Genomic DNA, 102,350 nt, shown 5'->3' on the forward strand with positions numbered 1-102,350 from the left:
AGCAGCAATATCATCAAGCCGCCGACTGCGGTCGGCAGCGCAAAAGGCAAATCGACAAGGCTGTTCAAGATGCGGCGTCCGGGGAATCGGTAGCGAATGAGCACCCAGCCTATCATCGTTCCGAGAACAACATTCATAAGTGCAGCAATAACAGACAATTTGATCGTAAGCAGCACCGCTTTCCATGCAAGCGGGTCAGTAATGCTGTCCCAGAATGGCGTCCAGCCTAGGTGTAGCGATTGCGAATAAATCCCAATAATCGGCAGTACAATCAAGAGCACAAAATAGAGCATAATGGTACTGCGAAAACCGAAGCTCCACAAACGGTTGCGCATTAAGATATTCAAGCTGACTTACCTCCTGACGCTTTCCATGAGGAATCGCGGGTACATTTTTCAATAATACTTCAACCTTCACTTTAATCCCCATCAATATACTTGGTATTAAATGTAGCAGACAGGAGCGCGTCTAGTCAATTGTTATTATTGTGATCAGCTACGGCTTCCCTAGCAAACAAAACTCCCTAGCGCATCATCGCTAGGGAGTTTCTGATGGCGAGAGCTACTCGCCCTCGATATAATAGTTGTCCTCGCCGATCGTCAGCTTGGCTTGTCCTTGCGTCAAGTCGGTGATCCAATTGCTGAATCGCTCTGCATCCGCCGCTTCCGGCAAGCAAGTAATGATGACACGGTCCGTAAAGTCCGTCCCGCCGATGCGGACGTTGCGGGCATGGAACTCGTTCTCGAGCTTGCCATACCACGTATAGTCAACATCGACAATGACCTCGCGGTGCAGCACATTGGTGATCGTTTCCGCCGCTTCAATGGCCGTTACCGCTCCGTCCGTGTACGCACGGATGAGGCCGCCAGCACCAAGCATAATTCCGCCAAAATAACGGGTTACGACGATGACGACATTTTTGAGACCATGGTGCTTGATCACTTCAAGAATCGGCTTGCCCGCCGTGCCGCTTGGCTCGCCGTCATCCGACTGCTTCTGGATCTCGTCCCGTTCGCCAATGACGTAGGCCGAGCAATTATGATTCGCATTCCAGTGCTGCTTCTTCAGCTCTTCAATGAAGGCGATCGCTTCCGATTCCGACGTGACCGGTTTGCCATAGCCGATGAACCGGGATTTCTTAATAATAATTTCACCGCTCGCCAGCTGGCGGAACGTCTTAAACTTAGCTAGCATGACAGCCGATTATAACCGAGCTTCGAGCTCAGCCTTTTCTTTCTCATAGCCAGGCTTGCCAAGCAGAGCAAACATGTTCTTCTTGTACGCTTCAACGCCCGGTTGGTCGAACGGATTCACGCCAAGCAGGTAGCCGCTGATACCGCATGCGATTTCGAAGAAGTACACGAGGTAGCCGAATGTGTACGGCTTCATGTCTGCAATGTTCACGACAAAGTTAGGCACTTGGCCGTCTGTATGCGCAAGCAGCGTACCTTCGAACGCTTTCTTATTCACGAAATCCATCGTCTTGCCGGTTAGGAAGTTCAGCCCGTCCAAATCGTTCTCGTCATGTGCGATCGTAATTTGTTCAGCGACATTGTTCACTTGAATAACCGTTTCAAAGATGTTCCGGTTGCCTTCTTGAATGAATTGGCCCATGGAGTGCAGGTCCGTCGAGAAATCTACAGCCGCTGGGAAAATCCCTTTGTAGTCTTTGCCTTCGCTCTCGCCGTACAGCTGCTTCCACCACTCCGATACGAAGTGAAGAGCTGGCTCGTAGTTGACGAGAATTTCAGTCGTTTTGCCTTTGCGGTACAGTGCGTTACGCGCTGCAGCATATTGATAAGCTTCATTCTCCGAAAGCTCTGGGTTGCTGTATGCTTGCGATGCGTCTGCTGCGCCCTTCATCATCTCTTCGATGTTGATGCCAGCCGCTGCAATCGGCAACAAGCCAACCGCTGTCAATACAGAGTAGCGGCCGCCTACATCGTCAGGGATAATGAACGACTCGTAGCCTTCCTCTGATGCAAGCTTCTTCAGTGCGCCTTTCGAACGGTCTGTCGTTGCGTAGATCCGTTTGCGCGCTTCAGCCTTGCCGTACTTCTCTTCAAGCGCTGCGCGGAATACACGGAACGCGATCGCCGGCTCTGTTGTTGTACCGGACTTCGAGATAACGTTGATCGACCAGTCGCGGCCTTCGAGCAATTGAAGCAGATGCGTTACATATGTAGAGCTGATATTGTTACCCGCGAAGAGCACTTGAGGTGTCTTGCGCTGCTCGCCTGGGAGCAAGTTATAGAAAGAGTGCGATAGCATCTCGATTGCAGCACGTGCGCCGAGGTAGGAGCCGCCGATGCCGATAACAATCAGCACCTCGGAGTCCGACTGGATCTTCGCAGCCGCTTTCTGAATGCGGGAGAACTCTTCTTTATCATAGCTATTAGGCAAGTCAATCCAGCCTAAGTAGTCTGAGCCTGCACCTGTTCCATTGTGAAGCTGATCATGTGCAGTGCGTACCTGCGCCGCTAAATTGTCAATCTCGTGCTGGCCGATAAAGGTCAGCGCTTTGCTGTAATCAAACTGAACTGCTTTACTCATTCCGCGTAAAACCTCCTTTTTCATTAGGACTAGGATAAAGGATTTGCTAGCTAAAAACAAGGGATTGCGTTAGCTCAATACTTCTCGTCTCTGTTTTATGATAAAATGAAAACAGTTAAAATTTCGGTTCAAAGGAGATGAATTTGATGTTCAAAATCGGCTTTATCGGCCTCGGCGTTATGGGCGAGCCTATGGCTGCTAACTTAATTCGTAAAGGCTACTCCGTTACGGTATACAACCGTACGCCCGGCAAAGCGGACAAGCTCCTTGAGCTAGGTGCAGACGAAGCGGCAACACCTGCAGCCGTAGCGCGTGCGTCGGAAGTTATCATCACGATGATCAGCAACGACGATTCGATTCGCGAAGTATATTATGGCGAGAACGGTTTGCTTGGCTCGATGATGCCTGGCGCAATCGTTATCGATAGCAGCACAATTTCGCCTGCGCTCTCCCGCCAGTTGCACCGCGATATTACAGCCAAGTTCGGCGATTTCCTTGATGCTCCGGTTACAGGCAGCAAGCCTGCGGCAGAGAGCGGATCGCTCGTCTTCATGGTCGGCGGCGATATCGAAGTCATTCATAAGGTGCAGGATGTGCTCGAGACAATGGGCCGCAAAGTCATTCCAATGGGTCCTGGCGGTAACGGCTCGATTGCGAAGCTTGCGCACAATACGATTGTCGGCGCTAACGTGGCGGCGCTCCTCGAGGGCATGGCAATCGCTGCAAGCGGCGATATCGACGCGAAGAACTTCCTGGAGCTCGTTCAAGCGGGCGGCGCTGCAAGCAAGATGGCGGACCTGAAAGCTCCGAAGCTGCTTGATCGCGATTTCAGCGTACAGTTCTCACTAGGCCTCATGCTGAAAGACTTGCGCCTTGCATCTACGCTCTCGGATGAGCTGAAGACGCCAACGCCAATTCTCGAAACGGTCAAGAGCCTTTACCAAATGGGCGATGCGATGGGACTCGCTGACCTCGACCTGTCAGCGCTCGCTCACAACTACGAGCAATGGATTAATAGGCGGATTACGAACCACAGCGATGTGGAGGATACGGTAGCAGCAGCTTCCGCGACTGAGCAGACGGCGAAAGTAATAGAGGCACAAGCTGAAGATATAACAGGTGCGAACCGCAGACGCAGTGAGCGTTTGACGCTGAATGTGCCGCTTAAGCTGTCCGTTTACCAATGGGAGCAGGAAGGTGCTTTCTCCGGTCAACTCATCGACAGCACGCTCTGCGATATCTCGGACAATGGCATTCAGCTGTCGACAACTTCTCCGCTTGAGCTGGACATGTTCGTCGTCATCCATTACCCGCAAGATTCCGAGCTACCCCCGATGATCGGACGCATTATCCGCATCGAAACGACGGCAAGCCGCTTCCGTTACGGCTGTCTGCTTGCTGGACTTGCTCCGTACCAGCGCCTGCAGCTGGAAGCTTATATCAATAAGCAACACATTATTGCTGACTAATCTAACAAGAATGATGCATGCAAAAAGGCTGCCCGCGACGATGCGGAGCAGCCTTCTTTATTATGATACGTATTATTCCTGAATATAAGAGCAAGCGTAGTCTGTCACAGTCGCTACTTGAAGCTTGAACTTCGCATTCGCCGGAACTGTAAACTCACCTTCGCCCGAAATGCTGATCCACTCGGATTCGCCTGGAAGCAATACTTTCAGATCCCCTGCAAGAATCTCCATGATTTCTTTAACATCTGTACCGAATTCATATTCACCTGGCATCATAATGCCGAGTGTCTTCTTCGTTCCATCCTCAAACAGCACTGTACGGCTTGTTACCTTACCATCGAAATAAACGTTTGCTTTCTTGACTACTGTTACGTTAGCGTATTGGGACATTCGTTATTCGCTCCTCATAAGGTATTAGGTATTAGGTATTAGGTGGAAAAAAAGCGGGGCTTGCAGACGCTGCATCATGAATCGAAACAGCTTGCTCTGCGAAAACCCCGCACTGTTAATCGAAGAAACAGGTTCCGGGCGCTGCGCTAGTCTAGCTCCTACAGCAGACCTTTAACTTTGCTTACTACGTTCTCTACTGTAAAGCCGTATTCTGCAATGACACGGTCGCCTTTAGCAGATGCGCCGAACGTATTGATGCCAAGAACAGCACCTTGATCGCCGACATAACGCTCCCAGCCGAATGGCGAAGCCATTTCGATTGCAAGACGCGCTTTCACATCCGGAAGAATAACGGAGTCTTTGTATTCTTTGGATTGACGCTCGAACAGGTCAAAGCTTGGCATGCTGATGACACGTACGTTGATGCCTTCTGCCGCAAGTGCCTTTTGTGCTGCTACTGCAAGCTGTACTTCAGAGCCAGTCGCGATCAACTGTGCTTGCGGCTTGCCATTCGCTGCTTCTGAGACCACGTATGCACCTTTCGCAATGCCAACGCGCGCTTGCTCAGCCGTACCTTCAAGGATTGGCAGGTTTTGACGTGTCAGAACGAGCGCTACCGGCTGATCCGCATCAGCTAATGCATACGCCCATGCTGCCGAAGTTTCGTTCGCATCCGCAGGACGAAGTACCGTCAATTGCGGGATGATACGCAAAGATGCAAGCTGTTCGATCGGCTCATGCGTTGGACCGTCTTCGCCGACAGCGATACTGTCATGCGTCAGCACGAATACAACCGGCTGCTTCATCAGCGCCGACAAACGAACTGCTGGACGCAGGTAGTCTGTGAATACGAAGAAGGTTGCGCCATATACTTTAACGCCGCCGTGCAGGCTCATGCCGTTAATTGCAGCAGCCATTGCGAACTCACGAACGCCGAAGTAGATGTTGCGGCCTTCGTAGCTGCCCGGCTTGAACACTGGCAAGCCTTTCAGGTGTGTCATTGTCGAGCTCTCAAGGTCAGCGGAACCACCGATCAGATTCGGGATGTTCTTCGCAAGACCGTTCAGTGCGTTACCGGAAGCAACACGCGTCGACAGCGCTTTGTCTGTTGGTGCGTATGCAGGCAGATCCGCGTCCCAGCCATCAGGCAGGTTGCCGCTGATTGCTGTTTCGAATTGAGCTGCAAGCTCTGGGTATGCCGCTTTGTAGGAAGCGAACAGTGCATCCCATGCTCCGTTTGCTTTCTCGCCGCTCTCTTTCACTGCTGCAAAGTGCGAACGCACTTCAGCCGGAACTGTGAAAGCCCCGTGCTCCCAGCCGTAGAATTCCTTCGTCAGTACGGTTTCGTCAGCGCCGAGCGGGCTGCCGTGCGTACCAAGGTGGCCGCCTTTGCCGCCTTTGTTCGGGCTGCCGTAGCCGATTGTCGTTTTCACTTCAATCAACGTCGGTTTGCTTAGATCTGCTTGTGCCGCTGCTACTGCTTGGCCAAGCGCGTTCATATCGTTACCGTCTTCTACGCGCAGCACTTGCCAGCCGTATGCTTCGAAGCGGCCTTGTACGTTCTCGGAGAACGACAGGTTCAGCTCGCCGTCGAGCGAAATGTCATTGGAATCATAAAGCACGACCAGCTTGCCGAGCTTCAGGTGAGCTGCAAGGGAAGCTGCTTCGCTTGCTACGCCTTCCATCAAGTCGCCGTCGCCGCAAATCGCAAATGTATAGTGATCAATTACGTTCAGATCTTGTTTATTGTACGTCGCGCCAAGCTGAGCTTCAGCCATTGCCATACCGACAGCCATTGCAATACCTTGTCCAAGCGGACCAGTCGTTGCATCTACACCAGCTGTGTGACCGAATTCCGGGTGACCCGGCGTTTTGGAGCCCCATTGACGGAAGTTTTGCAGCTCTTCGATTGGAAGATCATATCCCGACAAGTGAAGCAGGCTGTACAGCAGCATGGAACCATGACCTGCCGAAAGAACGAAACGGTCGCGGTTGATCCACATTGGGTTGGACGGATTGTGCTTCATTGTTTTCGCAAACAATTGGTATCCCATCGGCGCAGCACCCATTGGCATGCCCGGGTGTCCGGAATTGGCTTTCTCGATCGAATCAATCGCAAGTGTGCGGATCGTGTCGATGGAAAGCTGGTCGATGGACTTCTGTGTAACTGTCATTACGTAAACTCCTCCTAAATCCGAATAAGCTTGCTTCCATAACTTTGATGTCAATATCTCTTTAAAATAGGCAGTTTAGCCCCTACTTGCTTTGAAACATTGTACCATTACCAATGCGGCTTTTCCATCCTTGAATAGGCAAGGCATTAAAATTCGACAATATCAAGCTGGCTGCATTAAAAATGGCGTGCCCGCCGGACAACTCCCGGAAGACACGCCGCTTTATCTATATGCTAGTTGAAAACAACCGTCTTGTTTTGATGAACGAGTAGCCGGTCTTCCACATGCCATTTGACCGCACGGGCAAGCACGACACGTTCAATTGTCCGGCCAATTCGTTTCAGGTTATCAACATCGTCACGGTGGCTGACACGCTGTACGTCCTGCTCGATAATCGGGCCGCCGTCGAGCTCTTCCGTTACGTAGTGAGCAGTCGCGCCGATGATTTTGACACCGCGGTTGTACGCTTGCGCATACGGTTTGCCGCCTACGAAAGCTGGCAAGAAGGAATGATGAATGTTAATAATTCGGTTCGGGAATTGTTCGATGAACTTCGGCGAAATAATTTGCATATAACGCGCGAGTACGATCAAATCTGCTTTGTCCGAAACAATTTCAATCTGCTTCTTCTCAGCGATCGCCTTCGTGTCAGGCGTTACCGGAATGTGATGGAACGGAATGCCGAATGACTCGACAAGGCGTTGCATGTCTGCATGGTTGCTTATGACCATCGCAATCTCTGCGTCCAGATCACCTGCCTGCCACTGCCAGAGCAGCTCCAGCAGGCAGTGATCTTCTTTGGAAACAAAGATGGCTAGACGCTTCTTGCGGCTTGCACGGAACGTAAGCCACTTCATCTCAAAGCGGTCTGCCACGCGTGCAAAATCCTCTTGCAGCACAGGAAGCTCTTTGTCGAGATCGTTCAGATCAAATTCAAAACGGATAAAGAACATGCCGCCGCCAGGATCCATCGAATACTGATCGGATTGTACAATGTTAGCGCCATGCTCATAAAGGAAATGGGATACGGCCGCTACAATTCCCGGACGGTCAGGGCAGGAGATGAGCATTCTCGCACGATGGCGTTTATCTGGCCGCTGTGCGGATTGCCCAGGCTGATGAATGTTTTGCATAGAGAGTTAGTCTTCCTTCCATCGACGAATAAGTGGTGGTGCGTAATATTATGCATTAACGAGCAATGTTTTGCCCGCAAACCAAGCTGTAATACGCTGGTTGATTCCTTCTTCAGAAATCTCCGGAAGAACGCGGTGCTCAGCAACAAGTTCATAGAGACGATCCATCGGCTCACGAGGATCAGCCTTCTTCGCTTTGGCGTCGTTCTTCAAAACGTCCCATACCGCAAGGACGTAGTCGCGGTGGCTGATGTCCTGTTTGTTGAAGAAATGGTGCAGACGCTCCACGTCCTCAAGGAATTCGCTGCCGAAACGCGTATGCGCTTCGCCGCGAAGCAAAGCGATTTCCGCTTCGTACATCGGACGCTGCGTCTTGTCATTCTGGCCGATCCAAGGCGTCTCCAGAATAAACGGACGACCCTTGAGCGCTTCATGATGAACGATGTTGCGGATGGCATCATGGCCGATCCAGCCAGCGCCGATCGGTGCATGGCGGTCTTTCCCAGCGCCGCGCGGGTTCTTGCTGTCGTTCACGTGAACAACGGCTACACGGTCAAGGCCAACGATGCTGTCGAACTGCTTCAGCACACCATCAAGATCATCGACGAGATCATAGCCAGCATCATGCATATGGCAGGTGTCCATACATACTGTAAGGCGCTCATTGGCGCTTACTTTATCAATAATCGCAGCGATCTCATCGAAACTGCGGCCGATCTCCGTGCCTTTGCCCGCCATCGTCTCAAGGGCAATGTTGACGTTCGTCTCTTTCGTGCCGTTCAGCACTTCGTTCAAACCTTCTGCGATACGAGCAATGCCGTACTCCGCGTCTTTGTCCGTGTAAGCGCCTGGGTGAAGCACGATATTACGTACGCCAATCGCGTCTGTGCGGCGAATTTCCTCTTGCAGGAAGCGAACCGCCAGCTCGAACGTGTCCTCTTTATACGAACCGAGATTAACAATGTAAGGGGCATGAACGATGATTTCGTCGATGCCTGCCGCGCCCATTGCCACCTTGCCGTCTGGAATATATAAATCTTCAATCGGTTTACGGCGCGTGTTCTGTGGAGCTCCCGTATAAATCATGAAGGTGTTTGAGCCGTAGGATACAGCCTCGTTCGTCGCAGTTAGCAAGCCTTTATCCGAAAATGAAACGTGTGAACCGATTTTTAACATGGACTAGTCCGCTCCTTTAGTGTTTTTTGCTTCTCTATCAGTTTCAGCAAAAATCACATGCATTAAAACAATGAATCTCGCATGCAAAAACGGAATTTGCCGTGCTTATACTGGCAAAACAGTTTTGTACGGCGATCATATAAATGCTTGTCCTTCCTATTTTACAAGGAATATTCAAATAAATCTAGGTTTAAGAAATCCCTCCTTGTTGCGAGCATAGGAAGAATTAGCATATAATTAAAGCGATTTAATTGCATCGGTTAGAGGTGAAAACAGCAGATGGCACCGAATTGGTTTATGTACTTTATTATGTTCTGGGCATTTGTCATGATTGGCTTTATGTCCATCGGCGGTTATTTCATGTTCCGTAAATTTCTTAAAGTGCTGCCGATGCGTGACGGTAAGTCCAAGCTTGATTGGCAGAACTATTGGGTGGAGCGCAGCCGCGGCATGTGGACGGATGACTCGAAGAGCTTCCTGGACCAGCTTGTTTCCCCGGTTCCAAGCGCGTTCCGCGACATCGCAAGACATTCAATCGCAGCGAAGATCGCGCAAGTAGCAGTTGAAGGCGGGTCGAACGAAGTGTCGCGCAGCCATTGTATTGAAGGATATATTAGAGCAACACCGAAACGGGATTACCGCAGCTTGATTACGTTCCTTGAGAAGGAGCAGATCGACTATACTTCGTATCGGCATTTGCTCAATAAATAAAGCCGCCAGCTTGGCGGCTTTTGCTGTACATAGCGACTAAATTAGTGTGGAAGTTAAGGAGGAGAGCACGGATGAAGATTGCTGTGACGGGCGGTACAGGCTATGTAGGAAGCCATGTGGTGAAGGCGCTTCATGAACGGGGCGATGAAGTCTGGATTATTTCTCGGTCGAGCAGCAAACAGTCAGCTAAGCCAGGTCTGCACCTCATAAGCTGGAAAGAGCTTGCGGACAACCCAAAGAAGCTGGGTGGCGTCGATGCCATCGTGAATTTGGCAGGTGAGTCGATTAGCCGTAGATGGACCAAGGAAGGCAAGCACGCCATCCTGCAGTCGAGGCTTGATGCAGCTAAAGCAATCGAGAAATTCGTCGCTACGGTTGATGTGAAGCCTCGCGTCGTCGTGAATGCATCAGGCATCTCCATCTATGGCAATAGCGCGCCTGACGAGACGGCGGCCGATGAATCGAGCCCGGCACGCATCGCAGATTTTCTCGCCTCGGTTGTCGAGAAATGGGAAGCCGCAGCGGACCGTATTCCAGTGGAGCGGCTTGTTAAGCTGCGAATCGGACTTGTGCTCGGCATGGAAGGCGGCGCCTTCCCGAAGATGGTGCTTCCTTACCGACTTGGCATCGGCGGCCGTATGGGTAACGGCAAGCAGTGGATCCCTTGGATTCACGAGGTAGACATGACGCGCCTCATTCTATTCTGCCTCGATAACCCTGATGTGGCAGGACCGGTCAATGCTTGCGCTCCAGAGCCGATCACGAATGACGCTTTCGGCCGCGCCATCGGCAAAGCGGCAGGCAGACCGCACTGGTTCCCCGTCCCCGCATTCTCGTTGAAAGCTGCGCTTGGCGAGCTATCTATGCTGCTCCTGGAAGGCTCACGAGCTGTGCCTCGCAAAGCACAGGATAACGGCTTCGTCTTTAACTATTCCACCGTCGAGAAAGCCTTCGAGCAGTTGTTTAGAAGACATTAATTCATCGCTAAAAAAACAGCCATGTAGCAGGGAGATGAGTGCTCTCTCCTTGTCACATGGCTGTTGCTACTTATTACTTCTTCTTACTGTCGTATGCTTTTTGATAGATGTCCAAATAGTGCGTCAGATTCAAGCCATCAAAGCCCTTCACATAGCTGTCCCATTCAGCATCCGCCAGCTTCTTGGAGCCTGTAACGAACTGTGCCATATTCGAGCGAACGTATTCATTGATCTGAGTACGCAGCATAATCGTTTCCTTCGCATCGTTCTCATCCATGAAGATGGTAAGCGGGAACGTCTCTTCCGGCTGCTTGTTCTCGTAATTATTCGCCGTTTCAGTGAAGAGTCGGAACTCATAACCTTGTTGAGAGAACATATCAGCTGGAGCCGTCCAAGACTCACGAATCGCGCGTGTCCGTCTTGTGATACCCATTTGATCCCACGTATCGTTGAACGTCGTCTCCGTCGAATCCCAATATTTTGGCTTCAGGCTGTATTTGGCAGGGTTGCCGTGAACATCCTTCTCGCCATCCGGAGCCTTCGCCCAGTAGTTCCCTTCCAGTCCATATTCGTTCATGACGGCATACTCTTCGGAATACATGTAATCAGCCATTTTGATCGCTGCAATGGCTTCTTCCTCTGAAGCCTTATTCGTGATGGCAAACTGCCCGTTACCATAAGCTTTATAATAACCGGAATAGGCGACTCCGCCCGGACCTTTAAGCGGCGGTACCGTTACATAATCCTTATGACGAGTCTGCCCATCTGCCAAGCTGAAGGCCATGCCAATATGGCCAGCCGTCACGCTTCCGACGATATTATCGCCTTCTTTGTTGCCCACTTGCGCCATTTGGTCGATATTTTGCGTGAATGCTTCTTTATCGATCAAGCCTTCGCTGAAGAGCTTGTTAATGTAAGTCAGACCGTCGCGCCACTCCGGTTGATTAGCCGACAGTTGCACTTTACCGTCCTTCAAGTAGAAGAAGTCTTCGTCATTATCATAAATAAAGCCATTCATTAAGAAATTGGAAGGAATCGCATGCCAGGTATTAAAGGCGCCAGTCAGTGGAATCTCATCTGCTTTGCCGTTTCCGTTCGGATCCTGTGTCTTGAATGCTTTCAGCACTTCGAAATATTCATCCGTCGTCGTCGGCATTTTGAGACCCAGCTTATCTAGCCACGTCTTGTTAATCCACAGCTTCTGCGAGTACCAGCAGTGGAAGCAGTCATTGATATGCGGAAGCGAATAAATGTTGCCGTCCGGCGCCGTAATCGCATCCTTCAGATCCTTATCCTCCGTGAACGCACGCTTGATTTCATCACCATATTTGTCGATCAGATCGTTGAGCGGTCTTAGAATGCCCTGCTTACCGTAGTCGATCTGCTCCGCCTGCGTGAAGTCACCCGAGAGAAAGACCGCCGGATAATCACCGCTCGCCAGAATCAGCTTCTTCTTATCCGCTGCGTTGGCGCTTGGCGTTGCATCAAATTTGAACTTAATATTAAGCTTGTTCTCCGTAAACTTCGTTACTTCATTCGTAGTAATGTCCTCGATCTTAGGAGAAACGCTGATGAATGTATTTAACGTGACGGTTTTACCGGTATCGACCTTATTGCCCGAACCATTGTTTGATCCCGTATTGCCGCTATTGCTAGTATTGTTGCCATTGTCGCCATTGCTTCCGCATGCTGTTGCAGTGATGAGTAAAGCGATCATGACTAGTAAAGCTAGCATTTTCGAACTTTTTGTCATCTTCAAAGCAGACGCCTCCTCAATGATATTCATCTTAACACGCTTCATTCTTCTCGCACATAATTCGTTACAGTTAATTGAGCTTGCTTCACCTCCATAACCGAGTAAGATTAACTAGCCTTTCAGAGAACCGATCAGAATGCCTTGTACAAAATATTTCTGAACAAAAGGATAGATGGCGAGTATCGGCACTGTAGCGACTACGATAAGCGAGAATTTAAGCAAATCACGTAGACCCTGCATCGCGGCCATCTTGTTGGCGTCCACCATCATGCTGGAGTCAATGGAATTCAGAATGAGAATATTACGCAGCACAATTTGAAGTGGAAACAACCCCTGTGACTTTAAGAAAATTAGTGCTTCAAAGTAGGCATTCCAATGCCCAACCGCATACATGAGCACCAATACGGCCAGAATCGGTTTCGACAATGGCAAGACGACCCGCCATAAGAAGCCTATGTCCGTGCAGCCGTCGAGCTCTGCGGCTTCCCCTAGCTCCTTCGGAATGCTGGACTGAAAGAAGGTACGGGCGATAATGACCTGCCAGACCGCCATTGCACCAGGGAGCAGCATGGCCCATCTCGTATCCAGAATGCCAAGATTTTTCACCGTCAAGTAGTATGGAATCAGACCGCCGCTGAACATCATCGTAATGACTAGTAAGACCATGATGATATGTCGGCCATAGAACGTAGATTTGGAGATCGGGTAGGCTAGCATAATAGTCAAGCATACGTTGATCATGACCCCGAACACCGTATATAAGAGCGAGTTGCCGTACCCCGTCATGATTTGCGGGTTAGAGAAGATCGCCTTATAGCCAGCCAAGCTGAAGTCTACCGGAAATAGCCATACTCTCCCACTGATCACCGCTTGAGGCGAGCTAAAGGATGAGCTCAGAATATAGATTAACGGATACAGCACTGCAAGCAGGATAATCGACAAGAAAGCATAGACCACTGTCAAAAACAGCTTATCTCCAAACGATTCTCGAATTGCGTTTGTACGCGCCACCTTTGTACGCCCCCTACCATAAGCTGCTTTCTGACACACGCCTAGCAAAATAATTGACGCTTAGCAGCAGAATGAGATTGATGACCGAATTGAATAAATCGACTGCAGCAGAGAAGCTGAAGTTCGCGCCAAGCAGACCGATCTTATACACGTAGGTTGAGATAACCTCCGAAGTGCTTGTGTTAAGCGGATTTTGCATCAAATATATCTTTTCAAAGCCTACATTCATGATCTGTCCAACGTTCAGGATAAGCAAAATCGTCGCAGCAGGCATGATGCCGGGAATATCGATATGCCATACTTTCTGGATGCGTGACGCCCCGTCCACCCTGGCTGCTTCATACAAATCGGTATTAATGCCGGCCAGCGCCGCCAAATAGATCACCGCGCCGTAACCGATGCCTTGCCATATATTCGACCATACGAAGATGCTGCTGAAGTAGCTCGGAACACCCATGAAGTTAATGGCTTCCATGCCAAATGCGCTCAGGATATGATCGATAAAGCCAAGTCTGGGAGATAGAAACAGAATGATCATGGAAACCATGACAATCGTCGAAATGAAGTAGGGTGCGAACGTCACCATTTGAACGAACCGTTTGAAGCGCATGCTCCGCACCTCGTTGAGCGCAAGTGCCAAAATAATCGGTGCTGGAAATCCAATAAGCAGCGAGTAGGTACTAATGATAAGCGTGTTCTTAATCAGCATCCAGAAATTCGGCGACTTAAAGAACGTGTTGAAATTAGCTAAACCGACCCATTCGCTTCCGAGGATGCCTCGTACCGGACTGAATTCCCGAAAGGCAATTTGAGCGCCGTACATCGGGATATATTTGAAAATAACCAAATACGCTAGCGGGAGCAGAACAAGCAGATAGAGCTGCCAATGCCGCTTAATGCGTTTGCCCCGATCCCTCAGCAGGAGCAAGCTGCCACTGACGCGGGCTTCCGATTTCTTCCTTTCGATTACTCCTGTCGATGAAGACATGCTTTCACTCACATCCCTTATATGAAGTTTGACCTCGATTGCTTTCAACGATAATGGACACGTGAGGGCGCCGACAACAACCACAAATCCGGCAGATGTTCAATTTTCTAAAGCCGCGCCATTACTGGAGTTCCGGCGTATATCGCTCAACTTTCCGCGGAGCGCTCACCTTTCCGATTAAGCCTGTAAACAAAAAAAGACCGTTCCACAAGCAGCGATTCTGCTTGTGGAACGGTCCTTATGTTTATTACATCGCATGACGTTTACGGAAGTCGACGGGTGATATGCCTTCAACTTTGCGAAAGACGCGTCTAAACGTTGCCGCATTCACGTAGCCGACATGCTCACCGACTTCCTGAATCGAATCCGGTTGCTCGAGCAGCCGCCTCTTCGCTTCGGAAATTCTTAGCTGTGACAAGTAATCAAGAAAATTCTCGCCAAACTCTTCTTTATACAGCTGGCTGATATATTTGGCGCTTATGCCGAATTTATCTGCCAGATATTCAAGTGATAGCTCCGGATTAGAGAAGTATCGACCGATGTAGCCTCTAATTTCCTGCAAGAGCTGATGATGCATGCGCCCACTGTACAATTGGCCCATCTGATCGGCATACAACTGCAACGTCGCGTAGCAGAGACTTTGCAGCTCGTCTAGCGTATCGAACTCATCTATGATTTGGCGCAAGGATTCTGAGGCTTCGGACATCCAAACATCATAATAATCCTTAGAAGCCTGAGACAGCTGAAGATCCATATGTGCGACAAAATAACGGGACAGCTCGGCAATCTCACTCTTCGGCAAGTAACAGCTTCTCATACCGCTAAACATGGCGTCGAAGCTCTCCCGCCAGTTCTCTTCGTGAAGGCGAAAATGTTGGATAAGCCGATGGATCGCCTGCAGATGCGTATTTGTTGCTTTCACCGTCGCCACCTGCTGCGTGTCGCTGTAATGGATGACCCGGTTGTGGCCAAGAGCTGCCTTGAAAGTCAGCGCCTCCAATGCTTGTTTATTGGACACTCCCGCCAGCTCAGCGACTGCATCAGCCTCCCCAAGACCGATAGATACCGTGAAGGCTAAATGCTGATGGATCCACGTGGTAATACGTTCGCATATTACTTCTGCCTCTTCTTTCGAGGAATCCGGCAAAAACAATATGCCAGTCATTTGCAGCATGGATGTCCATTCAAGCCAGATCGGAATGTCGTGCTGTGTGAACAATTCATGTGTTGCGCTGCTGATGACGAATTTGAATAAAGACTGGTCGCGGCTCTTATACTGATTGAATACTTGCTCCGGTTGATCAATTTCGATAACGAATACCCGCTGCTTATCGTGCTGGGGCAACGCCGCTGGATCAATAGCTTCCTCCTGCACGCCTCTCTCGAGCTGCAGCAATTCCATGAATAGAGTCTTTCGCTTGCTGATAGCCGATGCTTCGGCTTCTTTTCGAAACAGCTTGGTCTGCTCGGCAAAGTTGTTGATAGCCGTTTCGATGAACGTAAACTCATCCACCGCCAGCCTTCCCAGCGTCGGCTTTCCCGATCCGAATTGATCTTGAATCCGAAAAACGAGCTCTTCGATCGGCTTATAGTTTTTGCGAGTAATATACACAATGAAGACACTGCCAGCTAAGAAAATAATGAATCCCAGCACGAGCCATATACTCGATAAATGCGAAATCAAGGCAACTACCTTACCATTCACAACACCACTCTCAACCGTCCAGCCAGAATATAGAGACGTCTGACTCGCCAGAACCTTACCTGATGTGTTCGTTTCATCTTGCATAAAAAGTTGCTGATTGCCGCGATCATACAACTGAACGAACGCTTGGTCTGGGTTGTACATCTCCTTAATCATCGCGCGAAGCGATGCCACGCTGACATTCACAACAATAAGTCCGTCCGCGCCGCTGCCAACGGAAACGCGATGAACGAGACTAATAACACTTTTAGGCTTCTGAGCGACCAGTTCATGATATGGACGAATCGAGCTCCACGTAGAGGTATGACTTTCTACGCTGTTCTGTTGGCTGCGAATGAACGCGATGTCTTTGAAATCATCCATCTTCGTTGTCTTCCCGCTGAAGACGATGCCGTCTTTGTAGCGTACCAAATAGTAGGAATCAATGATCGACAGCTCATGCTGAATTTGCTGCATTCGATTGACGACCTGATAGTTTAGAAACACGTTATCATTGCCGTTTGCCAGGAAGAAATCGCTTAGCAGATTGCTGGATACCAGTTCACGAATCATCATCGTGTCCAGCGACTTTAAGCTGACATCGACCGTTTGGAGCAGCTGGCCTACAAAGACCTTACTGGCTTCTTTCGTATTGCGGTTATTTTGCTCGACGAGTGTTTGGAAGAAGACGAAGAAGAGAAAAGAAAACATAATAAAGAAGATTGGCAAGTAGGACCAAATCATTCTTCGCAGCCATGTACGGTTCAAAATAGCATCATTCCTTTAAAGGAAGTTTGCGCGTATTCATGGTGAGATTTCCGAATGTAACCGTATTCATTACTTCTCATTATACTCGCAGCTGTAATTACCGTCCATGCAACTATTGGTAGTAATTGTATCACCCTGCTCGAAAAACATATTTCGGGCCCTTCTCACCTGCAAGCTGAATCAAATCATTGTCGCTCAGCTCATATGCCTTGTACGGGATCATCGTATTCCCATTTAACGTACTGCCGTTGCGGGAGCCCATATCCTTGGCTGACCAGCTCCCTTTGCTATTGATAAACTCAAGATGAGCTCTCGAAATGCCATGCGAGGAGTCTGCATATTGGACGCCTTCTGCTAATCTTCCAATAATAAAATGCAGCTGCGCAAGCCTAATCCTCTCGGCCCCTTCACCTAATTGGCGTTCAAGCCATGACGAACTGTCATTAGCGGTTACTGCTCCTCCTTTAGTAATTTGAGTACTTTGAGTACCTTGCCCACCGCCTAATAAAACCGTTGCATCACGAGATGCCGGTTGCTGATAAATCGGCTGATGTTTAGCGTTAATCTCCAGCTCATCCGGCTGCTTAGTGATAGCCAATTTCTGAGATAAGAGCGGAGCTTCGCCGCCTCTTACCACTGACTCCATATTAGCCAAATGCTGATGAACCGGCGTATTTTGCTTCTGTACTAGCGACGATTTGGATGTCAGCTTGCCGAGCAGCCGAGAGTCAGGAGTGAAGCTGTCTTCCTCCCCCCATTCACCTGGCTGGGCCCAGCCTGATTCATGCTCAGTTGCATGACTACTCTTCTTCTGACGAAAGACTAACAGTATAGCAATCGCCAGTACACTCAATCCGCTGCTCATGAGCAAGCTTGTGCGAGATGGTGACGCCATATACAGATAGCGCCAAATCAAGCCATTCACGAGCACGAAGATCGCTCCAATAATCCACTTTGTTCGGGTGACGGACGCTTCTGCTCGCTCAGACTCCGGTAGCTGATCAGCCATCGGCAGCTCGTGCTCAAACTCTTCAGGCAAATGGGCTCGCGATGTCCTTGCATGGTTTACCGTTCCAAAGCGAAGAGGCTCAAGCCGTTCTTCTTCTTTAACAGTCTGATGCTCCTGCACGCGAACCGGCTCAAATTCAATCGCCTCTAATTCTCCGGTTCGCTCAGCCCGATAACCGTCGCCAAGCAGCGATAACAGCGTCTGCCTCAGGCTTGTCCACGAAACATACTCATCTCGCAAATACTGAAACACGCGCTGAAGTCCCGCTCCGTCAGGCTGATCAATAACGCTGACAAAACGAACCGCCATCGCAAGTACAGCTTCTCCTGCCGATGTGACCATTCGCTCGCCTCGCAGCGGCACATACACAAGTGAAATATTTTCCCAGCTGTCGCCAATAAAGATGTATTGCTCATGCAGAAGGAAATTGTCCGCTCTCAGCATGTAATGCCGGCAGTCGTCGAGCGTTTCCACAATAGCGAGGAGCACCGTATAGAATTCTTGCATAGATAGCTGCTGCGTCTGAAGCCGGTGGAGCATGATCCTCTTACCTGTAAATAGATATCTGAATGTAATTTGACCATCCATATCGATCCACTGCACAGGGAGCAGCATCGGAATTCGCTGACTCTGCAGCATTTGAATTTCCAGCTGGTCGAGCCTCTCCCTCGTTATTCCGGATTGAAGATCAACAATCAATTCATTGCCGCGTTTCATAGCAAAATCAATCTTTAGTTCATCCATCAGCATCGTTTGTCCCTCCTCTCATTGCTAAGCCGGTATGAAATACCATGCCGTTATTACACCAGGCACGACCGCGATCATGAACGGAAAGCGCGTTCCTTCCGTCTTGCTCGTAACGAGCACGGATACGATGCCTGACATCAACTTTCTCCCTGACGCCTTGTTGAAGGCAAGCATCAACGCGCCTAGCAATCCGCCGTACAGAATGGAATTCATCAGGACATAAAGAACATTCACCGCGCCAATCACCGCTCCTAGTGCTGCAAAAAACTTCACGTCCCCTGCGCCGATTCCGCGTAGCGCATATAAGACAAGCAGCGGCAGCAGACCTGCCAGCCCGCCAACCAGCGCATAACCAGCACCAGCGAGCCCTTCTGCGATCAAGTGATACAGCACACCTGCTCCAAAGAACGAAGCGGTTAATGCATTTGGAATGCGCATCGACCTTATATCGTTTACGAAAGCAGCGGCAACGAGCAGAACAACCATCGTGCTAACAAATACGCCTCCCATGCTTAGGTCCCTCTATTCCTTAATCAGACTTCTTCTCTACGACAAAATGTCTCGCTGCTTTGCCCCCATCGCTGGAAGTAACAACGATTTCCCATACACCAGGTGTTGTGTTGCCCGAAACGAGCCAAGTCCACTCCGCCATACCATCGTCGCTCGCATTCGTATTACCCAGATGCTTCGCAACGCTTCTGCCACTCTTATAGATCACTTCGATAGACAGGCTTCTACCTGGTGTTGTCTTCACTACCACTCTTGCTTTATTGCCTCGCCTGAGAGGAGTTGGCTCCACGAGTACGATTTGGATCGGATCCGTAAGTCCCGCGGTGCTAGCATTGCCAGATAAAGACGGAGTCGGATCACTGACCCATACCCGCTCCTCCGCTTGCTCCTTGAGTACAATTGCTTTCTTGGTGAAAGGAAATCCCAGCTTGAAGGTGTAGGAAGCTTCGATTAGCATGAAGGCGTCCTGCTTGCTCTTCAAATCCGGCAGTGACAGCTTGCTGAGATGTAGCTGTTCCGGTTCAAGCACTGATGTGTCCGCCGCCCGGATCAGCAGCGGCTCGACAATCAAGCGGCCAATCTCTGTTGCAGCTGCATCTTGGACTGGCTTCCAATCTCCGCGCAGCGCAGCCGCAAGTAGAGGTCCGGATGGCGACGGAAGCCAGCTCTCCAGCTTGTCTGCCACAATACTTATTCCAGGCAGCTCCGCCAGAGTCGAAGATTGTGAGTTCTCCTCTTCTGCTACTGCTTCTCCATCAGCATCATCGCTTGGAGTAAACTTCTCCATGGCGAGCTCCACAGGATGAATGTTCGCCGCGGCTTCTCTCACCGTTTGTGAGACGGCGCCATGAAGCGCCATCTGCACCATACTGAGCCGTATGAAACAGATCAGGAAAATGAACACCATAAGCACAATCGGCATAATCAACGAGGCTTCCAGCGTTATGCTCCCGTGCTCACTCCGCCTCCGCTTATCCATAGGACCAACCGATTGTGCGGGTCGTTTCATAGCGATTCCCTTTCACCTTCCCGTTCAAAATACCGCTCGCCGTGAAGCTCTTCATCAGCCCCGGCAGAAACCAGAGATTTACCGATGCCGTAAGCTCGCCTGTCAATCCCGTAGATACCCGCGACAGGTCGGTGTCCGTGTTCTGCTCAATAACTGCAATTATTCTTGCGATTCGTGCCTCGCTGACGCCATGAATGATGAGAAATAGCCGCAAATAATCCAAATAACTAAGCTCCGCCGGAGCGTATTTGGACAATGGGATGCTTCCCTTCTGAGCGAGTGTCGCCATGTCTGCCATCGCTTTTTCGATGCCGTACAGTACCGCAGCGGAGAACACGAGCAGTGGATGTCCAAGCGCACGGCATTCGATGAAGCCCTCCATCGTTCGCACGGCAAGTCTTAGTGCAAACAGTTCGCCGTAAGCAGCCGACACATTGGAGGCCGGCTCATGAAAGCCATAAAGAATATATTCCACTTCCTGATTCTCCAGTGCTAGCGCTTGGGAGAATGTCCCTTGCTGCCCATTACTCAATGCGAACTGCTTAGGATCAAAGGCTTCGAACCGATGCGCCACATACTCGTTAATGTAGAGCGGATCGCGGACATCCTCCAGTAGATCTGCCATGCCGCTATAGATCGTCCCCACCGCGCTCATCGACTGCCTCACCGTCTCGCCGGAATCCTCTCCAAGCGACTCACTGCTAGGAACTTCAGACTGTGTAGCAGCTTGATTAAACTCCAAGTTGGCTTCCATTCGCTGCTTCACTTGTTGGAACGCATTACGGTTCTCCTCTTGATCGGGAGCAGACTTCATTTGCTCCAGAAACTCTTTGATTTCACCAAGCTTGCTGCTCGCAGCCGCCTCATTTGCTTTCCGCTCCCGGTCGCTCGCTTGGCGTTTCATGCGCTCCGACTCCCTCGATTGAATGATCGAGCCCGTCGCTCCATAGAGCTGCTTATAATCTTTATAGAAGCTCTGCAAGCTTTGGAGTGCTAGTTGCATGGACGACAAAGATCCTTGCTCCGCAAGCGCTGAGCTAACAGAAGCTTTAAATGTTGCCGCTTGGTTGCTCACACGCTGAATAGCTCCTGCTTGCTGCTGCAGTTCCCCTTCATAGGCCTCGAACCAGCCAGCGTCAAGCACAAGCTCCAAGACAGCACCTCTTGTCTGCTGCAAATTACTCAGATCAGTCGAAGTCATTGAGGTCGGCTCGCGACCTGCGATCTCATTCTGGCTTACACGGTCATAACCACCGCCTGCTTGCGATTCGCTGATCTCGTCAGCCGCCGCTTGTATCGAAGCGTTATACCGCTTCGCCTCTAGCAGTGCTTCCTGCGCTCGCTGCTCATACTCGCGATGGTGGCTAAGCGCCTGACTGCCGCTAGTAGCAATAGAGGTCGAGCCAGCCACGGCATTGTTTACATAAGCAGCTATCTCCGCTTGGTGCATTGGTTCTTCACCCTCTTCCAGCGATGCATCCTCGTTCCTCCAGCTCACATAATTCCCGTAGCCGTTAACAATGGATGACGCCGTAGATGAAATCAGAGCTGGCAGCCGCTCCGAAGCAGCGGCTGCGGCTTGCTTCTGAAAGGCAAGCACTTCATCAAGCCGCTTCTCCCGCTCCTCATATAGCTGCTGAACTTGCGATAGTAGCTCTACTGAGCTCGATGCTTCTTTCATTGCTCCAGCAATTGGCGCAAACTTCGAGGCGATCTCGAGCGTAAAGTCGATCGGCGCCTTATACTTCAGCTCCTCCAGCACCTGCCGTTTAAATACCGCATGATTGCCAAGCACTTCATAGCTGTCCACATGTGATGCTTCCGTCTTCATATCCAGTAATCTGAAGCTATCTGCTGTCTCCGCCGTCCAATTATGCTTTACAGCATGATCGAATAACTCCCCCCGATCGGATCCGCCAGTGCCGAATAAGCCATATTGTTCATACAATCCAGCATCGTAGGCTGACAATGCTGAACGAATGCCAGACTGTGTGGCAAGCTCGGTCTGCCTCTCAAAAGCTGCGATTCTCGCAAAATCAATAAGCAAAGAAGTGAGCAGCAGCATCGCAGCAGTCGAAACAATTAAATAAAGGCTAACTGCGCCATCTGCCCGCCTCCAGAAACGAGCAACTGAGTAACCGCTCAATCTCAATGCTGCCACCGCCCTCCCGCTCCCTTCGTTCAACCGCTTATTTACCGACCTCGTTCATCCAGTATCTGTCTTCCCTGTTCTCTCTCGCCTCTGTGTTCAGACCCGCCAAATCGGTCTGCATAATAACGGACCAAATCGACATTTCTAATGAGCTCCACCGGGTCCACAACAGCCGCGCTGCTCACCGTTTGAGGCTCCGAGTTCCCTTTCAATAGATCCAATATCGGGATGGACATAGGATGACGAAGCTTCACAACGATTTCCTTCTCCAGTATCCCGGTAACAGAAATCTCGCCGGCAAGCGGCTCCATAACGTATCCTGCTCCAGATTTAAGCTTGCGCTCCGTGAGCGGGATTGTACCATCCTCATTTCGTGATGACGGTACGGACGGTCCAATCTGTACAGCCACAGTCACTTCCTCTCCTTCACTTGCTTGACTTCCGCCACTGTTAAACAGCGATTGCAATGCGCCATTCTCCGCCATCCGCCAGTACAATCCGTCATATTGACCTGTCAGACCCATCCCGCTCATCGCGTCTCGGTAGCTGTTATCAAAGCGAAAGGCAGTCCGTTCTGCGGCAAGCGAAGCATTCTTGTAAAGGACGACATGCTGGTAGGTGTACATGCTAAGCAGCAGTAACGCTAGGAGCGCTATAAAAATCGAAGGAAAGACCACGCTCGCCTCCAGTGTAAAGCTGCCATCCTCCCTCTTTAGCAACTCCCGCCATGCACTCGTATTAGTTGAAGATCTCGTTCGCTTTTTCATCCGCGTCACCCATCAAGCTCTTCATTAATTCAATAATCCAATCCTTAAACAGCAGCGCCAAAATAATAATGACCGCAATAATCAGCACGATCTCTAACGTGCCAATCCCTTCTTCTTCCTTCCAAAATCGTTGTATTGCTTGGCCTACATTGTTCATCATGTAGTCACTCCTTCTCGTTATGAATTACCTTATTAATAGAATCGCCGGCGAAGCGACGAGCGTCATCAGAATAAAAAAAATACCGACCAGTGGGAACACCAGCTTCGACGAGGCTTCCTCGCCGCGCGCCCTTGCCACCGCTTTGCGCTTCTCCCAAATGGAGTACGACAGCTCCTTCAAGGAGAGCGCGAGTTTATCTCCACCACGCCTGTAATTGAGCAGCAGTGTCGTCGTAAAGAGAGAAACCTCCTGCACCGCGCATCGTCTACTAAGTAGCTCCAGTGCTGCTGCGAATGATTCACCGTTGCGCACCGCTTCATTCACCTTGCGCAGTTCAATGAGCAGCGGTTGATTCGCCTTCTCATCCCTTCGTTCCGCACAGCGCAGCAGTGCCCGCTGTATGTTCTCACCCGCTCCAATCAACAACATGAGCTTACTCATCACCTCTGGCAGCAGCAGCAACATGTCCTGTCTGCGCTTCTCGACTTTTGTCGTGGCATCTCTCCACTTCGCGGCGGGAATGACGATCCCGAGCAGCAGCCCGATATAGAGCAGTGCTTGCTCACCGCTTAGAGCGCTCAGCCAAGCCGCTCCACAAACTGCGCCATAACCGGCCGCTGCCACTACAGCTATGTAGCTATTCGTTGAATGGAGCGACCAGCTACTGCCGTGAAGGATAAACAGCTTGCTATGCAGACTTGCAGTGAGCGGCCCCATCCGGTCCAGAATACCCGACCGTTGCAGCAGGAATAAGAACGGAGCTCTAACCAAGCGGTCGATCGGTTCTTTGGAACGACAACCCCCACCTCCATTTCCTTGCCGATCACAGTAAATTACAACCGCTAGCCATGCTATAGACAGCACACAGCCGATTACATTTGATAGGACCATCCCGGCCTCCTCAGCCTGAAGCTTGTTTACATGCGAATATTCATAATCCTAATCATGAGTGCGTAGCACAGACCGAGTATCAGAAGTGCCGCTGTGAGCAGAACATAGCCTATCCCGCCATACAACGGAGCCATATAATCAGGAGCTGCAAAACTCATGAAAGCAAGAAACACGAAAGGAACAGCCATCATAATGCGAGATTCGAATCGCTTCTGTGCGATCATAACGGCAATATCCTGTTGAATGTCCAGCTTCTCCCCGATCGTCTGCGAAGTTCGGCGTATCACTTCAACCAAGTCTCCACCGGAACGTTTGCATGTCGCAAACACATCGGCGAATTGTGCAATATCGTCCATACAAGCCCGCCTGCTGAAATCGAGCAAAGCCTGCTCAAGCGACTCGCCGAATGCCATTCGAGCTTCAATAATTTCGAATTCGATAAGAATGTCGGTTTGCGGATTCGGGTATAACAGCCGCAGGTCCGTAAGCGCCGTGACGAAAGCATTCTCGACAGATCTGCCGGCTGCCAGTGAAGAAGCGATAGAATAGAGCGCTTCTTTAAATTGCAGTGACAACCGCAGTCTTCGCCGAGCAAGCAACGATTGGCGGTGAAAACGTGGAGCAGCAATGCCCGCCACAGCAAGCACGGCAGCAGCAATCATGGAATGGTAGAACAGGTACGCTGCTATAAATACAATCAAGTAGCCGGCGCATGCCGCGATATGAAATTCACGCCTAGTCAAATGATACTGATCATAACGCGGCAGCTTACCTGTCCCTCCCGCTGCCCTCGAGCTTCGCTCATCAACCGATTCCCCTGGCCAACCTAGCCAATGCAACCAACCGTTCCATCGGTTCTGCACCTGCTGCGCTCTCTTCAAGCCCCCTCACGCTCCGCTATCGCACCCATCCCGGCCATCCGCAGCTTCCAGCTCCGCTGCAACCGATGAGCAGTTCGTCTCAGCTCGCCAATTACTCGTCCCTCATATTCATCCTCTTCAACGAAGGAGTAGATTGGCTCAATCATGACTTCACCGCCAACTACACCGGTCACCTCGCATATTTCAGTCACTCTCCGCGTACGGTCACGCAGTCTTGACAGATGGACAATAATATCAATAGCCGAGCTGATCTGCTGCCGAATGACTCCAATTGGTAGGTCCGCGCCGCTCAATGCCATCGTCTCCAGACGAGCAGTCATATCCCTCGCGCTATTACTATGGCCCGTGGATAAGCTGCCATCATGACCAGTGTTCATCGCTTGGAGCATGTCGATGCACTCCCCTCCCCGAACCTCGCCTACGATAATCCGGTTCGGTCGCATCCTAAGAGACGCTCGAATGAGCTCCCTCATTGAGATCGCCCCTTTCCCTTCAGTATTCGCGTTCCGTGTCTCCAAAGAGACGAGATTCGGCACCGAACGGATTTGCAGCTCTGCCGCATCCTCAATCGTTACGATTCGTTCATCCGCAGGGATAAACTGCGACAATGCGTTAAGAAAAGTCGTTTTACCAGAGCCTGTTCCACCACTTATAAAAATGTTGTATTTCGCCTTAACCAGCGCCTCAAGCAGAACAGCTGAATCCTCCGACAGTGCTTCTCGCGCAATCAGATTATCCATCAGCAGCGGCTTCTCGGGAAATTTACGAATGGTCATTGTCGGCCCTTTCAGCGCAATAGGCGGCAGCACAATATGTACCCGTGAGCCATCCTTCAGCCGCGCATCAACGATTGGCGAAGATTCATTCACGACACGGTTTACAGCTGCGACGACCGTTTGAATAAGATCCTCCAGCCGCTCCTTACTCTCGAATGCCGAAGGCAGCCGGCTGAGCTGACCATCCCGCTCCACGAACAGTTCCTCGTGACCATTGATCATAATCTCCGTGATCGAAGGGTCATCCATTAGCGGTTGAAGCAAATCCAATCCGCGAAAAGCATGAAATAATCGGTGAACGAGCACCGCCTTCTCCGCTGCCGCCATCGGATGATCCCGGCACCACTGGAACACCGTCCGTTCAATCCGGCTCCTGAATGCCTCATCCGTCATTGCACTACCAAGCTCAAGCTGGCCGCGTATTTGCTCCTTTAGCAGCAGTACTGTCGCTTCGTCCACCGCGCTCGCCCCCTCCTGAAATTCCAAGCCGGCCCATCAGTACTTCAACCGCCCCTCGATACGCCGATGTGCCAGCTCCAAACCCAAGCCAGCCATCGCCGCAGCCGTCTCCTTCCGACAGCTCCAGTACATAAGGAAGCTCACCTCCGCCCCCAACCTGCACGATTTGAACGTTATGTTTCATCTGATGAAATGCATCTCCGTACTTCTGCTTGCCATACTCCTTCGCCAGCTCCATTTTCCGTATGCTGACCGGGTGCCGCGAGACAAGCCATATCACATGCTGGCTAGCTTCAAACACGCCAATATGCATGGAGTCCATCCGGCTATCCAAATCAGCGACAACCATGTCATAATCGCCGGTCTCCTTTATGGTCTCGATCAGCTTCGTTACATGCTCGGCTGTAAGTGATAATCGCTCATCAGCATTCTTGCATGGGGCAATGTAATCAACACCTAACGCCACATGCCGTTTTCGCAGCGCAATAAGCTGCGTGACAGCGCGCTCTGGTTCGGTTTGAACCAAATAGAGCAGCTGCGCCATATCCTCGCTTCCCTCTTGCACCTCCCCTAGCACCCACGAGTTCCACTGCTCGAGGTTCAAATAGAAGACACGCGCTCCCGAGATGGCAGCCTGCTGGCAGATCTGCATGGCGAGAGTCGTCTTCCCGATACCACCGGAAGCAGAGTAAACGGTAACGACAGCCATCCTCCCTCCGTCCGAGGCACTGCTCCGACTCTGAAAAGCCGAACCGCCATAAGCTGCGAAAGCAGCGGTTAAAGCTTGCAACAATTGCGGCAACGGTTGTATCCTCACAATTTCATGTACGTACCCTGACGTCCGACCGCCGCTTCCATCCACAAGCGCAGCAACCGGCAGTCCGTCTGCCAAGCCGCCAAGCTCACCTAACAGCTCTATATCAGCAGCGAGCAAATCGACTGTATATCCCTCGCGGATAAACCTAAGCAAAGCTGCCGGATTCGTAAAAACAGTCAGCTGCCAGCTCTCCCCGAAAGACGAATGGCGAATATAGTCCGCGAGCCGCTCGGTATAATCCGTATCTACGGCAGCAAGAATGAGGCTTTTCTTATTCATAGTTCACACTCCTTCGGCTTCTAGCAAGGACGAAATAGACGCAAAAAAGCACCGTAACGACGCAGATCATCTGCGCAGTTACGGTGCTTCCGTAAGCAGTCCTATTTAATAATTGACCATAATTTACCACGAAAGCTGTCATATCGTCAAACATTTTTTGAGCAAGCTGGTACCAGCGCCATATCGCCGCAGATCCGTTCTTACCTTCGTTCTTCCATAAATATTCACAAATAAATAAGTTGCTTATCTTTTGTAAGTCAACTATACTTAGGTAAGTAATCAACCAATAAGTAAGTTACTTATTTTTACAATTAAACCAACACCAAGGAGAGGAAGATATACAATGACACAAACAAACACAGTGGTTTCAACTGAAACCGCAATTCGCGAGCGCCACTCGGTTCGCCAATACAAGAGAGATGTCGTTATTCCGCAAGAAACATTGAACGAAATTTTGGAGCTGGCTGCTGCGGCGCCATCGTCTTGGAACCTGCAACAATGGCGTTTCCTCGTCGTTCAAGAGCAAGCTCAGAAGGACCTGGTTCTTCCAATCGCATACGGACAACAGCAAGTTTCTGACGCTTCCGCAGTTGTAATCGTTCTTGGCGACCTTCAAGCGCAAATTACTGGCCGCGAAATCTTTGACGGCATGCTGGCAGCTGGCCACATTTCGCAAGAAATCCGCGACAACATGGTAAACCAAATCGAAGGCGCGTACTCTTTCGAGCAAGTAGCGCGTGACGAAGCGAACAAGAACGCAGGCCTTGCTGCCATGCAATTGATGCTTGCAGCGAAAGCAAAAGGCTACGACACAGTCGCAATGGGCGGCTTCGACAAAGCGAAGCTCGTAGAAGCACTGAACGTCCCTGAGCGCTTCATCCCAGTAATGATGATCGCAATCGGCGAAGCAGCAGCACCAGGACGTCCAACTCCGCGCCTTCCGCTCGACAAGCTCGTAATCAACGAAACATTCTAATTCAACCTTTTTCTTTATCATACAATAGCGAAAGCCCTCCGTTCTCAGAAATGAGAATTGCGAGGGCTTTCATCATTTTTGGGCATACTATCAATGGATCGTTCTTTCGCCATGCTCTAGGTCCGTCCCAGTAACCAATTGTACCGGGGCCAGAGCATGCGTGGTCGTAGCGGCGTCAGCGCCGCCGAAGAACAATCCGATCTCCCGCTCAGCACTTGCCGGGGAATCCGAGCCATGTACAATATTGCCGGCAATATCGAGGGCGTAATCACCGCGAATCGTGCCTGGCGCTGCTTCCACCGGATTCGTCTTGCCAATGATGGACCGCGCATTCTCTATCGCATGTTCCCCTTGCCATATCATCGCGCAGACAGGTCCGGACGTTAAGTAATTAACCAGTTCGCCGAAGAATGGCTTCGCCTTCAGTTCTCCATAGTGCCGCTCCGCGAGTGCCCTGTCAATCGACCGCAGCTGAATCGCCACAAGCGTAAATCCTTTCTGCTCAAACCGCGTAATGATCGGTCCTATTAATCCGCGCTTCACACCGTCTGGCTTCACCATCACAAATGTCTGTTCTACTTGCACGTTCTGTAATCCCCTTTCTCAAAAGCGTAAGCCTGCTGACAGAAAAACGGCGCATTCACCTGCTGTATAAGCCACAGGCCGCACCGTTCCTTCTGTATGTCAGTATTCCACTTTTCAGAGGATTCTATTCTTGTTCTTGCTGGTTCCTACATGTCTGATTCCTACAAGTTAGCGCGTCAACTCGAGGAACGTATCGACGTCCTCCAAAGCTAGCTGGGCTGCTTCGCGCCAGAAGCCCGGCTCATCCAGCCTTACGCCTAGGTGTTTCTGCGCCAGATCTTCTACGGTCATAAGCCCTGTATCACGAAGCAACGCCACATAACGGTCCGCGAACGAACTCCCTTCCTTCTTTGCCACCGCATAGATGCCGCAGCTGAACAAGTATCCGAATGTGTAAGGGAAGTTGTAGAGCGGTACATCCGTTAGATAAAAATGCAGCTTCGACGCCCAGAAATACGGATGCTTCTCGCCGAGTACGCCGCTGAATGCCTCCTCCTGCGCATCCTCCATCAATTTGCTCAACTCTTCATGCGTGACCATCCCTTGCTTGCGACGCTCGTAGAATCGTGTCTCGAATAAGAATCGGCAGTGGATGTCCATGAAGAACGAAACAGCGCTATGGATCTTATCGTCGAGCAGCGCCAACTTCTCGCTGCGGTCTGTTGCAGCCTTGAGCACAGAGTCAGACACAATCATCTCCGCGAATGTCGATGCCGTCTCCGCCACGTTCATCGCATACTCCTGCGCAAGCGGCGGTAGGTCATTCATGACATGCTGATGATACGCGTGCCCAAGCTCATGCGCCAGCGTTGAGACATTGGAAGCCGTGCCTGAATAGGTCATAAAAATACGCGTCTGCCCGCTCTTCGGGAACGCCGTACAGAAACCGCCCGGACGTTTGCCGGGACGATCCTCCGCTTCGATCCAACCTTCGCGGAATGCCTTTTCCGAGAAATCAGCTAAATCAGGACTGAACGCGCGGAATTGTTCCAGAATAATTTGCGCGGCGTCATCATAAGGCACAACCTTATGCGAAGAACCGAGCGGTGCGCCAACATCATGCCAGTCAAGCTGCTTCAGTCCGAGTAGCTCCGCTTTGCGTTCCAGGTATTTGACCAGCTTTGGCTTGCCTTCGGTTACGGCCTCCCACATCGCGCTGAGCGTCGCTTCGCTCATCCGGTTAATCGCGAGCGGCTCCTTCAGCACAGAGCCCCAGCCCCGCTTCTCATATAACTTCAGACGGAAGCCTGAGATACGGTTGATCGTATCCGCACACAGGTCGCCCTGCTCATTCCATTCGCGCTCCCACTCCTCGAACGTTGCCTCACGCACCGCACGTTTACTGTTTGTTAGACGGTTACTCATCTGACCAGCGGATAGCTGCTTCTTCACTTCATTGCCTGAGCCATCATCCTCCGTCACCTCGAACCGGACTCGGGAAACGATTGTATTGTAGAAATCGCCCCAGCCATGGTAACCGTCGACGGCAAGCTCCGCAGCAAGCGCCTCCTGGCTTGGAGGCAGCTTCTCCTTCGCCGCTTCACGCCGCTCATTCAGCACGAAAGCGACCGGGGCTACAGTTTCCGATGTTTGAAGCCAGCTCGTCCAAGCAGCATCATTGGCGTTCAGCAGCTGCTCGTCAAAAGCAGTCAGCGCGCCATTAAACTTCGCCGACAGCGTCTTCACCCGATCATTAAGTGCATTCGCAGCCGCATCCTTCATTTGCTGGGCTTGCAAGCAGCCTACGAAAGAATCCGACTGGCGAATTCGCAGTAAAATGGACTGCACGGCTGCCGTCCATTTATTCAGCAGTTCCACAGCAGGAGCTTCCGCACCTTCTGACTTCGCCTCCGCCAGCTGCTGCGACAAAGCTTCGATATCAGCCTCTATACCGCTTAATTCTTGCAAGAATGCCACTGAACGTGAGCCACCTGCATACAGCGCTTCCAAATCCCAAGATTGCGGATATGCTGTTTTCATTCTTTTCCCCCTCGTTATCGCTATTTGCGTAATTAGCAGTGTCAGTGTATAACTGAAAGTATAACCGTTTGAGGATTGTCCTCTATTCATACATTACCCATACTATGAAGCATGAAGCCCTGCTTATGCAAGCAGCGCTAATACTACAGATAAGGAGTGCAAAGACTATGACGCAACCATTACAGCTGTCTCCGGAGACGGCGATCAAGCTTTCTAAGGAGCTTGGCGTACCGCTGGAGCATCTGATGCATATGCCGAAACATATTTTGCTGCAAAAGATCGCTGAGCTTGCTACTAAAAATGCAGCGAATGAGCCCAAAGGAGACACCGACAAGTGATCCCGTTCGAGCGTGCATGGCCTTATGATATTATTATGAAAGACGTATATGTCTCTTCTTGCCCATTCTGTCACAAAGATAACGTCCTGCTTCCGCTGCGACCGAAGGAGCTTGACCATATTCGTTCCGGCAGTAAGAAGCTGCTTGTGTTCCCTTGCTGCCATAGCCGCGTGACGGTTGTCGATGCGGACCAGGATTACCTGCTTACCGATACGAAGCTACGCCAAGCATAATAAGTAAAGCCGCCCAGGCATAAGCCCTGAGCGGCTTTCTTTATTTATGCATTCATTGCAGCTGGTTCTTCTTCAAACAGCTCGTTATTGTTATTCTCCCGCAGCATTTGCCACTGGTCACGACTTGCCCGGATCATAGAAGCATCTGTAATCCGCTTGTCATTCACGACTCGCGAGAACCATTGGACCGCTTTACGAGGCTCGCCAACCCGGCGGTGCAGCTCTCCGATTAGATACATCAGCTTCGCGTTGTTAAGCGAGCCACCTTCTGTCTCGAAGACGGTTATGTAAGCTTCAAGCGCAAACCGCAGGAAACGCTGCTCCTGTTCCTGAAGCCCTTCGTAACGGTACAACCAAGCGATATGATGAAGAAGGCCTGCAATGACCCGATCCTTCTCTTTAATAATTCCGCAGCAGAGTAGCGCAAGCTTGTAGCATTCCAGCGCCTGCTCCTTCGTGCGGTTGCCTCCGTAATCGCGATGGATCCAGCGGCTGCCGAACGTATCGTAATATTCCTTCTTCTGCGCATCCGTCATACGCTCCGCGCCATTCTCTGTAGAAGCGAAGCCGCAGCGAGGACAGACGCGAACCACATAATAGTCCGGATTAAAATCTGTTTTGTAATGCGAGCAGAAATCCGTATCCCGATTCGACGGTTTCTTAAAGCTTGGGCGCACGCGTGATGTCTTATAGGTCGTCTCACAGCAAATGCATGTAATAGATGTTAAGTAGAGCGGCTCCATATACTCACGTCTCCCTCAAATTTGTGTATCGCTCAAGTAGCGACAAAATCGCACCTGAGTCTACGGTTGATTAACAAAGTGATGCGCAGGTCCAGATAGCCGATCGATAACAAGCTCTTGCAGCGCCTCAGGCAAGTCCGTCTCACGGAGCGCTTCGCGCATACAGCCAAGCCATGCCTCAGCCCGCTCAGGGGTGATTGGAAAAGGAAGATGTCTCCCCCGCATCATCGGATGCCCGTATTCATCGGAGTACAAGGAAGGCCCTCCGAAGAATTGCGTCAGAAACTTCGTTTGCTTCTCCATCACGGGTATAATATCTGCCGGAAAAAGTGGTGCCAGCAGCGGGTGCTGCTGTACTTTAGGATAAAAGGCCTGCACAATACCTTCGATACCCTTAGCCCCTCCGACAGCTTCATATATAGTGCTATAGTTATTCATCGTCACAAACCGCCTTAATTTTTAGGTCTTTTGTATTGGTTCCTGTAGATATTTTAGCATGAAAGCAGTACGGATTAAAACTACGCTTTCGGGTGGGAAATAAAAAAAGCTACCAGCCCTTTGAGGGCAGTAGCAGCTCTGCACTTTTAGTGGACATCCATTTCACCGGACCGCCATACTTGCTCGAAATATGAAAGCCGCCAAGTCCATGCACGATCAGCTTGTTCGCTTCTACTTTCAGAGGCTGCTTCTCGTCAGTGTGAGCCCTTCTTAGTAGCCTGATATCACGAGCAAGCTGCAGCCCATCAGTCGAGCCAAGACTGACATCTATAAACGCAATATCAACAGACTTGCTCCGGACAAAATCAAGCGCCTTATCTGCTTTCTGGAAGCTCCCGGCACGTGACCATATAACTATATAATAGTCTGGGACTTTTAACCTATGTATAGAGTGCGAAAAAATGCCCTCTTCATAAAGAGGGCATTGTAGTGTAAGTAGTATTTCGAATAGATGGTGGCAAGTTGTTTAGCTTTCGTAATCCTCTTCTCCAGGAGCCACCAGTGACTCGCGGATGACATAAACGAATGCACAGACGAGAATGCCTGCAATAATACTCATTGTCATCACTCCAAGTTCTATTGACGTGAGACAATTGTATCATACGGCCCAACAAAATAACATCAATTTTGCAAGCGTTTTCGAAATGTAATACAGCTGTAATATAAGGGCAATATCTGGCGTTTTCTCTGCCTTTCGAGACGAACCAGTGATGATTGTCCCACTTCCCACATATAGCAATAATAGAGCTGTTTGTTCGCTCATGGGGAGGGACTTACGTTTGCATATCGTTCGTTATTTAATGCGGCCAGCCGTCATCCCGGCATGGGCAGCCGTCATCCTGACACTGCTAATGATCGGCTTTCCCAGCGAAGCGCTTCACGCCTCTATTCGTGGGCTTTCTATCTGGTGGGAGGTGCTATTTCCTGCCCTTTTTCCCTTCTTCGTCATCTCGGAGCTGCTCCTTGGGCTTGGCATTGTCCATTTCTTCGGCAAAATGCTCGATCCGCTCATGCGGCCGCTCTTTCGCATTCCCGGCATCGGCGGCTTCGTCGTTACGATGGGATATGCTTCAGGCTACCCCGTCGGGGCAAGACTAACGGCTCAGCTCTGGGAGCAGAAGCTCATCAATCGCGCGGAAGGCGAACGCCTCGTCGCTTTCACCACGACATCGGATCCGATCTTCTTGATCGGCGCCGTCTCAGTCGGCTTCTTTCATAACGTCGCACTCGCACCGGTACTCGCGGCGGCGCATTACGGAGGCGGCCTCATCATCGGCCTGCTTATGCGATTTCATGATCGGAATGCGCCAGCAACGCTGCAGGCTAAGCCGGAAGAGCGCAGCGGCAGGCGCAAGAGTCGCCTCGCCGAAGCGATTCGGGCGATGCATACCGCCCGCATGATGGACGGGCGTTCCCTCGGCACCTTGCTGCAGGACGCTGTGCAAGCGGCTCTGCGGCTCATGATCGTCGTCGGCGGCCTCGTCGTCGTCTTCTCCGTCATTATGGAGCTGCTGCGGCAAGCCGGCGGGATCGAGATGCTCGCCATAGGTGTACGTGGGCTTCTTGGCTTGATCAGCGTACCGCCTGCACTATCCGACGCTGTCGTCAATGGTCTTTTCGAGGTGACGCTCGGCGCGCGCTCGGCTGGTACAGCAACGAGCAGCGGATTGCTGCATCAAGCGGCGATTGCCGCCTTCGTGCTATCGTGGGCCGGCCTCTCCGTCCATGCGCAGATCGCCAGCTTGCTTAGCCGCACAGACCTGCGCTACAAACCTTTTATCATCGCCAGATTCCTTCATGGCTGCATTGCAACCGGGCTCATCTATGTGCTCTGGGACTGGCTCGGACCTGCCGTCTAACGTTGTATTCGGCATCATTTTCCGCTATGATTCAAAGTGTAAACGGCTGTATTCGTCCTCGGGCGGAACAAGCTACATTAATCTCTAAGAAAAATATACTACCCGAGCGGAAGGGGCTTGTTTGTTTGAACTATGTCATCATTGACAGAGGCGATAAGCTGTCTAAGGAGCTTGTCGATCGTTTCCATGAGCTTGCAGCTGCACGAGGACTTGCACGCAACGATGAAATGCCGGAAACCATAATCTCCATCGGTGGCGACGGAACTCTTCTGAAAGCTTTTCACACGTATGCAGATCGGATTCATGATGTTGCCTTTATTGGTATCCATACGGGTCATCTCGGCTTCTTCGCCGATTGGAAGGCCGATGAAATCGAGGAGCTTGTCCGAATGATGGCCGAATGCGAGCCGCGTATTGTCCGCTATCCGCTGGCGCAGATCGAGCTCGAGACGGATGAGGGACGTTCGACCTATACTTGTTTGAATGAATTTACGCTCAAAGGCGTCAACAATATGCTTGTCGCACAGATCGACGTGAATGACGAATTGTTTGAGATGTTCCGCGGTGACGGCATCGTCGTTTCCACGCCATCAGGCAGTACCGCTTATAACAAAAGCTTAGGCGGCGCCGTAATTCATCCATCCATTGAATCGCTGCAGATTGCCGAGATCGCGTCGATCAACAATCGCGTCTATCGGACGCTCGGCTCGTCACTCGTGCTGCCGCAGCATCATCACTGCGATATTATTCCGCGCAAAGATCAGCGCTTGCAGCTAACGATCGATCAGCTCACCATTACTCGAAACGATATTCGTTCCATCCGGTGCAGCGTCGCGACGCGAAAAGTGAGCTTTGCTCGCTATCGGCCGTTCACGTTCTGGAATCGGGTGCGCGAAGCGTTTCTTGGCTACGATGTGAAATAGATGAATCATTATCGCGCTTATTTGCGGATCGTCGCGCCGTACAGATGGCTCATTCTGGTGACACTGATCATTGGCATCATCAAATTTGCTATCCCACTGACGCTGCCGCTCTTTATTAAACATGTCATCGACGACGTGCTGCTGGCTGACTTGCCTGTTGATGTGAAGACATCCAAGCTGATGAAGGCGATCGGGCTTGCCTTTCTTCTCTTCGTCGTCGTCCGCTATCCAATGGAATATTACCGTCAATATTTCGCGCAGCTGACAACGAGCCGCGTGCTTTTTGACTTGAGGAACAAGCTGTATGGCCATCTCCAGCATCTGTCGCTTCGCTTCTACCAGAACCGCAAATCCGGTGAGATCATCTCCAGAATGATGAACGACGCCGAACAGACCAAGTCGCTCGTCGAAACGGGACTGATGAACATCTGGCTTGATATGTTTACGTTGGTGCTGGCGCTCATCATTATGTTTAACATGAATGTGCTGCTGACCTTCGTCTCAATCGCCATTCTGCCGTTCTACGGCTACGCGGTCAAGAAGCTGTACAAGCGGCTGCGCGGCTATTCCCGCTCGCGCTCGCAAGCTATGGCTGAGATGCAAGGTTATTTGAACGAGCATGTGAACGGCATACCAGTTGTAAAAAGCTTCACATTGGAGCGCTACGAGCAGCAGCAGTTCGGCAAGCGGAATCAGACGTTTCTGGACCGTGCCTTTGCGCTGACTCGCTGGAATGCGCTCACGCAGTCGATTATTAACACGCTGACGGAGATCGCGCCATTGCTCGTGCTTGCCTGCGGCGGCTACCTTGTCGTGCAGAAGTCGCTGACGCTTGGCGAATTCGTCGCATTCTACGGCTACTTGGACCGGCTCTATGCGCCTCTACGCCGGCTCGTCAACTCGTCGACGGAGCTGACGCAAGCGTCCGCATCGTTGGAACGTGTGATGGAGCTGCTTGGCGAGCAACCGGAAATCAGCGATTCACCGAAAGCTGTGGCGCTAAAGGCTGTAAACGGTGACATCCGGTTTCACGATGTGTCGTTCCGATACAGCTCTGACGGCGAATGGGTGCTGCGGGGCATTAACTTGGAGATTCCGCAAGGCCATACGGTCGCTCTTGTCGGCATGAGCGGCGGGGGGAAGTCATCGCTCGTCAGTTTGCTCGCCCGCTTCTATGATACGCAGGAGGGCGACATCACGATTGATGGCAAATCCATTCGCGATGTGACGCAGGAGAGTCTGCGCTCTCATATCGGGATGGTAATGCAGGATAATATTTTATTCAGCGGATCGGTCCGCGAAAATATTATGCTTGGCAATCCCGAGGCTTCTATCGAGCAAATTGTTGCGGCGGCCAAAAAGGCGAGTGCACACGACTTTATCCTGTCGCTGCCGAGCGGTTATGACACCGAGATTGGCGAGCGCGGCGTAAAGCTATCCGGCGGCCAAAAGCAGCGGATCGCGATCTCCCGTGTGTTCTTGAAGGACCCGGCGATACTCGTGCTTGATGAAGCGACCTCGGCGCTCGATCTCGAATCGGAGCATGCGATTCAAGAGTCGCTCGCCGAGCTGGCGCAGAACCGCACGACACTCATCGTTGCGCATCGCCTCTCCACCATCACCCATGCCGACCTCATCGTCGTCGTCTCGCATGGAGAAATCGTGGAGCAGGGCAAGCATGATGAGCTCATGGCGAAGAATGGATCATATGCACGACTTTATAACGTACAGTACTTATAGGGCTGGGAGCGGAGTGTCGCTCTCAGTTTTTTTGTGCAGTGTTCAAGAGTCGGGTTTTCCGACTCTCAATCATGCTTTGATGCAATTTCCAACCAAAATTCAGAATGTAGCTAGTTTAGTGGACTCCTTTAGAGCGACATTTCCGTTGCAAACGATCTGTCGCCGCAGCCAGCAACACCAACAAAAAACGCCAACTCATCATGAGATGAGTCGGCGTCATATTTAAGATTGCTTGGGAGCATGGTCCTTATGGTCCTTATGGTCCTTATGGTCCTTATGCTCTTTATTGCCGCGTTCACGCGGCGCGTGGTTCGACTGCTCTGAAGCAGCGGCCACCGGCGCTTTGTTGTTGTTGTTGAAATGCTGCCGCTTGTTGCGGTTCCGTTCCGGACGATCCGAACGATTGCCACCGCCACCGCGCTCAGCGTTCCGCTCATTGCGTTCCGCCCGCTCACCGCGCTGCTCCTGGTTGCGTTCACCACGATCACTGCGCTGCTCCTGATTGCGCTCACCGCGTTGCTCCTGATTGCGCTCACCACGATCTCCGCGATCTTGCTTCTCGCCACGCTCTTGCTTCTCACCACGCTCTTGCTTCTCACCGCGATCGTGCTGCTGGTTCCGCCCAGAACGGCCGCCGTGATCGCCGCGATCCTTGCCGAACGGCTTGCGTCCCTCGCGGCCGCCTTCCTTCTCGGGATCCTTCGCCGTGTCCTTGCGGTGGCTGTTGCGCTGCTGCTCACGGCGCAGATCTCGCTCAGCACGCGGCATAAACTTCACCTGCTGATGCTCGCTCGCAGGCGCTTCGCTCGATTGCGCAGTGGCTGCGACAGCGCGTGAAGCGGACACATAAGCATCCAGCGCGCCTTCGACCAGTTCGAAATCCTCGCCATCATGATCGTCGTTCAGCTCGCCTTCCTCACCGGACTTAGCGCCGCCTGGCTGCTTCTCCAGTACAAAGTAAGCGCAACCGAAATTACAGTACTCATTAATATAATCGACCATCGAGGATATCGCGCTCTCGCGCGACACCTTCGGATGGTTATCACGGAAAAACCCTTTGAGCCGCAGCTGATTATATCCCCAATCACCGATTACGTAATCGTACCGTTCCAGCACTTCACTGAATCGTTCTCGAAACGCTTCAAAATTCCATCCGTTTCTATTTTCATGAATTAATTCGTAGGTTCTGCCGCCGATATGGATCAAGTCTGCTTCTCCCTCCTTCTTACAGGGTTGCCGATAATTTGGCTTCCGTTGCCGATGCGGATTGAACCTGCTCATGCGCATGATACGAGCTGCGAACGAGCGGCGCTGATTCCACGTGGCTGAAGCCGCGTTTCAGGCCCTCTTCTTTCAGCTTCGCGAACTCATCCGGATGCACATAGCGTGCGATCGGCAGATGGTTCTTCGAAGGCTGCAAATACTGGCCAAGCGTCAAAATATTGCAGCCCACAGCACGTAAATCGTCCATCGCCTGCAATATTTCATCCCATTCCTCGCCAACGCCAAGCATAATGCTCGACTTCGTCGGAATGTTTGGTTTCATTTCTTTCGCGCGCTTCAGCAGCTCCATCGAACGAGCATATTTCGCCTTCGCCCGAACGCGATTCGATAAGCGGGCAACGGTTTCAATATTATGGTTCAAAATGTCCGGATTCGCATCCATCACTGCTTGCAGCGCATCCCAATTGCCAATAAAGTCAGGGATTAACACTTCTACGCTGCAGAGTGGCAGCCGCTTACGGATCGCTTTGATCGTTTCTACAAAGATCATCGCGCCGCCGTCCTTCAGATCATCGCGGGCAACCGACGTAACCACACAGTGCCGTAGCCCCATCTGTTCCGCTGCTTCGGCTACCCGTTCCGGCTCCTGCAGATCAAGCTCTGTCGGCAAGCCCGTCTTCACCGCGCAGAAGCGGCAAGCACGCGTGCAAATATCGCCAAGGATCATGAAGGTTGCCGTACGGTTCGCCCAGCATTCATAGATATTCGGACAACGCGCTTCCTCACACACCGTGTGCAGTGTCTTCGTGCGCATCATCTCTTTAATTTCGGCATAATTGCCGTCAGTCGTCAATCGTATACGAAGCCAGTCCGGCTTAGGTACTCGTTCTTTCTCGTTCTTCATAACGGGAGTTAACCTGCTTTCTGTAATCTCTGCGTCTTATTATAGCACGTTTCGGATAAAAACCAATGATTTGCAGATCATATCAGAAGAGCATTACTTGAACCAATTGCACCCAATTTGATCATTCAACCGGTAGCGATAACCGCGCCTATGCCGGTTGGCACTTGGAGGCCGATACTTCTGAGATCCTTGTATTTATCCTTAATAACGGTCGTTCTAGTTATTAACCTGCAGTTCTTCGGCCAAGACCAAGAACATACCGCTTCCGCCGCTTCGGGAACTCCCCCAGATCAGGAAGTCCGAACAACAATGAGCGCAAGCGCCAAGAAAACCGATGCCAAAGACGAATCTTTCTTAAAAAGGCGCATCCTCTATGATGAGATCAGCGTCGTCACTCGGATTCCCTGGTTTCGTCTTGCCGCGATCGACCAGTACGAACGGACGATAACGAAGGCACGGCCCAAGACACGCCAGCAGCTGGGACAATACATCAGCGTGTTCGTATCAGAGTCCGAATGGGCAGGGGAGCTGAATCCCGACGTCAACGACCAATCGCCCATGTCGATCCGCTGGTTCAGCGGACTTGGCGAGGATGGAGACGGCGATGGGCTCGCGGTGCGCACGAACGATACTGACTTACTGTATTCCGTCGCCAATCATTTGATGCGATTCGGTACGGAAGAGGACGATTTTTCAATCGGATTATGGCAGTATTATCACAATACGAGAGCAGTCCAGCGCATTCGCCAGTTTGCCCGCCTCTACCAAAACTTCGGGACACTAAACCTGTTCGAGCATGCATTCCCGCTGCCAATCGGCGATAACTATTCCTACAAAGGAACGTGGGGAACGCGCCGCAGCTGGGGTGGATACCGCATTCATGAGGGAACCGATATTTTTGCTGGCCATGGCGTTCCTGTACGCAGCACCTGCTACGGCATTATTGAGATAAAAGGCTGGAATCCTTATGGAGGCTGGCGGCTTGGTATACGAGATCTCAATAATTATTATCATTATTATGCACATCTGTCTGGCTATGACAAGGCGATATTCGTAGGCAGCACCATTAAGCCCGGCCAAGTTGTCGGTTGGGTCGGAAGCTCTGGCTATGGACGCCCCGGAACATCAGGTAAGTTCCCGCCGCATCTGCATTACGGCATCTACCGAGACCGTGGTTTAGTCGAGTGGTCGTTCGATCCTTACCCGTCGCTCAGACAATGGGAGAACGATGAACGTCGCAGAATGCGCACACGCAAATCATAAAGAAGAGCGCTCATCAAGGCCTGCTTATAGGCATTAGGCTGAGCGCTCTTTTTTTGCTGCTGGTCATTCCCCGGTATTCGTACTCGCATTCGCATTTGAATTCATATTCGTGTTCGACGACGAAGCAGGCTCCGATCCGTCTCCCCCAGTCGTACCGTTATCTGCTGGTGACGTCGTGGTGACGCCGTTCTTGCCATCTTGCATCGGTAGTGAAATATTCGGCGCATTCGGTGCGGAATCACCGACCGGATTGCCTTTGTTATCATAATAGTACATCGGCACATCACCAACGACGAGCAGGTACGAGATCGGAATTTCCGTATCCACCAGCTCCGGCTGCGTATCGAATGGAATAATAATCGATACCTCTGCAACGATATGCATATACACCTCGACCAAGATCATATTAATCCCGGCATCCTTTTGCTTCGTATCGAGATCGACCTTTACTGCACCAATTGGCTCGAATTTGACCGGAATGCGTGGACCGAACGAAGCGATAATGGCACTGCCGAGCGCTTGGCCGAGCGGGATTTTCTCCGGAATGTCGCCCATCTGGTTTAGTTTCGTCTGTACCGTATCAATCGTTTCGGACGTAATGCGCATATGCTCGGAGTAATTCAGCATAAAGCCGGACACTTTCCCGCTCGCATTCGTCTTCCACTCAATGAGCTTATCGGCGGACGATTGATGCGCAACCTGCTCTGTAATCGCCTTATTGATCGCCTGAGTTGCGACCTGCTTGACGCGGACCTTGGCAACAGCCATGAGCGGACCTTGTAAATTCCGTTCGACGAAAATAAACATCTGGAAGAAGAACAGCCCGAAGATGATCAGCAAAATAAGAACGAGCTTGCGGCGGCTCATCTTCTTACCGCTGCTTCCTGATCGGCGCCGGCGTCCGCTGCTTCGCCATCCCCTTCTTCCCCATCTGCGCATATGGGCGCCTCCTTCTCACCAGTTGTCCGCTGTTCCCTTCCAAGCTTATGCGGATAACAGGCAAAAAAGAAGAAAGCTAGTTCACCTCAATTAAACCAAGCTGCAAGCAAGCGCTGACCGCAAGCTTGCGCACGCCGGTCGTAAAGCGGATATCAACCGATTCGGCATCAATCGTAAGGAGCTCACCGCTGCCGAATACGCGATGCTTCAGCTGTGTGCCAGGCGCTATGCCTTTAAAGCTCTTGAGCGCATTCGGGTTCGCCGGAACGAAAGCCTCCTCCGGCTTGCTAATCGTCACGCTGCCCGAAGCAGCTGAGCCAGCCGGTTTGCGCTGCGATATCGTAACTCCTGATGAATGCTGCTGCACCGGCGGCTCAGCGTTCGGGTCTTGGATATAACGAACGGCGGCAACGAATTCGGACTCTTTCACTTCCTCGCCATCCCGCTTTCCATATGCAATCAGCTCCAGCTGCTGCTTCGCCCGCGTCATGCCAACATAGAAGAGTCGCACAGCTTCTTCCATCTGCTCGGACACTTCCCCTTCGACCTTCTTCATATCTTCACTCGACGGAATGATGCCTTCGATGAGATCAATGATGTACACCCGCTCGAACTCGAGCCCCTTCGCGCTGTGCAGCGTCGAGAAGGTGACGGCATTGGCGTTCTTGTTCTTCTTCGACGCTTTCATGACCGCTTCCAAGTACTTCAATCTCTTCGCAAAATCCTCCAGCGACTCCAAACCATCCGCAATATCCTCAAGCGTGTTCAAAATCCCGATCAGACTCTCCTTGCGAAATCCGAGCCGTTCACACATCCGATCCAGCGCCCGTTCATAGCCGAGCTTGCTCCGAATCGTCCGAATGGCTTGGCGCGGCGGCATCTCCTTCAGCGTCTGGAACGTTTCCTTGCATTCCAGCAGCTGCTTCGGCTGGTAATCCTGCACCGGTACATGATTGATTAGGTTATCAAAGACCGACTCGTTATTCTGAATGCGGAGCAGCGCCGCCATCTGGGTTTTCGAAATATAGCCGCTCATCTTCGTATGAATTTTCTCCAGCAGCTCCGGCCTTTTATCCGTATACGCCATCCGCATGAAACCGAGAATATCCTCCAATATCCAATGAGAAAAGAATCGGTTGTCGCCGTCCTTCATATAGAACGGAATGCCGCGGCGCTCGAACTCATTCATTAGCGTAATCGAGGATGAATTGTTCCGGTACAGAAGCGCCACCTCGCGCAGCTCCTCAATCCGCGAAACCTTCTCCGCCACATACTTGGCCTGCTGTTTGTAATCGGCAAGGCTCTTGATCCGAATCGGTCTGTTGGTGGAATTGCGGGTGAACATATTCTTGTCATAGCGATTCTTGTTGCGCTTAATGAATTGGTTCGCGATTGCAACGATGTTCTTCGAGGACCGGTAATTCTGCTCCATTTTTAGAATCGCCGCATCCGGGTACACGTTCTTGAAATCAAGCAAATACTGCGGTTCCGCCGCCCGCCACGTGTAGATGCTCTGATCGTCATCCGCGACGACGCACAGGCAGCCATGCCGCTTAACGAGCTTCTCGATAATCGCATGCTGAACCATCGACGTATCTTGGCTTTCATCCGTCAGCACGTAGTCGTATTTATTCTGATACTTCCACAGCAGCTCATTGCTCTCTGCGAGCGCACGGTTGCCGATAACGAGCATATCGTCGTAATCAATCAGCAGCTTGTCGCTGCGCGATCGCTTGAATGCTTCATATTCCTTCATAATAAGAGCGGATTCCTTAACGTCACAGTTCACGGACGCCCACTGATCCTCGGGAATCAGCTTATTCTTAATATAGCTGATGTAGGTCGTTAGTTCCTCCATCTGCTCTTCCGTGATGTTGTCGTTATGAATTCGCTTATAGATATCGCGCAGGATTAACTTCTTATGCAGCGGTGGGTTGTCTTCATCAAAACCTTCGCCTTCACTCTCGTTCTCAACGGAACCTTCAATAATTTGAAAAGAAGTCCGGTTACGCCGCAAAAACTCCCGCATCAATTCGAATGCGAGACTGTGAATCGTCGAGAAATCGACGCTGCCCGCAGGATGGTCCGGGAAGAAACGGCTGAACCGCTCCTTCATATCCTGCGCAGACGCCTTGCTGAACGTGACTGCCTTGATCCGGCTCGGATGAACACCCTTTACCTCAATTAAGTAGCCAATCCGCATGATGATTGTTGTCGTCTTACCCGAGCCCGGCGATGCGAGCAGCAGTAATGCGCCTTCGGTATGGAGCACCGCTTGCCGCTGAATCTCATTCAGCAGGACACCAAGCTCGGCCTTCTTCCGCTCAAAAAAATTCGTTGTCGTCGCTTTCGTCATTACGTTCTAACCCATCCATTCTTCCATTAAACGATTGCGATTCCTCTCCTTCTTCAATCGAAAGAGGGAATCTACGTTCCCATTTTACTCGATGATACTAGTATCGCTTGTTAGCGCCGCCTGCTGCAATAGTTATTTTTAGTTATTTTTTGCCTAGTATTTCGATACGGTTCTGCTACGCTGATTTCATAGAGAGGGGGATAGATATGACGGATATGACGATCAAACTTGTGCCCGTTGAAAAAGATCAAAAAGAAATTCTCTACAAACTCTATCAATTCTATGAATATGACTTTAGTCCATACACCGGAAACGAATTGGGGGTAGATGGTCAATATTCTGTTAACCTAGAGCATTATTGGGAGGATCCAAGGTGGAGCCCTTATTTCATATGTGCCGAGAGTAACATCGCAGGTTTTTTAGTTATTCTCTTCGAAAATCTTGATACAGACCCCGACCCGACTCATGTCATCTATGATTTCTTGATTCTAAATAAGTATCGGAGAAAAGGAATTGGAAAATCGGCGGCCGTGCATGCATTTAATCTTTACAGAGCGAATTGGAAATTGGCTCAGATGAGTGTCAATCGTCCGGCCTTACACTTCTGGCGGTATGTTGTGAATGAATATACTTCAGGGCTGTATACCGAAGAATTTCGCGAAGATCGCAACAAATATATACAATCGTTCAGTAATAGAGGCTAACATAGCGACGAAAAAAAAGAGCGGACCCGCTCGGTCCGCCCTTCCTCTATTATCCCAGCAGCTAGCCTATCATCTCTGCAACGAAGCCGTTAATCCCCCGCAGCCGCGACTGGAATGCCTCGTAAAGGCCATCCGCTTGCGCAGAAATTGTTTTGTCGCTGCAGCTAAACTTGTTCAAGCTCACAGCTTGATTCACCTGCGCCACAAGCTGCTCCGGCAGCGATGCGCCACCGCTCAATGCGCCTGCGATCCCAGCTGCAAGCGCCGTTACACTCGCAGTGTCTCTACCCATATTAACCCCTGCGATAAGCGCGTCGTAGACATTGCCATTAACCAGTTTCACGATGCAGATTGCTTTGGTTACGACTTCATTCGCGAAGCTATTGCCGTACGGCACGCCGCAGCCATGATACGTCCGGTCGAACGCTTCCCGTAATTGCTGGAAATCCGTACAGCCATCAACCAGACGCAAGCCTTTATCCAGCTCTTCGAGCACATTATCCCGCAGGTAGCCGTACTTGTAGCCGTCGATCTGCATGCCGACATCGGTGTAATTGCAGTGCTCATACAGATCATGAATGACGCTGTTAATTGTCGCATCCGGCTTCGTTGCGGCAGCAATGGCAGCCGCCGTAATCCCGGACCACTTCACCCCGTAGCTTCGCGAAGCTTGATAGAGCTGACCCAGCTCGAATGCATCGCGTACCGCGTTCTTCACCTCGCCGGCATTAATGAGGCCTACCGGATGGCAATACCCCGCGAAGCTGTTCAGTCCCGCATAATCGCAATAATTGCCTAAATCACGCGCAGGCAAGCCGTTATTCGCAAGCGCAAGCAAACCGATGTCGAACGGCTCCATGACCTTCTCGGCATCGCTTCGAAGCAGGTCGGCATTCCAGATCGCTCGCACATCTTCTGCCGTAATGCGGTCCTGCCGCTCACAGATTGCCGTAATTAAGAGCTTCTGACGTTCGATGCCGCTCTCCGTCGTTCCCGCCGGCCGTGACCAGACGCGTTCATAAGGCAACAGCTTGTTCAGCACACCATACTTGCTTGCAATCTCCTGCCAGCTCCAGCCTTGCACGGGAGCCCCCATCGCTGCACCGATCTGTGCGCCGGCAATACAGCCGTAAAATTTATCCTTCAAACTGACTCTTCCACTCATTTCTCGCACGCTCCCCAGTTTTTATCCATCCATCGCACACGCTCGCGCTCGCGTTCTTTTATAATGCGCCCATCAGATTGGAATAAGCTTTCAGCCGCGTCAGTCTGGTGTTGTAGGCTTGATACAAGCCTTCCGAATGCTCCTTGATCGTCCGTTGGGAGTTCGTCACCACATGCAAAGTTGTCGCATAGTCAGTCTGTTTGATCCAAGCTTCAGGAACAGTCGAGATCCCGGTCAGCGCTCCGGATATGCCAGCGGCAACCGCGGTTACGCAGTCCGTGTCGCGACCCATATTCACTGCAGCGACCATCGCGTCTTTGACATTACCTTTTGTCCAATTGAAGATGCATACCGCCTTCGTCACAACTTCATTCGCATAGCTGACTTCATATGGAATGCCTCGAATGTTATACGATTCATAGAGCGCTCTTCTGAACTCACGGTAATCCGCAATATGCGCTGTCCGCTTCAGCTCGCGGTCAAGCTCTCCGACCACAACATCCGGATCGCAATGATCATAGATTGCGCCAAGCACACTATCGAGCGTCGCACCAGGCTTCGTACCTGAAGCGATGGCAACGGCGGTCACCATAGCCCACTTCAGCCCGCGTCCGTTCATCGTCTGATAAAGCTGTCCGACTTCGTTCACATCGTCGATGGCCCCCGAGATGTCACCGGCATTAATAAGCCCGATTGGATGGCAGGAACGGGAGAAGCTGTTCAGCCCGGCATAATCACAATATTTGCCGATATCCCGGGCCGGAATGCCACTCTTCGCCATCGCCAGCAGCACCGCTTCGAACGGCTCGGAGATCATGCCAGCCGATTCAGGCTTAATGCCCGATATCCACATTTTCCGAACATCCTCAGCCGTTACGCGGTCCTGCTTCTCCATAATGGCAGATATCATTAGCTTCTGGCGCTCAACGCCATCCTCGGTCGTACCTGCTTCACGTACCCAGCCATTGTGAAAATGCTCATAGGGCAGCAACTCTTCCAAAATGCCATACTCAGCGTCAATGCGCTCGAAATCCCAACCTTCTATCGGTGCACCCATGGCGGAGCCGATATGAACGCCGGCAATACAGCCATAAAATTTGTCAAATAAGGTGACTTGCTCGCTCATTAGCTTGATCTCTCCTCTTAATAGGTAGTCTGCTAGAAACGAAAAGTGGTGCAATAATCAAACCGACTTTGAAAGTTGAACATATTCGGGGCGTTTATAGCTCGCCTATAATGAACTCGGGTAGCGTGTGAATCTACGGATTGATAGATGAAAGGGTGTAACGGAAACGATGATTGATTATGCGAAGTATCGTCTAGATGACGCAATGATGTTGAAACGGCTGGCTCATCCGAATGACAGAGTTAGAATGATTCTGGATACGGATGCATTCAATGAAGTGGATGATCAGTTTGCGCTAGCGTACGCCTTGCTGTCGCAGGAGAAGCTTCAGGTGCAAGCCGTGACGGCCGCGCCGTTCTTTAACTGGAACTCGACAAGCCCAGGTGAGGGTATGGAGAAAAGCTATAATGAGATCTTTAATATCTTCAAGCTGATGGAGCTCGATCAAACTCCGCCGGTGTACCGGGGATCCTCTCAATTCATGGACAACGCGGATGAGCCTGTTCCAAGTGAAGCCGTCGACCGAATTATTGAGCTTGCGTTAAGCGGTGATGAGGAACCACTCTATGTCGTCGCAATCGGAGCGATTACGAATGTTGCCTCTGCCATCGCCAAATGCCCCGAAATCATTCAGAAGATCGTCGTCATCTGGCTTGGGCCGAACTCCTACTGGTGGCCGACGCAGGATATTTTCAACGTCTCTCAGGATTACCACGCATCGCGAATATTCTACGACAGCGGCGTTCCGCTCGTCATCCTGCCTTGCCATAGCGTAGCCTCTCATTTGCTAACATCGACCTATGAGATTGACGCCTGCTTGCGTGATCGCAACAAGCTCGGCACCTACTTCAGCGATTTGTTCCACGGCAGATTTGAGCGGTTCGGACGCAATCGTCCTGGCTGGTCCAAAGTGCTGTGGGATGTCTCTGCGATTGCTTGGCTGTTGAATGAAGAATGGGTGCCTTCGGTCGTGCGGCGAACGCCGATTCTTAATCCGAACTTCACTTACTCGGTAGATGATAATCGTCATTTCTACAAAGAAGCGATCGACATAGACCGGAGTCTGGTCTATATGGATCTATTCGAGAAGCTGTCCAAGCCATACTAGTATCGGACCCGGACCACTCGCTTGTGGTTAGCGACAGGCGGTCATGCTGCTATCCCGGTATTGACCGGGCGTTATGCCGACGCTTCTTTTGAAGGCGCGAATGAAACTGTGCACGTTGGTATAACCGACCTCGCCGCTAATCGCAAGCACCGTCTGACTGTCCATCATCAGCAGCTGCTTCGAACGCTCAATCCGCTTCTGTGTAAGGAGGCTGTAGAAGGTATGGCCCGTATGCTGCTTTAGCAGCCGGTTCAGGTAGGTCGACGAGCAATGCATCTCATCCGTCACCTGCGTGAGGCCAAAATCCTTCCCGAAATGCACGTCAATATAAGCGAGCGCTTCTTCGACAATATGCGTTGCTAGTAGAGATTGGTAGAACAACGTAATCGAGCCTTCTTGCTTATGGAGCATTCGCTCCACGACGCTATACATGATCGAATTGCGCAGCGCCTCCAGCTCCTTCTGATCTGAAGCGGCTGGAACTATAGATTTGGGTAAAATCTGCATGTCGTTTCAGTGCCTCCTCGCAAGTAAATCGTGATCGTTTGCGCGTTAGGGCTTCATGTATTGCGCTGCTTCGCGCTCCAGCACGGCAAGCTTCTCGACTCTTCTGCGGAACTGCTCTTCGGTGCTGAAGGTAGCCTGCACGAACGATGTAATCAGATCTTTGGCAAGCCAAGCTCCAACGATTTGTGCTCCTATGCACATGATGTTCACATCGTCATGCTCTACACTCTGATGTGCCGAATGATAGTCGTGGCACACCGCTGCGCGAATGCCGGGGATCTTGTTAGCTGCAATGCTGGCGCCGACGCCGGTTCCACACACCATAATGCCGCGCTCCGCCTCGCCGTTCAGGACAGCCGGGCAGACTAGCCGGGCTATATCCGGAAAATCCACAGCATCTGCACTATGGCAGCCGTGGTCAATCACCTCGCAGCCGAGCGAATTCAAGTGCTCTGCAACCGCCGCTTTTAGCTGAAACCCGGCATGATCGCAGCCAAGAGAAATCTTCATAGGTATAACCCTCCCATGGAAAGTAAATCATTCTAATAAAAATGGCAACGTTGCCATTTTAAGCAGATCATAGCGTAGCTGCTTGTAGCTGTCAACCCGTTCCAGCTGAAATTTACGCGCGGCCTCGCTAGTATTTTGCACGAAGATTCATTAAAATCGTGATAGATGGTATCGTTTCCAAGGATGAGCCATGACGATCAAGGAGGAAATTGCGATTAAGAAACCAACCATACATGACGTCGCAGAACGAGCGAAAGTGACGCCCTCCACCGTATCACGGGTTATGAATGGCTCAAGCCTCGTCAAGCCGATGACACGGCAGCGGGTGCTCGATGCCGTCCAAAGTCTCGGTTATGTGCCGAGCCGAAAGGCCCGCATGTTCAAGTCCGGCAAGAGCGGTATCCTCGGACTTGTCGTGAGTGCACAGCATATTAGCGAGCTCATTTATAATGCAGGCTTCCAATCGCTCTTCAAAGCGCTAACGGAGAAAGCACATGCCGAGGGCTACAACCTTCTGATCATTACATCAGCCAGCGCGGATTCTGACTCGTTCTTTGATGTAATAAAGAGTCAGGTAGCCGATGGATTTATTATTTTGAGCCCCTCCGGGAGTGAGACGCTTGCTTCAATGCTGGATGAAGCGGGCATTCCTTATGTGTTTAATATGAAGTATTCGAATAACCCCGAGGATCACTACTATGCTTCGTACGACGATGTAGAAGCCGGTTATATCTCGGCCAAATATTTGCTCGATCTGAACCATACCGACATCCGGTTCATCGTCGGAAGCATTAACGGCAGTGTGATTTCCTTCAACAGCGATCGCATTGTCGGCGTGAAGAAGGCGTTCGAGGAGTACGGCATCCCGTTCCAGGATGATTTCATCATCCTTGTTCCGGGCCAAATGGAAGAGAGCTACGCCGCGATCCACCAGCTCCTGCAATCGCAGAAGCCAACGGCGCTGATGATCTCGAATGAAACGACAACGGTCGCAGCTCTCAATTATTTCTACGATTACGGCTACCGTGTTCCGCAGGATCTGTCGGTCATCGGATTCGGTCCAGCGGATTTTTACCTCAGGCTGCGCCCGAATTTAACGAGCGTCAGCTTCGATATCGCATGGTCAAGCGGTCGGATCGTCGACATTCTGCTGCAGCGAATCGAAGGGGTGCCGGTGCTTCCGGAGACGCCGAAGAAGCCGGAGCTCGTTATCAGGGACAGTACCGCTCGCAGGGGGATGTAAGGATTGAGCGGATTTCGCCGAATGTAGTCCAGCAAACCAGCTTCTTGTGCTCGTATAAGCGGATTTCGACGAATCTAGTCCAGCAAACCAGCTTCTTGTGCTCGTTTGGGCGGATTTCTGCGAATGTAGTCCAGCAAACCAGCTTCTTGTGCTCGTTTGGGCGGATTTCGACGAATGTAGTCCAGCAAACCAGCTTCTTGCGCTCGTATGAGCGGATTTCGCCGAATGTAGTCCAGCAAACCAGCTTCTTGCTCTCGTTTGAGCGGATTTCGACGAATCTAGTCCAGCAAACCAGCTTCTTGCTCTCGTTTGAGCGGATTTCGCCGAATCTAGTCCAGCAAACCAGCTTCTTGCTCTCGTATAAGCGGATTTCGACGAATGTAGTCCAGCCAACCAGCTTCTTGCTCTCGTTTGAGCGGATTTCGACGAATGTAGTCCAGCAAACCAGCTTCTTGCTCTCGTATGAGCGGATTACGACGAATGTAGTCTAGCTTCTTGCGCTCGTTTGAGCGGATTTCGACGAATCTAGTCCAGCAAATCAGCTTCTTGCGCTCGTATAAACGGATTTCGACGAATCTAGTCCAGCAAACCAGCTTCTTGCTCTCATTTGAACGGATTTCGCCGAATGTAGTCCAGCAAACCAGCTTCTTGTGCTCGTTTGGGCGAATTTCTGCGAGTGTGAGGTACCCAGAACCCCTCTTTCACCTTTTCAACCGGTTTTCCACCTATGTGAGGTACTAGGTACCCTTCTTTCATCATTTCAGTGTGATTTCACTAAATCAGGCCCCTGGGGGAGCCTCTTTCAAAGACAAAAAAGCACTCACCGCAAGCCTGCGAGTGAGTGCTTTTTTGCATCAAATCACACGCTAGCCCCGTACAGACGCAGAGCTTTGCGGAGCATAAATTTGTGGATTCTGGCGGCGGCATTCTTCGATGACTGTCAGCTGCTGACGAACCTGCTGCGGCGTAATTTCGAGCGGGGCACCGTCAAGAATTGCCCGACGCAGCATGTTATATAGTTGCTCCGCCATATAGCCATACTCGTCTTGGCCGTCATTAAGCGCGAGCTCCCAACCCTCCGAATACCAAGTGAGCGTCTCACGGCAGTAAGACGGCAGGCCGTTCTTATCGACAAGCGGCTCTGTAGTGAGCTGCTGCTCTGGCGCTTCCTCAGGCTTGAAGTATCTCCACTCCAGTCGCTCATTGTTGCCGCGCAAGCCGCCGTTTGTTCCTTGAATTACGAACTGTTCGCCTGGAAACACACTACAGGAGGACACTTCCACATCGACCGTCGGGCGACCTTTTCCTTGCAGCACCAGCTTCACATAGTCCTCCGCATCGCCGAACGTGTTCACCCGGTCCATGATGCATTTTACCTCCGGCATCATATCGTTGCCGAACAGTTGCAGCGCCTGATCGAGCACATGCGAGCCGAGATTAAGCAGGCTGCCGCCATTGTTGCTTTGAAGTGTCTGCCAATCCCATCTGCGCGTAAACCGGCTGCTTGTAAAATCCAGCTGCACAATGCGCCCAAGCACACCGCTTGCAATGACTTCGCGAATTTTCACATAAGCAGGCATATAACGGGATTGCTGGAAGACAGCAAGCAGCTTGCCGCTGCGCTCCGATGCCTCGATTAGCTGGTCTACTTCCGCTGATGTGCGGGCAAGCGGCTTCTCGCATAGCACGTGGAAACCACGGTTCAGCAGCTCCAAGGAAATTGGCACATGTTGATGGCTCGGGGAAGCATTAACGACGAGATCGAGCGGCTCGGCGGCGATCATCTCCTGCCAAGTACCGTATGCTTTACAGCCGAACTCTTTTTCCGCCAGCAGTTGACGCTCTGGAAGCGAATCAGCAACTGCCACGATTTGAAAATACTCTGGCAGCTTAGCCAGATTCGCCCCATGAATATCGCGCCCGCTTCTACCTTGTCCGATAATCCCGACTTTAAGAATGTTTTGGCTCATACTCTCTCATTCTCCTTCTCGTACTCGTTATAGGATGAAATGCGGTTCAATGCGGATTTCCTTACCCGAAGCCGAACTCTCGTAGACCGCCTCAATCAGCTGAATCGCTCGAAACCCATCTCCACCAGATACGGCAGGCTGACAGCCGGATTCGATAGATTCAATAACATTCGCTAGCTGCAGCTGATGATAGAGGTGGCTGATGCTGCGCGGATCCGAGACACCTCCATAGGCAGGAGACTCAGAGAACACCGATGGAGCCTCGTACCCCGGAACCGACCAATGTTCAATACTGGAACCTGACAGCTTAATTGCCCCTTCCGCACCATATAAGCGGATTGCCGCTGGGAATCCAGGAGTGATACTCGTGGAAGCCATCATCGTCCCAAGCGCCCCACTCTTAAAATGAACGATGGCAACGCCAATATCCTCCGCTTCCATCTCGTGAGTTTGCGTGACGATCCGACCGTACACGGCGCGGACTTCACCTGCAAGCCAGAGCAGCAGGTCGACCGAATGAATACCTTGATTCATGAATGCCCCGCCGTCCTCAGCAATCGTTCCCCGCCATGGCGAGCTGTCATAATACTGCTGCGATCTGTAAAATGGAACCTCCACCTCGGCGAGCAGCAGCTTCCCGATCCGCCCCTCCGCCACGATGCGTTTCACTTCGCGATGAAGCGGCTCGAACCTTCGCTGCGAGATGACGGACAGCGTTAGTCCGTGCTCTTCCGCCAAGCGGCACAGCTCCTCCGCTTCCGAAGCCCGCATTGCCAGCGGCTTCTCAATCACGACATGCTTGCCCGCAGCAAGCGCATCGCAGCCGATGCGATAGTGACTGCCGCTTGCGGTGGTGATGCACACGATATCAACGTCATCTCGCTGTAATAGCTCCTTGTAATCTGCCGTCCAAGCGCAGTCTTCGCGCTCGGCAACAGCATGCGCCTTAACCCCATCACGACTCGATACGACCGTCAGCTTAGCGCCGTCCAGCCCCCGAATCGCAGCGATGTGAAAATCCGCAATCGTGCCGCAGCCAATGATCCCAAATCTCCACAAACCAGAATCTCTGCTCACGCTCATGTGTGCGTTCACCTCACTTCGATTGCAGCCGCTCAAGTAGCGTATTCAAACCTGTCAGAGACATCGCCGTTCCTTCCAATGCGGTTCCGCCCTCCGGGATATAGTGCGTTTCGATCGTGAACAAGCCGGTGTAGCCATCCTCCCGAAGTGCATGAAAATGCGCTTCATACGGTACAAGGCCCGCTCCAATCGGAACCGCCCGCGGCTTCCCCTCTGCATCCAGCACAACATCTTTGAGATGCACATGCGCAATAAACTCGCGAACCGCTGAATAGCCTTCCGGGTAGCTCGGTTTGCTACCGTACTGTTCATTGCCCGGATCCCACAATATGCGAAGCGCGGGGGACTGTACAACAGCGGCGAGACGAGCAATCTCTACGGCAAAGCCGCCATTACAAGACGGTTCATTTTCCAGCAAAAGGAGCATACCGCGTTCTTCCGCAAGCTTGGCGGCACGCGTCAGATGGCTAACGATCTCCGCCTCGAACCGTGCAATCGGTTCCTCCTCCCGCCAGAACGAGAAGATGCGGATCCGGTTCGTGCCGAGCCGTTCTCCAAGCTCCAGCGCCCGCTCCAACATGGCAAAATGCTCGGTGACGGACCGTTCCGCTTGATTAAACCGGTCCCCCTCGGCAACCTGACGTGATGCATCAAGCGCGCACTTGAATACAGGAGAAGCGATACAAGAGATGAACAGCCCGCGGCTCTGCGCCTCCGTACGTATACGGTCCGCCTCCTCATCGCTAAGCACGAGTACATTGCGATTGTCTACACTGCGAATCTCGATATGCTTCAGCCCATTCGCCGCCGCAAAATCCAGCGCAGTGATGATGTCGGATGAGACCTCGTCCGTAATAACGCCTAGTCTATCGATTATTCGTTCCACAATGCAGCTCCTTTCGTCCAAAGTAGATCCCTAAACACTCTTCGTCGCTTCGCAACTAATGTAGATACCTGGAGTACTCTCTTTCCAACCATTCGCAGTTAATCTACCAAGTCCAGACATCTACCACAAAGCCTGCCCATCTTGCCAAACCGTCCGTCCGCCGACGACCGTCTGCACTATCTGAATCCGCCCAAGCCCAAGTCCGTTCACGCCGCCGTCTTCCTCTTCCAAGCGAAAAAGCGTCAAGTTCGCCCTCGCTCCCGGCTCCAGACGACCGAGCTCCTGCCAGCCCATCGCTTCAGCAGGACGCTTCGTTACCGCGTCGATCGCCTCCGCCAAGCTAACGCTAGCGAGCTTCATCGCATTCTCGATGCCGCAGATGAGCGGCTGCGCGGAGCCCGCCAAGATACGCGGATCGGCTGCCGTCTGCAGCCTTCCGTTCGACAGCAGCTCCACTCGCTGCCCGATCTCGCTCTCATATCGGCCCGGCGGCATACCGCCGAACTTGACGCTGTCGCTCACGAGGATGAACCTCCCCTGCTTCGCCCGGATCATCGCTTTCAGTGCAGCTGCGCCAAGATGGTGTCCATCGGCGATAAACATCGCCGTCAGCCCATCGTCCGCCAGCTGCTCCCAAATATAGTTCGGATGCCGCGGCAGCACCGGATGCGCCCCATTGCCAAGATGCGTGGACATAGAAGCACCGGCTGCCACCGCATCCCCCAGCTCCTCCGCCACCGCCATCGTATGCCCGATGCTGACCTGAACGCCGGCCCCGCGAAGCTGCCGGATGAACCGCACCGCGCCCTCCTTCTCCGGCGCGACAGTACATAGCGCGATTCGCCCGCCTGCCGCCTCCTGCCAAGCGGCGAATTCAGCCCATTCGGGCTCACGAATATGCGCCTTGTCATGCGCTCCGCGCGGTCCATCTTCGGCCGACAGATACGGCCCTTCCAGATGGATACCCGGGATCGCCTCTCCGAGTAATTCATCCTGCTCGCAAGCGGCATGAATCACATGCAACGTTTGGCGAATCCGCTCCGCGCTGCCCGTAATGATGGTCGGGCAGAAGTTCGTCACGCCGCGGGGAAACAAGGCACTCGCCACGCCGAATACATCCTCCGGCGTCGTCACCTCGCCATTAAGATCATAGCCGGCGAAGCCGTTTACCTGCAGATCGATCCAGCCCGGAGAGATCCAGCAGAAGCTTTCGCTTTGGCTTTGGCTCTGGCTCACACCTATGCCCATGCCCTCGCACTCGCTCTCTTCCTCGCTCACTCCCGTGCCCTTTTCCCCTTCCTCCCTCACTACCGCCGCAGCCGCAACAACAGCTACAATCACTCCGTCTTCCGTATCTATATGTACCAGCTCGCCGGTGTCATATCGCCTTCCCGTCCATCGTCTCCGCATGTTACTCGCAAGCCGCCAATTCCGTACGCGCAGCCGAGGCGCGATCCAGATATAGCGTCCAGCATGGATGCGTGCGCAGCATCGTCGACGGTACATTCGGCGCAATCTCGCTCGACAACGTCAGCCTTATCGCCTCTGATTTCACCGCATGGGGCACGCAGGAGAGTATCACCTTGCTTTTCAGAATCTGCCTTACACTCATCGTAATCGCATGCGTCGGCACATCCTCCAAACCTGCGAACCAGCCTTCTCCAACCTGCTGCCCTTTGCACGCGTCATCCAGCTCCACCACAATGTAAGGCTCCTCTGTATCAAAATCAGCCGGAGGATCGTTGAACGCAATATGAGCATTTTCCCCAATGCCAATCATGGCAAGGTCAATCGGCGCTTCGCGAATCGCTTCATTTAACTGGGCAATCGTCGAACGAAGATCGCCTGTGCCGTCGACAAGATGGTACTTGCCGAGCTCCACCTGCCGAATAAACCGTTCGAGCAAATACGCCTGGAAGCTAGCAGGATGATCGGGTTGAATGCCTGCATATTCATCGAGATGAAACATCTCAACCTTGCTCCATTCCACCCTCTGGCCCACAAAAGCTTTGAAGAATTCAAACTGGGACGAGCCCGTAGACAGCAGCAGCCTCGCTTTCCCTTGGCGATTAATCGCCTCTTGCAGAACTGACGCTGCGTGTGCCGCCGCTTGCTCGCCTAGCAGCTGCGCATTTTCCAGTACTTGAATGTCCATACCGCTCTCCCACCTCATCCTAGTTTAATCAGCTCGGCAATACGGACCGGCCGTCCTTCCCGAATCGACCGATTCGCTGCAAAGCCGATCGCGCACGACAGCGCTCCATCCCGACTCGTCGCTTGCCTGCCACCCTCATCATCGCCGCCGATTAGCAGTGCACGAAGCAACCGCTCGTCGCCGCCTCCATGACCGCCGCTCTCTTCCGCTAGCGGAGCATCTATCACTTGCCCATGCCGCCCAAACAGCCTGATCATTTTCCCCATGCCCATGCCAACACCATCACTCATGCCTCCGGCATCACTTTCCGAATACACCGCTTCCAACCGTCCGGCAGTGCCTGTTATCACCATACGAAAGCCTTCATACGGAGCGTAAGCCGTCAAGGAATAGCTCATCATCGCGCCCCTAGCATAGCGAGCGGTCAAGCTAACGGTATCCTCAATGTCGATCTCCTCCGCAAACACGCAAGCATCGCGGTAGTACTGATCCACATCCTCGCAATCTGAATAGAGCAGCCGATAATTTCCTTCTCGAATATCGATGTGAAACTCACAGCTCGCCGCATACTCGCAGCCACTGCAACGTACGCCTCGTTCCTTGCGAGTCGGTCCATAAAACCTCGTCGCCCCAAACGCATGCACTTCAACCGGCTCATCTTCAAGTACCCAGTTCACGATGTCGAAGTGGTGCGTTGACTTATGGACGAGCAGTCCGCCGGAATTCTGCTTCTGTCGATGCCATCTTCGAAAATAATCCGCGCCGTGCTTCGTATCCAGAAACCATTCGAAATGCACATGTGTAATTTGGCCAAGCGTCTTCTCGCCCGCCATTTCTTTCAGTCGCCCCATAAAAGGCATGTACCGCAAGTTAAACGTCACCGTCACCTGCTTGCCTGTTCGGCGCTCCGCCTCCAGAATGAGCTCGCACTTGTCCTCATCAATCGTCAGCGGCTTCTCCGTAATGACATCGCAGCCTGCGAGCAGCGCCGCAACAATATACGTGTGATGCGTGCTGTCAATTGACGTCACGATAACGACATCGGGCTTCGCCTGATCCAGCATCACCGCATAATCCTCATAGACCGGCACATGCCCACCAATCCTCGCCTGCAGCAATGCCGACCGTTTTGCGTTCGTATCGAACACGCCGACGATTGCAGCCGTATCCGCATAATTCCGGCTCATCGGCACGGCATACATATAAGTGCCCCGATTGCCCGCTCCTACAAAAGCATACTTTTTCACTTCCGGCCCCTTCCCCTCTAGAAAAAGTCCGTCATATACGAAATCTGCCGCGGTATCTCCTGCTCCCATGCCGCTACTGCCTCTGCCGATCCATCCAGATGCCCGTGATTTGCTAGCTGCGCAGGCCGCTGGCACCCGATCAACATCGCCCCTAAGGTTTGGATGCTGCAACTGATCGCCCCGCTGGCAGACGCTTCCCCCGCAAGAAGTGCAGCTTCGGCTCTCCCATCTGCGCTAACTGTAATTTCCCACAAGCCGTTATTCCACTCGGCATGATCGTCAGCAAGACTCACGTGCAGCGCGCTTCCTGAAGCAGCCTCTGCAAACCGGTACTGCTTCACGAAGGCCGCCACATCGACGATACGGAACATGAAGTTCGAATGCAGCTCATGCTGAAGCTTGGGTTCGGCCATCCCGAACAGAAACGGTTCATCGGCTGGAGCTGTAAACTTCAGCCTTGAAATAATCGAGTCATGGTTCCGGATGAACTGCCACAAGCCGTTCCTGCTCTCCTGATCGAGATAGACAAGCTCCTGCATATTCATATGCCGGTCCTTGATGTCATACAGCATATAACCTGTCGGTTCGGCGCTGCCCGCCGCATAATAAACCGCCAAGCTGCCTAGCTTGCGCCGAAAGACATGGTTCAACCACCAATCCTCGTCCCGCCGCAGCATCCCGTTATACCTTTTGGCATACTTGTCATAGACTGCGTCTGCCTCTGTCCAGCCCTCTGCCCGAAGGCGCTTCACTGCACCAGGCGCTGTTGGATATTTCGGTGCGGCGCCAATCTCAAGCGTATACACACTCTGCACGGAGAAATATTCCCAGCCATACTTGCGGTAGAATCCGTATGCAAATGGGTTCAGCATGGAAACGGTTTGCCCGCTCTCTCGCATCTCCGCAAGGCTTCTTACGAGTAACTTGCCCACCATGCCCTGCCTGCGCAGCTCCGGGTAAGAGGACACAGAGGCGATGCCGCCCATTGCGACTTTCTCACCTTGCACATAGATAGCAAGCGGCAGTATTTCCAGCTGAGCAGCGAGAAGACCATCGACGTAATAGCCAAGATATTGCTCCATTTTCAACTTGGGAAGACGCTGTTCGATGTCACTCTCGCTGAAACGGATCGCGAAGGCCGCCTGGGTTAGTTCGAGCGATTGACGTATTTCCTCTTGCCTGATCGTTCTAATCATGTCACGCCCCCTTATGACTCCACTATAGCGAATCGCCGCTGTGCCTGATACACGCAGTATTTGATATGGTTCATTTTATTTGCATTACCCAAAAATACAGTGAAGTTATGAAAATAAGACCATTGTTCTAATGCCGACTATTCTATAAACTTAATGTAAACAGGCTTGAAAACATACCAAGATGAAAGGGTTGTTTTCATGAATCGAATTGCATCGCTGCTTGCGTTCCCGATCGCCCGCATTAAGTCCCCCTCCCTATTCATCTGGCTCCTGATCAGCTACATCACAATTGTGACACTGCTCGTCTCTTTCATTCTGTATTCCGTCTTCTTCTACCGAGGCCACATTAAAGAAGAAGTCATTACCTACAATAACCTCAACTTGAAAAATACGATCGACAGCTACGAGGGCAAAATCAGCCTGATTGAAAACTCTATCCTCTCCTTCTCGATGAACGACAAGATCGCTGCGCTCGACAAACCGAACTTTGATTACGCGGCAGGCAGCAAGCTTATTGACGAGCTCCAAATGTACCTCTCCAATCAATCGCTTTACCTCGAGAATATGATTATTTACTTCCAGAAGAGCAACGTCACCATTGAGAAATCCCGCGGCGCGGACGCCGACGTGATGTTCCAGCGCTTTTACAACAGCAAGGACTACTCCTACGAGTTCTGGAAATCACAATTCGATAAGCTCTATGTCACCCGAATCTTGCCCGCTTCTTCCTTTTCCGAATATGAATATTTGAACAAAAAAGTAAGCACTCAGCTCATTCCAATCGTCATCAAGAACCAAACGAATCCTTCCGTCCTCATCATCGCCCTCGTGGATGCCCGGAAGATGTACCAAGCGTTCCACCAGTCCATTACGAACGAATTCTATATTTTGGATGATGTACAGGGGTCTTACTTCTCGAGCGGCGGCGCGGACGGGACATTCCCTGCCTTTGATCGCAGCTCCAGCTTTGTGAAGCACGGGAACAATTATTATTTCTATAAGAAGGGTGATACGAGCAGGCTCACCTACGTCAACGTCATTCCGGACGACACCATTTCGCAGATGAAGTGGAACATTAACTTCGTCTTGCTGCTCGCGCTCGCAGTTGTCATTAGCATTCTGGCCGCTTTCCTGTTCAGCCTTCAGTTTAATCGTCCCGTCAAGCAGCTCGTGCAGGCGATTCAGCAGCTAACGACCGGTTTCCCGTGGCAGAAGCATAGCAGTATTAAGGAATTCGCCATCATTCAAGATAAGGTCCGTCATCTGCTCGATTCCAATTTCGATATCAATCAGAACCTCGAAGAGAAGAACTCACTGCTGCGCCATTATGCCTATATCAATCAGCTGAAGAACATTCGGGGCAATGCAAGCTATTTGAAGGATCTGATCAAGAGCAATCAGCCGTACCGGGTTGTGTTGTTCAAGCTGACTTTCCGGCCGCAGCTGCTCGAGGAAATCGCTGATGACGAGGAACGCGCAACCTTATTTATTAGGGCGTATCTTGATAAAATCTTAACCGAGAAGCATCCAGACTCGCTCACCCTCCAGCTCGAGAGCGATCAGCTGCTGTCTGTCATTTATTCCGGCGACGCTGAACTGAATCTGGATGAAACGCTCGAAGGGTTCAAAAATGTGCTCGAGCTTGACCAGGCGTATTGCTTCTCGACGATGGCGGTAAGCGCCCGTTATGAGCAGCAGGCAGACTTTAAGGTGTCGTTCGAGCAAGTGAAGTCGTTACTGCAGCACCGCAAATTTGGCAGCACTAACCAAGTGTTATGGGAATCCGCGGATTCGAAGCTATCCAATTATTATTTGATGCATGCGCAGGAAGAAGAGCTGAATGCGAGCCTGACCAGCGGCAATGAAGGACAGATCGTTCAGTTCGTGAAACGAGAGCTTGCGGCATTTCGGAAGAAAGAAGCAGGCGAGCATGAGGTGCAGAGCTTTGTGAGCTGCATTGTAGATCGAGCCAAACGTGCGTTCATCGTCAGTCAGCTTGATACCGAACTGCTGCAAACGATGCAGACCCGCCTCGCGCACTGCCATACGTTCGAGGAATTGGAGCTCGTGTTCGAAGAATGGCTGCCGCGGCTGACGGACCTGATCAAGAGCAAGAAAGAGAAGAAGGATCATATTACGAGCTTCGTATTCGATTATCTGGAGCAGCATTATGCTCACGACATTACGCTCGATATGATGGCCGACAAGCTGAACATTACGCGCAGTTATCTGTCGACGTATTTCCGAGAAAAGACGGGTACATACTTCGTCGACTATGTGAATTTAATCCGGGTAAGCCGGGCGAAGGAGCTGCTCTCCCGCTCCGACGTCAAAATCGGGGACGCCGCCGCACGGGTTGGCTACCAGAATATCAATTCTTTCAACAGGATGTTTAAGAAGTTTACCGGCGTGACGCCAAGCGAATTCCGTAAGGTGGAGCGGGCTTGACGCCGGGCGAATTCCGTAAGGTGAAGCGGGCTTGACGCCGGGCTGGAGCGAGTAGACGCAGTAAGCGGTCATCCGATTCGCTTGTTTTTTACGCATCATTTCGGTGGGGCTTCAGCGCTGAGAGTTGGAATTCCCAACTCTCGGAGCAAAACTGCGGCTGCTTCTGGGCTGAGAGTACTGTTTTCCTACTCTCAGAGTTTAAAACCAAGCATTTCGGCGGGGCTTGTGCTCTGAGAGTCGGATTTTCTAACTCTCGGAGCAGAACTGCGGTTGCTTCTGGGCTGAGTGTACTGTTTTCCTACTCTCGGAGTTTCAAACCAAGCATTTCGGCGGGCTTGAGCGCTGAGCGTCTGATTTTCCAAATCTCGGAGCAGAACTGCGGCTACTTTTGGGCTGAGAGTACTGTTTTCCTACTCTCGGATTTCCCAGCAGCTCCAACTGGAAAACGCTGAGGAACCATTACGCTCTCTCAACAAGTTCACCCTAACTCGTCTGCTAAGACCACCAACGGTTCCGGTGGAACAAAGTTCCACTATGTGAAACACTGAAAATCAAGCGGCGAAATTGACGAATACGTCGATTTCGCCGCTTGTTGTTATGACCCCCTGAGGGGTTCAGCCAGCCTCTTCATCGGATCGAACCAGCTCTCGACAGTGACGACTCTGAGCTCGGATTGCAGTGTCTGTAGCAGATCAGGAATATCGAGGGCAAGCAGCAGTCCTGGGACGATAATGCCTGCATCGTACTGGTGCTGATCAGCTTCCGCGAATGCTCGGAAGCTGGTAAGCAGCCCTGCTACATGCAGGCTGTGAATGCTGCTGCCGCCGCTTAGCACGGCGGCGTAGAGAGCAGTGAGGGCATGCTCCTCCTGCCCGTACAATGTTACTTCCGCCTGTTCGCAGCCTGGCGTCTGCTTCAAGCAATCAATGGCGGCGAGAGCATCCGTCACTCGCATGCCTTGCAGCGACTGGCCGAGCATCCGGGCGTTATAGCCGCTCGCCAGCTCCGGTTCAAACATGCCGAACGTGCAGCCCGGCTCCATAGCTGCCGGCCCAGTTCCACGCGGGTGAATGATGAGCACCGCGTCATAGCCGGAGCATCTCGCCCGCTCAAGCTCCGCTTCCTTCATGCCGCCAATGGCGAGCCAAATTCGCCTCGAATCGTCAGCTTCAGACGAACTCCAACGGTGAAAAATCCCCGTAATGATCATGCCGTCCTCAGATTCGAACGAAATGCCGCCATTTCTATCTGGCTCCAGCGGCGAGTAGTTGCGCTCGCCGTCATGCCTTAACTGCAGCAGTCCGCTCAACTGCTCCCTTATCTCTGCCCCATTCTGCTCTGGCTGCTGCTTCGCAGGCAAGCTCCGAACTCTCTCCTGAATCACATCGAGCAGCGAGCCGCAAGCGAGGCCAGCTGCTTTGCCGCCATTTGCCGCGAAGCAGCACAGCTCTATCTCCGAAGGCAGCCGATCATAATCTACCGCCTTCCCCGAGCACCATTCAACCCCAAACGTACGGCAAAAGAACCGCAGCACCTGCTCCCTCATTTCCTGCCAAAAGCCATGGCCTTTCATGACCACATGCAGCTCGAGCTGCTCCTCTGCATCAAGCAGCCGGTACAGCTTCTTCGCTTCGATGAATGCATCGCGCACGCCGTCGATTGGGAAGAAATCGAACATCGCAGCGCCGATATGATAAGGCTTCGGTGCAGCTGCCGTCACCAAATCACTGTGATCGAGCCCGCGTGCCATGAAGCCGGGTAAGCACTGCTCCGCATCCTGCGCCATAAGCCGGTACAGCATCGACCGCAGCTCGGTAATGTAGCAGCATGGCGCAACCGCCTTTACCCGATCGTCATATGCACCCATATATGCGGACATCGTGCCGCCGCCGGAATTGCCGGTCACTCCAACGCGTGCAGCGTCTACCTCAGGTCTTGCAAGCAAATACGTTAGCGCAGCAACGTTTTCCTGCATCATATAAGCGCCAAGATGCTCGCCGAGCAGACTTAGCTTCTGGTCGAGGAAGCAGTGCGCCGCGACCGGGTCCAGCCATGACCCACTGCCTTCGCTGCCTTCATCGTCTTCACCAACTTCTTTGCCTTCCTCTACTCCCGCTCCCCGCACCCTTCGCTCACCCTGACCAACCGGGTCAAACGTCAGCACGCAAAAGCCTGTCATAACCGCTTCGACGCAGAAAGATACATACGTCACATGCGCCTTGCCTTCATTCGAATGTCCGCATAGCAAGAGCAGAGCCGGCAGCAATTCTCCCTCGCCCCCGCTGCGTTCCTTCGGATAATAGAAGCTCCCGGTCGCATAAATACCGGGCATCGTCTCGATGCATACCTTATCGATCAAATAGCTTCCAAAGTCCAAAGTCCCCGTCACATAGGCGCTCGCGCTCGCACTTCCACTTCCATTGCTGCTACTATCGCCGTTTCCTTGGTCGCTTCCTTTGCCGCCACTATTGCCGCTTCCACCGCCATCTGCCCCAGCTGGCAGCGGTCCAACAGATGCCCGAAATACCTCGCGAATCCGCGCCTGATAAGCAAACGCCGCCGCTTTATCGTTCACCTGACGAAGCGCCGTCTTGCGCTTGACCAAATACTCCGTATTCCGCTGATCCAAATACCGGCGGAATGGATGCTTATGAAACCGTTCAATATCGGGATAATCCTCGATATAAGAGAGCTCCCGCCTCCGATTCGCCTGCTCTTCTTGCAAGGAGTAATTGCGCATAGAATCTCCTTTCGTCTTGTTATAAACTATTAACGAGAATGGAAATGGAAGGAAGATCCACATGTTGCCAATTAAACTCATTCTATTCGATCTGGATGATACGCTTCTACATTTTGACGACTATTGGGAATTTAGTGTGAAGGAAGTTTTCAGCCATCATTTTTTCACGAAAGAGATGAATGTGAACGAGCTATTCGATGTCTTCGAACAGGTTAATCAAGCAATGGTTGAGAAACTGGACAGCGGCCAAATAACGTTAGACGAATACCGCACAGCGCGTTTCATCCGTTCCTTGGAGCAAGTTGGGAGAATTGCAGATGAAGAGCTGGCATTCAGCTTTGAGAGCCTATACCAATCCATGAGTCAGAAGAATATGAAACCAGATCTGAGAACGAAAAAGCTTATAGCTGAGCTTGGCAACCATTATCAACTAGGGGTTCTGACAAACGGAAGCAAAGAGTGGCAGCTTGCCAAGCTGCATGCAATCGAGCTCATTGACGTCATACCGCCAGAGTATGTTTTCATATCCGGGGCAATCGGTCACGAGAAGCCTAGTCCACAAATCTATCAGCATGTGCTGGGGGCGACATCTCTATCGCCGGATCAGGTGCTCGTCGTCGGTGACTCATGGATGAATGATATTGCAGGTCCGATCAGCCAAGGATTGAACGCGATCTGGTTGAATCGCAAAAACAAGCAGCTCCCAGAGACCCCGCTACCTTTAGCGGTTATTACCGAATTAGAGGAGCTGCGTGCGATCCTGTTACCGCAGCGGTTATAAGATAAAGAAGGAGAGAGTCGATTTCGCCTCTCTCCCCCCTCCTTACTCCTTACTCCTTACTCTTTACTCCCTATTTCCATTCACCCGCGATACCATCTTGATCCAGCAGCTGATTAACCTGGTCGATAATATCCTGACCGCCTTTGCTCAAGTACTCTTGGACCATCTTATCCCAGTCCTCGATCGATTCCTGACCGACAATCATCTTGGTCGTGTGCTCAGCAACGCTCTGATCGAGCTCGGATACTTTCGCATACAGCAAGTCGGAGTGAACACGGTTGACCGGATCCAGATACGTCTTCGTACCCTTCAGCAAATCGACCGCCGACTGTACGAAGCCTTTCGTGAACGGATCCTGAAGAACCATTGCCGGCTGTGTATCTTCATCCGTAGGCGCCCAGTAACGAATACCCAGGTACGTTTGAGGCATTTCGCTGAACGCGCCATCGATATCGATTGCAACGCCGTTCTCCATCGTATAACCTTTGCCTACGCCGCCATTTTGCCAGTCAAACTCCGGATTTTGATCGTTGCGTTGATCGACTGGAACGAACGTCATGAAGTAGTTGATCATTTCCAGAACGCGATCGATTTTGTCCGGGTCATCCTTCAAGTTTGCGTTCAAGCTGTGCAGTTCATAATAGCCCGGCAGGCCGGTGAAGCCTTGCTGTCCGTCGTCCTGCACGAATGGTGGAATGACTGCGAGCTCCGCCGTCGGATTCGTTTCTTTCAGCTGCTTGAAGCGAGTTTCAGAAATATCATATGGCTGCTCGTAGTAGATACCGATCTTGCCAGCGAAGAAATCTTTGCGAGCGTCCGCAGACTTCGTGACCGCCCAGTCTTTGCTAATAGCACCTTCTTTGTACAAGTCGCGCAGCAGTGTAACCTGATTCTTGAAGCCTTCGGATATATTGCCTGGAATGAGCTGTCCTTTATCATTCTTGTTATACCAGCCGCTGTCCCACTCCGCTCCCATCCATGCGCCATACACAATTGACTTCGCAAGGCCGAGACCGAGCGTATCATTCTTGCCGTTCTTGTCTGGATCGTTCTTCGCGAAGGCGATCGCTACTTTCTTCAGCTCGTCGTAGGTCGTCGGCATCGTTAAGCCGAGATTGTCGAGCCAGTCTTTGCGGATAATTGGCTTTTTACCGTATTTGGCAGGGAAGTAATTCGGAATGGCGTAGATCTTGCCGTCAACCGTGACCGCATCCCATACGCTCTTCGGAATATTCTTAATCGCTTCATACTTATCGATGTAGTCGTTCAGCGGGAGGAACGCACCTTGCTTCGCCCACTTCACAAAATTGGCATCGACGCCTTCCATGCCGATCATATCCGGCAGATCGCCGGCCGCCATAACGACCGGAAGCTTATTCGCATATTCGTCATACGGCACGAACTGCGATTTCAGATCAACGTTGAACTTTTCATTGATCATTTTCGCGCCATTGCCGCTTGGATCTGGAAGTGGACTTGCCCAAGTGCCTTGAATGCTGGAAATTTCGAGCTTCTTATCTGTAGTGGTCGTTGCCGCCTGATTATCTGTTGTCGTGTTCGAGTTCGTATTCGTCGCTGTATCTGTCTGGTTCGTAGTCGTGTTGCTGGAGTCGGTCGTCGCCGTAGAGTTCGTGCTTGCAGTATTGTTCTCGGAATTGTTGTTTGAGCCCCCGCAGCCGGCAAGCCCTGTTACGAGACTTAGTGCTGCGAACAGTGTAACGATTTGCTTCGTTTTCATGTTTAGCCCCTCCCTATTGTCCACCCTAATGGTATGCCGAATCTGGACGCGATTACAATGCTGCTTTTTAACCCTTTACCGATCCCAGCATCACCCCCTTGGCAAAATGTTTTTGCAGAAACGGATACACAATCAGAATTGGAATTGTCGCCAAAATAATAGCAGCCATTCCGATCGTCTCCGGTGGCGGTAAGTGTGCGCTTCTCGCAGCTTCACGAGCGGCGCTGGCAAGGGTGTTGGTCGTATCGTCAAGAATAACGATTTGCCGCAATATAACCTGGACCGTCCATTTGGACGGATCATTCAAATAGAGAATGGCTGTGAAATACGTGTTCCACTGCCCGACCGCATAGAAGAGGCCGAAAGCGGCAAGCGCAGGCTTGGAGAGCGGAAGAATGATGCGCGTGTAGATTTGCAGATCATTCGCACCGTCGATAACGGCTGCTTCGTGCAGCTCTTCGGGGATACTCAGGAAGAACTGCCGCATGACGATCAAGTTGAAAGCGCTGATCGCATCCGGAATGATGAGCGACCAGTAGGAATCGATGAGGCCCGTTGCTTTGACGATCAAATACGTTGGAATCATGCCAGCACCGAAGATGAAGGTAAACAAGACGAGGAAGAGATAGAATCGCTGTCCCCACAGCTTACGAATGAGCGCGAAGGCCATGGTGGAGGTTAGCAGCAGACTCACGATAGAGCCGACAACCGTAATGAACACGGTGACGCCGATGGAGCGAATAAATTCCTTGGAGTCGAAGATAAACCGGTACGCGTCCAACACCCAAACCTTCGGGAACAGGAGAAAATCGGTATTCACGAACTCTTCATAGGAAGAGAAAGAGACCGCGGTAATGTAATAGAACGGAAACAGCATCACAAGCGACAGCAGCACTAGCAGAAACAGGTTGATTGCGTCGGTGATCCGATCCGATACGGTGCGTTTTATCGGCATGGCTCGCTTAACTCCTCCCTGATTAGAATACGCCTTCTTCGCCGAACTTCTTGGCAAACCGGTTCACACCGACGATGAGCACCAGACCGACAAGTCCTTTGAACAATCCGACAGCCGTTCCGAAGCTGAAGTCCGACTGCTGGATCCCTTTGAAATATACGAAGGTGTCGAGCACGTTGCCGACGTCCATCGTGAACGGATTCAGCATTAAGAAGATTTGCGTAAAGCCGGAATCAAGCACGCTGCCAAGCCGTAGAATCAATAGAATAATAATCGTGCCCCGAATGGCAGGGAGCGTAATATGCCACATTTGACGCCAGCGGCTCGCACCGTCCACAATCGCCGCTTCATAGAGGGTCGGATTAACGCCAGCAAGTGCCGCGAGGAAGATGATCGTGCCCCAGCCCGCTTCCTTCCAGATGACTTCGAGTACAATGAGCGGCATGAACCAGCCCGGCTGCTGAAGAAACTGAATGGATTCCATCCCGAAGGCAAGGCTCAGCCCTTTGTTAACGATTCCCTCCGTCTTCAGGAAAATCGTCACAATACCGATGACCACGACCCAAGAGAGAAAATGAGGCAAATAGACGACGGATTGAATGAGCCTCTTCACTCGCTGATTTTTCACTTCATTAAGCATAAGCGCGAGAACGATTGGGATAGGGAATGCAAACGCGATTTGCAGCAATGAGAGCCACAGCGTGTTCCCGATGACTTTAATGACTTCCGCATCCTCGAAGATACGGGCAAAATGCTTGAACCCTACCCAGTCACTGTGCAAGAAGCCTCTGAACGGGCTGTAATCCTCGAAGGCGATAATGTTGCCAAGCATCGGGACGTAGCGGAACCAGATGAAGTACACAAGGCCCGGAAGCAGAAGCAGAAATCCGTATCGCTCCCGGAATAATCGTGCGGCAAGCGATCTGGTCGGCGCTTTCGTCTTGACGTTAGCCGTCTTGCTGGCTTCCATCGATGTTGGTGTTGTGACAGCCATACAGCTTCCCTCCTTTGCCTATAGACTCTGGATATAGCGAATAAAATGCGGCAGCGCGACTTCCGGCTCTTCTATTGAAGGAATCCAGCGTTTCTCCCATTCGAAGGATAGCCAGCCTTCATAACCTCTATCAGCTAGCAGTTGGATACATTCCTTAATTGGCACGTCGCCTTCACCGCACAGCGTAGTTTGTCCATGCATGTCCGCACCACGAGTATCCTTGATATGTGTGTGCTTAATATAGCGTCCTAATCTTTCATAGGTTAGTTCGAGCGGCTCTCCGTCTCCGTACTTATAGGGATTGTTAATATCCCAGAGGACGCCGAATGCGCTGCTGCCAACCTGCTCAATTACGGCAAGCAAAGCGCGGGAATCGGAGAAATCGCCATGTGTCTCCATTAGGACGGTGACGCCGGTATCTTCGGCATAGCGGCTTACCGCTTGTATGCCCCGTGCCACCTGCGCAATCGTCTCTTCGCGAGCGGTCTCGGTTGGGATTGCATCCCCGAACACCCGAATATAAGGAACACCAAGCTTTACCGCGAGGTCGACCGCTGCCTTCCCTTCCTCAATAGAAGCTTCAAACTTCGCAAGATCGTGGAAAACGCAGGATGTATCGAGACTAATGATTTCGAGACCGTGCTCCTTCAGCTGCTGCATGGATTGTTCGATGTTCTGTTGCAGAAATGGCATACAACGATGAACCATCATCTCTTGTTCAATGCCGCGTATTTCGATGCCGTCATACCCGAGCGAGGAAGCTTCTCTCAGAATCTGCTCCCAGCTCCAGGTCGGGCATGCCAGTGTGGAAAATGCTACTTTCATCAGGCTCGCCTCCATTTTCACTCTTGCCCATCGTCTCTCGCCTCTTTCTGATTCAACTGTACGGGATGAAGGAAGAGAAAGAAATTGGTGCATTTTTCACTCGTTCATCTATTTATCGCTGTCCTTAAAATTCGTGAAGAACTGAAAAAACCGACCATACCCGTACGGTAAATTCGTGAACCATACGAAATTGCTACAATTTCACTTTGCCTCGCTAAGGCGCACAATGGCAGTAGTGGTTAAATCAAAGGAGATGATCCGATTGGCGCTAGCGGTGTGGGCTGTGAATGATGGCGAGAAGATACTGAAGGAGGATCTGGCGAATCCGAATAAAATGGAAAACAGCGTCTGGGATGGCCGTACCGTTCGACTGTTCGGTGCGAGGAACGAGACGGTTGCGTTTCAAGTCATTGTTGAGGCTGGAGATGCGGAAGCAAGCTCGCTCTATGTGGAGATGTCCGGGCTTGTCCATGACGAGCATGAGGACTGTCGGATTGAAAATGACTCTGAGCTTAGTGGAGACGAGGCGAGTAATGTTGGCTTGCGGATTGAGGTGTTCACGCAGCATTACTTATACGTCTCTCCTGATCTCAGCACGGCGCCCCAATGGTTCTATGCAGCGTCCGCGCCTCCACTTCACCGATCCGGCTGGATACCGGATGCGCTTATTCCTGCCAATGCGAAGCCTCGGCTTGGGGGCCAGCCCGTTCGCGCAGCGGCTCGGGTCAATCAAGGGTTCTGGATTGATATTTATATTCCGCGAGATGCTGAGCTGAAGGCGGGCATTTATCGGGGGACAGTTACGGTTCGAGATGGTGAGGCGCTTGTCGCTGAACTGCCGATCGAGCTTCAGCTGTATGATTTTGCGCTGCCAGATGAGAATCACTCGCTCACTTTCGTCTACGCGAACGATGTGTCGGAGTACTACCCTGAGGTTCCTGATATTCGGGACCGGTTTCGCCGGATGGCACATCGCCATCGTTTCGATCTCGTCGGCTCCGAAGTCCACAGCCGGAAGTTCGATGCCGAGGCGTTGGAGCAGTATGCGCCTTACTTGAACGGCTCTTTCTTTACGAAAGAGAACGGCTATGAAGGGCCAGGCGAGCATGTCGGAGAAGACGTGTTTCCAATCGGCATGTATGGTGCAAAAGTGCTCGGAAGCGAACCGGAGGAGATGCAGCGCGAAGCGGACAAGTGGGTGGAGTACTTCGAGGCGCTGAAGTGGCCGGGTTCGTACTTCTGCTATCTGATTGATGAGCCGCTCCCGGCAAAATATGAATGGATTCGTGAGCAGGCCGCGATTGTGCATGATTCGGTCGGCGCTGGAAAACGGCTGCCGTTGCTAACGACGCGGCGCTATACGCCGGAGATCGAGGATTCGATCGATATCTGGTGCGCGCATAAGATCGATCCGGAATCTATGGAGTATTGCCGGGCGAGCGGCGACAAGCTGTGGTTTTATAACGGATACCGACCTTACCACGGTTCGCTGATATTGGAAGCGGAAGCAGTCGATATGCGGGTGAATTCTTGGCTGCGATACCGCTATGGCATCAAAGGGTACTTCGTTTGGCACGGCACGCATTGGCGGCACAACCATCAAGGTCCTCGGGGACGCTGGAACCAGAACGTCTATAGCTACGCGGTTACGTTCATGTATGTCGCGAAGGATGAAGCTGCCTATTACGGCGACGACGGTGTTCACTTCGGCAATGGCGACGGCCTCTTGTTCTATCCCGGACGGGAGCCGTTCTTCCGCGAGCAGGATCGCGGTGTTGATGGACCAATCAGCTCGATCCGGATGAAAAATTTGCGCCGCGGCATTCAAGATTATGAGTATTTGTGGTTGGCGGCACAGCGCGGATATGCAGCTGAAGCGGACGCGATTGCTCGCGAAGCGGTGCCTAGTGGCATGCACGAAACAGTTGTAGGCGGGGAAGCGTCTTGGTCCCCCTGTGGCAGCAAGTGGGATGAGTATCGGAGACGGACGGCGGAGCTGATTGGGGCTGTTTCAGTAAGTGCTGGAGACCGCCAATAAAACGACGGAAATCGAAACTTGGACACGGAAACGGAGGCTGCGGTTAACATGATGTCAAATTCAGCGCAATCTGGCAGCAAAGTGATCGTCATCGGAGAGTTGAATGTCGATTTGATTTTTGCAGATTCGAACATAACGCCAGAGCCAAACCGCGAGAGGCTGGTCCGGGATTTCCGACTTGCTCTCGGCTCGTCTTCTGCGATTGCGGCGGCGGGTTTAGCCGGACTCGGGCTTGATGTCGCATTCGTCTCCATCGTCGGGGATGACGAATTCGGGCATTTCTGCTTGAAAGAGCTTGCTCGGTTAGGCGTCGATGTAACACATGTTGCGGTGGATAGCTCAGTACGTACTGGCGTCACGCTATCGCTGACCGATGGAAGTGACCGCTCGCTGCTTACCTATATGGGCTCGATTGGCTCGGTCACTCCTGCGATGATTCCGATGGAGCTGTTCAGAGAGGCGTCGCATGTGCATTTCGGCTCTTACTTCCTGCAAGACGCAATGCGGCCGCATTGGCTCGAAGTGTTCCAGCTGGCGAAGGCTTGCGGGATGACTACATCGTTCGATGCCGGCTGGGACCCGGCGGAGCATTGGGATCGGGAACGGCTGGCAGCTCTGCTCGCGTATACGGATTGGTTTATTCCGAGCGAGGAGGAAGCGCTGCAGGTGTTCGAGGTGGGAGCGGTTGATGAACTGCCAGGGCGGCTGCCAGCGGAACGGGGAGCGGTGGTTGTAAAGTGCGGCAGCGCTGGGGCGGTTGGTATCTTCGCGGATGGGCGAGTTGAGTATGCGCCGCCGTTCACGGTGGTTCCGGTCGATACGACCGGGGCCGGCGACTCGTTCAACGCCGGCTTCATTGCTGCTAAGCTACGAGACGAGCCGGATCGCGAGGCGCTTGAATACGCCAACGCTTGCGGCGCACTCTCGACGCTTGCCATCGGCGGGGCTGGTACGGTGACCTTGGATGCGTTGGCGCGGTTTTGGCCGGAAGGGCGGCGGCTGGCATGAATGGTGCGAGTGACATGGGTGGCTTGAGTGGCATGAGTGATATGAGTGATATGAGTGATATGAGTGACATGAGTGATATGAGTGATATGAGTGATATGAGTGATATGAGTGATATGAGTGATATGAGTGATATGAGTGATATGAGTGATATGAGTGATATGAGTGATATGAGTGATATGAGTGATATGAGTGATATGAGTGGGAGAGCATCGGGCGGGTTGATCGTGTGCGTATCATTGAACACCGCTATTGATAAGCGGTTGCTCGTCCCTGGGTTTCAGCTTGGCGCGGTCAATCGCGCCGTTCAGGTCGATGCAACCGCTGGCGGCAAAGGGCTGAATGTGGCGCGAGTGGCGCAGTCGCTTGGCGCGGATGTACTTGCCACTGGGTTTGCTGGCGGCAGCAATGGGGATTGGATTAGAAGGAAGCTCGATTCGATCGGCCTTCCTCATCAGATGGTGCCGATTGTGCAGGAGAGCCGAATCTGTCTCAATGTGATTGATAGTGAGACCGGCCGTTCGACTGAGATGCTTGAGCCGGGACCGGACATCTCGGCTGCGGAGAAAGGGCAGTTTCTTGCACTGTGGCAGAAGCTGTGCGTGCCACGGCGGTGGCTGACACTGTCTGGCAGCTTGCCGCGCGGGCTGGGGGACGCTTTTTACGCGCAGCTTGTTGGGATTGCGCGGGGAGCCGGAGCCTGCGTCGTGCTGGATACGAGCGGCGAGCCGCTGAAGCTCGGTGTTATGGGCGGACCGCATACGGTGAAGCCGAACGAGGAGGAATTTCGGCAGTGGAGCGGTGCAGACCCGCGCGATTATGCGGCAGTGCGGCGAGTGGCGGCAGAGCTTGGCAGCTATGGCGTGCAGACGCTGCTTGTGTCACTGGGGAGCGAAGGCTGCCTCGCGGTTAAGCCGAACGGCAGCTTGTGGCTGGCGTTCCCCCCTGCGGTGGACGCCGTCAATCCGGTCGGCAGTGGCGACTCCTTCGTCGCCGGTTGGACCGTCGCCTGCTCGCGCGGGCTGGACGTCCCGGACGCGCTGCGCTGCGCGGTTGCAGCGGGAACCGTCAACGCGATGTCCCCGGGCACCGGCGAAGTGAACCGGGAAGCGGCGGAGGCAATGGCGATGCGAGTCGTCGTGACCGAACTCTAGTTTTGTTTAAAGGACAGCCGTAAGTGGCTGTCCTTTGTGTTTCTTTTGCAGTCTATGGGTTTTCCACTGCCCCCCATACTCCACTAACGCCATCCTGTCGCTCGATACCCTTCCCAACCGCCGAACTCTTAACTAACCTCGCAACCTTGCAATGCTTATTAGAGCGAAATCTCTGCTTTGAGCGGCTAGTGCTAGTTGGTCTAGTGACTACACCAACAGAGATGCGGAGAATGGTGAGAAAACAGCTAATCCAGTGGACCACATTGCTGAGAATCCAGCGAGGAAGGTGAAAGAGTGTACTCCAGGGATCTACTTTGGCGGAAATCCGATGAAATGAGTGAATGTAGCTGGTCTAGTGGACTTCTTGGGCGGAATTCCGGCGAATTGAGTGAATGTAGCTGGTCTGCTGGACCTCTTTGGCGGAATTCCGGCGAATGCTGTGAATGTAGCTGGTCTGCTGGACCTCTTCGGCGGAATTCCAGCGAATTGAGTGAATGTAGCTGGTCTGCTGGACCTCTTTGGCGGAATTCCGGCAAATTGAGTGAATGTAGCTGGTCTGCTGGACCTCTTCGGCGGAATTCCGGCGAATTGAGTGAATGTAGCTGGTCTGCTGGACCTCTTTGGCGGAATTCCGGCGAATGCTGTGAATGTAGCTGGTCTGCTGGACCTCTTTGACGGAATTCCAGCGAATTGAGTGAATGTAGTTAGTCTGCTGGACCTCTTTGGCGGAATTCCGGCGAATTGAGTGAATGTAGCTGGTCTGCTGGACCTCTTTGGCGGAAATCCGGTGAGTTGAGTGAATGTAGCTGGTCTGCTGGACCTCTTTGGCGGAAACTTTCCGCCGAAATCACCAAAGAGGATCCCGCAAGGATCCCCTATTCCTATTCCTATTCCTACTCCTACTCCTACTCCTACTCCTACTCCTACTACTCCCGCCCTCGCCAATCCAGAATTACGCCGCACGCGCGGTTCTTATGGTGCAGCAGCAGCTCATACGCCCGCTTCGCTTCCGAGCTCGGCAGCCGGTGCGTAATGAACGGCTCTACGCAGAGCGTTCCGCTCTGAATCATGCCGAGCACCTCTCGGTAGAGCTCGCCCGAGGTCGGCAGTCCTTCGACTCCCTTCAGCGAAGCATGTGCTCCCGTCAAGCTCACGCCTTTGCGATGGATGAGCTCGTACACGTTCAACGTCACGAGCCCTCGCGTCGAACCGAGCAGGATCACTTGACCGAGCTGCCGACACAGCTCCAGCGCTGTAATAACCAGCTCGGGCACGCCGCTCGCTTCAACCACAATGTCCGGGTCCTTGCCGCCTGTGATACGATGAACATCTTCCCGAAGCGCCGCCTTCCCAACGTCGCCGCCAGAGAGCACAACATGCGTAACGCCTGTCTGTTTTGCCAGCTCAAGCCGCTCAGGCACAACATCGATGCCGATTGGAATGGCACCGCGCTGCGCGAATAGCTGTGCAGCTAAGTTGCCGACGAGCCCCATGCCGAGGACAGCGACATAATCGCCTGGCTTCACACGAGATAAGAGCACCGACGTCATCGAAATTTCGGCGATTCGTCCGAATAGCGCAAGCTCCGGCCTCAAGCCGTCTGGCAGCCGGACAACCAAATCATCTGCAGCTTCCAGCACTTCATGACTCGCATGATGCCCCGCCGTGAAGACACAGTCGCCGCGTGCAAAACCGCTGCCCGCTCCCGCTTCAATGACCTCACCTACCGTCGAGTACCCCGGATGGAACGGAAACTTTGCGAACCGATTGGCGGGATTCGGCAAATCAATATGCGTGCCTGTATATAAGGCCAGCTCCGTTCCCGGGCTGATCAGGCTGTACTGCGTCTCAACAAGGACGTCACGCTCGCCCAGCTGCGACGACTCAAACGAACTCTCTTCATATTGAACCGAATAAGGACCGGGAAACCGCAGTTTCGTTATATGACGCATCGTCATCTCCCCAATCCACCTCCTTCTCACACTGGGATGCATACGCAACCGCGCCAATTAATCCCGCTGAGTCGCCGAGCGCCGCCCTTAGGACAACCGGCTTTTTCGAATTCACGTACCGGCTGTTAATTTTCTCCCGGACAGGTCCGAGCAAGAGCTCGCCAGCCTCCGCAACGCCGCCGCCAACAATAACCGCATCCGGATTAAGCAGACAAACGGCTGTCAACAGCTTCGAAGCAAGCACCTCCCCGACATGACGAAAAATCTCCCGCGCTGCAGCATCTCCCGCGCTCGCCGCCTGATAAACATCCAATGCACTTGGCCTGCGTCCCAGCAAACTTAGCTTCGTCCCACCTTCCCCCAATGAAGCTACTGCCTCTGCTGCTAACCGGGAAATTCCGGTCGCCGACACGATACTTTCCACGCAGCCGCGCTCGCCGCATGCACATAACGCCGATTCCCCAGCAACCGGATCATGCCCAATCTCACCGGCAAAATAATCCCCGCCCCGCACAATCCGACCATCCACAAATGTCGCTGCCGCAATCCCCGTGCCGACGGTCAAACATAGTACATTTCGGTAGCCTCGCCCCGCTCCTGCCAGCACTTCACCAAGTCCGTAGATCCGTACATCATTGTCGATGTGAACGGGAACGCCAAGCCTGTCGCTCATCTGCTCCGCAAAAGGTACGTTGAACCATCCCTTATTGGAGGCTGCCTCAGCCCTACCACGAACCGGATCTACCCGTCCCGGTACGCCCATGCCGCAGAGCGCAAGTCCATCCTTGCAATCAACCTCCAAGACAAGCCGCTCGATCTCCTCTTGCAGCAGGTCAAAGAATCCCGCCGGATGATCCGTCCTCCCCGGCAAATGCGGCAGAAGAGTTGGCACAGAACGTTTGCCAAGCAGCCGTCGTGATCGGTCAAAGATACCGATAACCGTATTCGTTCCGCCAATATCGACTCCGACATAAGCTTGCTTAAACGAGGGTTGCAGCTCACTCATCCGAATCCCTCCGATAGACGGTTCTTCCGCGAACGACGGTCTGCTGTACATGAAGCTCGGCATCCAGCAGCACGAAATCTGCATCTTTTCCAGCTTCGAGCGACCCTTTTGCAGCGGATACCCCAATTTGTCTAGCGGGCACAAGCGACAGCGACGGCAGCACCTGCGCAAGCGATAGACCTGTAAAAGAAATCGCATTTCGAAGCGCTTGACCCATGGTGAGTGCGCTGCCGGCAAGGCTGGAACCGTCTTTCAAATAGATTTGACCGTCGTGCATCGTTACATTGCCATAGTCCCCATCCGGAAGTCCGGCACAGGTTACCGCGTCTGTAATCATGCACACTTTGCTCGGCCCTTTAACATCAAACAACAGCTTCACCACTGCCGGATGAACATGAATGCCGTCACAGATCAGCTCACAGGTCAGCTCATTCAGCGTCAGACCGGCGCCAGCGAGTCCTGGCTCCCGATGATGAAGCGGGCTCATGCCGTTAAAATGATGCGTCGTGTGGTTAAGCCCAGCGCGCACCGCCTCGCGAACCTGCTCATAAGTAGCGTTGGAATGTCCAGCAGACACCGTAATACCAAGCCCCGCCAGCTGGCGGACAGCCTCCATCCCTCCGTCCACTTCAGGCGCGATGGTTACCAATCGAATCTGCTGCCGCGCTGCCTCTACAATCAGCTCGATCTCCTGTGCCGATGGCGTTCGGATATCGTCAATGCTTTGCGCCCCGCGCCGCAGCACATCAAGATACGGCCCTTCAAGATGAATGCCAATCAACTCCGCTCCACCAAGTCCATCGCCAAGAACAACCGAAGAAGCAGCATCAAGCGCGTGCAAAATCCGCACAAGCGGAGCCGTTGTCGTCGTAGCAAGAAACGATGTCGTGCCATGCTTGGCATGAAAGCGGCTGATGCCATCCAGGTGCTCCCGCTCCCCTGCCATCACGCTAAAGCCGTTGCCGCCGTGGATATGAACGTCGATGAAGCCGGGCACGAGCAGCTGCCCGCTAGCATCATGGATCGGGACATCAGCGGGAACCGTCAGCTCCGCGCCGCCAATTGCCGCAATTCGACCGTTCTCATCAACCGAAAGGCGACCACCTTCAATGATCCCTTCCGGCGTATAGATCGCTGCGTTTGCATAACATGCTGCCTTTGCACTCGCCATCGTCATCGCCCACTTCATCTCCCTCATGAGTCGCTTATTCGAAATTCAGCAGCCTCGCATAGCGCTCTTGAGCGAACCGAACGAGTCCGGTGACCTGGCGCTTATAACGAAGCTCGCCTTCCGCAGCGGTTGCCGCCGAATACGGCCGTTCGCCGCCAACGCCAAGATGCTCGCGGTCATGGCCCTCATTCGCTGCCATGTTGACTCTTTCGCCATGCAGATACAGCATCATGCTCGTCTCAATTGCAGCGGCGTGATCGCTTGTGCGAAGCGGATCGCCTTGCTCCATCAGCAAATAATCCATCGAGAAGCAGACCGGCTCCGCTCCGTCATCACGTTTGCAGCGGTAGCACACTTCGTCGATGGTATTTTGCTGGATGGACGGATTGTGCCCGGAGATAAGCACGACAAGCCGGAAGCCCCGGCTCAAGTAATTGCGACATGCGTTCTCTAGCAGCGCTGCGAACAGCTGTGTGTCGATGGAATAGAACGAGCCCGGAAGCGCGTAGCCTGCCGTGGCGTCCATGCCGTAACCGATACCGAAGCCCGCATCCCAATAAGCGTCCGCTGCAAAATGTATCGCAGGCATCACGACGCCGCCGGTCTGCTTTGCCGCTGCCAAACATAGCTGCTCGGCCTTCAAAGAATCGACGCCAAGCGGGTTATGCCGACCATGCCACTCCAGCGGCCAGCGTGCCAAGCGGCTGGTATGCAACAGGGAACTGCTCCTGAATTGCCAGCAGCTCGCCCGGCCGCAAGTAGAGCGCACGCACCTCCGCAGCAGGTATTGGCTCGAGCGGCACCTCACTCTTCACCTTAGCTGCATCGTAATGCTTCCTCATCGCCGTTCCCTCCATCGTTACTCTAGTGTTTACCTTTGGCGTTAACCCCCGTAGCGTTTACCTCTATCCGAAGCTATACATGCTCCAGGTATCTGCTCTTAATCAGTTCAAGCGACTCCTCGCCGCTTAGCTCCCATATCGCCTTGTTGAAAATCTCCACTTCAATCGGACCCTTATAACCAGCCGCCTCGACAGCTTGCCGGATACGCCGCAGCTCGATGACGCCATCCCCCATCATGCCGCGTCCCATTAAGAGATCCGGCGTCGGGACGATCCAGTCCGACACATGGTAGCCAACAATTCTCCCAGCAGCTCTAGCAATTTGTTCATATAGAGAAGGGTCCCACCAGACGTGGAATACATCGACGACAACGCCGACCTGTTCCGGCCGGTACCGCTCCGCGATATCATTCGCCTGCGAGAGCAGGTTAATGACCGAGCGCTCCGCCGCATACATCGGATGAAGCGGCTCGATGCCGAGCCTAACCCCGTGCGACTCCGCCAACGGAACAAGCTCGGCGATGCCTTCCTTCACCATGAGCCGCGCTTCGGCAATGTCTTTGCCTGCGGCCGGGCCGCAGACGAGGACAAGCACATCCGTGCCGAGCTCCGCCGCTTCCTCCACTGCGCGGCGGTTATCGTCCATCCGCTGCCGCCGCTCCTCGGGCGTCGCCGCCGGGAACATGCCGCCCCGGCATAAGCTCGATACGCGCAAACCGGAATCGCGGATCAACCGCCTCGCTTCAGCCAAGCTCGGCATTTGCGCCAGCTTGTGGCGCCACAGCGCAATCCATGGGACATCTGCGCGAAGGCAAGCCTCAACCGCTTCGGGTAAGGACAGCCGATCCGTCGTAATCTGGTTTAAGCTGAGCCTGCTTAAGTCCGTTAGCTCCTGCATGTGAACCCCCCTCTCATTGTTCAATGCCTGCGAGTGCCAGCACCTGCTTCATCCGGCGCGCCGCAAGCTCCGGCTGAACAAGCAGTCCAGCCCGATCTGCCAGCTGGAAAAACTCGGACAGATGCACGATGGACCGCGCTCCTTCGGCTGCGCCAAGCATGCGGAAGTGATTCTGATGACCGTTCAAATACGCCATGAAGACGATACCCGTCTTGTACGCATAGGTTGGCCGCTGAAAAATATGCCGAGACAACGGGACGGTCGGCGCGAACAAAGCTTGATACCCCGCCACGTCGCCTTCATCAAGAGCGTGAATCGCCGCGGCAGCAACAGGTGCGATCGCGTCGAAAATGCCGAGCAGCGCATCGCTGTAGCCGTACTCATCGCCGAGAATTAGCTCGGGATAATTGAAATCATCGCCCGTGTACATGCGCACGCCGCGCGGAAGCTTGCGGCGCATCTGCACTTCTTTATCCGCATCGAGAAGCGAAATCTTGATGCCATCGACTTTCTCCCGATTCGCCCCGATAACGCGGAGACAAACTGACATCGCCGTATCGATATCGCTCGAGCCCCAATAACCGGCTAGAGCGGGATCGAACATATCTCCGAGCCAGTGCAAAATGACCGGCCGAGACACTTGACGCAGAATCGTCCCGTACACCCGCTCGTAATCCTCCGGCGATTTCGCAGCTGCAGCCAAAGCGCGGCTCGCCATCAGAATGACTTGCCCGCCGCGACTCTCGATATATTCGCACTGCTCCTCGTAGGCGCGAATGACTTGCTCGATTGTCACCTGCGGCCCCGGTGCCAGCTGATCGGTTCCGGCACCGCAAGCGATGCGCCCTCCTACGGATGCAGCTTCCTTCAGCGACAAGCCGATCAGCTCCTTGGCGCGCAGCCAATCGAGCCCCATCCCGCGCTGCGCGGTATCCATCGCTTCGGCAACGGCAAGGCCGAGGGACCATAGATGATGCCGGTACGCCATCGTCGCCTGCCAGTCAACAGCAGCGCCAAGCAGCGGCTCCACAGTTGCAAGCGGATCACAAACAACATGCGCCGCAGAGAAAGCGATGCGCCCTTTCAGCGGAACGGCGGGAGCTTCAATCGGCGCTCTCCCGCTCAGCGTATAGTCTGCCAATCCCCCTCCGGCGATAGGCAGTCTCAGCTTATTCACTTGGCTCATCATCGCGTCCACCCCCTAAAGCTCAAGCGCCGGAACATCGACCCAGCGCCGCTCTGCCCAAGATTGCAGGCCAAGCTCCGCCATCTGCGTTCCTTTTGCACCTTCCAGCAGATCCCATGGGAATGGCGATCCAGTAACGACATGCTTCAAGAACAGCTCCCACTGTACTTTAAAGCCGTTCTCGAACAGCTGATTGTCCGGGACTTCCTGCCATTGCTCCGTGAACCTAAAAGGATTCGGAATGTCAGGATTCCACACCGGCTTAGGCGTGTTGACACGGTGCTGTGCCTTGCAATCGCGCAAGCCTGCAACAGCGCTGCCTTCTGTGCCGTCTACTTGAATCGTTAGCAGATCATCCCGATCGACACGCACCGCCCAGGAGGAATTCGCTTGGACGATAACGCCGCCTTCGAGCTGGAAAGTCGCGTAAGCCGCATCGTCCGCCGTGCAGGAGTAGCGCTCACCCTGCTCGTCGACACGCTCAGGAATATGCGTAGCGCCAAGGCAAGAGACCGCTTTCACTTCGCCGAATAGATTATCCAGCACATAGCGCCAATGCGCGAACATGTCCACAATGATCCCGCCACCATCCTGTTTGCGGTAATTCCACGAAGGCCGCTGAGCCGCTTGCCAATCCCCTTCAAACACCCAATAGCCGAATTCCATGCGCACGGACAGAATCCGGCCGAAGTAACCCGAGTCCACCAAACGCTTCAGCTTGATCAACCCAGGCAGAAACAGCTTATCCTGCACGACGCCATTCTTCACTCCGGCTTCGCGAGCCAGCTTCGCAAGTGCAAGCGACTCCTTCAAGCTGTCCGCAGTCGGCTTCTCGCAATAAATATGTTTGCCTGCCGCGATTGCTTGCTTCACGCTCTCCGCCCGCCGAAGGGTCGTTTGCGAATCAAAATAAATCGTATTGTTCGGGTCCGCCAAGCAAGCATCCAGATCGGTGCTCCACCTTGCAACTCCGTGCTTCTCTGCCAATGCTTGCAGCTTATTTGCCTGTCTGCCTACCAGGATCGGATCGGGCATAATGCTATCACCGTTGGGAAGCACGATGCCCCCCTGCTGACGGATCGCTAGAATCGAGCGGATCAGATGTTGGTTCGTACCCATCCGCCCTGTCACGCCATTCATAATAATGCCAAGCGTATGTACGGTCATCTTACATAGCCTCCTTATGATTAGGTGTCGCCGCTAGCCTTCATCCGTCCCAGCCAGCGGCGACGCACCCATCTAATTCTTCACATACTCAAACGCGCCAATATCGAGCTTTCCTTTATCCGGCCGCTTCTCGCTTTGCTGATGCAGCACGTACTGCTTCTGCAGCAGCTCACTGTAGGAGCCGTTCAATCCCGCTCCCGCATTGATCAGCGCTGAATCGGCTTTCAGCTTGTAATTCTGCACGCCAAGGGTCACATCAATGAAGCCTGGGTCGACGCCGATTAATGTCCCGATGTTCTTCGCGGGAACACGGTCAGGCTCATTGAAATCATAGAAATAGCCCGCGGTAAACCAGTTGTTCCGCAGCTCAATCATGCCGTCATCATCAGTAATGACCAGCGGCGCCGGATTCGCACCGGCATGGTGGAACACATTGTTGCGCGCATCCACATGCTTGCCCGGCGCGTAGAAGAGCACTGTCCGCTCGGTGCGTCCCGGATCCTTCAGACCTGGCACGCCGTCTTGTCCATACACGCGCTGCTGACGGTACGTCACGACCGTGTTGTTCCAGAAATTCAGCGTTCCGTGCCGATCTGGAACCGTCACATTATCGCCGCCGAAGTTAATAATTTCGTCATCGCCCCAAGTATCGAACAGATGGTCACGCTCAATCAGCAAATTGCCGTATACGAACGAGCTGTTGTACGCCCGATCGAACACGATGCGCGGCGTATCCTCTGCGTCATCCAATGCAATTTGCCTGCGTCCGCCTTCAATCCAGTTATACCGGACGACGGTGCCTGCGCCGCGGTCCTTCAGACCGTAGCCCTGCGAGCCAGCGAGCAAATCGCCGTAATGATTGTTCTCATACACCGTGTCAATCGCGGCAATGTAGCTGTTATGCTCGAACATACGGCCTGCGTTGCCGTTGCCGTAGATGGAATTGCCTTGAATGAGCAAATCCTTCGAGGTGTAGTCGATGAGCGCTCCTTCCCATACATACATCGAGGATGTCCCGAATATGCCGTTTCCGTTTGCATGAATCGTATTGTTACGCAATGTCACATGGTCGCCGTTATCGATCCAGACTCCCGCGGCATTGACTGCGTAACTGGTCTCCGCGCCGCTCGCGTTCACATATTTCTTCGAGGCATGCGCATTCAGCACTTCAAAATTCTCAAACGTCACATACGCCGCCTTCTTGCTGTCCTTGCCAATGCGTACAAGCGAACGGCTTGCGTTAGGAAGCGGATTAAGCGTGCGTGTCACCGCTCCGCTGCCGTCAATCTTAGGCAGCTCGCCGCCTGGTCCCGGTACGCCGTGAATGATAATCGGCTGCTCCTTCGTACCCTCTGCGAATATTCCGATTTTTTCACGGTAAGGCTCAGGGCGATAGTAGATGTACACGACATCTCCGGCTTTCAACGTTTCCCAGGCAAAATCATTAATGTTCTCGTACGTCTTGCCCGGTCCAATCTCCACCGTAGCAGGCGGCGCTTCATTCACGCCCGGCTGCTGCTTCGAAGTCGCTGGCACCCAATTGTCATAGCTCACGCTGCTAAGGTCGAGCTGGAACTTCAGCTTGTCCTTGTCCGCCATGCCGGCCAGATCAATCGGATCGCTGAAGACCATCCATGATGCACCTGCACTGCCAGCCACAGAGTACGAGATGCATTTGGAATCAGACACCCCGCACTTCTTGGCAATTATCCCGTTGATTGTGTAGGTGTAGTACAGATCGTCCTCTCTTGCAAAATTAAGGAATTGGAACGGGCGCTCCGCCTCATTCGTGAACAGCTTAATGTCGCCGATGCTCATTTTGTCCACATAGAGCGCATCCTTCGATTCCGGCCAGCCGTTCACAATCTCGCCGTCCTCGTTCATGGCTGCCTCCGCAGGCACTAGAGCAATGCTGCTCAGCTTGCCGCCATCTAACGTCTTCAAGAGAGACACCGGAATATCAACCGATTGGAACCCGTCCTTCACGTCCACGTCGAACGTGAATGAATGAGCCCCATCCGCTTCGTATGTACCGCTCTCCGTGTCGACATTGAACAATGCTTTCACCTTGAATGGCGCGGCGGCGCCACTGGCCTGCTGTACACTACTTGCCGCAAGCAGCGAGAGCAGCATCGTAAGCATAATAAGAATTAGGATGACTTGTTTCGATCTCATCGGTCTAAGTGCTTGGTTCATCTTCGCCCGAACCTCCCCTTCATCGAAGGACTGCCCTAAGACTAACCGTACAGCTGCGACATTCTCGCGGCTACGGTAGCCTTTTGCAGTCCTTCATTCTTCTTCGACTTGTGAAAAAAATGACCGGAATCGGAAAATAAGAGAAGAACCGTTAGAGAGGCTCTTCTCCCTTGGGTAACGTTAATTCTCGAATGCGCCGATATCTAGTGTGCTGTGAACTGCGCGAGCGACGGATGATTGATGCTTCACATATTCCATGTTTACTGGATAGGAGCTTGCGCCAGCGGCCAGAGAAGTACCGGCGTTAATAAGCGCAGAACCGGTTGTCGGACGCAAATCGAGCGTAGAGAAGTTAGTGAAGCCAGGTGATGTGCCGGTAATTGTACCGGAGTGGGTCACTGTGCCGCCGGAGCCTGCAGCAATGTTCACATAGCCGGTGTTGATCCAGTTGTTATACAGATTCGCCGTACCTGTCTGGTCGATAATGCGAAGCGAAGAAGTTGAGACGCTCTTATAGAACACGTTGTTACGTACATCCGCTGTCTCGCTGCTCGACGACAGCCGCATCATGGTCGCGTTATCGGTACGGTTCGAAATAAACGTATTGTTGTACAAGTAGAGCGTTCCTTTGCGGTAGAGGGAGGTTGTGCCGTTGTCGCCGCCGTAGTGGACAAATTGCGGGTTGCGCGTATCATTTGGCTTAATGAGGACATTGCCGTACACATACGTTTTGTGATAATTGGCATCGCTGCTGATTAGCGTCGTATCATCGCCTTCAACAAGATCGAGCTGGCGATTGCCGCCTTCAACCCAGTTGTACCGGATAACCGTGCCCGATGAGCGGTCCTTGAGGTTGTTGCCCGTGCAGCCGCTGCACAGGTCGCCAAGTCTGTTGTACTGGAAGGTGATGCCAATCGCCGCGGTATAGATGTTATGCTCATAGACACTGCCGCTGTTGCCGTTACCGTAAATATAGTTGCCTTCAACGAGAATGTTTCGCGAAGCGCCGGCATCCGAGCTTGCAACGAACAAGCCGTTACCGCCGTCAGTAATGATATTGTTGCGGAACGTCAAGTTCTCGCCGTACTCCACGAAGATTGGGGAAGCCGCCTTCACATAGCTTACCGTTGTGCCTGCATTGTTCGTGTAGGAGTAACCCAGCTTCGCGCCACGAATTTCCAAGTTCTCAATCGTGATGTACTTCGGCAAATTACCTGTGGACGGATCTGAAGCACTGCCCGCGAAGCGTGCCCCGCCAATCTTAATGACGGAACGGTTGTCGTTCCAGAAGTCCAGCGCAGCACGGGTCGTTGCCCCGTTGCCGTCGATGACCGGCCTTACGCCGCTCGCGTTCGGTACGCCTGTGACCGTAATCGGTGCTGTCGAAGTTCCCGCGCGGGAGATGACGATCTTCTCCTTGTACGGCGTGGAGCGCCAATAAATCTTTACTTGGTCGCCCGCGTTCAGCGATTCCCACGGTACATCGCCGATATTGGTGTATGCCTTGCCAGGTCCGACCTCGTAGAGCGTTGCTGCATACGCTTTGCTCGCGCTTGGCGTGAAGCTGATTAATCCCAGTACAGGCAGCATCGCCAATACTACATAAATCGTTTGTCTACGCATTTTTCATCCTCCTTCAGTTAGCTTTTTCTTCGCCACCATGGCAATATCCGCCCCTTTAGCGGTGCGCACATCGTGATGCAAGCCTCCTAACGAATCACCTCCAGCCGATCGAGATTGACCCCACTATAGAAAAAAACCGACGAGAAACCAATCGTCGGTTTTTTATGTCTCTCACAGTTTTCATGCTTTCTAACAAACAGACTAATTCGATGCCAAATTCGCCTCTCCCATAATGCGAATCTGCTCCTTCGGCTCCGCGTTCGCCAAGGCTGCACGGTCGGGAACAAGCTTCATCTCTTTGACCCAAATGTTGCCGCCGACCGGTTGATCGACAAGCAGCCTGATTGCGGCTACCGTCCGCTCTGGATGCGGGTTCTCAATCAGCCACTTGTAGCAGGTTTCATCCCCGAGCTGCATCGGCAGAGACGTGAACGCAGCTTCGTTCAAGATGGCATCTATCTCATACTGCGCTGCCGTATAGATGGTTCCTCGGGTCAGCTTCCGGTTCCAGAACCGGTCTTTGTTCGAAATGTTGAAGCCATATGTGATCGGTACACTAGCCTTCGAGCCGTCCTCGTACTCCAGCACATATTCACCGATTCGGTATTCCCGATTATCCAGGTAGATGCCATCAATGAACTGGTGGTATTCGCGAATATGATCGGTTGTGTGTACGACCTCGATATAAGCAGTCCCGGGAGAGGATCCAGCTTGGCGCAGCGCTTCCCTATAGCGGTATCGGTAAAGCTCTTCGAAAGCGAGACTCGCCGTCTCTTCATGCATCGTGTCATCATAGTTATCCCGCCAGAACAGATAAGACGAGTATGCCATGGAGAAAAGCACGCCATTGCGCTGCAGGTTCGCTTCTTTGAGAGCGCTCCAGTTCGAGATGATGCCCCCGAGCGGCTTTTGGCGAAGTCGCGTGCTCCAATCGGCGAAGGAAGGTCCGTCGAAATTGCCATAGACAACCGGCATGCCTCGCTCGAAATACTGCTGTTCAAAATGCCGTTCCACGCCCCAATACCAGTGCATCATCAGCATATCCCGCGGCACAAGATCGATTGCTTTGTACGTTGCCGGGATCGTCTCGCCAAAATCAGCTCCTGTATAATAGTCGACCATGCGCCGCTGTGCACCGCCGTATGTTTTGCCGTCCGCCGTGATCGCGTTCAGGAGCTTCTCGCTCCAGAGCATCGTTTGCACGCCGCGCTCTTGCAAGTAGGCATAAATGCGGTTAATATCATCGGCGTACAGCTGCTCCGCTGGCTTGCCTTTGCACTTGTCGCATAGCCCAATGGAGTACAGCTCATCATGTCCGATATGGACCGTGCGAGGCTTGAAAACATCAAGCACTTCATCGAACACATCAAACAGCAGCTCATAGGAACGCTCGTCGGACGGGCAATACGTATCCGGGTACGGGTCGTTGTGGCGCTCCCTAATTTCAGGATGGTTGATGAGCAAGTAATCGCAATGGCTGTGGCTTGGCACCTCTGGAATGACGTCCAGATAGCGCTGCTTGCAGTACTCCACCAGCTCCCGAACCTGCTGCTGCGAGAGATAGCGACCGCCGCCGTTCTCGGCATGGATAGAATTTTTGTACCAGTTGAAGGTTTGCTCTTGGATGACGATCGTCTTGCCGCTGTATTCGTACATCTCCTCGCAGTAACGCACCCAGCCCTCGTTTATCTCGGGATGCTTCTTATATTCCATCGCGCCGCCGACTTCGATGACGATTGTATTGTATTTGAAGTAGACCAGCATATCGACGAAACGCTTGAAGTAAGGAATGTCTTCCTCTGTCGGCAAGTAAACCTTCAAGCCCCTTACTGGAACGGTCGGCTCATTATAGAGCAAGCCTGACGGCACGAAGCCATGTCTGCGATCGGCCTGCTTCGTGAGTGTCACAGCCCCGTACATGAAACCTCTCTCCTGCTCGGCATAAACCGTAATCGCGTCACCGTCCACATGGATGACATACGATTCTTCTTGCTCTGTATACTCGCACCCAAGCTGCTCGCGGATAAGCTGGCGGACCGCATCCGGCACGCCGAGGCGGAATGCAACTTCCCTGTAAGCCGTTTCGCCTTCGGGAGACTGAGCTACAGCAGCCTCTACCAGGATGTCTCTAATGAATGAAATATCGCAATGAAGTGCCGTATCCTTCGTCAGCCAGCTTCCTGTCTGCTGCCAAGCCGCATGTGCCGTTAAAAAATCGTCCATTGACGCATTCCTCCTGTTTCCGAGTGAGTGAGTTGAGTTGATTATGCGATTATTACTTCGAGCCGGGCAGAGATTCCCGTCGCTGCATCTTTTGCTGTAATGGTCCACTTCCCTATCCGCTCATTGAATGGAATGATGAGTTCATGGGTCGCCCGATTGCCTGTTAGCGTGAGATTCTCGTCATACAGCCACTGCCGCTTGCCGCCTGGGTCCGTCAGCTGGAAGCAGATCACGCTTGCAAAATGATGCTGCGGCTCGTCGGTCAGCAAGTCGATGCTGACCGACGCCTTTTCCCCGAGCTTCCATTCCAGACTCGGGGACGACAGGCTGATGCCGTTAACGCGGCAAGGCAGCAGCGCGAATAGCTTCGTATCCCCTTCGGCGAGCTCGAATTCCGCCGTATCGGTCAGCCCTACGTAGCGCTGTTCGCGAATATCGTACACATGCGCCTGCTTCGTGAAGGCGAATCGCAGCTGCTCCGAATCTCCATACTGCTTCTTCCCTGCGCCGACGGCTAGGCCGTCATGACCAAGCGTCCGCTTGCCGGACACGCCTCGAATGACTGCAACGTACGCGGCGTTCTCGCTGCGGTAATAGAAGCTCTCATACCCGGCGTGTGCCGGTGCGCCGTCAGCTTGCAGCAGCTCGGCCGGCTTTCCCGCAGCCGACAAGCCGATGAGCTCACGCAGCAGTGCGCGTATGGAGTCACCATCCGCACCTTTGTCACGCAGCTCCGCGTAGTCAGTCATCGCGATGTTCAAATATATCGCCTTGCCTGCGCCTACTGTTCGAACATGAACAGCGCTGACCTTCCGCATGAAGTCATCGCGAAACGCAGGATGACCGTCCGCGGAACGGATACCGATTTCGGCGAACCTTACGCCTTGAATCTCATCGTTCAGCAAGAAAAACGGAAAGTCCGCGTTCGGCACGAACTCATTGTTGATATAGAACGGCTCCGCTTCCAGCGATAGTCGCTCAATGCCGAACAGCGGATCGAGCTGTCCTTGCATGAGCAAGGCGCAATGCCGGTCCATCAGGCCGGTTTGGAAGTCACCAATGATGACGCCGCCTTCTTGGACAAACCTCATAATGGCTTCCGTTTCTTCCGCGCTGAGGGCAATAGAGTAAGGTAGCACCAGCAGCTTGAAGCCCCGCTCCAGTAGCTCGCCCGCTTCGATCTGCTGCGAAGCGAGAAACACGTATTGGTAACCGCAATCCTCCAGCAGATGAATCCAGCCTTGGCGGTTCTTCTCGAACCGTGATTTATCCGATACAATTGTTGTTCCACGAACGGATGCCATAGAATAATGGACGGCAATGCCGCAATGGTCGCGCTGCGAGGCGTGCAGCAGCAGCTTGCCAATGCCCTCTTCACGGATTTCCTTGAAAGGCATGCTGAAATCCCGCGCACTTGCGCTAAATGTATAATCAGGATTAATCAGGCTGTACTCCCAGAATAGGTTGCACAGCGTAAGCCCATGATAGAGCGCATGCCAGACACTGTGGCTCGCAGTCACGCCATCAACGCCGTAGCCGAACCAGCCGCCGATGATCGTTCCCGGCTTTGCAAAAGAGCGATGGAACTCGTACTGATTGCCGACCCCGTAGGCTTCAAAGTAGCCGACATGCTGATGAAGCCGGTAATAATCATATCCGGAGTAAGCCGTCGACGCCTGGCAGCCAGACATCCGAATGACGCCGTCCTCGTCCACGCTTCGGACGATATTCGCGATGCGGCGGTACGCTTCCACGAAGGTATGCTCCATGAATCGGCGGTGGTCCGCCCATGGCGCAAAGCTTGCTTTTGCCTTAGCTTCCTCCCGCGTGTACGGCATTACGTCTTCCCATCGCGTGAAAGAGGTGCCCCAAGAATGGTTCAGTGCCGCGATACCGCTGGCACCACCATACTCCCGTTTCAGCCATTCTCGCATTTCCCTCATGCAGTGCGGGCAGAAACATAGATCCAGCTCGTCGGTGTAGCAGGTTAGCGAGCCTTCGTCATTGGCGAAATACGCGATCGGGCCAAAATGCTTAAATGCCGACACCTTGCTCGTAATCTTGCGCTCCATCCCCTCCCAGAACTCGGGGTCATTCAAGCAAGGTACTCGTACAAGGTATTGTTTGTCCTTCGTCCGATAGTAATTTTCTTTGCGCTCCACGTATGGCGCTCTGTGGTACCAGTAGATGCCGAGGCCTTCTGCTCCCGACATCGTCAGCGTCTTTGCGCTGCCGGGATAGAGCCCCGTAATGCCAAGCTCGCGGAAACGCTCGCCTATCAGATGGAGAAAATCACCATGCCCGCGGTTTTGCGGGGCGGTGAATACTTCGAAATCATGAATACAGCGCTGCTCAGGCGTCACGACAATTGGAGCGGAGCTCCATCGCTGGATGCGATTTCCGCCGACATACACATCGGCGTGAACGGTGATGTGCATCGATTTGGAGGATGCTACCTGATATGGGGCAGCATCCACATGCACTGCTTCGCCCTCGGCCTCGGCCCCGGCCCCGGCCCCGCCACCGCCGTCGCCTCTGAATTCATGCTCCGACTGCTGCAACACCTGGCCGTAATCGTCGATCACCTGTACCGACAGGTAGCCGGGTCCGCCTTGCAATTGAAAGCTCGATTCGACGAGTTCACCACATGCCGCCGTTTGATGACTGACCGTCGCTTCGCTGATGCTTGCGAATAGCGGTAACGAGAAGCCGTATGTAGCGAAGTCCTGCAACTCCCCCTCCGCATAGACGTTCAGCTCGACGCGGAAATCTCCGCCTGCTGCCAGCCCAGGCTTCGCAGCGGTCAGCTCAAGCAAGCCGCTGCTTCCGCAAATGCCCGCATCCACTACGTCGTCATAGCCGTTCTTGATCGTATAACGAATCTCATCCGATGATACGGCTCCCGACGTGCGAATATGCCAGCCCTTCTCCGTTTGCTCCGGCTGCTCCAGCACACAATCAGGCTCGCGCCGCGCAGCCCAAGTCACGCTGCGAAACACAAGCTCATAGAACGATTCCAGAAATGCAAACGTGCAGCCACTCCGCACGCCTTGCCACCGATCAATAACAGCGTCGAACGTCGACTCTTTGCCAGTGAAGTCCTTATGCTGCGGCAGTATATCGCGCGGATAATAGCCGAAAGCGACAACTCTGCCGCGTCCATAATCGCGAGCGGCGGCAATCGGCTCACCAGTCGGCGTTGCGATCAGCACCTCTGCCCCTTCAGCTGCCTGATAAGGATAATAAGCCAGCTCTTCGCAAGGCAACAGCTCAAGTGGGATACCTCTAGTCACATAGTGGGGCTTCGCTGCCTCCCACTTATCCGAGCGCAGCAGGTCGAATCGCACCTTCGGATAACCTTCGCCTGCATTGTTGTCGACGGCGAACCCTTCCTCGAACTGATTGACCAGCGGCGACAACGCTTCAAGCTCTGGCGACTTCGGTTTGTCCTGCCCGTGGAAGGGGCGAATGAGCACAAGTCCCGCGCCGTTCTCCACTCTGCGCACTATAGCGGCTCTCGTCGCAGCCGTGAAATGTGCCCAGCCGTTCACACCTGGAATAACGAGTACATCGTAATGCTCCTCGCTCGTCATGGCTTTTTCCAAGTTGTCGTACATGATATGCTGGTCGTCCACCGACGCGCGGATGTCATAGAAGTCGCCAAATCCCCATTTGTTAAGGTCCCATGCCCGATCAATTGTCACCGTCTCATACTGGACGCCCGTGCGGCGGATGAACTCCACGCTCTCACGCCCATACTTGACGCTTGGCACGAAGAATAGCTTCAGCTTGCTTCCGCCGCCTGCGAACGGCTGCAATCGGTCAGGACAAGCTTCGCCACTACTTATGTCATACCTGATGTCGTATTGGTATTTCATCCTTATCACGCCTCCCTCAATTTCCGCAGCGGTAGCGGTACAACTGATCGCATGGGAATTCCGTACCATATTGGCTGCGCAGCGCGTTCGCCCTGTTCATTACGCCGACACGATACACATCGTCCACTTGGCTGACATAATGCTTGAACGCCAGCTGAACAACTGCCTCCGGGTGATGGCGATAGATGCGCCGTTCTAGCGGATGGCTGCCGACCCATGCCTCGATCCGCGCCATTTCCTCTTCCGTCGCAATGCCTCCATATGGCTTATCCTCTTGAAAATAAATCGTCGACCGCGCCTCGCCGCCAAGCTCCTTGGCAACCGCAACCGCTGCCTCGCGCACGATGAAATGGTCGATATGCTCCTTGAAGGCTACCGGAAACACAAGTGCCGTATCGGAGAGCGTTGCCCACTCCTTCGTCCGGGTAATCATCCGAGCGAAGATCTCATGATCCTGCTCGGTGAAATCCGCATACATGCCATGCGGAAATTCCATCTCGCTGTCTGCCAGCTGCTTGCCCCGTGTGAAGCATTCATTCTCGCCAAGCAGCTCATAACCGTAATTGTAGGAACCGAGCAGCTCGTCGATGCAGCCGAGATCCTCCAGCAGCCGTTTACCCGTAGCGAGCTTCTGCCGATCCAGACTCGAGTCAAAGTTTCCACTGCCCGTATGCGCCAAATAGTTGCTTCGTGAGAAGACGTTCACGATGCGGAAGCTCTTCGTATGCAGCAGCCCCTGCTCCGCAAGCTCTAGGACATAGCCGCCTAGAAAGAACAGGAAATCATCATAGTGCGGGGAGATCACAATGATATTTCGCTCGGGAATGACCGCTTCAATTGGTAATGGCCGGATACTCATCATTTACGATTCCTCCAGCAGCTTATAAATTTCCGTGTACGAATCTTGAAAATACGGCAGCTGCAAGCGAGCCAGCTCCTCATGCCTCGCATCCTGTTCGAGGAAAGCGACAGCCTGCTGCGCCGCATCGAGCGAGTCGAACTCGCATTCCCAGATCAGTGTGTTCATCGCTTCCCTGCCGCTGTAAGGCATGTACCGTCTACCCTTCGGGAATGCGAATATCTCCCGCTCCAGCATTGCGAACCGCTGCTCCAGCTCCAGAAATTCTGCCCGACTGGCGGCATGAAACCGCTGTACGAGCCGTAATTTATACGCCATCTTCGCTCTCCTCCTCCAATTGCAGCATGCGGCGAAATGCGTCGCCCAGCGCGAGGTCGTTCTCGCTTGCGATGCTTCTGAGCAGCCTCACATCTGCATTCGGATGAATCGAATGCGGCGAAGTGACAGAGAGCGCGGCAAGCAGCACGCCAAGCTCCACTGCACTCGATAGCGGCGTCTCGCCGAAGATAGCGTCAGCGGAGTGGTCCTTCATAAACGGAAGCCCACAGCACAAACCACTAATAACGCCGCCAAGCAAAGCATCTCCCGCACCAGCGCTGCTAACGGCAGCAACCTGCAGCGAAGGTGTATGAATGATGCGATCACCTTCGCAGCTGTAACAACCATCCTCGCCGTCCGTCATGATGAGTCGAATCGTCGGCTGCTCAGTCTTCAAGACGTTGTAGCAGCGCTTGGCAATTGTGCCGCCGTCCTCGCAGGCTTCTTCCAATCCGGCGATGCGGTGCGCCTCTTCCCGGTTGACCGCAAGTAGGTCGGTCAGCCCGTAGCCGCCAAGCCGGCCGAATGCTTCCGCCTCGGCAGCAAGCACCGAGGCAACAGTGAAGCTGCCCCTCGCGCGGCCTGCGGCAAGAAGCGCAATACGCGCTTCAATCGGCACTTCCGGCGCTGCCAGCACCAGCTCGCCTTCTCCTGGCGGCAGCTCCTGCAAGGCGTGCCCGATATCAAGCGCCGATACCAACCCGCTCGCGCTGTTCGACGTCGTGATGTTACCGCCGGACAGATCGGGATATTGGAAGCACACGCTGAACAACGTCCGCGCAGCTTCCGCTATATTCACGTGAGCAATGGACATGCCGGTATCCTCCAGCTGTGCGAGCAGCGCGAAGCCTTCGGCGTCTTTGCCAACCTTGCCGATTGGATACACCGCGAAGCCGCCACCCCCAAGCAGCACAGCCGGATAATGGCAAATAATATGCAGCTTGCAGAAATCCCGGCTATCCGTCAGTACACCTAGCCTGCTCTCATTTCTGCCGAGCGTATGCTCATCCTTTAGCTGAAACAGCATGCCGGAGCCAATCCCGCCTGTTCCAATCAGCCTCGTGTACCGGTAACCAGCTCCAGTCGCATGACTTAGCACATTCGCACTCGCATTCATGCTCATTTTTTTCATCCATTCACCCCATTGAACGCCCACTCCGGATGCTCGGATATCGGATGCGTTGCTGTCTCCACCGTTGCCGTAATGAGGACGTCGGGATGCGATTGCAGCAGCGTCATCGGATACTCCGCCGTTTCCTCCGCAAATAGCGCCACTCGCAGCGCGGTCTGCTTCCATGCGCCGGTATCGCTGTATATTCGCACCTTGCGTGCCGACAGGCATTCCTTCATCCCAAGCGTAATCGACATCGGCGGCACGAACTGATACGCACCTCCGTATGTACGCTGCGCAAGCGCAATGATCGTATCGGCATTGTTATCCTGTACACGGATCTCCGAGCTGCGTAGCTGCTCTACCGTAATAGCGCTGTAGTGATTCCTGCGCGCCTGATTGTAAGCGAGGTGTCCGTCCTGTCCCCAGCCGCCAAGCGTCAGATCAATCGGAGCTGCGGCAATCTTGCCCTTGATCGTCTCAATAGCCGATGGCAACGGAAAATACCTCTGTTCCTCAGGAACCGCTAGTTCCGAATCAATGCCCCCATAGAAATGCTTTTCCATAAAAGCTCTGAAGTTGTAGGGATCACCCGGATGAAGCTCCCTGCCTTGCCAGTCGAGACACTCATCCATATGAAACACGGTCATGCGAGCAAGGGAAATCCGCTCCTTATTCACGATGCGGACGAAAGGCTCATACCACGCCTTCGGTCCGCAGGGCACAATCGCGCGAAACGGCCGATCTTCCTCATTCGCTCGCTTGATATCATCGGCGAAATCTCTGGCCATGAGCATTCCCATCGCAGCAGAATCGTTCACGATCCGCAGCGGAATCCGCTTCTTCGGGTGAGCGCTCAGCTCGGATGCCGGCACTTTGCACCATTCATACAACTCTTTTACATCAATCTGCCCCATCGTCCCCATCCTCCTTACACAAGGCTAGCCGCCTCCATCCTAGCTTAGAAGAACAATCTCCCGCTGAACATCGGCAGTTCTTTGACTTCCTCGACGATTTGTTGCCTCAGGTGAAAAATGATGAAGCAATGAGAAAATCGACCAATAAAAAAGGTCGAGCTCGTGGCGATAGATGCACCACCGGGCTCAACCTAATCATTTATAACTGTCTACCTGCGCGAATTCCCCTTACCACTCTTGCTCCCTTTTGCGGTTATGACCCTATTCCCAGCCCGGCTCAATCCCGTTCTTCTTCAGCAGCGCATTGACCTCGTCAATGATCGCCTGCCCGCCGTCTTGCAAATACTCATCAACAGCGGCGTCCCAATTCGTAATCGACTCCTCGCCGATAATCATCCGCGTCACATGATCAGTGAAAGCTTCCTCAAGCTCCGACTCCTTCTCGTTTCGCAGTGGCGATTCTATCTCATCCACCGGATTTTTATACATTTTCACATGCTCCAGCGTCCCCACAGCATTGGCTACAAACTGCTTCGCCAGCGGATCGGTAACCGCGTTCTGCGGCTGCAGCACTTCATCGTTTGGCGCCCAGTATCGGCCGATCAAATAGTTTTTGGGGCGCGAATTCTGCGCATCAGCCTTCTCGACCGCAATACCGTCCTTCATCTCATAACCTTTGCCAACGCCGCCGTACTGCCAATCGAAGTCCGCATTGCTCGGCCCCCGATTCTCCCAAGGAATCCAGGTGCTCATATAATCCAGCATGCCAAGAATGAGGTCGGCTTTCTTCTGATTCTGTGAAAGCGCCGCATTCAGCGTAATCATTTGGTAGATGCCTTTGCCGCTGGAGAGATAACCGCTCTGCCCGTCATCCTGCATGAATGGTGGTATAACAGCAAGCTCAGCGGAAGGCTGAAGCGTTCTTAATCCTGCGAACCGTTTCTCGTTGAAATCATAGGGCTGCTCGAAGTACATGCCTATCTGACCAGTGAAGAACGCATCGCGGACATCGCTCATCTTCGAAACCGCCCAGTCCTTCGCTATCCCTCCGGCCTTGTACAGCTGTGCCAGAAACTGCACCTGCTCCTTATTGCTTGCTGCAATAGTGCCCGGAATAAGCTGGCCTGCGCTGTTACGGTAATACCATGCGGACGAATCGTACCCTACGCCCATAGCCGCCCCATACAAGAGACCCGTCCCGGCCGAGGACATGCCAAGGCCAATCGTATCCGCCTTGCCGTTCCGGTCGGGATCATCTTTGGTGAAGGCAATAAGCACATCCAGAAGCTCTTTATAGTTGGCCGGCATCTTGAGACCCAGGTTGTCCAGCCAATCCTTGCGAATAACCGGGCGCTTGCCGTACTTCTTCGTGAACCAGCGCGGAATGGCATAGATGCTCCCATCAACGGAGACCGAGCTCCATGCGCTTTGAGGGATTTTGGACAATGTGGGGTAATGCGCAATCAGATCATTCAGCTTGAGAAAAGCTCCCTGCCTCGCCCATTTAACGAAGCGACTGTCTGGATTTTCTAAACCAATCATATCCGGCAGCTCCCCGCTTGCCATCGTCACCGCGAGCTTGTCTGGATATTCCTGCATATAGTAGAACTGCGGCTTGAAATCAATGCCGAATTTCGAATCAATCGCCTGCACAGCAGCACCTTCCGGCGCAGGAATCTGGGCATCCCACATGCCGTCCATATAGGAGATTCGCGGCACCCCATCAGAAGCAGTGGATTCATCTTCGCTAATGTTTGTATGACTAGCATCTGGAAAATTAGTTACATTATTGCCGCTGCAAGCTGCAACGGAAGCGAGCATGGAGGCAGCAAGCAGATATGAAACCCATCTCATCATGGTGGCATAATCTCCTTTCGCAGCTGCTGGCGTTTGACTCTATTATCGTATAGACATCTCTCGTAAACTAGCAACAATTGATAAAAAAGCCTTTTTATATATAAATTTCTTCTATCTTGCTAAAATGGTAGCCTGGTGCTACGATTGATTCACCTCATATATTCCAGATGAAACGGAGGAAAACAATGGCCAAAACTGAGCGCCTCAGGCGAGCCTCCAACTCCCTGTTTCTGCAGCTGCTGCTTAGCTTTCTAGCCATTCTCGTGCCACTCATCGCCTTCTTTTTCTTCTCTTTCACCTTTATTACCAACCACGCGACCGACGAAGTAATCAAATACAATACATTAAGCATGAACAAGACAATCGACAAATACGAGAATCATTTCAACCAAATCCGCAATATCGGTCTGGATCTGCTGCTCGATGAGAAGCTGGAGACGCTGAACCGCCCCACCATTGATTATTTGAATGCACGCGCCCTAATGCGAACCATTAACAGCTATCTCAGCCATAAAGAGATTGCGGTACAGAACATTTTCATCTATCTCAAGAAGAGCAATTTTGTTATTTCCGGTGATCGAGGGGTTCGAGCGGACGAGCTATTCTCCAAATACTATATGAGCAATACGTACACGCCAGCCTCTTGGGAGAAGCAATTCAGCGGCAGCGGCGGCCTCAGCATTTTGCCAACCTCCGACTTCAGTGAGAAGACAGTCAGCGGGATATCCGTCAAAGGCCGATATATGCCAGTTGTCATCCGCAATGCATTCTTCCCGGATTATCAAGTCATCGTCATGCTTGATGTGAACCTCATGCTGAAGGAGTTTCAAGATTCTCCCGAAGATCCGTTCCTTATGTTCGATAAAAGTGGCTTGCAGCTCTCAGCGGATAACGTGAGCGATAAAATGCAATCGTTGCCATTTACGCCCTCAGCAATCGCTACCAGTCATGTTAAGAAGGACGGCATCTATTATTTCAGCAAGAAAGGCTCTGTAACCGGCATCCAATATATGAAGATCGTCCCGGACAATCAGATCTCTGCGCAGATTAGTCGATTTAACACGATTCTACTCTCTCTGCTCCTCCTGTTCGCCGCGGTCAGCGTCTGTGCCGCCTGGTTCTTCACCAAACGGTTCCATAATCCGGTCAAAAGCATTATGCAATCCATTCAGCAGCTGAATGCGACGTCCCATGCAGAGAGCAGCATTCATGAATTCAAATATATTCACGACCAAGTCCGTCATCTCGTGGAGACAAGCAATACAATAGATCACGCCGATGCTCGTAAAAACTCGCTGCTTCGCTATTACTCCTTCCTGAACAAACTCAAGAACATCAACGTAAAGGATCAGGAATTTTACGACTTTAATATTCAGGGTCCATACCGGTTACTGCTATTCCGGTTGCAATTCACACCGCGCTTCTTCCAGGAGATTGATGCCGATGAGGGCAAGGCTTCCCTCTTCGTCCGGGAGTATTTGGACACTCACCTGAAGGAGCACGCAGAGACGCAGACTGTACAGCTTGAGCATGACCTCATCCTGTCGCTCGTCATCGGCGGTGAATTGCAAGAAGAGTTACCCTCGTTCCTCACCAGCTTAAAGGCGATCTTCGACCTCGACCAGCGCTATTGGTCTATGACGATCGGGGTTGGAAGCTTATACCGAAGCTCCTCTGACTTAACTCGCGCCTATGAGCAAGTGCAGTCGATTATGGAGTACCGCAAGCTCGGGAATTCCACTCAAATTTTGACGGCTAGTGATGCTCCGCCGGATTATCAGGCTGTAATGAGTGGGCTTCAGGAACAGGAGCTGCAAGCGAATCTAGCGGCAGGCAACGAGGAAGGAGTTCTTCGCCTCATCACTAAAGTGCTTGGGGTGCTGGATAAGAAGGGGGCGACAGCGAACCAATGCTATGATTTTGCTGAGAGTATCATTCAATTGGCAGCGAAGACAGTTTCCTCCCTGCAGCTTGATATGCAAGGCTATAAGGGATTCTTCACTTCCCTCGGCAAGCTTAGGTGCTGCTGCACAGTAGAAGAGCTGCAATCGTACTTAGCCTCGCTGCTGACCTATGTGATCGCCCGCATTCACGAGAAGAAGGCGGAGAAGGACAATATTATCGCTTTCGTAATGAGCTATACAGAGCAGCATTATCAGCACGACATTACGCTTGATATTCTTTCAGACAAGCTCGGCATCTCAGCCAGTTACTTGTCGACCTACTTCAAAATGAAGACTGGCACGAACTTTATCGACTATATCAACAACTACCGGATCGAGCTTGCCAAGTCGCTCCTGCGGGCAGCAGATTTGCGCATTCAAGACGTCGCCTTGCAGGTCGGCTACCAGAATATAAATTCGTTCAATCGGATGTTCAAAAAGATTAGCGGCGTTACGCCGAGTGAATTTCGCAAGCAGCAATTTATTATGGAAAGCTAGAGAAGAGCCGCGCGTCCCTGGCACAACCGGCGGATCATGCGGCTCTTCTTCTGCGATTATTAGTTGCTAGCCGTAATAAGCTTCAGCGCGTCCGCGAATTGCCTCCATAATCTCGACCGATTGGACGGATGAGCGGAGATCCTCCTCGAGCCCGAGCAAATCGGTTCCTCCAGCGCTAAGAATGTCCAGGAACGATGCATTCTCATCGTAGAAACCGAACGCATGCTGCCAATCTTCTGCTGCTGCGATCGTCTCGATTCGTCCTCGCTCCGAGCAGATCAGTCCTGTGAAGCTGCCGGCGTTCTCCATGAGCGGCATATGCAGCTCGTAGGTGAAGCCCTCTCCTCGCACCGTTACCAGCTCCCGCGCGATCCCTGAATGGGGATAGCAATTGAGTTGTACCCGGATACCGCTGCGGAATGTGCCTTCTGCTGCAATGTTCATGAGCCCTTCGCTTATCGCGGACAGATCATCGTAGCGGAAGCGCAGGCTCTCGTAATCTGCACCCGCAATCCATCTCGCTGCATCAATCGCGTGAATCGCTGTCGTAGAGAAGTCTGGATCCGTTCGCTTCACGCGGATCATGTCATATGTCAGGCTGTAGATAGACTTCCCCTGAGCAGCCTGCTCTTGGAGCTTATCCATCAGCTTGCGTACGAGCGGGACATACCTCCGATTGAACGCCACCCGATGCTTGATGCCTTTCAGCTTCGCATGTTCGTACAGCTGAATGACCTCCGCCGTATTTACGCCTGGCGGTTTCTCAAGCAGCAATGCTGTGCCCGCGTCCATGACCTTGAGCGAAACAACTGTTGTCAGCTGCTCGGGAACGAGGACCCAGACAGCATCCAGCTGCTCCTGCGCGAGCATCGCTTCCAAGCTGGTGTAGGCGCGTTCGAAGCCAAAGTCAGCGCGGTAGGACTCTACCGCTTCTTCGTCAACGTCACAGCAGGCTGCGAGCTGAAGCTCCGGGTGCACTGCTTTATATTGCTTCAAGCTAGGGCCATGTGCTGCCCTTGAATGCCAGCCGCAGCCGATGACGCCAACTCTAATTCTGTTTCTGTATTCGCTCCCGCTCATCAGACGCCGCACCGCCAATCCTGATCCTCATGCGCCTTCAGCTGTATCGTCAGCGTGCCGTCATCATGAATTGCTTGCGCGCAAGCCCAGTTCAGCGGCTTCATCACGCCTGGCCTTATTTCCAGCTGTATCGCAAGCTGAATCGCCTGTCCCCGCCAATCTGGCGGCAGCGTCATCGAAACGAGGCTCACTTTGCCCGGGATCGGACAGCCGGGAGCGAGCTTGCCACGCAGCTTCGCGCCCTCTCGTCCTGTTGCTTCCAGCCACAGTGTGCCAGGGACGCCAGCCGAACCGTCATTGATCATCGCGAACACAAGCTCATCAGTTCCGTGCCGCTTCCGTTGCCAGATCCAAGCCGGGCGCAGCCTGTAGCCAAGCCGCCGCTGAAGCGTATGAATGCCTTCAGGATAGCGCTCATTGTACGCTGCAATCGCCTCGGCTTCTGTCCATAGGCCCCAGTAGTTTCCGCTAATATCGAGCGCGTGCAGCATCGAATTCGCGATAACATCAACATTCGCGCTGTCAAAGCTCAGCTTCTCCAGCCGGAAATGACGGTAATAGCCATCCTCGATTATGGCAGCCGTATGCGGCGCCCTGTTCGCAATCACTTCGATCTGTTCCGGCTCATCGAGGATGATGCTGTCCGTCCGCACCCAGCAGCCTTCGTTCATCGCGTATTCTCTCACCGTGCGATTGCCTGTTCGGCTAATATCCGGCTGCGTATTGACCGCAAGCGGTGTATGCTTCCAGCGCTCGATCTGCTGTCTTGTCATCGCCATGAACGTATGCTCGGCAATCGCATAGTTCGGGAACGGGTTCGGCAGATCATTCGTATGTCCCTCTCCCCAGAAGCCGTACATCATCAGATCAACGAATTCGATGAGCGGGTCGCCATCGAAGCGAGCGGCCAGCAACTCATTCAAGTCGTCAAACGCAGCTTGAAACGCAGGATGGTCATACCGAGGCTCGAAGTAATCGAAGTCTTGATTATTGAACCGGCCGATATTGACAAGCGGCACCTCATCAAGCAGGTAGTCGGGCATTGCAAGCCGGTCCGGCTGAATATTCGGGCTCGACAGCTGGATACGGAAAGCCACCCGCAGACCATAACGCTTAGCCGCATTCAGCGTAATGTCCCAGATCGGATGCAGGTTCAGCTCGCCTGACTGCGTTTGCACATCCCGCCAATCGCAGCGAATATAGAGGACATCGACGAAAGGAAGCGAGGCGAGCTTTTCCACATGCTCCTCCAGTGTCTCCTCGCCCTGCCTTGCTTTCAGCGATGGGCCGTTCTCTTCCCAAGCGTACGCGATCAGTCCCATACCCGGATTGCGGACAGGTTCCTGCGATGGCGTCGTCATGTAGATTGTGTACCAACCGTTGTCCTGCTCGATTTGAAAGGGACCTTGATAGAGGCGCCCCACATTGATTTCGGTTTGCACCGCCTCATCACTCCTTAAGAGAAAGTTCACCTTCACCTTAGAAGATGCCCGCTCGAAAAGCTATAATCGGTATTTACGCTTATTCATCATTTTATCGATTTGTATAAATCGTGTTGGAAAACAAAAAGAATGACATTGAATACGACAGTGCCTATTCGTTTAATAATGAACTAAATAATTAAAGCATCCTAAGCTATTGAACCTGCGCCAAAAATCCATTTTCACTTTCCCACCATAGCCTCACCCCTTATCCACTTTGCTTGCAGATGCATACTCCTCAAATTTTCATAACCCTCACTTCATTGACATAAAATCATTTGCGCTGCATAAACTATTTCATTTGGCCATTCTCGGTTGAGGGTAGGTGGAACTAATGAATCCTTTCATAATAGAACAGGATAAGAATTGCGAGATATACTATCGATATGGTAACTATAGCCCAGCTGTCAGTATGAAAGGAACAATTATTGCATATTACAACACGGAAGACGCGTATCTTCATTTCAAGCTAAAAAACAACAGACTGATGGTTATCTCCCTATCCCATATTGTTGGCATTAATTACGACAGTCCTACTCAATAAACTAAACGTAAACAAAAAAACCTCCAGATTCCACATTAAGTGGTTTCTGAAGGTTTTTCATTACGCCTTGAAAACTAGATACGAACCTTTGCGAAGGTTTCTTGCTTTAGCTGATTTTAACTTATTTAGGATAAGCCCTCGACCGATTAGTATTCGTCAGCTGCACACGTTGCCGCGCTTCCACCTCGAACCTATCAACCTGATCGTCTTTCAG

General features: G+C 52.7%; 84 protein-coding genes and 1 rRNA gene (1 of these 85 running past the window's edge). 20 read left to right on the forward strand and 65 right to left on the reverse strand.

Features of this window, described 5'->3' with window-relative positions; translation table 11 throughout:
* The 3 genes from cysT to BMY11_RS13320 form a co-directional block, all read right to left on the reverse strand.
* Positions 1–335, reverse strand: partial view of a sulfate ABC transporter permease subunit CysT gene (cysT, locus tag BMY11_RS13310; protein WP_371262827.1) — the 5' portion only. 469 nt of this gene lie to the left of the window's left edge; only the first 335 of its 804 coding nucleotides appear in the window; the start codon lies at positions 333–335; its stop codon lies beyond the left edge, outside the window.
* Positions 336–561: 226 nt separating this feature from the next.
* Complete coding sequence (locus tag BMY11_RS13315) at positions 562–1,194, reverse strand: YigZ family protein (RefSeq protein ID WP_090576488.1); 633 nt, start codon at positions 1,192–1,194, stop codon at positions 562–564.
* 9 nt (positions 1,195–1,203) lie between these two features.
* Positions 1,204–2,553, reverse strand: coding sequence for a glucose-6-phosphate isomerase (locus tag BMY11_RS13320; RefSeq protein WP_090576492.1), 1,350 nt, complete (start codon positions 2,551–2,553; stop codon positions 1,204–1,206).
* Positions 2,554–2,699: 146 nt separating this feature from the next.
* On the opposite strand from BMY11_RS13320, the gene BMY11_RS13325 reads away from it, so the two are divergent.
* Positions 2,700–4,022, forward strand: a complete 1,323-nt coding sequence (locus BMY11_RS13325; protein WP_090576495.1) for an NAD(P)-binding domain-containing protein — start codon at positions 2,700–2,702, stop codon at positions 4,020–4,022.
* A gap of 72 nt (positions 4,023–4,094) precedes the next feature.
* On the opposite strand, the gene BMY11_RS13330 is transcribed toward BMY11_RS13325, so the two are convergent.
* From BMY11_RS13330 to BMY11_RS13345, 4 genes are all read right to left on the reverse strand, one after another.
* Entirely contained in the window at positions 4,095–4,412 is a 318-nt protein-coding gene (locus BMY11_RS13330) for a pyrimidine/purine nucleoside phosphorylase (protein ID WP_090576498.1), read from the reverse strand.
* Between the two features lie 158 nt (positions 4,413–4,570).
* On the reverse strand, positions 4,571–6,586 hold the full coding sequence (gene tkt, locus BMY11_RS13335; RefSeq protein ID WP_090576502.1) for a transketolase: 2,016 nt from the start codon (positions 6,584–6,586) through the stop codon (positions 4,571–4,573).
* Between the two features lie 233 nt (positions 6,587–6,819).
* Positions 6,820–7,719 (reverse strand): formyltetrahydrofolate deformylase, encoded by a 900-nt coding sequence (gene purU, locus BMY11_RS13340; protein ID WP_090576505.1) that lies wholly within the window; start codon positions 7,717–7,719, stop codon positions 6,820–6,822.
* 48 nt (positions 7,720–7,767) lie between these two features.
* Positions 7,768–8,895: a deoxyribonuclease IV gene (locus BMY11_RS13345; RefSeq protein WP_090576508.1), complete on the reverse strand. Its 1,128-nt coding sequence runs from the start codon at positions 8,893–8,895 to the stop codon at positions 7,768–7,770.
* 279 nt (positions 8,896–9,174) lie between these two features.
* Between BMY11_RS13345 and BMY11_RS13350 the strand changes: the two genes are divergently transcribed.
* A complete protein-coding gene (locus BMY11_RS13350) occupies positions 9,175–9,606 on the forward strand; it encodes a DUF2621 family protein (RefSeq protein WP_090576511.1) in 432 nt (143 codons plus the stop codon).
* A gap of 71 nt (positions 9,607–9,677) precedes the next feature.
* On the forward strand, positions 9,678–10,583 hold the full coding sequence (locus tag BMY11_RS13355) for a TIGR01777 family oxidoreductase (RefSeq protein ID WP_090576513.1): 906 nt from the start codon (positions 9,678–9,680) through the stop codon (positions 10,581–10,583).
* Positions 10,584–10,656: 73 nt separating this feature from the next.
* Here BMY11_RS13355 and BMY11_RS13360 read toward each other — a convergent pair whose 3' ends face one another.
* The 14 genes from BMY11_RS13360 to BMY11_RS13425 all read right to left on the reverse strand — a co-directional run bounded on the left by BMY11_RS13360 (position 10,657) and on the right by BMY11_RS13425 (position 27,247).
* On the reverse strand, positions 10,657–12,342 hold the full coding sequence (locus BMY11_RS13360) for a type 2 periplasmic-binding domain-containing protein (protein ID WP_177182623.1): 1,686 nt from the start codon (positions 12,340–12,342) through the stop codon (positions 10,657–10,659).
* A gap of 108 nt (positions 12,343–12,450) precedes the next feature.
* The gene (locus BMY11_RS13365; RefSeq protein ID WP_090576519.1) at positions 12,451–13,350 is read right to left on the reverse strand and encodes a carbohydrate ABC transporter permease; all 900 of its coding nucleotides are present in this window, start codon (positions 13,348–13,350) and stop codon (positions 12,451–12,453) included.
* Between the two features lie 13 nt (positions 13,351–13,363).
* A complete protein-coding gene (locus tag BMY11_RS13370) occupies positions 13,364–14,338 on the reverse strand; it encodes an ABC transporter permease (RefSeq protein ID WP_090576521.1) in 975 nt (324 codons plus the stop codon).
* Positions 14,339–14,585: 247 nt separating this feature from the next.
* Positions 14,586–16,790, reverse strand: a complete 2,205-nt coding sequence (locus BMY11_RS13375) for a helix-turn-helix domain-containing protein (protein WP_090576524.1) — start codon at positions 16,788–16,790, stop codon at positions 14,586–14,588.
* Between the two features lie 130 nt (positions 16,791–16,920).
* Positions 16,921–18,549: a DUF6382 domain-containing protein gene (locus tag BMY11_RS13380; RefSeq protein ID WP_090576526.1), complete on the reverse strand. Its 1,629-nt coding sequence runs from the start codon at positions 18,547–18,549 to the stop codon at positions 16,921–16,923.
* 21 nt (positions 18,550–18,570) lie between these two features.
* Entirely contained in the window at positions 18,571–19,056 is a 486-nt protein-coding gene (locus tag BMY11_RS13385; RefSeq protein ID WP_090576528.1) for an A24 family peptidase, read from the reverse strand.
* A 19-nt stretch (positions 19,057–19,075) separates the two neighbouring features.
* On the reverse strand, positions 19,076–20,065 hold the full coding sequence (locus BMY11_RS13390) for a TadE family protein (protein WP_143069264.1): 990 nt from the start codon (positions 20,063–20,065) through the stop codon (positions 19,076–19,078).
* Positions 20,028–22,226: a hypothetical protein gene (locus BMY11_RS13395; protein WP_143069265.1), complete on the reverse strand. Its 2,199-nt coding sequence runs from the start codon at positions 22,224–22,226 to the stop codon at positions 20,028–20,030. The genes BMY11_RS13390 and BMY11_RS13395 overlap by 38 nt, the downstream gene beginning before the upstream one ends.
* Positions 22,227–22,258: 32 nt before the next feature.
* Complete coding sequence (locus tag BMY11_RS13400) at positions 22,259–22,984, reverse strand: hypothetical protein (RefSeq protein WP_177182624.1); 726 nt, start codon at positions 22,982–22,984, stop codon at positions 22,259–22,261.
* Positions 22,956–23,144, reverse strand: a complete 189-nt coding sequence (locus BMY11_RS13405; RefSeq protein ID WP_177182625.1) for a Flp1 family type IVb pilin — start codon at positions 23,142–23,144, stop codon at positions 22,956–22,958. Before BMY11_RS13405 ends, BMY11_RS13400 begins: the two co-directional genes overlap by 29 nt.
* A 24-nt stretch (positions 23,145–23,168) precedes the next feature.
* Positions 23,169–24,035, reverse strand: a complete 867-nt coding sequence (locus BMY11_RS13410) for a type II secretion system F family protein (RefSeq protein ID WP_090576541.1) — start codon at positions 24,033–24,035, stop codon at positions 23,169–23,171.
* 26 nt (positions 24,036–24,061) lie between these two features.
* Complete coding sequence (locus BMY11_RS13415) at positions 24,062–24,916, reverse strand: type II secretion system F family protein (protein ID WP_256217445.1); 855 nt, start codon at positions 24,914–24,916, stop codon at positions 24,062–24,064.
* Positions 24,913–26,151: a TadA family conjugal transfer-associated ATPase gene (locus BMY11_RS13420; RefSeq protein WP_256217446.1), complete on the reverse strand. Its 1,239-nt coding sequence runs from the start codon at positions 26,149–26,151 to the stop codon at positions 24,913–24,915. Before BMY11_RS13420 ends, BMY11_RS13415 begins: the two co-directional genes overlap by 4 nt.
* Positions 26,099–27,247: a P-loop NTPase family protein gene (locus BMY11_RS13425; protein ID WP_090576544.1), complete on the reverse strand. Its 1,149-nt coding sequence runs from the start codon at positions 27,245–27,247 to the stop codon at positions 26,099–26,101. The genes BMY11_RS13420 and BMY11_RS13425 overlap by 53 nt, the downstream gene beginning before the upstream one ends.
* A 343-nt stretch (positions 27,248–27,590) precedes the next feature.
* Between BMY11_RS13425 and BMY11_RS13430 the strand changes: the two genes are divergently transcribed.
* Positions 27,591–28,223: a nitroreductase family protein gene (locus BMY11_RS13430; RefSeq protein ID WP_090576547.1), complete on the forward strand. Its 633-nt coding sequence runs from the start codon at positions 27,591–27,593 to the stop codon at positions 28,221–28,223.
* 90 nt (positions 28,224–28,313) lie between these two features.
* On the opposite strand, the gene ndk is transcribed toward BMY11_RS13430, so the two are convergent.
* On the reverse strand, positions 28,314–28,808 hold the full coding sequence (gene ndk / locus BMY11_RS13435) for a nucleoside-diphosphate kinase (RefSeq protein WP_090576549.1): 495 nt from the start codon (positions 28,806–28,808) through the stop codon (positions 28,314–28,316).
* Between the two features lie 168 nt (positions 28,809–28,976).
* Positions 28,977–30,788, reverse strand: a complete 1,812-nt coding sequence (locus BMY11_RS13440) for a M3 family oligoendopeptidase (RefSeq protein WP_090576552.1) — start codon at positions 30,786–30,788, stop codon at positions 28,977–28,979.
* Between the two features lie 167 nt (positions 30,789–30,955).
* On the opposite strand from BMY11_RS13440, the gene BMY11_RS13445 reads away from it, so the two are divergent.
* Complete coding sequence (locus BMY11_RS13445) at positions 30,956–31,126, forward strand: YycC family protein (protein ID WP_090576555.1); 171 nt, start codon at positions 30,956–30,958, stop codon at positions 31,124–31,126.
* Positions 31,123–31,359 (forward strand): hypothetical protein, encoded by a 237-nt coding sequence (locus BMY11_RS13450; RefSeq protein ID WP_090576557.1) that lies wholly within the window; start codon positions 31,123–31,125, stop codon positions 31,357–31,359. The genes BMY11_RS13445 and BMY11_RS13450 overlap by 4 nt, the downstream gene beginning before the upstream one ends.
* A gap of 44 nt (positions 31,360–31,403) precedes the next feature.
* Here the strand turns inward: BMY11_RS13450 and BMY11_RS13455 are convergent, their stop codons facing one another.
* Both BMY11_RS13455 and BMY11_RS13460 read right to left on the reverse strand, forming a co-directional pair.
* Positions 31,404–32,102 (reverse strand): DUF2225 domain-containing protein, encoded by a 699-nt coding sequence (locus BMY11_RS13455; RefSeq protein WP_090576560.1) that lies wholly within the window; start codon positions 32,100–32,102, stop codon positions 31,404–31,406.
* Positions 32,103–32,162: 60 nt separating this feature from the next.
* Positions 32,163–32,540, reverse strand: a complete 378-nt coding sequence (locus BMY11_RS13460; RefSeq protein WP_090576563.1) for a globin domain-containing protein — start codon at positions 32,538–32,540, stop codon at positions 32,163–32,165.
* Between the two features lie 845 nt (positions 32,541–33,385).
* Here BMY11_RS13460 and ylbJ point away from each other — a divergent pair.
* The 3 genes from ylbJ (at position 33,386) to BMY11_RS13475 (ending at position 37,122) form a co-directional block, all read left to right on the forward strand.
* Positions 33,386–34,459: a sporulation integral membrane protein YlbJ gene (gene ylbJ / locus BMY11_RS13465; RefSeq protein WP_371262828.1), complete on the forward strand. Its 1,074-nt coding sequence runs from the start codon at positions 33,386–33,388 to the stop codon at positions 34,457–34,459.
* 125 nt (positions 34,460–34,584) lie between these two features.
* A complete protein-coding gene (locus BMY11_RS13470; protein WP_090576566.1) occupies positions 34,585–35,382 on the forward strand; it encodes an NAD kinase in 798 nt (265 codons plus the stop codon).
* Positions 35,383–37,122 (forward strand): ABC transporter ATP-binding protein, encoded by a 1,740-nt coding sequence (locus BMY11_RS13475; protein WP_090576569.1) that lies wholly within the window; start codon positions 35,383–35,385, stop codon positions 37,120–37,122.
* A gap of 222 nt (positions 37,123–37,344) precedes the next feature.
* On the opposite strand, the gene BMY11_RS13480 is transcribed toward BMY11_RS13475, so the two are convergent.
* Both BMY11_RS13480 and lipA read right to left on the reverse strand, forming a co-directional pair.
* Positions 37,345–38,328, reverse strand: a complete 984-nt coding sequence (locus BMY11_RS13480) for a YutD family protein (RefSeq protein WP_090576571.1) — start codon at positions 38,326–38,328, stop codon at positions 37,345–37,347.
* A gap of 19 nt (positions 38,329–38,347) precedes the next feature.
* Positions 38,348–39,250: a lipoyl synthase gene (lipA, locus tag BMY11_RS13485; RefSeq protein WP_090576573.1), complete on the reverse strand. Its 903-nt coding sequence runs from the start codon at positions 39,248–39,250 to the stop codon at positions 38,348–38,350.
* 150 nt (positions 39,251–39,400) lie between these two features.
* Here lipA and BMY11_RS13490 point away from each other — a divergent pair, with 150 nt between their 5' ends.
* Entirely contained in the window at positions 39,401–40,513 is a 1,113-nt protein-coding gene (locus BMY11_RS13490) for a M23 family metallopeptidase (RefSeq protein WP_090576812.1), read from the forward strand.
* Positions 40,514–40,576: 63 nt separating this feature from the next.
* Here BMY11_RS13490 and yunB read toward each other — a convergent pair whose 3' ends face one another.
* Together yunB and BMY11_RS13500 are read right to left on the reverse strand one after the other, a co-directional pair.
* A complete protein-coding gene (gene yunB / locus BMY11_RS13495; RefSeq protein WP_090576576.1) occupies positions 40,577–41,452 on the reverse strand; it encodes a sporulation protein YunB in 876 nt (291 codons plus the stop codon).
* Positions 41,453–41,528: 76 nt separating this feature from the next.
* Entirely contained in the window at positions 41,529–43,808 is a 2,280-nt protein-coding gene (locus BMY11_RS13500) for an ATP-dependent helicase (protein WP_090576578.1), read from the reverse strand.
* A gap of 206 nt (positions 43,809–44,014) precedes the next feature.
* Between BMY11_RS13500 and BMY11_RS13505 the strand changes: the two genes are divergently transcribed.
* Positions 44,015–44,512, forward strand: a complete 498-nt coding sequence (locus BMY11_RS13505; RefSeq protein WP_256217447.1) for a GNAT family N-acetyltransferase — start codon at positions 44,015–44,017, stop codon at positions 44,510–44,512.
* Between the two features lie 61 nt (positions 44,513–44,573).
* Here the strand turns inward: BMY11_RS13505 and BMY11_RS13510 are convergent, their stop codons facing one another.
* Entirely contained in the window at positions 44,574–45,677 is a 1,104-nt protein-coding gene (locus BMY11_RS13510) for an ADP-ribosylglycohydrolase family protein (protein WP_090576581.1), read from the reverse strand.
* Between the two features lie 58 nt (positions 45,678–45,735).
* The gene (locus BMY11_RS13515; RefSeq protein WP_090576584.1) at positions 45,736–46,803 is read right to left on the reverse strand and encodes an ADP-ribosylglycohydrolase family protein; all 1,068 of its coding nucleotides are present in this window, start codon (positions 46,801–46,803) and stop codon (positions 45,736–45,738) included.
* Positions 46,804–46,972: 169 nt separating this feature from the next.
* On the opposite strand from BMY11_RS13515, the gene BMY11_RS13520 reads away from it, so the two are divergent.
* On the forward strand, positions 46,973–47,911 hold the full coding sequence (locus tag BMY11_RS13520) for a nucleoside hydrolase (RefSeq protein WP_090576587.1): 939 nt from the start codon (positions 46,973–46,975) through the stop codon (positions 47,909–47,911).
* Positions 47,912–47,938: 27 nt separating this feature from the next.
* Here the strand turns inward: BMY11_RS13520 and BMY11_RS13525 are convergent, their stop codons facing one another.
* A complete protein-coding gene (locus BMY11_RS13525; RefSeq protein ID WP_090576590.1) occupies positions 47,939–48,418 on the reverse strand; it encodes a helix-turn-helix transcriptional regulator in 480 nt (159 codons plus the stop codon).
* Positions 48,419–48,463: 45 nt separating this feature from the next.
* The gene (rpiB, locus tag BMY11_RS13530) at positions 48,464–48,928 is read right to left on the reverse strand and encodes a ribose 5-phosphate isomerase B (RefSeq protein WP_090576593.1); all 465 of its coding nucleotides are present in this window, start codon (positions 48,926–48,928) and stop codon (positions 48,464–48,466) included.
* Between the two features lie 190 nt (positions 48,929–49,118).
* On the opposite strand from rpiB, the gene BMY11_RS13535 reads away from it, so the two are divergent.
* Together BMY11_RS13535 and BMY11_RS13540 are read left to right on the forward strand one after the other, a co-directional pair.
* Positions 49,119–50,171: a LacI family DNA-binding transcriptional regulator gene (locus BMY11_RS13535; protein ID WP_090576596.1), complete on the forward strand. Its 1,053-nt coding sequence runs from the start codon at positions 49,119–49,121 to the stop codon at positions 50,169–50,171.
* A gap of 44 nt (positions 50,172–50,215) precedes the next feature.
* Complete coding sequence (locus BMY11_RS13540; protein ID WP_143069266.1) at positions 50,216–50,662, forward strand: hypothetical protein; 447 nt, start codon at positions 50,216–50,218, stop codon at positions 50,660–50,662.
* A gap of 375 nt (positions 50,663–51,037) precedes the next feature.
* Here BMY11_RS13540 and BMY11_RS13545 read toward each other — a convergent pair whose 3' ends face one another.
* From BMY11_RS13545 to eis, 7 genes are all read right to left on the reverse strand, one after another.
* Positions 51,038–52,141: a Gfo/Idh/MocA family protein gene (locus BMY11_RS13545; RefSeq protein WP_090576602.1), complete on the reverse strand. Its 1,104-nt coding sequence runs from the start codon at positions 52,139–52,141 to the stop codon at positions 51,038–51,040.
* A 27-nt stretch (positions 52,142–52,168) separates the two neighbouring features.
* Positions 52,169–53,224 (reverse strand): Gfo/Idh/MocA family protein, encoded by a 1,056-nt coding sequence (locus BMY11_RS13550; protein ID WP_090576607.1) that lies wholly within the window; start codon positions 53,222–53,224, stop codon positions 52,169–52,171.
* Positions 53,225–53,237: 13 nt separating this feature from the next.
* The gene (locus BMY11_RS13555) at positions 53,238–54,110 is read right to left on the reverse strand and encodes a sugar phosphate isomerase/epimerase family protein (RefSeq protein WP_256217448.1); all 873 of its coding nucleotides are present in this window, start codon (positions 54,108–54,110) and stop codon (positions 53,238–53,240) included.
* A gap of 120 nt (positions 54,111–54,230) precedes the next feature.
* Entirely contained in the window at positions 54,231–55,520 is a 1,290-nt protein-coding gene (locus BMY11_RS13560) for an N-acetylglucosamine-6-phosphate deacetylase (protein ID WP_177182626.1), read from the reverse strand.
* Position 55,521: 1 nt separating this feature from the next.
* On the reverse strand, positions 55,522–56,265 hold the full coding sequence (locus BMY11_RS13565) for a glucosamine-6-phosphate deaminase (protein WP_090576612.1): 744 nt from the start codon (positions 56,263–56,265) through the stop codon (positions 55,522–55,524).
* 14 nt (positions 56,266–56,279) lie between these two features.
* Positions 56,280–57,581, reverse strand: a complete 1,302-nt coding sequence (locus BMY11_RS13570; protein WP_256217449.1) for a Gfo/Idh/MocA family protein — start codon at positions 57,579–57,581, stop codon at positions 56,280–56,282.
* Positions 57,530–58,708, reverse strand: a complete 1,179-nt coding sequence (eis, locus tag BMY11_RS13575) for a GNAT family N-acetyltransferase (protein ID WP_090576616.1) — start codon at positions 58,706–58,708, stop codon at positions 57,530–57,532. The genes BMY11_RS13570 and eis overlap by 52 nt, the downstream gene beginning before the upstream one ends.
* Positions 58,709–58,906: 198 nt before the next feature.
* Here eis and BMY11_RS13580 point away from each other — a divergent pair, with 198 nt between their 5' ends.
* The gene (locus BMY11_RS13580; protein ID WP_090576619.1) at positions 58,907–61,156 is read left to right on the forward strand and encodes a helix-turn-helix domain-containing protein; all 2,250 of its coding nucleotides are present in this window, start codon (positions 58,907–58,909) and stop codon (positions 61,154–61,156) included.
* A gap of 595 nt (positions 61,157–61,751) precedes the next feature.
* Here BMY11_RS13580 and BMY11_RS13585 read toward each other — a convergent pair.
* Positions 61,752–63,896: an alpha/beta hydrolase family protein gene (locus BMY11_RS13585; protein WP_090576621.1), complete on the reverse strand. Its 2,145-nt coding sequence runs from the start codon at positions 63,894–63,896 to the stop codon at positions 61,752–61,754.
* A gap of 61 nt (positions 63,897–63,957) precedes the next feature.
* Here BMY11_RS13585 and BMY11_RS13590 point away from each other — a divergent pair, with 61 nt between their 5' ends.
* Positions 63,958–64,677 (forward strand): HAD family hydrolase, encoded by a 720-nt coding sequence (locus BMY11_RS13590; RefSeq protein ID WP_090576624.1) that lies wholly within the window; start codon positions 63,958–63,960, stop codon positions 64,675–64,677.
* A 70-nt stretch (positions 64,678–64,747) separates the two neighbouring features.
* Here BMY11_RS13590 and BMY11_RS13595 read toward each other — a convergent pair whose 3' ends face one another.
* From BMY11_RS13595 to BMY11_RS13610, 4 genes are all read right to left on the reverse strand, one after another.
* Complete coding sequence (locus tag BMY11_RS13595; protein ID WP_090576627.1) at positions 64,748–66,415, reverse strand: extracellular solute-binding protein; 1,668 nt, start codon at positions 66,413–66,415, stop codon at positions 64,748–64,750.
* A 67-nt stretch (positions 66,416–66,482) separates the two neighbouring features.
* Positions 66,483–67,370 carry a carbohydrate ABC transporter permease gene (locus BMY11_RS13600; protein WP_090576630.1) on the reverse strand — a complete coding sequence of 296 codons (888 nt, stop codon included), beginning with the start codon at positions 67,368–67,370 and terminating at the stop codon, positions 66,483–66,485.
* Between the two features lie 22 nt (positions 67,371–67,392).
* Positions 67,393–68,364 (reverse strand): ABC transporter permease, encoded by a 972-nt coding sequence (locus BMY11_RS13605; protein ID WP_090576633.1) that lies wholly within the window; start codon positions 68,362–68,364, stop codon positions 67,393–67,395.
* Positions 68,365–68,382: 18 nt separating this feature from the next.
* On the reverse strand, positions 68,383–69,189 hold the full coding sequence (locus BMY11_RS13610) for a sugar phosphate isomerase/epimerase family protein (RefSeq protein WP_090576636.1): 807 nt from the start codon (positions 69,187–69,189) through the stop codon (positions 68,383–68,385).
* Positions 69,190–69,424: 235 nt separating this feature from the next.
* Here BMY11_RS13610 and BMY11_RS13615 point away from each other — a divergent pair, with 235 nt between their 5' ends.
* Genes BMY11_RS13615 through BMY11_RS13625 form a run of 3 tightly spaced genes read left to right on the forward strand, consistent with a single transcriptional unit; the run spans position 69,425 to position 73,386 of the window.
* Complete coding sequence (locus BMY11_RS13615) at positions 69,425–71,227, forward strand: DUF4091 domain-containing protein (protein WP_177182627.1); 1,803 nt, start codon at positions 69,425–69,427, stop codon at positions 71,225–71,227.
* Positions 71,228–71,275: 48 nt separating this feature from the next.
* Complete coding sequence (locus BMY11_RS13620) at positions 71,276–72,235, forward strand: carbohydrate kinase family protein (RefSeq protein WP_090576642.1); 960 nt, start codon at positions 71,276–71,278, stop codon at positions 72,233–72,235.
* Positions 72,232–73,386, forward strand: coding sequence for a 1-phosphofructokinase family hexose kinase (locus BMY11_RS13625; protein ID WP_090576645.1), 1,155 nt, complete (start codon positions 72,232–72,234; stop codon positions 73,384–73,386). Before BMY11_RS13620 ends, BMY11_RS13625 begins: the two co-directional genes overlap by 4 nt.
* A gap of 926 nt (positions 73,387–74,312) precedes the next feature.
* Here BMY11_RS13625 and BMY11_RS13630 read toward each other — a convergent pair.
* From BMY11_RS13630 to BMY11_RS13705, 17 genes are all read right to left on the reverse strand, one after another.
* Positions 74,313–75,344 (reverse strand): zinc-dependent alcohol dehydrogenase, encoded by a 1,032-nt coding sequence (locus tag BMY11_RS13630; protein ID WP_177182628.1) that lies wholly within the window; start codon positions 75,342–75,344, stop codon positions 74,313–74,315.
* A complete protein-coding gene (locus BMY11_RS13635) occupies positions 75,286–76,344 on the reverse strand; it encodes an ROK family protein (protein ID WP_177182629.1) in 1,059 nt (352 codons plus the stop codon). Before BMY11_RS13635 ends, BMY11_RS13630 begins: the two co-directional genes overlap by 59 nt.
* A complete protein-coding gene (nagA, locus tag BMY11_RS13640; protein WP_177182630.1) occupies positions 76,337–77,521 on the reverse strand; it encodes an N-acetylglucosamine-6-phosphate deacetylase in 1,185 nt (394 codons plus the stop codon). The genes BMY11_RS13635 and nagA overlap by 8 nt, the downstream gene beginning before the upstream one ends.
* 28 nt (positions 77,522–77,549) lie before the next feature.
* Positions 77,550–78,230: a creatininase family protein gene (locus BMY11_RS13645; protein WP_177182631.1), complete on the reverse strand. Its 681-nt coding sequence runs from the start codon at positions 78,228–78,230 to the stop codon at positions 77,550–77,552.
* Entirely contained in the window at positions 78,178–78,357 is a 180-nt protein-coding gene (locus tag BMY11_RS28870; RefSeq protein ID WP_177182632.1) for a hypothetical protein, read from the reverse strand. Before BMY11_RS28870 ends, BMY11_RS13645 begins: the two co-directional genes overlap by 53 nt.
* Positions 78,358–78,430: 73 nt before the next feature.
* Positions 78,431–79,255: a sugar phosphate isomerase/epimerase family protein gene (locus tag BMY11_RS13650; protein WP_090576658.1), complete on the reverse strand. Its 825-nt coding sequence runs from the start codon at positions 79,253–79,255 to the stop codon at positions 78,431–78,433.
* Between the two features lie 13 nt (positions 79,256–79,268).
* Positions 79,269–80,444, reverse strand: a complete 1,176-nt coding sequence (locus BMY11_RS13655; RefSeq protein WP_371262826.1) for a dihydrodipicolinate synthase family protein — start codon at positions 80,442–80,444, stop codon at positions 79,269–79,271.
* A 12-nt stretch (positions 80,445–80,456) separates the two neighbouring features.
* Positions 80,457–81,608, reverse strand: a complete 1,152-nt coding sequence (locus BMY11_RS13660; RefSeq protein WP_090576661.1) for a Gfo/Idh/MocA family protein — start codon at positions 81,606–81,608, stop codon at positions 80,457–80,459.
* Between the two features lie 72 nt (positions 81,609–81,680).
* Positions 81,681–83,804 carry a right-handed parallel beta-helix repeat-containing protein gene (locus tag BMY11_RS13665; protein WP_090576664.1) on the reverse strand — a complete coding sequence of 708 codons (2,124 nt, stop codon included), beginning with the start codon at positions 83,802–83,804 and terminating at the stop codon, positions 81,681–81,683.
* Positions 83,805–83,984: 180 nt separating this feature from the next.
* Positions 83,985–85,427 (reverse strand): hypothetical protein, encoded by a 1,443-nt coding sequence (locus tag BMY11_RS13670; RefSeq protein WP_090576668.1) that lies wholly within the window; start codon positions 85,425–85,427, stop codon positions 83,985–83,987.
* 201 nt (positions 85,428–85,628) lie between these two features.
* Entirely contained in the window at positions 85,629–87,650 is a 2,022-nt protein-coding gene (locus BMY11_RS13675) for a family 20 glycosylhydrolase (RefSeq protein WP_090576671.1), read from the reverse strand.
* Between the two features lie 41 nt (positions 87,651–87,691).
* On the reverse strand, positions 87,692–91,528 hold the full coding sequence (locus BMY11_RS13680) for a beta-galactosidase (RefSeq protein WP_177182633.1): 3,837 nt from the start codon (positions 91,526–91,528) through the stop codon (positions 87,692–87,694).
* A gap of 16 nt (positions 91,529–91,544) precedes the next feature.
* Positions 91,545–92,390: a hypothetical protein gene (locus BMY11_RS13685; RefSeq protein WP_090576677.1), complete on the reverse strand. Its 846-nt coding sequence runs from the start codon at positions 92,388–92,390 to the stop codon at positions 91,545–91,547.
* Positions 92,391–92,705, reverse strand: a complete 315-nt coding sequence (locus BMY11_RS13690) for a hypothetical protein (RefSeq protein ID WP_090576680.1) — start codon at positions 92,703–92,705, stop codon at positions 92,391–92,393.
* Positions 92,695–93,837 carry a carbohydrate kinase family protein gene (locus tag BMY11_RS13695; RefSeq protein WP_090576684.1) on the reverse strand — a complete coding sequence of 381 codons (1,143 nt, stop codon included), beginning with the start codon at positions 93,835–93,837 and terminating at the stop codon, positions 92,695–92,697. Before BMY11_RS13695 ends, BMY11_RS13690 begins: the two co-directional genes overlap by 11 nt.
* A complete protein-coding gene (locus BMY11_RS13700; RefSeq protein ID WP_090576687.1) occupies positions 93,834–94,733 on the reverse strand; it encodes a 6-phosphogluconolactonase in 900 nt (299 codons plus the stop codon). The genes BMY11_RS13695 and BMY11_RS13700 overlap by 4 nt, the downstream gene beginning before the upstream one ends.
* Positions 94,734–94,994: 261 nt before the next feature.
* Positions 94,995–96,590, reverse strand: a complete 1,596-nt coding sequence (locus tag BMY11_RS13705; RefSeq protein WP_090576690.1) for an extracellular solute-binding protein — start codon at positions 96,588–96,590, stop codon at positions 94,995–94,997.
* 185 nt (positions 96,591–96,775) lie between these two features.
* Between BMY11_RS13705 and BMY11_RS13710 the strand changes: the two genes are divergently transcribed.
* Positions 96,776–99,031, forward strand: a complete 2,256-nt coding sequence (locus BMY11_RS13710) for a helix-turn-helix domain-containing protein (protein WP_177182634.1) — start codon at positions 96,776–96,778, stop codon at positions 99,029–99,031.
* Positions 99,032–99,097: 66 nt separating this feature from the next.
* Here the strand turns inward: BMY11_RS13710 and BMY11_RS13715 are convergent, their stop codons facing one another.
* The 3 genes from BMY11_RS13715 to BMY11_RS13730 form a co-directional block, all read right to left on the reverse strand.
* Positions 99,098–100,123, reverse strand: a complete 1,026-nt coding sequence (locus tag BMY11_RS13715) for a Gfo/Idh/MocA family oxidoreductase (RefSeq protein WP_256217461.1) — start codon at positions 100,121–100,123, stop codon at positions 99,098–99,100.
* Positions 100,111–101,553, reverse strand: a complete 1,443-nt coding sequence (locus BMY11_RS13720) for a hypothetical protein (protein WP_090576698.1) — start codon at positions 101,551–101,553, stop codon at positions 100,111–100,113. Before BMY11_RS13720 ends, BMY11_RS13715 begins: the two co-directional genes overlap by 13 nt.
* A gap of 709 nt (positions 101,554–102,262) precedes the next feature.
* A 23S ribosomal RNA gene (locus BMY11_RS13730) occupies positions 102,263–102,350 on the reverse strand; the annotation flags it as partial.

The sequence above is a fragment of the Paenibacillus sp. OV219 genome (assembly GCF_900110075.1).
Taxonomy (GTDB): Bacteria; Bacillota; Bacilli; order Paenibacillales; family Paenibacillaceae; genus Paenibacillus_Z.

Bases quoted from the DNA above. Each gene is read 5' to 3' on its own strand.
- BMY11_RS13315 (WP_090576488.1), bottom strand. From the start codon at position 1,194: ATGCTAGCTAAGTTTAAGACGTTCCGCCAGCTGGCGAGCGGTGAAATT.
- BMY11_RS13320 (WP_090576492.1), bottom strand. From the start codon at position 2,553: ATGAGTAAAGCAGTTCAGTTTGATTACAGCAAAGCGCTGACCTTTATC.
- BMY11_RS13325 (WP_090576495.1), top strand. From the start codon at position 2,700: ATGTTCAAAATCGGCTTTATCGGCCTCGGCGTTATGGGCGAGCCTATG.
- BMY11_RS13330 (WP_090576498.1), bottom strand. From the start codon at position 4,412: ATGTCCCAATACGCTAACGTAACAGTAGTCAAGAAAGCAAACGTTTAT.
- tkt (WP_090576502.1), bottom strand. From the start codon at position 6,586: ATGACAGTTACACAGAAGTCCATCGACCAGCTTTCCATCGACACGATC.
- purU (WP_090576505.1), bottom strand. From the start codon at position 7,719: ATGCAAAACATTCATCAGCCTGGGCAATCCGCACAGCGGCCAGATAAA.
- BMY11_RS13345 (WP_090576508.1), bottom strand. From the start codon at position 8,895: ATGTTAAAAATCGGTTCACACGTTTCATTTTCGGATAAAGGCTTGCTA.
- BMY11_RS13350 (WP_090576511.1), top strand. From the start codon at position 9,175: ATGGCACCGAATTGGTTTATGTACTTTATTATGTTCTGGGCATTTGTC.
- BMY11_RS13355 (WP_090576513.1), top strand. From the start codon at position 9,678: ATGAAGATTGCTGTGACGGGCGGTACAGGCTATGTAGGAAGCCATGTG.
- BMY11_RS13370 (WP_090576521.1), bottom strand. From the start codon at position 14,338: ATGTCTTCATCGACAGGAGTAATCGAAAGGAAGAAATCGGAAGCCCGC.
- BMY11_RS13380 (WP_090576526.1), bottom strand. From the start codon at position 18,549: ATGCTGATGGATGAACTAAAGATTGATTTTGCTATGAAACGCGGCAAT.
- BMY11_RS13385 (WP_090576528.1), bottom strand. From the start codon at position 19,056: ATGGGAGGCGTATTTGTTAGCACGATGGTTGTTCTGCTCGTTGCCGCT.
- BMY11_RS13390 (WP_143069264.1), bottom strand. From the start codon at position 20,065: ATGAAACGACCCGCACAATCGGTTGGTCCTATGGATAAGCGGAGGCGG.
- BMY11_RS13400 (WP_177182624.1), bottom strand. From the start codon at position 22,984: ATGAAAAAGCGAACGAGATCTTCAACTAATACGAGTGCATGGCGGGAG.
- BMY11_RS13405 (WP_177182625.1), bottom strand. From the start codon at position 23,144: ATGATGAACAATGTAGGCCAAGCAATACAACGATTTTGGAAGGAAGAA.
- BMY11_RS13410 (WP_090576541.1), bottom strand. From the start codon at position 24,035: ATGGTCCTATCAAATGTAATCGGCTGTGTGCTGTCTATAGCATGGCTA.
- BMY11_RS13425 (WP_090576544.1), bottom strand. From the start codon at position 27,247: ATGAATAAGAAAAGCCTCATTCTTGCTGCCGTAGATACGGATTATACC.
- BMY11_RS13430 (WP_090576547.1), top strand. From the start codon at position 27,591: ATGACACAAACAAACACAGTGGTTTCAACTGAAACCGCAATTCGCGAG.
- BMY11_RS13440 (WP_090576552.1), bottom strand. From the start codon at position 30,788: ATGAAAACAGCATATCCGCAATCTTGGGATTTGGAAGCGCTGTATGCA.
- BMY11_RS13445 (WP_090576555.1), top strand. From the start codon at position 30,956: ATGACGCAACCATTACAGCTGTCTCCGGAGACGGCGATCAAGCTTTCT.
- BMY11_RS13455 (WP_090576560.1), bottom strand. From the start codon at position 32,102: ATGGAGCCGCTCTACTTAACATCTATTACATGCATTTGCTGTGAGACG.
- BMY11_RS13460 (WP_090576563.1), bottom strand. From the start codon at position 32,540: ATGAATAACTATAGCACTATATATGAAGCTGTCGGAGGGGCTAAGGGT.
- BMY11_RS13475 (WP_090576569.1), top strand. From the start codon at position 35,383: ATGAATCATTATCGCGCTTATTTGCGGATCGTCGCGCCGTACAGATGG.
- lipA (WP_090576573.1), bottom strand. From the start codon at position 39,250: ATGAAGAACGAGAAAGAACGAGTACCTAAGCCGGACTGGCTTCGTATA.
- BMY11_RS13490 (WP_090576812.1), top strand. From the start codon at position 39,401: ATGCCGGTTGGCACTTGGAGGCCGATACTTCTGAGATCCTTGTATTTA.
- yunB (WP_090576576.1), bottom strand. From the start codon at position 41,452: ATGCGCAGATGGGGAAGAAGGGGATGGCGAAGCAGCGGACGCCGGCGC.
- BMY11_RS13500 (WP_090576578.1), bottom strand. From the start codon at position 43,808: ATGACGAAAGCGACGACAACGAATTTTTTTGAGCGGAAGAAGGCCGAG.
- BMY11_RS13505 (WP_256217447.1), top strand. From the start codon at position 44,015: ATGACGGATATGACGATCAAACTTGTGCCCGTTGAAAAAGATCAAAAA.
- BMY11_RS13510 (WP_090576581.1), bottom strand. From the start codon at position 45,677: ATGAGTGGAAGAGTCAGTTTGAAGGATAAATTTTACGGCTGTATTGCC.
- BMY11_RS13515 (WP_090576584.1), bottom strand. From the start codon at position 46,803: ATGAGCGAGCAAGTCACCTTATTTGACAAATTTTATGGCTGTATTGCC.
- BMY11_RS13520 (WP_090576587.1), top strand. From the start codon at position 46,973: ATGATTGATTATGCGAAGTATCGTCTAGATGACGCAATGATGTTGAAA.
- BMY11_RS13525 (WP_090576590.1), bottom strand. From the start codon at position 48,418: ATGCAGATTTTACCCAAATCTATAGTTCCAGCCGCTTCAGATCAGAAG.
- rpiB (WP_090576593.1), bottom strand. From the start codon at position 48,928: ATGAAGATTTCTCTTGGCTGCGATCATGCCGGGTTTCAGCTAAAAGCG.
- BMY11_RS13535 (WP_090576596.1), top strand. From the start codon at position 49,119: ATGACGATCAAGGAGGAAATTGCGATTAAGAAACCAACCATACATGAC.
- BMY11_RS13545 (WP_090576602.1), bottom strand. From the start codon at position 52,141: ATGAGCCAAAACATTCTTAAAGTCGGGATTATCGGACAAGGTAGAAGC.
- BMY11_RS13550 (WP_090576607.1), bottom strand. From the start codon at position 53,224: ATGAGCGTGAGCAGAGATTCTGGTTTGTGGAGATTTGGGATCATTGGC.
- BMY11_RS13560 (WP_177182626.1), bottom strand. From the start codon at position 55,520: ATGCGGAGACGATGGACGGGAAGGCGATATGACACCGGCGAGCTGGTA.
- BMY11_RS13565 (WP_090576612.1), bottom strand. From the start codon at position 56,265: ATGGACATTCAAGTACTGGAAAATGCGCAGCTGCTAGGCGAGCAAGCG.
- BMY11_RS13570 (WP_256217449.1), bottom strand. From the start codon at position 57,581: ATGGGAGCAGGAGATACCGCGGCAGATTTCGTATATGACGGACTTTTT.
- eis (WP_090576616.1), bottom strand. From the start codon at position 58,708: ATGATTAGAACGATCAGGCAAGAGGAAATACGTCAATCGCTCGAACTA.
- BMY11_RS13580 (WP_090576619.1), top strand. From the start codon at position 58,907: ATGAATCGAATTGCATCGCTGCTTGCGTTCCCGATCGCCCGCATTAAG.
- BMY11_RS13585 (WP_090576621.1), bottom strand. From the start codon at position 63,896: ATGCGCAATTACTCCTTGCAAGAAGAGCAGGCGAATCGGAGGCGGGAG.
- BMY11_RS13590 (WP_090576624.1), top strand. From the start codon at position 63,958: ATGTTGCCAATTAAACTCATTCTATTCGATCTGGATGATACGCTTCTA.
- BMY11_RS13595 (WP_090576627.1), bottom strand. From the start codon at position 66,415: ATGAAAACGAAGCAAATCGTTACACTGTTCGCAGCACTAAGTCTCGTA.
- BMY11_RS13600 (WP_090576630.1), bottom strand. From the start codon at position 67,370: ATGCCGATAAAACGCACCGTATCGGATCGGATCACCGACGCAATCAAC.
- BMY11_RS13605 (WP_090576633.1), bottom strand. From the start codon at position 68,364: ATGGCTGTCACAACACCAACATCGATGGAAGCCAGCAAGACGGCTAAC.
- BMY11_RS13610 (WP_090576636.1), bottom strand. From the start codon at position 69,189: ATGAAAGTAGCATTTTCCACACTGGCATGCCCGACCTGGAGCTGGGAG.
- BMY11_RS13620 (WP_090576642.1), top strand. From the start codon at position 71,276: ATGATGTCAAATTCAGCGCAATCTGGCAGCAAAGTGATCGTCATCGGA.
- BMY11_RS13625 (WP_090576645.1), top strand. From the start codon at position 72,232: ATGAATGGTGCGAGTGACATGGGTGGCTTGAGTGGCATGAGTGATATG.
- BMY11_RS13630 (WP_177182628.1), bottom strand. From the start codon at position 75,344: ATGACGATGCGTCATATAACGAAACTGCGGTTTCCCGGTCCTTATTCG.
- BMY11_RS13635 (WP_177182629.1), bottom strand. From the start codon at position 76,344: ATGAGTGAGCTGCAACCCTCGTTTAAGCAAGCTTATGTCGGAGTCGAT.
- nagA (WP_177182630.1), bottom strand. From the start codon at position 77,521: ATGACGATGGCGAGTGCAAAGGCAGCATGTTATGCAAACGCAGCGATC.
- BMY11_RS28870 (WP_177182632.1), bottom strand. From the start codon at position 78,357: ATGAGGAAGCATTACGATGCAGCTAAGGTGAAGAGTGAGGTGCCGCTC.
- BMY11_RS13650 (WP_090576658.1), bottom strand. From the start codon at position 79,255: ATGCAGGAGCTAACGGACTTAAGCAGGCTCAGCTTAAACCAGATTACG.
- BMY11_RS13655 (WP_371262826.1), bottom strand. From the start codon at position 80,444: ATGATGAGCCAAGTGAATAAGCTGAGACTGCCTATCGCCGGAGGGGGA.
- BMY11_RS13660 (WP_090576661.1), bottom strand. From the start codon at position 81,608: ATGACCGTACATACGCTTGGCATTATTATGAATGGCGTGACAGGGCGG.
- BMY11_RS13665 (WP_090576664.1), bottom strand. From the start codon at position 83,804: ATGAACCAAGCACTTAGACCGATGAGATCGAAACAAGTCATCCTAATT.
- BMY11_RS13670 (WP_090576668.1), bottom strand. From the start codon at position 85,427: ATGCGTAGACAAACGATTTATGTAGTATTGGCGATGCTGCCTGTACTG.
- BMY11_RS13675 (WP_090576671.1), bottom strand. From the start codon at position 87,650: ATGGACGATTTTTTAACGGCACATGCGGCTTGGCAGCAGACAGGAAGC.
- BMY11_RS13680 (WP_177182633.1), bottom strand. From the start codon at position 91,528: ATGAAATACCAATACGACATCAGGTATGACATAAGTAGTGGCGAAGCT.
- BMY11_RS13685 (WP_090576677.1), bottom strand. From the start codon at position 92,390: ATGATGAGTATCCGGCCATTACCAATTGAAGCGGTCATTCCCGAGCGA.
- BMY11_RS13690 (WP_090576680.1), bottom strand. From the start codon at position 92,705: ATGGCGTATAAATTACGGCTCGTACAGCGGTTTCATGCCGCCAGTCGG.
- BMY11_RS13695 (WP_090576684.1), bottom strand. From the start codon at position 93,837: ATGAAAAAAATGAGCATGAATGCGAGTGCGAATGTGCTAAGTCATGCG.
- BMY11_RS13700 (WP_090576687.1), bottom strand. From the start codon at position 94,733: ATGGGGCAGATTGATGTAAAAGAGTTGTATGAATGGTGCAAAGTGCCG.
- BMY11_RS13705 (WP_090576690.1), bottom strand. From the start codon at position 96,590: ATGATGAGATGGGTTTCATATCTGCTTGCTGCCTCCATGCTCGCTTCC.
- BMY11_RS13710 (WP_177182634.1), top strand. From the start codon at position 96,776: ATGGCCAAAACTGAGCGCCTCAGGCGAGCCTCCAACTCCCTGTTTCTG.